This window comes from Salinispora pacifica CNR114 (genome assembly GCF_000514775.1).
GTDB classification, from domain to species: Bacteria; Actinomycetota; Actinomycetes; order Mycobacteriales; family Micromonosporaceae; genus Micromonospora; species Micromonospora pacifica.
Window position 1 is genome coordinate 308,227 of sequence record NZ_KI911467.1, and the last position, 93,566, is coordinate 401,792.

93 protein-coding genes, 4 pseudogenes and 1 riboswitch are annotated in these 93,566 nt (G+C 69.8%); of the genes and pseudogenes, 37 read left to right on the plus strand and 60 right to left on the minus strand.

All coding sequences use genetic code 11. The features are described from left to right. The 6 genes and pseudogenes from B118_RS31420 to B118_RS0126435 form a co-directional block, all read right to left on the minus strand. Positions 1–292 (minus strand): annotated as a pseudogene (locus B118_RS31420) (RCC1 domain-containing protein); the annotation flags it as partial. A 785-nt stretch (positions 293–1,077) separates the two neighbouring features. After that, positions 1,078–1,248: a hypothetical protein gene (locus B118_RS32615; RefSeq protein WP_196235213.1), complete on the minus strand. Its 171-nt coding sequence runs from the start codon at positions 1,246–1,248 to the stop codon at positions 1,078–1,080. Next, positions 1,245–1,802, minus strand: a complete 558-nt coding sequence (locus B118_RS0126420) for a hypothetical protein (protein WP_028193743.1) — start codon at positions 1,800–1,802, stop codon at positions 1,245–1,247. Before B118_RS0126420 ends, B118_RS32615 begins: the two co-directional genes overlap by 4 nt. Positions 1,803–1,948: 146 nt before the next feature. Further along, entirely contained in the window at positions 1,949–3,640 is a 1,692-nt protein-coding gene (locus tag B118_RS0126425; RefSeq protein ID WP_028193744.1) for a DUF885 domain-containing protein, read from the minus strand. After that, positions 3,637–4,038, minus strand: a complete 402-nt coding sequence (locus tag B118_RS29430) for a DUF7010 family protein (protein ID WP_238324174.1) — start codon at positions 4,036–4,038, stop codon at positions 3,637–3,639. Before B118_RS29430 ends, B118_RS0126425 begins: the two co-directional genes overlap by 4 nt. Positions 4,039–4,066: 28 nt before the next feature. Then, the gene (locus B118_RS0126435; RefSeq protein WP_028193745.1) at positions 4,067–4,258 is read right to left on the minus strand and encodes a hypothetical protein; all 192 of its coding nucleotides are present in this window, start codon (positions 4,256–4,258) and stop codon (positions 4,067–4,069) included. Positions 4,259–4,411: 153 nt separating this feature from the next. On the opposite strand from B118_RS0126435, the gene B118_RS0126440 reads away from it, so the two are divergent. Further along, positions 4,412–6,319, plus strand: a complete 1,908-nt coding sequence (locus tag B118_RS0126440) for a S9 family peptidase (protein ID WP_028193746.1) — start codon at positions 4,412–4,414, stop codon at positions 6,317–6,319. A gap of 76 nt (positions 6,320–6,395) precedes the next feature. Here B118_RS0126440 and B118_RS0126445 read toward each other — a convergent pair whose 3' ends face one another. After that, on the minus strand, positions 6,396–6,749 hold the full coding sequence (locus B118_RS0126445; protein WP_028193747.1) for a DoxX family protein: 354 nt from the start codon (positions 6,747–6,749) through the stop codon (positions 6,396–6,398). 463 nt (positions 6,750–7,212) lie between these two features. Next, positions 7,213–7,848, minus strand: coding sequence for a TetR/AcrR family transcriptional regulator (locus B118_RS0126450; protein WP_018811101.1), 636 nt, complete (start codon positions 7,846–7,848; stop codon positions 7,213–7,215). Between the two features lie 123 nt (positions 7,849–7,971). On the opposite strand from B118_RS0126450, the gene B118_RS0126455 reads away from it, so the two are divergent. Then, on the plus strand, positions 7,972–8,832 hold the full coding sequence (locus tag B118_RS0126455; RefSeq protein WP_027647008.1) for an SDR family NAD(P)-dependent oxidoreductase: 861 nt from the start codon (positions 7,972–7,974) through the stop codon (positions 8,830–8,832). Between the two features lie 26 nt (positions 8,833–8,858). Here the strand turns inward: B118_RS0126455 and B118_RS0126460 are convergent, their stop codons facing one another. The 3 genes from B118_RS0126460 to B118_RS0126470 all read right to left on the minus strand — a co-directional run bounded on the left by B118_RS0126460 (position 8,859) and on the right by B118_RS0126470 (position 11,440). Then, positions 8,859–9,578 carry a PP2C family protein-serine/threonine phosphatase gene (locus tag B118_RS0126460; RefSeq protein WP_028193748.1) on the minus strand — a complete coding sequence of 240 codons (720 nt, stop codon included), beginning with the start codon at positions 9,576–9,578 and terminating at the stop codon, positions 8,859–8,861. After that, positions 9,575–10,147 carry a UTRA domain-containing protein gene (locus tag B118_RS0126465; protein ID WP_018811099.1) on the minus strand — a complete coding sequence of 191 codons (573 nt, stop codon included), beginning with the start codon at positions 10,145–10,147 and terminating at the stop codon, positions 9,575–9,577. Before B118_RS0126465 ends, B118_RS0126460 begins: the two co-directional genes overlap by 4 nt. A gap of 132 nt (positions 10,148–10,279) precedes the next feature. Continuing rightward, a complete protein-coding gene (locus B118_RS0126470) occupies positions 10,280–11,440 on the minus strand; it encodes a pyridoxal phosphate-dependent aminotransferase (protein ID WP_028193749.1) in 1,161 nt (386 codons plus the stop codon). Between the two features lie 67 nt (positions 11,441–11,507). Between B118_RS0126470 and B118_RS0126475 the strand changes: the two genes are divergently transcribed. Together B118_RS0126475 and B118_RS0126480 are read left to right on the plus strand one after the other, a co-directional pair. Next, entirely contained in the window at positions 11,508–12,053 is a 546-nt protein-coding gene (locus tag B118_RS0126475) for an XRE family transcriptional regulator (protein ID WP_033668508.1), read from the plus strand. 147 nt (positions 12,054–12,200) lie between these two features. Beyond that, the gene (locus B118_RS0126480) at positions 12,201–12,839 is read left to right on the plus strand and encodes an MIP/aquaporin family protein (protein WP_018219704.1); all 639 of its coding nucleotides are present in this window, start codon (positions 12,201–12,203) and stop codon (positions 12,837–12,839) included. A 43-nt stretch (positions 12,840–12,882) separates the two neighbouring features. On the opposite strand, the gene B118_RS0126485 is transcribed toward B118_RS0126480, so the two are convergent. The 4 genes from B118_RS0126485 to B118_RS0126505 form a co-directional block, all read right to left on the minus strand. Beyond that, positions 12,883–13,875, minus strand: a complete 993-nt coding sequence (locus tag B118_RS0126485) for a tyrosine-type recombinase/integrase (RefSeq protein WP_026270646.1) — start codon at positions 13,873–13,875, stop codon at positions 12,883–12,885. A 655-nt stretch (positions 13,876–14,530) separates the two neighbouring features. Then, the gene (locus B118_RS0126490) at positions 14,531–15,025 is read right to left on the minus strand and encodes a DinB family protein (protein WP_027647010.1); all 495 of its coding nucleotides are present in this window, start codon (positions 15,023–15,025) and stop codon (positions 14,531–14,533) included. A gap of 245 nt (positions 15,026–15,270) precedes the next feature. Continuing rightward, positions 15,271–17,664 carry an ATP-binding cassette domain-containing protein gene (locus tag B118_RS0126500; RefSeq protein WP_028193750.1) on the minus strand — a complete coding sequence of 798 codons (2,394 nt, stop codon included), beginning with the start codon at positions 17,662–17,664 and terminating at the stop codon, positions 15,271–15,273. Between the two features lie 77 nt (positions 17,665–17,741). Further along, complete coding sequence (locus B118_RS0126505; protein ID WP_018219700.1) at positions 17,742–18,470, minus strand: SDR family oxidoreductase; 729 nt, start codon at positions 18,468–18,470, stop codon at positions 17,742–17,744. Positions 18,471–18,602: 132 nt separating this feature from the next. On the opposite strand from B118_RS0126505, the gene B118_RS0126510 reads away from it, so the two are divergent. Next, a complete protein-coding gene (locus tag B118_RS0126510; RefSeq protein WP_028193751.1) occupies positions 18,603–19,310 on the plus strand; it encodes a hypothetical protein in 708 nt (235 codons plus the stop codon). A 76-nt stretch (positions 19,311–19,386) separates the two neighbouring features. Here B118_RS0126510 and cydB read toward each other — a convergent pair whose 3' ends face one another. Further along, on the minus strand, positions 19,387–20,385 hold the full coding sequence (gene cydB, locus B118_RS0126515; RefSeq protein WP_018219698.1) for a cytochrome d ubiquinol oxidase subunit II: 999 nt from the start codon (positions 20,383–20,385) through the stop codon (positions 19,387–19,389). A 16-nt stretch (positions 20,386–20,401) separates the two neighbouring features. Next, positions 20,402–21,814, minus strand: coding sequence for a cytochrome ubiquinol oxidase subunit I (locus B118_RS0126520; RefSeq protein WP_028193752.1), 1,413 nt, complete (start codon positions 21,812–21,814; stop codon positions 20,402–20,404). A 164-nt stretch (positions 21,815–21,978) separates the two neighbouring features. Between B118_RS0126520 and B118_RS0126525 the strand changes: the two genes are divergently transcribed. From B118_RS0126525 to B118_RS0126540, 4 genes are all read left to right on the plus strand, one after another. Further along, positions 21,979–22,746, plus strand: coding sequence for a lysophospholipid acyltransferase family protein (locus B118_RS0126525; protein WP_018219696.1), 768 nt, complete (start codon positions 21,979–21,981; stop codon positions 22,744–22,746). A 64-nt stretch (positions 22,747–22,810) separates the two neighbouring features. Continuing rightward, on the plus strand, positions 22,811–23,581 hold the full coding sequence (locus tag B118_RS0126530) for a glycerophosphodiester phosphodiesterase family protein (protein ID WP_018219695.1): 771 nt from the start codon (positions 22,811–22,813) through the stop codon (positions 23,579–23,581). 20 nt (positions 23,582–23,601) lie between these two features. Further along, positions 23,602–24,990, plus strand: a complete 1,389-nt coding sequence (locus B118_RS0126535; RefSeq protein WP_018219694.1) for an MFS transporter — start codon at positions 23,602–23,604, stop codon at positions 24,988–24,990. A gap of 54 nt (positions 24,991–25,044) precedes the next feature. Next, positions 25,045–25,752, plus strand: a complete 708-nt coding sequence (locus B118_RS0126540; RefSeq protein WP_080645015.1) for a thymidine kinase — start codon at positions 25,045–25,047, stop codon at positions 25,750–25,752. A gap of 43 nt (positions 25,753–25,795) precedes the next feature. On the opposite strand, the gene B118_RS0126545 is transcribed toward B118_RS0126540, so the two are convergent. Further along, complete coding sequence (locus B118_RS0126545; RefSeq protein ID WP_018219692.1) at positions 25,796–26,254, minus strand: Rv0361 family membrane protein; 459 nt, start codon at positions 26,252–26,254, stop codon at positions 25,796–25,798. Between the two features lie 82 nt (positions 26,255–26,336). Here B118_RS0126545 and B118_RS0126550 point away from each other — a divergent pair, with 82 nt between their 5' ends. The 4 genes from B118_RS0126550 (at position 26,337) to B118_RS0126565 (ending at position 30,449) form a co-directional block, all read left to right on the plus strand. After that, the gene (locus B118_RS0126550) at positions 26,337–27,338 is read left to right on the plus strand and encodes a Gfo/Idh/MocA family oxidoreductase (protein WP_026185166.1); all 1,002 of its coding nucleotides are present in this window, start codon (positions 26,337–26,339) and stop codon (positions 27,336–27,338) included. A 91-nt stretch (positions 27,339–27,429) separates the two neighbouring features. Further along, positions 27,430–28,596 (plus strand): 3-dehydroquinate synthase family protein, encoded by a 1,167-nt coding sequence (locus B118_RS0126555; protein ID WP_026270644.1) that lies wholly within the window; start codon positions 27,430–27,432, stop codon positions 28,594–28,596. Next, complete coding sequence (locus tag B118_RS0126560) at positions 28,593–29,504, plus strand: sugar phosphate isomerase/epimerase family protein (protein WP_018219689.1); 912 nt, start codon at positions 28,593–28,595, stop codon at positions 29,502–29,504. Before B118_RS0126555 ends, B118_RS0126560 begins: the two co-directional genes overlap by 4 nt. 12 nt (positions 29,505–29,516) lie before the next feature. Further along, on the plus strand, positions 29,517–30,449 hold the full coding sequence (locus tag B118_RS0126565; RefSeq protein ID WP_026185165.1) for an LLM class F420-dependent oxidoreductase: 933 nt from the start codon (positions 29,517–29,519) through the stop codon (positions 30,447–30,449). 23 nt (positions 30,450–30,472) lie between these two features. On the opposite strand, the gene B118_RS0126570 is transcribed toward B118_RS0126565, so the two are convergent. From B118_RS0126570 to B118_RS0126590, 5 genes are all read right to left on the minus strand, one after another. After that, positions 30,473–31,471 (minus strand): tyrosine-type recombinase/integrase, encoded by a 999-nt coding sequence (locus B118_RS0126570; RefSeq protein ID WP_027647016.1) that lies wholly within the window; start codon positions 31,469–31,471, stop codon positions 30,473–30,475. Positions 31,472–31,484: 13 nt separating this feature from the next. Beyond that, on the minus strand, positions 31,485–32,456 hold the full coding sequence (locus B118_RS0126575) for a hypothetical protein (RefSeq protein ID WP_028193753.1): 972 nt from the start codon (positions 32,454–32,456) through the stop codon (positions 31,485–31,487). 162 nt (positions 32,457–32,618) lie between these two features. Beyond that, complete coding sequence (locus B118_RS0126580) at positions 32,619–34,262, minus strand: RCC1 domain-containing protein (protein WP_028193754.1); 1,644 nt, start codon at positions 34,260–34,262, stop codon at positions 32,619–32,621. A 130-nt stretch (positions 34,263–34,392) separates the two neighbouring features. Beyond that, positions 34,393–35,565: an MFS transporter gene (locus tag B118_RS0126585; protein ID WP_155256610.1), complete on the minus strand. Its 1,173-nt coding sequence runs from the start codon at positions 35,563–35,565 to the stop codon at positions 34,393–34,395. 152 nt (positions 35,566–35,717) lie between these two features. Further along, on the minus strand, positions 35,718–36,221 hold the full coding sequence (locus B118_RS0126590) for a MarR family winged helix-turn-helix transcriptional regulator (protein WP_018219684.1): 504 nt from the start codon (positions 36,219–36,221) through the stop codon (positions 35,718–35,720). A gap of 64 nt (positions 36,222–36,285) precedes the next feature. Here B118_RS0126590 and B118_RS0126595 point away from each other — a divergent pair, with 64 nt between their 5' ends. Next, positions 36,286–37,338 (plus strand): bifunctional NAD(P)H-dependent oxidoreductase/GNAT family N-acetyltransferase, encoded by a 1,053-nt coding sequence (locus tag B118_RS0126595; protein WP_026270640.1) that lies wholly within the window; start codon positions 36,286–36,288, stop codon positions 37,336–37,338. A 90-nt stretch (positions 37,339–37,428) separates the two neighbouring features. Here the strand turns inward: B118_RS0126595 and B118_RS0126600 are convergent, their stop codons facing one another. Next, positions 37,429–37,752 carry a GYD domain-containing protein gene (locus B118_RS0126600; RefSeq protein WP_018219682.1) on the minus strand — a complete coding sequence of 108 codons (324 nt, stop codon included), beginning with the start codon at positions 37,750–37,752 and terminating at the stop codon, positions 37,429–37,431. 176 nt (positions 37,753–37,928) lie between these two features. Here B118_RS0126600 and B118_RS0126605 point away from each other — a divergent pair, with 176 nt between their 5' ends. Beyond that, positions 37,929–38,528 (plus strand): TetR/AcrR family transcriptional regulator, encoded by a 600-nt coding sequence (locus B118_RS0126605; protein ID WP_033669734.1) that lies wholly within the window; start codon positions 37,929–37,931, stop codon positions 38,526–38,528. A gap of 24 nt (positions 38,529–38,552) precedes the next feature. Here B118_RS0126605 and B118_RS0126610 read toward each other — a convergent pair whose 3' ends face one another. The 4 genes from B118_RS0126610 to B118_RS0126625 are packed head-to-tail and all read right to left on the minus strand — an operon-like array spanning position 38,553 to position 42,179. Further along, a complete protein-coding gene (locus B118_RS0126610; RefSeq protein WP_028193756.1) occupies positions 38,553–39,791 on the minus strand; it encodes a glycosyltransferase 87 family protein in 1,239 nt (412 codons plus the stop codon). After that, positions 39,788–40,459 carry a class I SAM-dependent methyltransferase gene (locus tag B118_RS0126615; RefSeq protein WP_018811079.1) on the minus strand — a complete coding sequence of 224 codons (672 nt, stop codon included), beginning with the start codon at positions 40,457–40,459 and terminating at the stop codon, positions 39,788–39,790. The genes B118_RS0126610 and B118_RS0126615 overlap by 4 nt, the downstream gene beginning before the upstream one ends. Further along, a complete protein-coding gene (locus B118_RS0126620) occupies positions 40,459–41,169 on the minus strand; it encodes a polysaccharide deacetylase family protein (protein ID WP_018219678.1) in 711 nt (236 codons plus the stop codon). The genes B118_RS0126615 and B118_RS0126620 overlap by 1 nt, the downstream gene beginning before the upstream one ends. After that, complete coding sequence (locus B118_RS0126625; RefSeq protein WP_028193757.1) at positions 41,166–42,179, minus strand: glycosyltransferase; 1,014 nt, start codon at positions 42,177–42,179, stop codon at positions 41,166–41,168. Before B118_RS0126625 ends, B118_RS0126620 begins: the two co-directional genes overlap by 4 nt. Before the next feature lie 342 nt (positions 42,180–42,521). On the opposite strand from B118_RS0126625, the gene B118_RS0126630 reads away from it, so the two are divergent. The 7 genes from B118_RS0126630 to B118_RS0126660 are packed head-to-tail and all read left to right on the plus strand — an operon-like array spanning position 42,522 to position 51,233. After that, positions 42,522–43,838: an aspartate aminotransferase family protein gene (locus B118_RS0126630; protein ID WP_080635108.1), complete on the plus strand. Its 1,317-nt coding sequence runs from the start codon at positions 42,522–42,524 to the stop codon at positions 43,836–43,838. After that, the gene (locus B118_RS0126635; RefSeq protein ID WP_018219675.1) at positions 43,832–44,875 is read left to right on the plus strand and encodes an NAD-dependent epimerase/dehydratase family protein; all 1,044 of its coding nucleotides are present in this window, start codon (positions 43,832–43,834) and stop codon (positions 44,873–44,875) included. The genes B118_RS0126630 and B118_RS0126635 overlap by 7 nt, the downstream gene beginning before the upstream one ends. Before the next feature lie 15 nt (positions 44,876–44,890). Continuing rightward, positions 44,891–45,889: a UbiA prenyltransferase family protein gene (locus B118_RS0126640; RefSeq protein WP_028193758.1), complete on the plus strand. Its 999-nt coding sequence runs from the start codon at positions 44,891–44,893 to the stop codon at positions 45,887–45,889. Positions 45,890–45,903: 14 nt separating this feature from the next. Next, the gene (locus B118_RS0126645; protein ID WP_028188541.1) at positions 45,904–46,914 is read left to right on the plus strand and encodes a glycosyltransferase family 2 protein; all 1,011 of its coding nucleotides are present in this window, start codon (positions 45,904–45,906) and stop codon (positions 46,912–46,914) included. Further along, positions 46,911–47,933, plus strand: a complete 1,023-nt coding sequence (locus B118_RS0126650; RefSeq protein ID WP_028193759.1) for a glycosyltransferase family A protein — start codon at positions 46,911–46,913, stop codon at positions 47,931–47,933. The genes B118_RS0126645 and B118_RS0126650 overlap by 4 nt, the downstream gene beginning before the upstream one ends. Continuing rightward, entirely contained in the window at positions 47,930–49,117 is a 1,188-nt protein-coding gene (locus B118_RS0126655; protein WP_028193760.1) for an endonuclease/exonuclease/phosphatase family protein, read from the plus strand. Before B118_RS0126650 ends, B118_RS0126655 begins: the two co-directional genes overlap by 4 nt. 16 nt (positions 49,118–49,133) lie before the next feature. Beyond that, complete coding sequence (locus B118_RS0126660; RefSeq protein WP_028193761.1) at positions 49,134–51,233, plus strand: glycosyltransferase; 2,100 nt, start codon at positions 49,134–49,136, stop codon at positions 51,231–51,233. A gap of 237 nt (positions 51,234–51,470) precedes the next feature. Here B118_RS0126660 and B118_RS0126665 read toward each other — a convergent pair whose 3' ends face one another. Then, entirely contained in the window at positions 51,471–53,369 is a 1,899-nt protein-coding gene (locus tag B118_RS0126665) for an AfsR/SARP family transcriptional regulator (RefSeq protein WP_027647079.1), read from the minus strand. A gap of 854 nt (positions 53,370–54,223) precedes the next feature. On the opposite strand from B118_RS0126665, the gene B118_RS0126670 reads away from it, so the two are divergent. After that, a complete protein-coding gene (locus tag B118_RS0126670) occupies positions 54,224–54,790 on the plus strand; it encodes a hypothetical protein (RefSeq protein ID WP_026185159.1) in 567 nt (188 codons plus the stop codon). Positions 54,791–54,816: 26 nt separating this feature from the next. Here the strand turns inward: B118_RS0126670 and B118_RS0126675 are convergent, their stop codons facing one another. From B118_RS0126675 to B118_RS0126690, 3 genes are all read right to left on the minus strand, one after another. Further along, positions 54,817–55,596 carry an endonuclease/exonuclease/phosphatase family protein gene (locus B118_RS0126675; protein WP_028193762.1) on the minus strand — a complete coding sequence of 260 codons (780 nt, stop codon included), beginning with the start codon at positions 55,594–55,596 and terminating at the stop codon, positions 54,817–54,819. Positions 55,597–55,759: 163 nt separating this feature from the next. Continuing rightward, positions 55,760–56,263, minus strand: a complete 504-nt coding sequence (gene def, locus B118_RS0126685; protein WP_018811069.1) for a peptide deformylase — start codon at positions 56,261–56,263, stop codon at positions 55,760–55,762. A gap of 97 nt (positions 56,264–56,360) precedes the next feature. After that, positions 56,361–57,785: a hypothetical protein gene (locus B118_RS0126690; RefSeq protein WP_028188546.1), complete on the minus strand. Its 1,425-nt coding sequence runs from the start codon at positions 57,783–57,785 to the stop codon at positions 56,361–56,363. 260 nt (positions 57,786–58,045) lie between these two features. Between B118_RS0126690 and B118_RS0126695 the strand changes: the two genes are divergently transcribed. From B118_RS0126695 to B118_RS0126705, 3 genes are all read left to right on the plus strand, one after another. Further along, positions 58,046–58,633, plus strand: coding sequence for a DinB family protein (locus tag B118_RS0126695; RefSeq protein WP_028193763.1), 588 nt, complete (start codon positions 58,046–58,048; stop codon positions 58,631–58,633). A gap of 213 nt (positions 58,634–58,846) precedes the next feature. After that, positions 58,847–59,161 carry a hypothetical protein gene (locus B118_RS0126700; protein WP_018219663.1) on the plus strand — a complete coding sequence of 105 codons (315 nt, stop codon included), beginning with the start codon at positions 58,847–58,849 and terminating at the stop codon, positions 59,159–59,161. Then, a complete protein-coding gene (locus B118_RS0126705; RefSeq protein WP_018219662.1) occupies positions 59,158–59,559 on the plus strand; it encodes a hypothetical protein in 402 nt (133 codons plus the stop codon). The genes B118_RS0126700 and B118_RS0126705 overlap by 4 nt, the downstream gene beginning before the upstream one ends. A 64-nt stretch (positions 59,560–59,623) precedes the next feature. Here the strand turns inward: B118_RS0126705 and B118_RS0126710 are convergent, their stop codons facing one another. The 5 genes and pseudogenes from B118_RS0126710 to B118_RS0126725 form a co-directional block, all read right to left on the minus strand. Then, positions 59,624–59,794, minus strand: coding sequence for a hypothetical protein (locus tag B118_RS0126710; RefSeq protein ID WP_238324176.1), 171 nt, complete (start codon positions 59,792–59,794; stop codon positions 59,624–59,626). Between the two features lie 232 nt (positions 59,795–60,026). After that, positions 60,027–60,470: a hypothetical protein gene (locus B118_RS29435; RefSeq protein WP_018219660.1), complete on the minus strand. Its 444-nt coding sequence runs from the start codon at positions 60,468–60,470 to the stop codon at positions 60,027–60,029. 39 nt (positions 60,471–60,509) lie between these two features. Beyond that, positions 60,510–61,775: a S1 family peptidase gene (locus B118_RS0126720; RefSeq protein ID WP_238324177.1), complete on the minus strand. Its 1,266-nt coding sequence runs from the start codon at positions 61,773–61,775 to the stop codon at positions 60,510–60,512. Between the two features lie 297 nt (positions 61,776–62,072). Next, positions 62,073–62,270, minus strand: a pseudogene (locus tag B118_RS34040) (S9 family peptidase); the annotation flags it as partial. A 233-nt stretch (positions 62,271–62,503) separates the two neighbouring features. Further along, the gene (locus B118_RS0126725; protein ID WP_080678185.1) at positions 62,504–63,760 is read right to left on the minus strand and encodes a chorismate-binding protein; all 1,257 of its coding nucleotides are present in this window, start codon (positions 63,758–63,760) and stop codon (positions 62,504–62,506) included. A gap of 96 nt (positions 63,761–63,856) precedes the next feature. Here B118_RS0126725 and B118_RS0126730 point away from each other — a divergent pair, with 96 nt between their 5' ends. Further along, positions 63,857–64,057: a DUF5999 family protein gene (locus tag B118_RS0126730; protein ID WP_018219654.1), complete on the plus strand. Its 201-nt coding sequence runs from the start codon at positions 63,857–63,859 to the stop codon at positions 64,055–64,057. 123 nt (positions 64,058–64,180) lie between these two features. Here B118_RS0126730 and gcvP read toward each other — a convergent pair whose 3' ends face one another. The 11 genes from gcvP to clsA form a co-directional block, all read right to left on the minus strand. After that, on the minus strand, positions 64,181–66,997 hold the full coding sequence (gcvP, locus tag B118_RS0126735; RefSeq protein ID WP_028193767.1) for an aminomethyl-transferring glycine dehydrogenase: 2,817 nt from the start codon (positions 66,995–66,997) through the stop codon (positions 64,181–64,183). Positions 66,998–67,068: 71 nt separating this feature from the next. Beyond that, positions 67,069–67,168: riboswitch (glycine riboswitch) on the minus strand. Positions 67,169–67,254: 86 nt separating this feature from the next. Then, complete coding sequence (locus B118_RS0126740; protein ID WP_028193768.1) at positions 67,255–68,187, minus strand: NAD-dependent protein deacetylase; 933 nt, start codon at positions 68,185–68,187, stop codon at positions 67,255–67,257. A gap of 37 nt (positions 68,188–68,224) precedes the next feature. Further along, entirely contained in the window at positions 68,225–68,791 is a 567-nt protein-coding gene (locus B118_RS0126745) for a MerR family transcriptional regulator (RefSeq protein WP_026270636.1), read from the minus strand. A gap of 200 nt (positions 68,792–68,991) precedes the next feature. Continuing rightward, positions 68,992–69,456, minus strand: coding sequence for a bifunctional nuclease family protein (locus tag B118_RS0126750; RefSeq protein WP_018724884.1), 465 nt, complete (start codon positions 69,454–69,456; stop codon positions 68,992–68,994). Between the two features lie 160 nt (positions 69,457–69,616). Continuing rightward, positions 69,617–70,312: a transcriptional regulator FtsR gene (gene ftsR, locus B118_RS0126755; RefSeq protein ID WP_196231405.1), complete on the minus strand. Its 696-nt coding sequence runs from the start codon at positions 70,310–70,312 to the stop codon at positions 69,617–69,619. 50 nt (positions 70,313–70,362) lie between these two features. Beyond that, entirely contained in the window at positions 70,363–70,815 is a 453-nt protein-coding gene (gene odhI / locus B118_RS0126760; RefSeq protein WP_018215541.1) for an oxoglutarate dehydrogenase inhibitor Odhl, read from the minus strand. A 217-nt stretch (positions 70,816–71,032) separates the two neighbouring features. After that, the gene (gene gcvH / locus B118_RS0126765) at positions 71,033–71,413 is read right to left on the minus strand and encodes a glycine cleavage system protein GcvH (protein ID WP_018215542.1); all 381 of its coding nucleotides are present in this window, start codon (positions 71,411–71,413) and stop codon (positions 71,033–71,035) included. 62 nt (positions 71,414–71,475) lie between these two features. Then, positions 71,476–72,429 carry a DUF881 domain-containing protein gene (locus B118_RS0126770; protein WP_028193769.1) on the minus strand — a complete coding sequence of 318 codons (954 nt, stop codon included), beginning with the start codon at positions 72,427–72,429 and terminating at the stop codon, positions 71,476–71,478. Between the two features lie 10 nt (positions 72,430–72,439). Beyond that, complete coding sequence (locus B118_RS0126775) at positions 72,440–72,772, minus strand: small basic family protein (RefSeq protein WP_018219647.1); 333 nt, start codon at positions 72,770–72,772, stop codon at positions 72,440–72,442. Then, positions 72,769–73,692 (minus strand): DUF881 domain-containing protein, encoded by a 924-nt coding sequence (locus B118_RS0126780; protein ID WP_028193770.1) that lies wholly within the window; start codon positions 73,690–73,692, stop codon positions 72,769–72,771. The genes B118_RS0126775 and B118_RS0126780 overlap by 4 nt, the downstream gene beginning before the upstream one ends. After that, entirely contained in the window at positions 73,689–74,285 is a 597-nt protein-coding gene (clsA, locus tag B118_RS0126785; protein WP_028193771.1) for a cardiolipin synthase ClsA, read from the minus strand. Before clsA ends, B118_RS0126780 begins: the two co-directional genes overlap by 4 nt. Before the next feature lie 375 nt (positions 74,286–74,660). Between clsA and B118_RS0126790 the strand changes: the two genes are divergently transcribed. Further along, a complete protein-coding gene (locus B118_RS0126790; protein ID WP_028188553.1) occupies positions 74,661–75,542 on the plus strand; it encodes a universal stress protein in 882 nt (293 codons plus the stop codon). Positions 75,543–75,711: 169 nt separating this feature from the next. Further along, complete coding sequence (locus B118_RS0126795; RefSeq protein ID WP_028188554.1) at positions 75,712–76,179, plus strand: hypothetical protein; 468 nt, start codon at positions 75,712–75,714, stop codon at positions 76,177–76,179. Positions 76,180–76,228: 49 nt separating this feature from the next. Here B118_RS0126795 and B118_RS31435 read toward each other — a convergent pair whose 3' ends face one another. Continuing rightward, entirely contained in the window at positions 76,229–76,423 is a 195-nt protein-coding gene (locus B118_RS31435; protein ID WP_080635106.1) for a hypothetical protein, read from the minus strand. Positions 76,424–76,542: 119 nt separating this feature from the next. On the opposite strand from B118_RS31435, the gene B118_RS0126800 reads away from it, so the two are divergent. Then, positions 76,543–77,193, plus strand: coding sequence for a hypothetical protein (locus tag B118_RS0126800; protein ID WP_026270634.1), 651 nt, complete (start codon positions 76,543–76,545; stop codon positions 77,191–77,193). Positions 77,194–77,197: 4 nt separating this feature from the next. On the opposite strand, the gene B118_RS0126805 is transcribed toward B118_RS0126800, so the two are convergent. Both B118_RS0126805 and B118_RS0126810 read right to left on the minus strand, forming a co-directional pair. Then, a complete protein-coding gene (locus B118_RS0126805; RefSeq protein WP_018219641.1) occupies positions 77,198–77,356 on the minus strand; it encodes a hypothetical protein in 159 nt (52 codons plus the stop codon). A 92-nt stretch (positions 77,357–77,448) separates the two neighbouring features. Further along, complete coding sequence (locus B118_RS0126810; RefSeq protein ID WP_018219640.1) at positions 77,449–77,646, minus strand: hypothetical protein; 198 nt, start codon at positions 77,644–77,646, stop codon at positions 77,449–77,451. Between the two features lie 596 nt (positions 77,647–78,242). Here B118_RS0126810 and B118_RS0126815 point away from each other — a divergent pair. Together B118_RS0126815 and B118_RS0126820 are read left to right on the plus strand one after the other, a co-directional pair. Beyond that, positions 78,243–78,506 carry a hypothetical protein gene (locus B118_RS0126815; protein WP_018811053.1) on the plus strand — a complete coding sequence of 88 codons (264 nt, stop codon included), beginning with the start codon at positions 78,243–78,245 and terminating at the stop codon, positions 78,504–78,506. A gap of 498 nt (positions 78,507–79,004) precedes the next feature. After that, a pseudogene (locus B118_RS0126820) lies at positions 79,005–79,583 on the plus strand (Ig-like domain-containing protein); the annotation flags it as partial. 235 nt (positions 79,584–79,818) lie between these two features. Here B118_RS0126820 and B118_RS0126825 read toward each other — a convergent pair. Beyond that, on the minus strand, positions 79,819–80,967 hold the full coding sequence (locus tag B118_RS0126825) for a geranylgeranyl reductase family protein (RefSeq protein WP_028189200.1): 1,149 nt from the start codon (positions 80,965–80,967) through the stop codon (positions 79,819–79,821). A gap of 214 nt (positions 80,968–81,181) precedes the next feature. Here B118_RS0126825 and B118_RS0126830 point away from each other — a divergent pair, with 214 nt between their 5' ends. The 3 genes from B118_RS0126830 to B118_RS0126840 all read left to right on the plus strand — a co-directional run bounded on the left by B118_RS0126830 (position 81,182) and on the right by B118_RS0126840 (position 84,617). Then, positions 81,182–81,418: a hypothetical protein gene (locus B118_RS0126830; protein ID WP_018219636.1), complete on the plus strand. Its 237-nt coding sequence runs from the start codon at positions 81,182–81,184 to the stop codon at positions 81,416–81,418. A gap of 36 nt (positions 81,419–81,454) precedes the next feature. After that, positions 81,455–82,927, plus strand: coding sequence for an MFS transporter (locus tag B118_RS0126835; protein WP_018811050.1), 1,473 nt, complete (start codon positions 81,455–81,457; stop codon positions 82,925–82,927). Between the two features lie 67 nt (positions 82,928–82,994). Next, the gene (locus B118_RS0126840; RefSeq protein ID WP_028193773.1) at positions 82,995–84,617 is read left to right on the plus strand and encodes an alkaline phosphatase D family protein; all 1,623 of its coding nucleotides are present in this window, start codon (positions 82,995–82,997) and stop codon (positions 84,615–84,617) included. Positions 84,618–84,665: 48 nt separating this feature from the next. Here B118_RS0126840 and B118_RS0126845 read toward each other — a convergent pair whose 3' ends face one another. From B118_RS0126845 to B118_RS0126865, 4 genes are all read right to left on the minus strand, one after another. Continuing rightward, a complete protein-coding gene (locus B118_RS0126845; RefSeq protein WP_018811049.1) occupies positions 84,666–85,469 on the minus strand; it encodes a hypothetical protein in 804 nt (267 codons plus the stop codon). Positions 85,470–85,638: 169 nt separating this feature from the next. After that, positions 85,639–86,019: a hypothetical protein gene (locus B118_RS0126850; protein WP_033669724.1), complete on the minus strand. Its 381-nt coding sequence runs from the start codon at positions 86,017–86,019 to the stop codon at positions 85,639–85,641. Positions 86,020–86,104: 85 nt separating this feature from the next. Continuing rightward, the gene (locus B118_RS0126860) at positions 86,105–87,034 is read right to left on the minus strand and encodes an SDR family NAD(P)-dependent oxidoreductase (RefSeq protein ID WP_018811047.1); all 930 of its coding nucleotides are present in this window, start codon (positions 87,032–87,034) and stop codon (positions 86,105–86,107) included. Continuing rightward, complete coding sequence (locus B118_RS0126865; protein ID WP_028193774.1) at positions 87,027–88,511, minus strand: flavin-containing monooxygenase; 1,485 nt, start codon at positions 88,509–88,511, stop codon at positions 87,027–87,029. Before B118_RS0126865 ends, B118_RS0126860 begins: the two co-directional genes overlap by 8 nt. A 115-nt stretch (positions 88,512–88,626) precedes the next feature. On the opposite strand from B118_RS0126865, the gene B118_RS0126870 reads away from it, so the two are divergent. After that, positions 88,627–89,067, plus strand: a complete 441-nt coding sequence (locus tag B118_RS0126870) for an archease (protein ID WP_018219629.1) — start codon at positions 88,627–88,629, stop codon at positions 89,065–89,067. 39 nt (positions 89,068–89,106) lie between these two features. On the opposite strand, the gene B118_RS0126875 is transcribed toward B118_RS0126870, so the two are convergent. The 3 genes from B118_RS0126875 to B118_RS32100 all read right to left on the minus strand — a co-directional run bounded on the left by B118_RS0126875 (position 89,107) and on the right by B118_RS32100 (position 91,886). After that, positions 89,107–90,525, minus strand: a complete 1,419-nt coding sequence (locus B118_RS0126875; RefSeq protein WP_028193775.1) for an RtcB family protein — start codon at positions 90,523–90,525, stop codon at positions 89,107–89,109. Between the two features lie 28 nt (positions 90,526–90,553). Further along, entirely contained in the window at positions 90,554–91,156 is a 603-nt protein-coding gene (locus B118_RS0126880; protein WP_027647062.1) for a GNAT family N-acetyltransferase, read from the minus strand. Between the two features lie 289 nt (positions 91,157–91,445). Continuing rightward, entirely contained in the window at positions 91,446–91,886 is a 441-nt protein-coding gene (locus B118_RS32100; RefSeq protein WP_155256609.1) for a hypothetical protein, read from the minus strand. Positions 91,887–92,123: 237 nt separating this feature from the next. Between B118_RS32100 and B118_RS33800 the strand changes: the two are divergent. Then, positions 92,124–92,600, plus strand: a pseudogene (locus tag B118_RS33800) (XRE family transcriptional regulator); the annotation flags it as partial. A 6-nt stretch (positions 92,601–92,606) separates the two neighbouring features. Here B118_RS33800 and B118_RS0126895 read toward each other — a convergent pair. Then, complete coding sequence (locus B118_RS0126895; protein WP_028193776.1) at positions 92,607–93,287, minus strand: YdcF family protein; 681 nt, start codon at positions 93,285–93,287, stop codon at positions 92,607–92,609. Positions 93,288–93,566: the final 279 nt, after the last annotated feature.

Below are 93,566 nucleotides of genomic sequence, written 5' to 3' on the forward strand. Positions count from 1 at the left end.
TGCCGGCGGCGATGGCGGTGACCGTGGTGTCCGCGGGCAGGTCGACGGCTACGGGCGTGCTGCTGTCCGTAGTGGTCCCGTCGCCTAGCTCGCCGTCTTTGTTGTCACCCCAGGCGAGGACGGTGTCCGACGCATCAGAGGCTACTGCTGCCTCGTTCTGCGCTACCGCGGGCGACACACCGGCCGATTGTGAGAGCGTCACAGCTAGGGCGAGGCAGAACCACCCGGCAACGGCCCGACCCGCCCGGTGTGCTCGAACGCTACGACTTGCCCGCTGACAGATTCCCTGCATTGTCCCTAACCTCCGATCGGTGCGCGCCTATATTCCGAGGAAATTACGCCTCGGCCTATGTCCATCCAGGCACGAGCACCGAACCGCTCGCAGGATGCCGCAGCCACCGTTGCAGCGTCTTCCAACGCCGTCGGGAAAATCCCGCCCAGCTGTGTAGTAGTAGTAGTAGCAGAACGCGCCGTGAAAGCCCGGGACTCCCGAAGCTACGGCGAGCCGCAAAGCAGCGGATCGTGGGGTCGACCAGTGGTGCGTCGCCGCGATTGCTCGTGGTCCGTTTCCGCTGGCCGCCCTCCCGAACGGCGCGAGGACCGGAAAGCGGCACGGCAGCACTACACCGCCAAGGCGTCCCTCGGGGTTCTAAACCGGTGGGGTGTCAGGTTGTCCCTGACCCCTAGATCACGTGCCGATCGACAGCAGAGGCTGGCCGGTCGGCCCCGGACAGTACCGCCGAGGTTGGCACGTCTTGTGGGTTGGCGCGTTCGCCGCTCGCGTGCGCGTTTTTTGCGGTGCGACCGGTCGCACGGGCCGTCCCGGGCGGCCAGGGCTGAAGCAGCCTGTGCGCTCGCCGCGGGTGCGGCATTGCCGCGGCTTGTTTCAGGGGGGCCGTGCCCGGGGGTGTCTCCCCGGTTGGCCCGTGAAAATCAACTATTTGGCCCTTGGTGTCGTCGTTCTTACCAACACCCCCGTGTACGAGCATGACGCTGCGGCCCTGGACCGACGGTGGACGAAGCGGTCTGGGCAGCCGTTGAGCGAGTTGTGCTGGGGTTGAACGCTGCCGATGAGAGTCAGGCGCCATCGAGACCGGGGAGCGGGAAGAGCTTGCCGAGTACATCGACGCTGTTCTGACGAACGCCGGCGTGGATGTCGCTGCCCTTACCGCCCGGCGCGGCCTCAGCCGGGCAGAGCTGACTGACTCCTGGCGAGACTGGTGATCGTCCGCTGCGCTGGCGACTCATGCGGTGTCGCCGAGCAGCCGACGGGCCGCCTCCAAAGCGTCAGCGTGACCGGTGTCCGGCACATCGGTGTCCGACAGGAAGGCCTCGATCGTGTCGAGGTGTTCAGGCTGCAAACCACGGTTGGCTAGAGGCGCGATCAGCAGAGCGCGGCCGGTCGCGACGAGTTCGTCGTGTACCGGTCCGTTGGTAGGCACGGCGTCGTCGTCGGTCCAGATCAGCCGGTGTCCCTGGTCTAGGACGGCGTGCGCGGCGGCGAGTTTGGCTGCGGGTGCCGCGCTGTGACTGATCGGGCCGGTCCAGGAGCGTTCCAGCGGCGGCAGGGCGAAGAGGCGCTCGACCTGGTCGGCGTCGGCGCACCAGGTCGAGCACCAGCGCAGGGTGACGCTTCCAGCCTGGTGCAGGGCCCGGATGCGGGTGATCAGGGCCGGCGCCCAGCGCAGCCGGTACGGATGGCCGCCGCCGTAGGCGGTGCCGTTGCGGGGTGCGGCGCTCCAGCCGGGCCGGGTGGCGTTGAGTACGCCGTCGACGTCGAGCAGCCAGACCGGCCGGTTCACTGAGCTCCGCCTTTCGCGGTGACGGCTGCGGGCGCCGTGGTGCGTCCGGTGGCGGGGTCGGTGCGGATGACGTACCAGGGCATGCATACCCTCCGTCAGGTGGCTGGTCCGCCGCCCGCAACCACGCGGTATCCGGAGGGCTGCGGTCAACTCCGGGGTGTGGTGCGGCTTGCGGGCCCGGTCTCGGGGCTTGCCGATGATGGCCGGCCCGGTGGCGTGTGGTCAACCTGCCGGAGGGCGGCGGTCAACTGGTCCAGGCCCAGCGAACCCAGCTCCAGCGCCCGCCGGTGGAACGCGCGCCGGTCACCGGGGAAGGACGAGCGGCCGGTCAGCCACGCCCGCTCGCCCGCCTTGTAGGCCAGTGCCTGTCCGGGCCGGCCCAGGTATCGCCCGAGCTCGGCCAGGGCGTACGGCCCCTGGTGACAGCGGTCGCGCAGCAGGGCCAGCGCGGCATCCGGCGTCCACACTGATCGATCACCGAACGGCGCCGGCAGCCGCAGGTGCAGGCCGATGTCGAGCACCACCCGGGCCGCTCGCAGGAGCTGCATGAACAGATGTCCCAGCCGCGCACCCGGTTGTTCGTAGAGCCCGAGTTCGTCCATGAACCGCTCCGCGTAGAGGGCCCAACCCTCCTGACCGGCGGAGAGGCCCCCGAGCAGGTTCAGCCGCTGCCCGAGACCTCCCCGTAACACCTCGGAGCCGAGGTGAAGATGATGGCCGGGGACACCCTCGTGATAGGCGGTGCTGTAGGCGATCCAGGTCGGGAAAGTCGTGGCGTCTTCCGGTAGGGACCACCAGACCCGGCCAGGCCGCGCCAGGTCCCGCGACGGCCCGATGTAGGCGACGCCGGACGACGTGGTCAACCGCGACTCGATCCGACGCAGCGGGGCCGGAATGTCGAAGTGCACGCCGTCCAGCCGCTCCATGGCCGCCTCCAACAGCTCCTGCAGCCACGCGCCGAACGCCTCCCTGCTGTGCAGTGTGCCGGGCGCGTCGGGGCCGGCGAACTCGGCAAGCACCTCGGGCATGCTCCCGCCCAGGGCCTTCGCTTCCGCGATCAGCTCTGCCTCTACCGTTCGGAACTCGTCCCAGCCCCAGTCGTACAGCTCGCGCAGATCGGGCTGGGCCGCGAGGAAGGTGCGCACCCAGAGCGCGTACCGCTGCTGACCGAACGCCTCCTCCGCGACGGCGCGCGGTGCCAGGTCCGCGGTCAGTAACTCGGCCAGCTTCTGGTACGCCGTCCGCGCGGCCGTCGCTGCGGCCTGCAACGACGTCCGCTGAGGCCCTGCGCCGTAGCGGTCAACCAGGGCAATATCGTGGTCGATCCAGCTGCGGCAGCGTTGGATGACGAGCTCCACCTGACGCCGTGCCGGCAGGTTGCCGCGCTCCGCGGCGAGTAAGAGGCTGCGGGCGTACCCGTCCAGGGCGGCGGGGATCGCGGCCAGGCGCGCGCTGACCCGAGCCCAACCCTCCTCGAAGGCCGCCCTCTCGGCGCCGTGGCCGGGAACCGCGGCCTCGACGGCCTGGCGGATGAGCTGGAGTGGACCGGTGGCCGCCGCGTGCAGTTCGCGCAGGTCCTCCCCGGCGTCGTGCAGGGCGACCCGCGTTTGCAGCCGTTCGACGAGGTGGGCGTGCAGCGGGGTCGCGATGGGCAGGGCGGCACCCAAGGTCTTGAGCTCGCGCAGGGCGTGGGCTGCGAGGTCGGCGCGGGTCTGGTGCCCCTCCGGGCCGTAGTCGGTGAGCCCGTCGACATCCTGCTCACCCGCCTCGACGACCGCCGCGCAGGGATCAAGGTCAGCCATCTCAGAAAGGAGCCGAGCCGCGAAGTCCTCGATCACGGCGGCAATGCTAACTCGTAGCAGCTGGACAACGGATCCGGCGCGAAGTGCACGACCAGCAGGATGACCAGGCCCAGCGGCACCAAGGTGTACTGCCTACTCAGGACCAGAAGGATGACGACCGGAAGGCCAAGCAGCTGACCGGTGGCCATCGTCACCGACAGCGAGTCGAGGGCGGCATGGTGGGGCGGGGGCGGCCCGGGGGTCAGGAGCGTCATCGCCAGGGCCACCGGCAGCGCGACCATGCCCTGGAAGAGCGTGACGATGGCGGCGGTCCGCGGACTTGCCTTCGCCCACGCCATGGCGGCGACAAGCCAGGTGATGCCGTACGCGGCCAGGAACGCCCACCCGTGTCGGTTCGCCGCGGCGAGTGCTCGCGTGTACTCCTCGACATCCATGGATCAAGGCCTCCGAGCCCATCGGTCGTCAGAGTGAGGTTGTGCTGCCTTGCGGCAGGGACGGTACGACCGCTTCCAGGAACCTGGCCGGCTGGTCTCGGTGCACATAATGACCCGCGGTGATCGTGACCAGCCTGGCGTTCGGCATCCGTGCCGCCGCGGCCGCCAGCAACGCCTGCCGGTCGTCGCTGACCTGACCCACAGCGATCGAATCGGTCATCCGGCCACTGTAGCCACGGGGACGCCGATCGTCGGGGTGGTCATGAGGAGCCGACATCCCGATCGATAGGCAGCACTGTCCTGGTCGGTCAGGCCGCCCAGACGCCGTACGCCGCGTGCTGGCCCGCTACGACCCAGGCGGCAAGATGCTCACATGACAGCTCTGACCGCCGAACTCGTGGTGGATGGTCGCGCTCCCCAGAGCCCGGTTCTCGCCCCGGACGGCCGCACGGTGTGTTATGTGCTGGTTCCCACCAGCCGAGTCGGCTACCACCTCGACACTGAGTTGTGGCTGGTCGACGTTGACGGTAGCGGTGCGGCACGCCGGGTGACCGCGGATATCGCGACGGAGTCCCTGCCGCGCTGGTCCACGGACTCGGGCACGCTGTTCTTCCTGTCCGACCGTGTCGAGCGCGGTGTCCCGCAGTTGTACCGGCTCACCCTCGCTGACGGCATCGTGACCGGGTTGACCGGCTGGCGGGCCGGTATCACCGATCATCTGCCCCTCGCCGACCGCAACCAGGTCGCTCTGCTCGCGCAGGATGAACCCACCGAGGAGGACGAGCGCCGCGCCCGGGACCGCGACGACGCTGTCGTCGTCGGGGCGCGGGAGCCGCAGACCAGGTTGCGACTGCTCAACCTCGGAACAGGTCGGGTCACCACGCCGAACGTGTTCGGCGATCGGCACGTCGTCGAACTGCGCCAACGACCGGACGGCGGCCCGCTCGCCGTGCTCACCCAAGCCAGCGCCGACAACGACTACGGTCCCCGTACCGCCCGACTGCATCTGTTCGACTACCGCTCCGGAACCGCGGAGGACCTTGGGCCGGTCGCCGCCGACGCGCGCTCACTGGCGTGGTGGCCGGCGGAGGACGGCTGGCACCTCGGCTACCTCGCCCTCACCCCACCGGGCCTACAGGCCGGTAGCGCCGTGTTCGACCTTGCCCTGGACGATCGTGTCCTGCGGAACCGCACCGCCGGGCTGTCGATGTGCCCCACCGAACTGTGCCAAACCGACGCCGCCGCGCTGGTGGTGTTCGCCGACGGACTGAACACCACCCTGGCCCGGCTCGACCCCCACAAACTCACACCCCTGTCGCAGCATCGGGGACGTCTCGATGGCCTCACCGCCACCCGTACCGGCGCGGAGGTCGCCGCGCTGACCGGCAGCCGGTATCAACTCACCAACGTTCACTTCGGGTCGGTGGCCGGGCCGCTGCGAAGAATCACCGACACCCGTCCGGAACTGGCCGGGGTCCCGCTCGGCGCGCAGCAACCACTGACCTACCACGCCGCCGATGGTCTCGCCCTGGACGGTCTGCTCGTACTCCCGGTGGGAAAGACCGCAGCTGAGGGGCCGTTCCCGCTGGTCACGATCGTGCACGGGGGACCGTACGACCGGCACGCCGACCGCTGCCAGTTGTTCTGGTTCCCCAGCGGCCAATGGTTGGCCACCGCCGGCTATGCGGTGTTTCTGCCCAACCCGCGTGGTGGTCAGGGCCACGGTCACCAGTTCGCCGCCCGCGTGGCGGGCCGGGTGGGCCAGGAGGAGTGGACCGACATTCTGACCGGCATCGACCTGCTCGTCGCCCGGGGCGTCGCCGACCCCGATCGGCTGGGCATCGCCGGGTCGAGCCACGGCGGCTTCATGTCCGCCTGGGCTGTCGGCCAGACCGACCGGTTCCGCGCCGCACTGGTCGGCGCCGGCGTCACCGACTGGGGCATGCTCGCCGCGACCGGGGAGAACGGCCAGTTCGAAGCCGCACTCGGCGGCAGCACCGGCTGGTCCGGTATCGGACCGCACCCACATGACGCGGTCAGCCCGATCTCCTTCGCCAGCCGCATCCGCACTCCGGTGCTGATAATGCACGGCGCCGAGGACACCAACGTCCCGCTCGGCCAGGCGGTGTATCTCCATCGGGCGCTACGCCACTTCGGCGTTGAGCACGAGTTCGTGATCTATCCGAGGGAGGGGCACGCTATCCGCGAGCGCGCCCACCAACTCGACGTCCTACAGCGCACGCGCGTCTGGTTCGACCGCTGGCTCTGCCCGGAACGGTGACGTCCGCCGCGAGTGCCGCCCGGGTCGGGGCAGGGTGAGCTGTTCGACCCGGGCGGCACCGGCCGTGTTTCGGAGATCAGGCGTTCAGGACGTGCAGGACGGCCAGCACGGCGGCGGCGACCGCGAACACCACGGGAACCAGGACCGCCGGGATCGGGTCCTTCGCGCGGGCATGGTAGCTCGCTGCCCCGATCAGCAGCAGGGTCAAACCGACCGCGGCAGCGACCGCGATCGGCCACCAGAGCAGGCCCAGCAGCAGGCCCGCCACCGCGAGGAGCTCGAGGCCGCCGATCATCTGGGTGCGGGCGGGGGAGACCCCCAGGTGGGCCATCCGCTCCCGCATCTGGGCCTGGCCGACGACCTTCGGGACAGCCGCGGCCAAGATCACCGCGGCGAGAAGCAGGGTTAGAACGACGACGAGGATACCCACAACCTGTCCTTCGGGTAGTGGCGGACGATTTGCCGACCGTAACAGGGCCGGCCCCAGGGCTAAGGTGCGGCGCCGAGGGGTGCGACGACAAGCATCCACATCGGCATCACCTGGTTCGATGTCGCCGACTTCTGCCGCGCGTACGGGCCACAGGCCGGCGCCGAGGTCATCGACGTCGTTCCGGACCGGCTGCAGGCGCTCATCGAGTTCATACGCGACCAGGCCAGCCGGGGCAACGAGGCGTTCCAGCAGCACGTCGCGGACGGGCACACCGACCTCTACGAGGCGGACATCAGCTACGTACGCGTCCACCGTGACACCCTGCGTGCCGCGTTCGACGTGGACTGAGGCGGGTGTCGGCACCCGTTGGTGGTGGCGAGCCGGGCACCGTAGCGGTTACCGGAAGAGCCCAGACCGCCACCCATTGCAGTTGATGCCCAGGATGTAACGGACTGGTGCAGCCCTAGATTGCCCCACCGTCGGCTGTCCGCCCGACCCGGCTATTTCGAGGGCGGGGGTGAAGGCCGTTGAGGGCGGCGGCGACGACGCTGTCGGCGTACTCGCTGGTGAGGGGGCCGCTTCGTTGTAGCCAGCGGTTGAGCACCGGCCCCCAGATGATGTCCACCGCCACGTCGAGATCGAGGTCCGCGGCGAGTTGGCCGGCCCGTTGGGCGCTGCGCAGCCGATGTCGTTTGGCGTGCCGCATCGGCTTGTCCAGGCGTTCGGCATAGGCGGCGGCCAGTTCGGGGTCGTGCGTGATCTCGGTGGCCAGCGCGCGCATTGGCTGGTCGTAGCGCGGGTCGGTGAGCTCCACGACAGTGGCGCGCAGGACCGCGGTCAGGTCTGCGTGCAGGTCGCCGGTGTCCGGAAGGAGTACCGGCTCACCCGCACCGTCCTCATTGAGCATGAGGAACGCGTCGAGAATGACGACGCCCTTGGAGGGCCACCAGCGATAGATGGTCTGCTTTCCTACTCCGGCGCGCGCGGCGATGCCCTCGATGGTGAGTTTGGCGTAGCCGACCTCCTGCAGTAGGTCGAACGCGGCCGTGAGAATGGCCCGCCGGGAGCTCTCCCGCCGACGGCTGGGGTTGGGTGCCATCCCAACATCATAGCTAGCGAGACGAATCGCATCGTCTTGTAAGAGGGGGTCAGCAGGAGTAACATCGCTATCGAGACGTTACGTCTCGTCTTGTAGGTCACCCTGTTGAAGACTGGAGAACCCATGCGCGACCCATCCGACACCGCCGCCCGCACCTGGTTCATCACCGGAGCCAGCCGCGGCCTGGGCCGTGCCTTCACCACGGCCGCGCTCGAACGAGGGGACCGGGTGGTCGCCGCCGCCCGGACCATCGCCGCCGAAGACTTCGATGAGCGCCACAGCGAACGGCTGCTTGCGCTGCCGCTTGACCTGACCGACCGTACGGCGGTCTTCGCCGCCGTAGCCACCGCGATCGAACACTTTGGGCGCCTCGACATCGTCGTCAACAACGCCGGCACCCTGTCCCTGGGTATGATCGAGGAATTCACCGAGGAACAGGCGCGGACCCAGTTCGACGTGAACCTCTTCGCCGCGCTCTGGGTCTCCCAGGCCGTCCTGCCGCAGCTACGCACCCAACGGGCCGGCCACATCGTGCAGATCTCCAGCATCGCCGCCCTCGGCGGCTTCCCCAGCACCGGTCTGTACAGCGCGAGCAAATTCGCGCTCGAAGGCATGAGTGAAGCCCTTGCGCTGGAGGCGGCCGCCTTCAATGTCAAAGTCAGCATCGTGCAGCCCGGTGGCTACTGGACCAACCTCTACCAGGACATGACCACCACCACGGAGGTGGATGCCTACGATCCGCTCCGTGCCCAGGTGCAGGCGCAGTGGGCGCACGGGTCGGTCGACAGCGACCCCCGCCTCGCCGCCGAAGCCCTGCTCACCCTCGTCGACAGCGACGAACCACCGCTGCGGCTACTGCTCGGCGGCACGGTTTACGATCTGGCCTTTGACCTCTCCCGCCGCCGGATGGACACCTGGGCCAGTTGGGAACAGGTCAGCCGGGCCGCCGAGCACCCCGTCCCAGCACCCGAAGGCCTTCGATAGCGACCTCCCACACCTGCCCTGGGAGGCTAGCTCTCGTCCCGGACGTGCAGGACGATCGCCGACACGTCGGGGCCACCCTGCATGAGCGCGGAAGCGACCAACCGGTCCACCGCCTGCTGCGGAGTTGCGGCGGCCGCCAGGGTCGTGTGCAGGTGCTCAGGTGACACGTAGGAGCTGAGCCCATCTGAACAGAGCAGGATCCGATCGCCGGAGGCCAAGGCCAACACGGTGATGTCGGATGAGCGGCCATCGGGATCGCCATCCAGAAAGCGCGTCAGCTTGTCGGAGAGATGGGGCACCCCGGCGGCGCCGGCGACCAGGTTCCGGTACAGGTGATCCTCGGTGATCTGAATGGTGCGATCCCGCTGCGGGCCCGTCGCCGGCAGGAGATAGGCCCGAGAGTCACCGACATTGGCCAGGGCGGCCGCCGTACCGGCACTGAGCAGTGCGACCAGGGTGGTCCCCATGCCCGCAAGGCTCGGTGCGGCGGCAACCCGGTGCCGCACCGCACTGTTCGCGGCCTGCACCGCCTCTCCCAGCACCACCGGCAGCGCCGCGGGGTCCACTGCCCGGTCGTAGCGCCGCACTGCCTCGATCACGGTGGTACTGGCGACATCGCCGGCACCATGGTTACCGAGACCATCGGCGACCGCGAACAGACACCGCCCCACGTGAATGGCGTCCTCGTTGCGTCGTCGACCGAGCCCCACGTGACAGCTCCCCGCAACGTCGATGCGCAAACTCACCGTTGCGGGTCATCCTCCGGGCGCGCGTTGATCATTTCAGGCCACGGTTCCCGCGCCGACCTACCACGATGCAGGAGGTGGATGGTCTCGACCCGGTCACTGGCGACCACGCACTCGGTCACCTCGACCGGCTCCCCGTCATCGCCAGAAACACCCACCCGAATGATCTCCAGCACCGGAAGGCCCACCGAGATCTCCAACAGGGCGGCCTCCCGCGTACTGGGCATCCGCGCGCGGTGGATCTCCATCCAGGTGATCGGCCAGTGGCCTCCAACCTCCAGCCGGTGTTGCCAACCGTCCGGCCCGGCGGGCGGGGAGTGCGACCCAGACCCGTTCGCTGCCCGCGGATGGATCCAGGAGGTACTGACCTGGAAGGGCGGCTCCGCCTCGGGGCCGGTGACCCCGAACCGGCGCATCACCGGGGTACCAGGCTCAACCTTGAGCAGCTCGGCGATGCGCCGATCGTTGAGGGGGCCAACAGCCGCCACCGGCGCGATGTGCTCCCGCCACACCTCCGGACGGGTAGCCGGCGGGAAGCAGTAGCCGCTGACAGCGACGTTCCGCTGCACCAGATCCCCCCGGGGCCGACGTGGACGGGCCGCTCCGTACCGCACGATGACCCCCGCTCCGCAAACCCCCAAACCCAGCCGTCCCCTACTTCTTCTACACCCAGCAGCCGGCCGAGGGTGACCGAACGCGGACTATCCGATGGCCCGACGGAACCGGTCAGCCAGGCTGGTAAGCCGGCTGACCGGTTCGTTGGCGAACACGATCCGCAGGTAGTGCGCCCCGCTGGGGCCCCAGCCATCCATCGCCGTGGCCGCCACCTTCGCCCGGTCGAACAAGAGCCCCGCCAGCTCGGCTGGCGTCAACCCCAGGGGTCGGGTGTCCACGAGCAGCGACCAGCCACCATGTGGCCGAACAACCGGATAGTCCGAAAGCTGCTGCAGGACCGCGTCGCAGCGCCGCTGCCACTGTTGGGTGGCGGCGGTGACATCAGCCTCGGCGTCGGGTGCGTCGAGCGCGGCCGCCACCGCCCCCTGCGCCAGCCCAACCTGGCAGACCACATTGGCCATGCCGACGAGCTTGATGTCGGCGAGAATCGCGGCCGGGGCCACGACCCACCCGACCCGCCAGCCGATCAGCCGCAGTTCCTTCGATGCCGAACCGACGGTGATGGTGCGCCCGGCGAGGCCATCATGAGCGGCTGGATGGCTGGGGCGAAGACCGTCGAAACGGATCCGTTCCATCGCCGCGTCGTAGATCAGCCAGGCATCGTGTCGCGCACAGGCAGCAGACAACGCGGCCCAGTGCTCCGCGCCCAGGACCAGCCCGGAGGGCATGGCCGGGCCCATCATCAGCACCGCGGCGGTGTTGGGTCCCACCGCGCCGGCGAGGTGTTCCGGATCCACCACCCAGCCGGCCGGCGTGGGCGTGGCGGGCACGAAGCGCGGCACCCCACCAGCAAGCCGGACCCGGTTGACCAGACCGGCGTAGATGGGGTCAACCAGCACCACCTCCTGACCCGGCTCCACGGTCGCCAGCAGCGTGTTCAGGATGCCGTTCAGTCCACCAGCGACGCTGACACACTCGGTGTCAGGGTCGTACCGCCGGCCCGCGATGCGCGACACATGAGCTGCGGCGGCCGCGCGAAGGGAACGCTGTCCCTGGAAGGGTAGGTAGCTGTTGGCCGCGTCGTCGTCGATCGCGGCCCGGGTCGCGGCGACCGCCACGGCCGGTGGTCTCAGATCGGTGTCCAGATTCTCCAGGCGAAGAAAGTCCGGGTCGGCTACCGCGTCCGCGGCGTCGCCGACCAGATCAACGCCGATGCCCGGAATGTCGCGTAGGCGGCTGACGGTCATGTGACCCTCCTCAAACGTCCCGCTCCGTTCGCTTCCCTGGAACGAACGTAACACTAAACTGGTATACATGGATTTGGCACGCACGGTCGGCTCGAATGTGCACCGACTGCGACACACTGCAGGCATGTCCCTCGCCGACCTGGCCGCAGCCGGCGACCTCAGCAAGACCACCCTGCACAGCATCGAGCAGGGGCACGGCAACCCAACCCTCAGCACCCTGTGGGCCCTGGCCGCGGCGCTGAGGGTGTCGCTCGGTGAACTACTCGAGACGCCCACCCCCAACACCGACGTCGTACGCGCCGACGACCCCCAACCCCGCGTCAGTGGGGACGCGGTCAGCGCCCGCCTACTCCACCGCATCCAACTGCGCGGCACCGTGGAGGTCTACGACATCGACGTGGCCCAGACCATCCAGCACTCGCCCGCCCACCTGCCCGGCGTGCAGGAGTGCCTCATCCTCACCCACGGAAGCATCACCACCGGCCCCACCGACGCCCCCGCCACCCTGGCCGAGCACGACTCCATCCGGTTCGACGCCAACCACCCGCACCAGTACCAGGGCCACGACCGGCACAACCGGGCAGTCCTGCTGATGTTGCACCCCGAAACCTGAGCCCGCCGGGTCGCGCGACCCGGCGCCAGCGCTTCGTCCACAACACGCCGACATCCAACGATATCTCTCAATCATGTCACTGCTTCGTAAGATTTGCATTAATCAATACGAGTAGTGTCGGCGAGGAGATCGACAAGGGAGGCGGCAATGCGTCGGTACGCGACCGAACTCATCGGAACATACTTCCTGCTCCTGACGATCGGCCTGGTAGTCACCACGATGAACGCCCTGGCACCCGTGGCAATAGGCGGAATTCTCATGGTCATGATCTACGCCGGAGGACACATATCCGGGGCGCACTTCAACCCCGCCGTAACACTGGCCGTTCTCATCCGGGGCCGCATCAGGGGAGCCGACGCCGGAGGGTACATCCTGGCCCAACTCCTCGGCGGTCTCGCCGGCGCGGTGACCAGCCAACTCATCCTCGACAACGCAAAGCCGACAGCGCTGTCACCGGCAGGGCGCGAGATCTGGATGGCACTGGCGGTGGAAGCCCTCTTCACCTTCGCCCTCGCCTACGTGGTGCTCAACGTCGCCACCAGCCGCAGCCACCCGGATAACTCCTTCTACGGCCTGGCAATCGGGGGAACCGTCCTGGTGGGGGTGGTTACGGTCGGTGGAATATCCGGCGCGGCCTTCAATCCGGCAGTCGCCTTCGGCGGCGCCGCCATCGGACTTTTCGCCTGGTCGTCAATCTGGATCCACCTACTCGCCCAAGCCATCGGAGCGACGCTCGCGGCGATGGCTTTCCTCGCCCTCAGCGAGCAGGACCGCGAACCCGCCTGACCCCGGCGGCTGGCCCCGGCAGCGCCCGGGACCAGCCGCCGTATCACGTCGACAACAAATCCGCCAGCACCCGATGGGTGCGATTCGAGCGCACCGCGGCCCGCTGTTGACCCGCCGTCACCTCGATGTATGCCTGCGATGACGCCAGCGACACATGCCCCAGCAGCCGCATGATCTCCGCCGCGCTCGCACCATCCTCCGCCAGCCGCGTCGCGAACGTGTGCCGCAACGCGTGCAGCCGCGCCCCCTGCGGCACCCGGTCACCAATCCCGGCCCGCCGAAAGCAGGAGTCCACCAGATACTGCAGTCCGCCCCGGCGCAGCGGCCCACCCCGTCGATCCATCAGCAACGGCGCGTCGGGGCGTACACTGCGGGCACCAAATCGATGGCGACAACTGCTCAGGTAGTCCGCCAACACCTGGTCCACCTCCGGCTCCACCGGCACCACCCGTGGCCGCCCACCCTTACCGGCCACATCAAGCCGCCGCTCGCCAACCCGCCCGGCCAGGGACGCCACCCGAAGCGCCAACATCTCGGCCAGCCGTAGCCCGCCGCACAGCGCCAGCGCCAACACCGCCACGTCCCGCTGCGGCCAGGGGTCTCGCTGCCGGCCGTCAACCCGGGCCACGGCGGTCAACAGCTGCTCTGGGGTGTCCGCTCCACGCAGTGGCTTGGGCCGGGGTAGGGGCGCCTTCGGACGCCCGACCGCTGCCATCGGATTGCCGGCAACGATCCCGTCCGCCACCAGGAAAACGAAGAAGCTGTTCCAGGTGGACCAGGCGCGATGCACCGACGCGGCGGAGCGGGTAGCGGCAAAGTGGGCGAACGCTGACCGCAGCGTGCGGGAGTGGAGCGCCGCCAACGGCAGGTTATCCAGGGGGAGGGGAGGGGCGAGCGCCTCGGCGGCGATGCTCGCCACGGTACGCAGGTCCCGCCGGTACGCCGCCACGGTGTGGGGGGAAGGTTTGCGGGTGGCGCGATCGGTCAGGAACTCCTCGATCAGCCGTACCACCGCTTCACCCGACCTATCCTGCATAAGGAACATTATGCATGAAACTTCGCGTTTTGGGCAGGGGTGCTGTCGACAATCCCTGACGGAGGGCTGGGGGCGCGATAGACCCGCCTGGGCTCATCCACCGGCAAGGCAGGGGCTGAACGGGCGACGGAAGGGTGACCGGGCCGTACCGACTGCGGCGGTGGTGCGCGGGGGTAGGCCACTCGGTGACTGCCCGGATGATGGCGCCGCCGTCCGCGCCAAGGTCGCGATGCTGCCCCTGCGGGGTGAAACACCAAGGAGTCGAGCAACTGCACGTGGCCCGTCGCCCGGGTTTGGGGCGTAGCCGGAGAGGGGGCCCTCGCTCGTCGGAGGGAGCCGTCAAACCACCTTACTTGACATAATGTACCTTATCGAATCTTGGCGGATGGGTCGAAGTAGCCGAGAAGCCTCATCACGAGCCCACGAACGATCAGCCGTGCATACTGCGGTGTCAGCACGATGGCCCGGCCGTCAGCGGCAGATCCGGACGGTAGGACATTCCGGCCGTGGGACCAAGGCGTTCCACTGATGGTCGGCCGCAGCCATCATCAGTCCCGGCTCCGAGGCCTTCGCGATCTTGCCGAAGGCGGGCTGCGCCTCGGGGCTAGCTGTTCCGGCTGACCAGTGGTTGTGGCAGCTGGTAGCCGTCACACGATCAACGGCCGGTGACGCCGTCGATGAGTTCGCGAAGGATGTCGGCGTGTCCGGCGTGCCGGGTGGTTTCGCTGGTCATGTGAGCCAGTACCCAGCGAAGCGTACGGGGCTCCTCGTTCACGGACTGGGCCGTACGGACGTCAAGGTCACCAGCCGCGCGGATGTGCACGTCGCTGTCGGTCATCGCGGCGCGGTAGTCGGCAATGACCTGTTCGGCAGGCTGATCCTCAGCGACCACCATGTCCATGTTGGCATCGGCGTACTGGGGGTCACCAGCCACTGTGTATCCAAACCAGTACCGCTCGGCGCCGGTCAGGTGCTGGACCAGCCCGAGCATTGTCGTATCGGACGCCACCAGGCGGCGTCGCAACTTCTCCTCGTCCAGCCCTTCCAGCTTTTTCAGGACGCAGGACCGGCTGAAGGACAGAAACGCCAGTGCCGTATCCGTCTCGTTGTCGTCGTTGAACGGCACGGGTTCGCGCTGTGACTCGAGCATGGGCACGACCCTACGGTCACCTGCCCCCGGCAAGCACTCCCACACCAGCCGCTGAGCGTCTCCCCGAACACTGAGGCCCTCCCCCTCCAGGTTGACAACGTACTTACTCACCGCGCCATGATCGCCTACTCCCCCAAAATGACCAACTCGAATTCCTCGTGCCGCCACACGACGGCTACCAGTTGGCCGGTGCGGTGCCCCCCATCAGCCATCTGACGAACTGACGCCCGAGCGCCGACGGGTGCTCAGGGGCGGACGTAGGCGGCGAGATGCTCGCCGGTGCGGGTGCTCCGGCTGGTGACCAGGTCGGCCGGCGTACCGTTGAAGACGATCTGGCCGCCGTCGTGGCCGGCTCCGGGTCCGAGGTCGATGATCCAGTCGGCGTGGGCCATCACCGCCTGGTGGTGCTCGATGACGATGACCGACCGGCCGGCGTCAACCAGCCGGTCGAGTAGGCCGAGGAGTTGTTCGACGTCGGCGAGGTGCAGACCGGAGGTCGGCTCGTCCAGGATGTAGATCTCGCCCTTGTCGCCCATCTGGGTGGCGAGTTTCAGCCGCTGTCGTTCGCCGCCGGAGAGGGTGGTGAGCGGTTGGCCGACGCTGAGATAGCCGAGCCCGACATCGGCGAGTCGCTCAAGTATCCGGTGGGCGGCCGGGGTGCGGGCCTCGCCCGCGCCGAAGAACTCTCGGGCCTCGGCGACCGGCATCGCGAGCACTTCGGCGATGTTCCGGCCGCCGAGTGAGTATGCGAGTACCGAGGCCTGGAAGCGTTTGCCCTGGCACTCCTCGCAGGTGGACTCGACGGAGGCCATGACGCCCAGTTCGGTGTAGATGCTGCCGGCACCGTTGCAGGTGGGGCAGGCGCCCTCGGAGTTGGCGCTGAACAGGGCCGGTTTGACGCCGTTGGCCTTGGCGAACGCCTTCCGGATCGGGTCGAGTAGGCCGGTGTAGGTGGCTGGGTTGCTGCGTCGGGAGCCGCGGATGGCGCTCTGGTCGATCATGATCACGCCGTCGCGGCCGGCGACGGATCCGTGGATCAGGGAGCTCTTGCCGGAGCCGGCGACGCCGGTGAGGACACAGAGCACGCCGAGTGGGACGTCAACGTCAACGTCGCGGAGGTTGTGCGTTGTCGCGCCCCGGATTGGCAGGGTGCCGGTGGGTGTGCGTACGGAGGGCTTCAGGGCGGCGCGGTCGTCCAGGTGTCGGCCGGTGATGGTGGCGCTGTGGCGTAGGCCGTCCAGGGTGCCTTCGAAGCAGACGGTGCCGCCGGTGGCGCCGGCACCGGGGCCGAGGTCGACGATGTGGTCGGCGATGGCGATGGTTTCTGGTTTGTGTTCGACGACGAGGACGGTGTTGCCCTTGTCTCGTAGGCGTAGCAGCAGGTCGTTCATGCGGCGGATGTCGTGCGGGTGTAGGCCGATGGTGGGCTCGTCGAAGACGTAGGTGACGTCGGTGAGTGCGGAGCCGAGGTGGCGGATCATTTTGGTGCGTTGGGCCTCTCCCCCGGACAGGGTTCCGGTGGGCCGGTCGAGGGAGAGGTAGCCGAGGCCGATCTCGGTGAAGGAGTCCAGGAGGTGGCGTATTCCGGTCAGGAGTGGGGCCACGGTCGGTTCGTCGAGGTCGCGTAGCCAGCTGGCCAGGTCGCTGATCTGCATGCGGCACAGGTCGGCGATGCTCCTGCCGTTGATCTTTGAGGAGCGGGCTTCGATGCCCAGTCGGGTGCCGTCGCACTCGGGGCAGGTGGTGAAGGTGACGGCGCGTTGTACGAAGGCGCGCAGGTGTGGTTGGAGTGAGTCGACGTCCTTGGCGAGCATGGACTTCTGGATGCCCGGGATCAGGCCGGTGTAGGTCAGGTTGATGCCGTCGATCTTGACTTTGGTGGGTTCCCGGTGGAGTAGGTCGTGTAGCTCCTGCTGGGTGTACTTGCCGATGGGCTTGTCGGGGTCGAAGAAGCCGCAGCCGCGCAGGATGCGGCCGTACCAGCCCTCCATGCTGTAGCCGGGGATGGTCAGCGCGCCTTCGTTGAGGGTGCGGGTGTCGTCGTAGAGGGCGGCCAGGTTGAAGTCGGTGACCGCGCCCATGCCCTCGCAGCGGGGGCACATGCCGCCGATTCGGGTGAAGGTGACCTTTTCGGTTTTCGTGCGGGCCGCGCCGCGCTCGAGGGTGACCGCGCCGCTGGCGGTCACCGAGGGCACGTTGAAGGAGTACGCGTTGGGTGAGCCGAGGTGTGGGTGGCCGAGCCGGCTGAACAGGATGCGCAGCATGGCGTTGGCGTCGGTGGCGGTGCCGACGGTGGAGCGTGGGTTGGCGCCCATTCGTTCTTGGTCGACGATGATGGCGGTGGTCAGGCCTTCGAGGAGGTCGACCTCGGGTCGGGACAGGGAGGGCATGAACCCCTGCACGAACGCGCTGTAGGTTTCGTTGATCATCCGCTGGGACTCGGCGGCGATGGTGGCGAAGACCAGGGAGCTCTTGCCGGAGCCGGAGACGCCGGTGAAGACCGTGAGTCGGCGTTTGGGTATGTCGACGCTGATGTCTTTGAGGTTGTTCTCGCGGGCGCCGTGTACGCGGATCAGGTCGTGGCTGTCGGCGACGTGCGGCCCGGCTGGCTGGTGTGCCGGGCTGGTGGCCGTGCTCATCGGGTCTCCTGGGTCGGGTGTGTGCTGGCTGGGTCTGGGTGCTGGCTCCGGTTGCTGACGGTCGGGTTGGTGGCGGGTCAGAGGCCGCCGGCGACGCGGAGGATGGTGCCGGTGGTGTAGCTGGCGTCGGGTCCGAGGAGCCAGGCGATGGCGGCGGCGACCTCGTCGGGTTCGCCGGCGCGTCCGAGTGGGACGCGGGTGGCGGCGTGGTCGGCTCGGTCGGGCTGGCCGGATTGGATGTGGATGTCGGTGCGGATGATGCCGGGGGCGACGGCGTTGACGCGGATGCCGCGGGGGGCGAGTTCTTTGGCCAGGCCGAGGGTGAGGGTGTCGGTGCCGGCTTTGACGGCGGCGTAGTGGACGTATTCGCCGGGTGAGCCGAGGGTGGCGGCGGCGGAGGAGATGTTGACGATGGCGCCACCGGCGGGCATCCGGCGGGCGGCCTGTTGGGCGGCGAGGATGTAGCCGATGAGGTTGACGTCGACGACGTGGCGTAGGTCGGTGGGGTCGAGGTCGACGAAGGGGCCGATGGGGCTGGTGACGCCGGCGTTGTTGACCAGGCCGGTGAGGTCGCCGAGGTCGGCGGCGGCGGTGAACAGGGTGGCGAGTTGGTCGGGGTCGCGGGTGTCGGCGGGGATGGCGATGGCGGTGGTTCCGGTGGCGCGTAGCTCGGCGAGGACGGTGTTGGCGGCGGTGTGGTCGCGTTGGTAGGAGAAGGCGATGTGGTGGCCGGCGCGGGCGAGGCGGCGGGCGGTGGCGGCGCCGATTCCGCGGCTACCACCGGTGATGACGGTGACTGGACTCAACGGTGCTTCTCCCCTGGTCTGGCGGGTGTGTGGCGAGGCTACCCCGGGGGTGTGATGGGGTGGCGCACCTTGGGTGGGCGGCGGCTGGTATCAAGTACTGCTGTCGGACAGGTGTACGGAGGAGGGGGTGTGATGTCGGGGCAGGGTTTGTCCACCGAGGAGGTGGCGGGTATCCGGGAGGCGGTTGCCGCGGGCCGGAAACCGAAGGTGGTGTTCACCGCGTCGGCGGGGCAGATCGCGGGGCAGGTCGGTCAGGTCGTGGCGTTGACCGATCCGGCGGTCTCCGACGAGTTCGTGGTGGTGCGGTTCGGGCGGGACGAGTTGCCCTTCTCCCCCGTTGATGTGGCGGTGGCGCCACGGGGGGCGGGGCGGAGGGTGCCGTCGGCGGAGCGGCCGGCTGGGGAGCCGGTGGTGGCGGAGCCGGTGGTGGCGCCGGAGCCGGAGTTCGTGTTGGACACGCCGCCGGTGGCGGCGCGGGCGGTCGGGGAGGATGCCTCGGCGCGGCCGGCGGAGTCGGCGAAGCCGGCGCGGCGGGCGGTAAAGCCAGTGAAGGCGGCGAAGGCGAAGGGGCCGGTGGGGCTGACGGTGACGTTGGCGTACGGCGAGGGCGAGTGGACGGTGGCGGCGCAGCAGGGGGCGAAGGTGCTCGCCAAGCCGTATGTGGTGAAGCCGGCGGAGGCGCTGCGGATGGTCGGTCTGGTGGATGTGTCGGGGGTGCAGGAGGCGGTGGAGCAGATCCTCGCCGCGGAGCGGGCCGAGGCGGAGCAGCAGGCGGAGAAGCTGCGTTCGGAGTTGGCGGAGGTGGAGGCGCGGCTGGCGGAGCTGCGGGAGGCGGGCTGAGGGCATTGTGCCGACGGTCGCCCGCCTCCCGGGTTTCGGGGGCGGGCGACCGTCGTTTTGGTGGGGCGTGGTGGGGTCAGTGTCGCGGGATGTGGGCCACGCCGATGCGCTTGCGGAAGACCCAGTAGGTCCAGCCCTGGTAGGCCAGCACGATCGGGGTGAAGATCACCGCCACCCAGGTCATGATTTTCAGGGTGTAGGGGGTGGAGGCGGCGTTGGTGGCGGTGAGGGTGCCGGCGGCGTCCAGGGTGGATGGCAGCACGTTCGGGAACAGAGCGGTGAACAGGGTCGCCACGGCCAGGCCGATCGCGGCGGCGGTGCCGATGAAGGCCCAGCCCTCCCGGCGGGCGTAGGCGGCGGCGAGGCCGCCGAGCAGGGCCACGGCGGCGGCGACGGCGAGGATGATGGCGGCCGTGTTGGCGCGGATGGTCAGGCTCCAGGTGAGGAACGCGACGGCGAGTACGGCGGTGGCGATGCCGACGCGGATGGCGAGGGCGGCGGCCCGGTCCCGGATGTCACCGACGGTTTTGAGGGCGATGAACACGGCGCCGTGGGTGAGGAACAGGGCGGCGGTGGTGAGGCCGCCGAGGAGCGCGTAGGGGTTGAGGAGGTTGAAGAACCCGCCGGCGTATTCGTGGTCGGCGGTGAGGGGTACGCCGCGCAGGATGTTGGCGAATGCGACTCCCCAGAGGACGGCGGGGAGCAGGGATCCGAAGAAGATGGCGTGGTCCCAGCGGCGTTTCCAGGATGCTTCGGGGCGCTTGTGGCGGTATTCGAAGGCGACGCCGCGGGCGATCAGGGCGAGCAGGATGAGTAGTAGTGGTAGGTAGAAGCCGGAGAAGAGGGTGGCGTACCACTCGGGGAAGGCGGCGAACATGGCGCCGCCGGCGGTGATCAGCCAGACCTCGTTGCCGTCCCAGACCGGGCCGATGGTGTTGATCAGGACGCGGCGTTCGCGGTCGTCGCGGCCGAGGACCGGTAGGAGCATGCCGACGCCGAAGTCGAAGCCCTCGAGGATGAAGTAGCCGGTGAACAGCACGGCGACGAGGAGGAACCAGATGGTGGTGAGTTCCATGTGGGGGCTCCGCAGATCAGTAGGCGAAGGCGAGCGGGCGCTCGGCGTCGTCGGTGTCGTCGGGTTCGGGGGCGGGGGTCAGGTCGGGTACGCCGGCCTTGGCGTAGCGGATGAGGAGTTTGCATTCGATGACGGCGAGGGCGGCGTAGATGAGGGTGAAGGCGGTGAACGAGGTGAGGACTTCGGCCAACGACACGCTGCGGGAGACGCCGTCGCGGGTGAGCATTTCGCCGAAGACGATCCAGGGCTGGCGGCCCATCTCGGTGAAGATCCAGCCGAAGGAGTTCGCGGCGAGGGGTAGGAGGGGCATGACCAGGCCGGCGCGGAGTAGCCAGCGGCTGGTGGGGGTGCGGCCCCGGCGTTGGCCCCAGAGCACCAGGAGGGCGATCGCGGCGGCGGCCAGCCCGAAGCCGATCATGAGGCGGAAGCTCCAGTAGGTGATCGGGATGATCGGGGTGTAGCTGCCGGCGCCGTACTGGGCGGTGTATTGGGCTTGGAGGTCGTTGATGCCGCTCACGGTGCCGTTGGGGTCGCCGGTGCCCAGGTAGGACAGCAGGTAGGGGATCTTCAGGGCGAAGAGTTCGCGGTTGCCGTCGAGGCTGCCGATGGTGAGTACGGAGAAGGAGGCGGGGCTCTCGGTGTCGTAGAGGCCTTCGGCGGCGGCCATCTTCATGGGCTGGACCTGGGTCATGATCTTGCCTTGGATGTCGCCGGTGATCATGACGGCGGTGGCGGAGATCAGGGTGACCCAGGATCCGAACTTGGCGGCGAATCGGTAGGCCGGGGTGTCCGTGGAGTCCGGTCTGCGGATCAGGTGCCACAGGGCGACGGCGACGAGGAGGGAGCCGGCGACGAGGAAGGCTCCGGCGATGGTGTGCGGGAAGGTGATCAGGGCGACCTTGTTGGTCAGGACGGCGACGAAGTCGGTCAGTTCGGCGCGGCCGGTGTCGGGGTTGATCCGGTAGCCGACGGGGTTTTGCATGAATGAGTTCGCGGCGAGGATGAAGTAGGCCGACAGGTTGGTGCCGATGGCGGCGGCCCAGATGGTGGCCAGGTGTAGGCGTTTGGGTAGCCGGTCCCAGCCGAAGATCCAGAGGCCGATGAAGGTGGATTCGAGGAAGAAGGCGACCAGGGCTTCGATGGCCAGGGGGGCGCCGAAGATGTCGCCGACGAAGCGGGAGTAGTCGCTCCAGTTCATGCCGAACTGGAATTCCTGCACGATGCCGGTGACCACGCCCATCGCGAAGTTGATCAGGAAGAGTTTGCCGTAGAACTTGGTGAGTTTGAGGTACTTCTCGTCGCCGGTGCGGTGCCACAGCGTTTGCAGGATGGCGACCAGGATGGACAGGCCGATGGTTAGTGGCACGAACAGGAAGTGGTAGACGGTGGTGACACCGAACTGCCAACGGGCGACGTCTAACGCGTCCACCTGTGACCCCCAGATCTACGGACTTACTACGAAGCGTAGTAGATACTACAGTCGGTCGTAGAAGAATTCTCAGGGGCGGGGGGCCCGAGGCCCCGGGACCAACGGCCTCGATCATCGGGGTCAACGGTCCGCTGGGTGCGCGCTCATGCGATCATGAAGCGCTGATGGAGACTGGGCACCCCGAATGGCGAGCGCCGCTGCTGTGGCGTACCGCCCAACCGCTCGCCCGCGTCGTGGTCGGCGCCCTGGCCCGGCTGGAGGTGGCCGACGAGATTCCGCGGCGCCTGCGCCCCGGCCCCCTGCTGCTGGCCGCCAACCACATCAGCCCGTTCGACCCGATCGTGCTCGCCGCCGCCTGCCACTCGGTGGGGATCGCGCCGCGGATCATGGCCACCGGCGGGCTGTTCCGCGCCCCGCTGGTCGGTGCCGCCATGCGGCACGCCGGGCACATCCGGGTCGACCGGGGTGCCAGCACCGTGGCCGAGGCGATGACGGTGGCCGCCGACGCCCTGGCCGGCGGCGCGGTCATCCTGGTCTATCCGGAAGGCCGTATCGGCCTGGATCCGGGGCTCTGGCCCGAGCGGGGCAAAACCGGCGTCGCCCGGCTCGCCCTACGCTGCGGTGTGCCCGTGATCCCGGTCGCGCAGTGGGGCGCCCACGAGGTGCTCCCCTATCGGACCCCGAAGGGGCTGGCCCCCGCGCTCGCCCGCACCGTCACCCACCGGCGGGTGGTCCGGGTACGCTTCGGTGCCCCGGTCGACCTCACCGACCTGGCGCCCGAAGCACCCGGTGCGGCCCGCCGCGCCACCGACCGGATCATCGACGCGATCACCGAGACGCTGGCCCCGCTTCGGCCCGACGAACCCGACCGGCCCCGCCACGTCGATCCCGGGCGGCCGGTCGACACCAGCCGCTCCCACCGTCGGAGCTGACACCCACCACTTTCGGGCTGTCGCCCACTACCTGACGACTGGGTTGGCCGGCATACTTCTCGGCGTGCTGACCGGCCCTTGCCCCTACCTCGACACACCAGCGCCGCTGGCATTCGCCCACCGTGGTGGCGCCGCCGAGGGCGACGAGAACACGGCCGCGGCATTTGCCCGCGCCATCGACCTGGGCTACCGGTACGTCGAGACCGATGTGCATGCCACCGCCGACGGTGTCGCGGTGGTCTGCCACGACCCCACGCTGCACCGGGTGACCGGCTCCCCCGGGCGAATCGCCGAGCTGCGGTGGGCCGACCTGGCGACGGTGCGCGTCGGCGGGGCCTCCGTCGTGCCCCGCCTGGACGAGGTGCTGCACGCCTGGCCGCAGGTTCGGTTCAACGTCGACGTCAAGGCCGGCTCCGGCGTCGAACCGGCGGTGGCCGCCGTCGAGCGCGCCGGCGCCGGCGATCGGGTGCTGTTGGCCTCCTTCAACGACGCGCGGCTGGCCCGGATGCGGACGTTGACCGAGGGCCGGATCGCCACCAGCCTCGGCGTACGAGGGGTGGCGCGACTGCGGATGGCGTCGTTGACCGGCCGGCGGGTGCGGCTGCCGGAGTCGGTGGTCGCCGCGCAGGTGCCGGTACGGTACGGGCGGCTGCGAATCACCGACCGTCGGTTTCTGGCCTACTGCCACCGCCTCGGCCTGCAGGTGCATGTCTGGACCATTGACGAACCCGCCGAGATGCACGAGCTACTGGACCTCGGGGTGGATGGCATCATGACCGATCACGTGGGCGTGCTGCGCGACGTCTACCGCAGCCGCGGCCACTGGGCCGTCTGATTCAAGGATAGCTCCCGGACATGTCCGCCACCCCCATCGTTGACGACACTCCCCTCACCCCGCGCAGCAGCCGTCGGGAACGCACCGGTTGGTACTTCTACGACTGGGCGAACTCTGCGTTCCAGACCACCGTCATCACCGTGTTCCTCGGGCCGTTCCTCACCACCGTGGCGGAGCAGGCTGCCGGCTGTGAGCTCGGTGCGGACAGCTGCATCGGGTACGTGTACCCGCTGGGGATCAAGGTCGCGGTCGGGTCGTACTACCCGTATCTGATCTCACTGTCGGTGCTGCTCACCGTCTTCGTGTTGCCGGTTGTCGGCGCGGTCGCCGACCGGACGCGGCACAAGAAGCGGCTACTCGCCGCCGCGGCCTACGTCGGTGCCGGTGCGACCGTCGCGATGGCCTTCGTCACCGGGGAGCGGTACCTGCTCGGCGGGGCGCTGTTCCTGGTCGCCAACATCGCCTTCGGCGCCGCGATCGTGGTCTACAACTCCTTCCTGCCGCAGCTGGGTGGGCCGGACGACCGGGACGGCATCTCGAGCCGGGGGTGGGCGCTGGGGTACCTCGGCGGGGGTCTGTTGCTGGCGCTCAACCTGGCCGTGGTCACCGCGTTCACCGAGGAGGGCAACCCGCAGCGCACCCTGGACCTGGCCCGCTGGTCGATCGTTTCGGCCGGGGTGTGGTGGGCCGCGTTCACTCTGGTGCCACTGCGCTGGCTCCGCGAGCATCCCACCGCCGCGGCGCTGACCGGCGGCGGCAACGTGCTCACGGATGGTTTCCGGCAGCTCGGGCGTACCCTGCGGCAGCTGCGGGCGTATCCGTTGACGCTGTTTTTCCTGCTGGCGTTCCTGGTCTACAACGACGGCATCGCTACGGTCATCACCCTGTCCTCCCAGTACGGCACCGAAGAGCTACGGCTGACGCAGAGCACCCTGATCATCACCATTCTGTTGGTGCAGTTCCTAGCCTTCGGTGGCGCGCTGCTGCTCGGCGCGCTCGCCCGGCGGATCGGTGCGTGGAAGACCGTCCTGTTGAGCCTGGTGCTGTGGATCGCGGTGGTGATCGCCGCGTTCCGGCTGCCCGCCGAGGCGCCGTTGCCGTTCATGGCGCTCGGCGCGGCCATCGGGCTGGTGCTCGGTGGTAGCCAGGCGTTGAGCCGGTCGTTGTTCAGCCAGCTCATCCCCGCCGGTAAGGAGGGTGAGTACTACGGCTTCTACGAGATCAGCGACCGGGGTACCAGCTGGCTTGGTCCGCTCGCCTTCGGACTGGTGTTCCAGCTGACCAACTCATACCGGGTGGGCCTGGTCTCGCTGCTGATCTTCTTCGTGGTCGGGTTTGTGCTGCTGCTGGCGGTACCGATGCGGCGGGCGATCGTGGCCGCGGGGAACCGACCACCGCGGGTGCTGTGAGCCGGTCGATTGCTGCCGTCGCCGCGGCGGGTTGATGGGCTAGGCTGCCGGACCGTGACCGACCACACCCCCGCCGATTCAACTCCCCTCTCCCCCGTGTCCGGATCGTCCGTGCGCGCCGGCGCGCACGGACGTCCGTTGCACGCCGCGGCGCTGCGGTTCTACTGGGGTCCGATGGACTGCGGCAAGTCCACCATGGCGTTGCAGATGAACTACAACCATGCCCGGCAGGGTCGGCGAGGCCTGGTCACCACCCGCATCGACCGGTCGTTGGGCCCGCGGGTGACCACCCGGGTCGGGTTGGCGCACGAGGCGGTTGAGGTCACCGCCGAGCTGGATCTGCGCGCGCTGGTCCGCAGCCGGCGGGCCGAGGGCGTCGGAATCGACTACCTGATCTGTGACGAGGCCAGTTTCTACCAGGTCGAGCAGGTGGAGCAGCTGGCCGAGTTGGTTGACGCCGACGATGTTGACGTTTACGCGTTCGGCCTGGCGACCGACTTCCGGTCCCGGATGTTCCCGGCCGCGCGGCGGCTGTTCGAGTTGGCGGACTCGGTGGCCCGGATCCAGGTGGAGGTGCTCTGCTGGTGCGGGCGGGAGGGGCTACTCAACGCCCGCGTGGTCAACGGGCGGGTGGTGCGGGAGGGCGCGCAGGTGGTTGTCGGCGACACGGCCGAAACCGCCCAGGTGCGTTACCAGGTGCTCTGCCGACGCCACCACCGTGCCGGCGAGTTGGGGCCGGCCACATCCGGCTGTTCCGGCTGACCGGATCAGTCCCGGTGCGGTAGATCATCCCTGGTTCGGTGGATCAGTACGGGTCGCCGCAGACCCGCCAGCCGCCGTCCTCGGTGATGATGGAGAGGTCCCGCTGTTCGGTGGTGCCGCTGTCGCGGGTCAACCGTACGGTGACGGTGCCCTGTGGTCGGCCGCGGCGGCTGGTTACCGCGACGTCGATGATCTCGTAGTTCTGCACGGTCGGCGGGGTTCGTACCCAGCTACTGAAGCCGATCTTGCTCCACCGGCTGCGGGAGTCGGCACAGAGCTGTTCGTAGGCGGCGGCGGTGTCCCCGGTGGTGAGCTGTCGCAGGAAGCCGTCAGCGGTGCGCCGTACCGGCTCGGCGGCGCGGGTCACCGCCTGTAGGTTCCACGCGGCCAGCCCGGCGACGCCCACACAGCAGAGCAGGACCATGGCGCCCGCGACGACCAGGCCGGTCCGGAGCGGCCGTCGCGGCTGCGACGGCCGAATCCACGGCGGCTCGGCGTTCACACCCTTCGACGGTAGAGACCTGCCTCCGGGCAATGGTGCGGAATACCGCGACGCCCGGCGGAAGTATTTCCATAATTACGGTATGCGTATTGCCGTTGTCGGGGTGGGCCGGATGGGCGCCATCCACGCCGCCAATCTTCGCCGCCACGCGGATGTCACCTCGTTGGTGGTCGCCGACTCGGACCGGCAGCGCGCCCAGGAGGTGGCGCACCGCCTCGATGCCAGCGCGGCCACGGTTGACGAGGTGTTCACCTCCTCGACGGAGGCGGTTGTCATCGCCGCCAACACCGCCGCACACGCCGAGTTGATCCGGCGGGCGGCACGGGCGGGTCTGCCCGTGTTCTGCGAGAAGCCCGTCGCGGCGGACCTGGCCGAGTCGATACAGACCGTGCAGGAGGTGCAGGCCGAGGGCGGGACTTTGCAGATCGGCCTCATGCGTCGGTTCGACGCGGGCTTTCAGGCCGGCCGGGCGCTGGTGCGGTCCGGACGGCTCGGTCGGTTACACACTGTTCGTTCTGTTGGCGCGGAGCCCGACCCCCCACCGGCCACCTACCTGTCGGCCTCGGGTGGGATCTTCTGGGACGCGCTGATCCACGACTTCGACCTGTTGCGGTGGATCACCGGCCGGGAGGTCGCCGAGGTGTACGCGTGTGGCTCGGACGCCGGGCCGCAGATCTTCGCCGAGCTGGGGGAACTCGACACCGCGATGGCGCTGCTGACGATGGACGACGGGACGCTCGCCGCCACCACCGCGGCCCGGTGCAACGGGGCCGGCTACGACGTGCGGATGGAGGTGTGCGGGGATGCGGACACCATCGCCATCGGGCTCGACCGGCACACCCCGCTGACCTCTGTTGAGCCGGAGACAACGTTCCCGTCGGCGGATCCCGTACAAAGTTTCCTGGAGCGTTTCGCGCCGGCTTTCGAGGCGGAGATCGACACCTTTCTTCAGGTTGCCCGTGGGGATCTGGAGAACCCGTGTGACGGGCGGGAGGCGGTGGAGGCGCTTCGGGTGGCGGAGGCGTGCTGGCGCTCGCAGCGGGAGCGGCGACCGGTTCGGCTGACGGAGATCGTCAGTTTCTGAGGCGGTCACGGTCTGCGGGACCGGCCGGCCCGGTATGCCGAGCTCCGGGCGGGGCGTGGCATGGTTTCGGGCCCGGCGGGAACCAGGGTTCATGCCCCGATCCTGGAAATGGGAGGCGCAGGTTTCCCGGCCCGTCGAGTGGCGGACCGCACTGTACGACGGGTTGATGGAGCTCACGCCCCGCAGCGAACCGGCGCTCTTCGGTGATCTGAGCCACTCCCGGCGACGCTTCGTAGCGGTCGACGAGAGCGCGTGGGGGTTGTACCAGAAGGAGATCACCTCGCTGCTGGACCGCTACCGACTCGAGTGGAACAACCCGCCCAGCCTGCTGCCGGGGGGCGAGGACGCCAAAACCCGCGACAGCGCGAACCGGATCTCCGATGAGATGAACGCCTTCGGCGTTGCCCGATTCGGCGAACCGCCGATCGCTATCGGCGGCGGCGTGCTGCACGACGTGTTCGGTCTGGTGGCGGGCGAATACCGGCGGGGCGTGTCGTGGGACTTCATCGGCACGACGCTCGTGTCCGCCATCGACTCGATGTTCGCCCTGAAGTGCGGCGTGAGCGCGGGATGGAAGAACCGGGCCGGTCTGTACCATCCCGCGCGGGCGTCGATGACCGATGCTCGTTTCTTCCAGACGTTGCCGCCGCACCAGATCAGGGACGGCTTCGCGGAGATCATCAAGATCGCTGTCGCCGGAGACCACGCCCTGTTCCGGCTCCTCGAGGAGGATGGACCGCGGGTCGCCGAGGAGCGTTTCCGCAGCTGCGACGGCCCTTCTGAGGAGATCCTCCGCCGGTCGATCTCGTGGATGCTGCGGGAGCTGAAGCGCAACCCGTTCGAGCGCGATACGGCCCGGGCCAGCTACCTCGGGCACAACATCTCGCCAGGGCTTGAGCCCACCGTGACGCACGGCCACGCGGTGGCGTTGGACATCGCCTGGACCAGCATGATCGCCTGGCGGCGGGGGCTGATCGGGCGTTTCGTCCGGGATCGGATCCTGCGCCTGATCCGCTCGTTCGGCCTGGACGTGTGGCATCCCGCGATGGCCGACACGGAACGGCTGGTGGCCGCCCTCTCCGACACCGCCCGACACCGCGGTGGTCAGCAACTCATCCCGACACCGACTCGGGTGGGTCGGGTGACCTACCTGGGGGATGTCACGGCCGACGAGCTGCGGCGCGCCGTCGAGGACCAGCACCAGTGGGACTCAGGCGAGCTGCGGTCGGATGCCGCGAAGGAGGGTGGTCGGCGATGAGTCCGTCGGACGGTCTGGATCACCGGATCCAGGTTGGTTCGTCCCCGGATTCCTGGGGGGTGTGGTACGCGAACGATCCACGGCAGGTTCCTTGGCCACGTTTCCTGGACGAGGTGGCCCGGGCCGGATTCGAGTGGATCGAACTCGGCCCGTACGGGTATCTGCCGACCGACCCGGCCCGGCTCGCCGGCGAAACCGCCCTCCGTGGCCTGCGGGTCGCCGCGGCGACGCTTTCGACGTCCCTGCACCGGGGCCAGAGCGGCTGGCAGGAGAGCTGGCCCCGGGTGGCGATGACCGCGGCGCTCGTGCGGGCGGTGGGCGGTTCCTGCATCGTGATCATGCCGGGCTACTGGCGCGACCCGTGGACCGGCGCGTTCACCGAGGAACCGCACCTCACGGCGGCGCAGTGGCGGGACCTCACCGTGTTGACCAATCGGCTCGCCCGACAGGTCCGCGACTCTTTCGGGTTACGCGTCATGCTCCACCCACACGCCTACACCCACATCAACAACGAGCCGACGGTCACCCGCTTCCTCGACGCGACGGACCCGGAACTGGTCTCCCTCTGCCTGGACGTCGGTCACTACGCCTACTGCGGCGGAGACAGCGTGAAACTGCTCGACACCTGTGGTGAGCGCGTCGGCCACCTGCACCTCAAGCAGGTCGACCCCGCGGTGCTGGCCGACGTTGTCGCCGAGGACGAGCCGTTCGGCACCGCGGTGGCCCGGGGGGTGTGGTGCGAGCCGCCGCACGGGCGTCCCGCGCTGGAACCGGTGCTGGCCGCCGCGCGACGACTCGACACCGACATGTTCGCCATCGTCGAGCAGGACCTCTACCCCTGCCCCGCCGACAAGCCCTTCCCGATCGCGGAACGGACCCGCCGACTCCTGCACTCCTACGGATTGTGATGTTATCGACACATGCAGTGCCATGTGTTCACCAATCCGCAGCAGGGGGCGAGCTACGACGAGGTCGCCGCCACCGCCAGGGCCGTGGAGCAGCTCGGGCTGGACGGCTTCTTCCGCTCGGATCACTTCCTGGCGATGGAAGGTGCCGCGGGACTGCCCGGTCCCACGGACACCTGGGTGACCTTGGGCGCGCTGGCCCGGGAGACCCGACGCATCCGACTCGGGTCGTTGATGACCTCGGCGACGTTCCGGCAGCCGGGACTGTTGGCGGTCACGGTCGCCCAGGTTGACCAGATGAGCGACGGGCGGGTCGACTTCGGGTTCGGCACCGGATGGCACGAGCCGGAACACCGCGCCTATGGTGTCCCCTACCCCGCCCTCGGCGAACGGTTCGACCGCTTCGAGGAACAACTGGACATCGTCACCGGCCTGTGGGGCACCCCGCCGGGCGAGCTGTTCACCCATCCCGGGCGGTACTACCGGTTGACCGACGCACCGGGGCTACCGAAACCTGTCCAGCGGCGTCCTCCGATCATCATCGGCGGCACCGGACCGACGAGGACACCGCGCCTGGCGGCCCGCTACGCCGACGAGTTCAACTTTGCCTTCCCGACCCTGACGGAGATCGCGGAGCAGGGCGCGCGGGTGGACGCGGCCTGCGAGAAGGCCGGTCGGGTGCCGTCGAGTCTTCGCCGCTCGGCTGTTGTCCTGCTCGTCTGTGGTCGGGACTCCGGCGAGGTGGCCCGGCGCGCGGAACCGGTCGGTGGGCTGTTCACCGCGCAGATGATGGAGCACGGGCTGGTCGGTTCCCCGACGCAGGTGGTCGACCGGATCGGGGAGTTGGCCGAGGCGGGCATCAGCCGGCTCTATCTGCAGACGCCACACCAGTTCGACGTTGATCATCTGGCGTACTTCAGCCACCATATCCTGCCGCAGCTGGACTGACCGGTGCTGCCGGTGGGCCGGGGTCAGCCGCGGCGGCGGGACCGGGCCGCCCAGATCGCGTACGCCGGGTCCCGGTCGAGATTGTGTCGGTCGCGGTCGTAGCGGCGGGTGGTGCGCGGGTCGGCGTGCCCCATCGCGTCCTGCACGTCCTCCAACGGTACGCCCTCGGCGCGGGCCGTCGTGGCGAAGGCGTGCCGCAGTGAGTGCGGTGACAGCCGCGCCCACCCCGGGATGCCGGCTTCCCGGGCCAGCCGGCGGACCAGCCGGAACACGGAGTGCCGGTCCAGGCGGGCTCCGGTCGAGGTCACCAGCAGCGCACCGGTCAACCGGTGCACCGGCACCGCCGCGGCGCTGGCGCGCGACGCCAGGTAGTCGTGCACCGCTGCCGAGGCGCTCGGGGTGAGGGCCCGCCGCCGGGCCCGGCCACCCTTACCGGTGAAGCGGACACTGTGGTGGCCGCGTTCGGTGCCCAGGTCGCCGACGTCCAACGACACCAGTTCACCGACCCGCAGCCCGAGGTCGACCAGCAGCGCCACGGCGGCCCGGTTGCGGGCCGCGGTCGGGCCGGTGGCACTGTCGGCGACGGTGAGTAGCGCGTTGACCTCCTCCGGCGTGAGCCCGATGGTCCCCGAGTGGTCGCGGTCCACATGGGGGCGATCCGCTCCGGGCACCGGATTGGTCTCGACGGCCCGCAGCTTGACCAGAAAGTCGTACCAGCTGGACAGGGCGGAGAGTTTACGGGCGACCGTGGCGGGCGTCAGTGGCTTGCCGCTGCGGGTGTTCGGCGTCGATTCCAGCCACCGGGCGTACGCGTTGACGTGCAGGAAGGTTGCCCGCAGCGGGTCGGTGTCGGCGTCGGCGCACCAGCCGAGCCAGCCGGCGACATCCCGCCGGTAGGCGGCTCGGGTGTGTTCGCTGAGCCGGCGGTTGGCCAGCCACGCCTCGGTGAAGTCAGCCGCGCCGGCCGGCAGCGCCGGCGTTGGGGTCCAGCGGCGCCGCACCGGCACCTCAGAGGAGAGCATGTGCGAAAGGTACTCAGGATGGGAGGGGTAACGGTCGGAGGCGCGCCCGCCGGAGCGCTGCGGTCACCGCCGCGAGGGTGAGCGCGGCGACCGCGGCGAACGCGGTCAGGCTCGCCAGGTCGGGGTGCAGGACTGACTGGCCCCGGCTGGCCTGCCAGCTGAGCACCGCGAACACCCCGGTACCGCCGATGGCGGCGGCGCCGACGAGGTCGGCGCGGGTCCGCTCGTCGCGCAACCAGGGCCGGCGGGCCGCGGCGGCACCCAGGGCCACGGTGAGCAGCAGCAGCCCCTGGATGGCGTGCATGCCCACGAAGTGCGGAACTCGCAGGTCCCCACCGGTCGTGCTCCACCGGGTGACCGGCATTCCGTTGCCGTCGGGGTCGCCGATGCCGTGCGCGCCGATCAGGGACACCTGCTGGCCGTTGGCGTCGGCCACCACCCGCGGCGTCTGCCCCGAGCTACTCAGCCACAGGGCCACGACCATGCTGGCGACCGCCAGGCCGAGCCCGGCGCGCAGCGCCCGGGTCAGCGCGCGGTCACCGACGCGCTGGACCAGCAGCAGGATCGCCACGAAGAAGGTGGTCAGCAGCAGCGGCATGATGCCGACGGAGAACAACGCCTGGACGGTGCGGGCCACCGGGTCGGTGTTGTCGTTGAAGTGGCTGAAGGTGCCGTTGGCGGCGGCGTAGGCGACGGCACCGACATCCAGCACCCCGGCGAAGGCGAAGATCGTACCGAGCCACCAGCCGATGCGTCGGCCCCGGTGGAGCTTGCCGAGCAGCCACGCCAACACGAGGGCGTGCACGCCCATGGCAAACCCGAACTTCAACGGTTTCAGCCAGACCGGCTCGCCGACGAGCTGCCGATTGTCAAGCAGCAGGCCCCCGATGGACACCAGGGCAACGGTGAACATGAAGACCGCGTTCGTGAGCAGCGGCCGGTGCCACTCGGTCTGCCCGCGGTGAGGTGCGGTGGTGATACTCATGCGTCGCTCCGTCCGCCGGCGCGCACCCGGCCCGATGCCGGATGCGCCTCTGAGCGTCCTCGAACGCGCGGCGCGGCACCATCCTGCAGGCCACCGGCCGAGCCGGGGGTTAACCCTCCTTTCGCGGGCCCGGTTGCGGCGCGGTCATCGCGGCTGGGGTGATCAGGGTCGGTGGGTGCGGTGCAGGAGGGCGGCGCCGGCGAGGATGAGCAGGGCGGCGGCGCCGAGTAGGCGGGGCAGGCTGGCCCCGGTGATGGGTAGGTCGGGATCGGTGGGGTCGGCGACGGTGATGGTGGTGGCCGCGGACTGACTGTGGGGGCAGGTGGTGGTGCTGGTGTAGTTGGCGGTGATGGTGTGGGCGCCGGCGGGGAGCCGGGTGGTGTGGGTGGCGGTGTTGGTGGCGTCCAGGGGCACGGTGGCGAGGTCGGTGTTGTTGGTGCGGAAGGTGATGCTGCCGGTGGGCGCAGCGATGTCGCAGGTGACGGTGGCGGTGAGGGTGACGTCCTGATCGGTGGTCGGGTCCGCCGGCGAGATGCGCAGCGTTGTGGTGGAGCTCGCCGGCGCGGCAACCAGGGCCAGGCTGTGGTCGTCGCCGGCGGCGACGGCGGTGATCGGGGTGCCGGCGGGCAGGCTGACCGCGACCGGCTCGCTGCTGTCGGTGATGGTCCCGTTGCCCAGCTGGCCTTCGTTGTTTCTGCTCCAGGCGAGGGCGGTGGCGGTGGCGGTCAGCGCCACGGCGTGGTCGCGGTGGATGGCGACAGCGGTGAGCGTGGCGCCGGCGGGCACTCGGACGGCGACCGGGGTGCTGCTGCCGGTGGTGGTCCCGTCGCCGAGCTGGCCCTGCCCATTGTCACCCCAGGAGAGGGCGCCGCCAGCAGCGGTTAACGCCAGGCTGTGGTCGGCGCCGGAGACAACGGTGGTGGCGGTGACGCCGGCGGGCAGCCTGACGGCGACCGGGGTGCTGCTGTCGCTGGTGCTCCCATCGCCGAGCTGACCGAAGGAGTTCGCACCCCAGGCATGGACGGTGTCGGTGGCGGTCAGGGCCAGACTGTGGAAGTCTCCGGCGGCGACAGCGGTGGCCGGGGGCAGCTTCACGGTGATCGGGGTGCTGCTGCCGGTGGTGGTCCCGTCCCCCAGCTGGCCGCGGGCGTTGCCGCCCCAGGCGAGGGTGGTGCCGGTGGAGGTGACGGCCAGGCTGTGGCCGAGGCCGCCGGCGATGGCGGTGACGGTGGTGCCGGCGGGTAGCCGCACCGCGACCGGGGTACTGCTGCTGGTGGTGGTCCCGTCTCCCAGCTGGCCGGCGCGGTTTTCGCCCCAGGCGAACACCGCGCCGGTGGAGGTGATCGCCAGGCTGTGGTTGGCACCGGCGGCGATGGCGGTGACGGTGGTGCTGGCGGGTAGCCGCACCGCGACCGGGGTACTGCTGCTGGTGGTCGTGCCGTCCCCCAACTGGCCGAAGGTGTTACCGCCCCAGGCGAGCACGGTGCCGGCGGAGGTCAGGGCCAGGCTGTGGGTGTCACTGCCGGCGATGGCGGTGACGGTGGTGCCGGCGGGTAGCCGCACCGCGACCGGGGTGCGGCTGCTGGTGGTGGTCCCGTTGCCGAACTGGCCGAAGGAGTTGTCACCCCAGGCCAGGATGGTGTCCGCCGCGACGGCCGCGGTTGGTGTGCGCTGGGCACCCGCCGGCAGCACCCCGGCTGCCTGGGTGACCGTCACCGCCAGCGCGAGGCAGAATCCCCCGGCCAGCGCACGGGCCGCCCCACGCGCGCCAGCCCCTTGAAGATCCCGCGGACGAATTCCCGGCATTGTGCACACCTCCGAGCAGACAAGTGCCCGTCAATAGGACAGGGGCCATTATTGACCACTTATCACTCGGAAAGCGGTAGGAACATGCGCCAACCGGATCCTCGCCTGGTAGCCGGGTCGGGCCGCAGCCTCAGCGACGGCGGGTACGGGTCAACACGCGGACCAGGATGAGTATCGCGGTGGCCTGCGCGGCGGCGACCGCGGCGAGAAGCCCGCCCCGAGAAGAGTCGTACAGGGCGCCGGCGGCGACACCGCCGACGAGCGCACCGGCGGCCTGGACGGCGGCGAAGACGCCATACGCGGTGGCCCGGCGCGCCCGGGGCACAAGGTCGGCCACGAAGGCCTTCACGGTGGAATCCTGCACCCCCAGCGCGACGCCCCACACCAGGACCCCGCCGGCGGCCACCGCCAGGCCGGAGGTGAACGCCAACGGGGGCACCACGGCTACCAGAACGGGCAGGACCAGCAGAACCCGGGCGCCGATGCGGTCGTAGGCCGCACCGGTGGCGAGCGCGGCCACCGCCGCCGACGCCATCGCCGCCGCGTACAGCAGCGGCACCCCCGCCGCCGGCACCAGACCGGTCTGTGCCAGGTGGAAACCGATCAACCCGAAGGTCACCAGCCCCGCGGTGCACAGGGCGCAGGCCACCGCGAACCATCCGAAGGACGCCGGCAGCGAGGCCCGCCCGGCCGGGTCATCGCGCTCGTCCCGGTCGCCGACGGCACCGTCACGCGGGTGCGCGATGCCGGCGCGGCGGCGCAGGAGTACGAGCAGGACCATCGCCAGCGCCCCCGGCACCGCCAGCCCGGCCAGCCCCGGCCACAGGAGTCCACCGGCGGCGGTGGTGAGTGCTGCCAGCAGCAGCGGGCCGGCGAACGCCCCGACCTGGTCCAGGGCCTTGTGGACGCCCATTCCACGGCCCATCCCCACCGCGCCGGCGGCGTCCGCCAGCAGCACCGACTTCGCCGGTGACCGCACGGCCTTACCCAGGCGTTCAACCACGATCAACACCGCGGCCGCCACCAACCCCGCGGCACCCAACCGCGGGGTCACCGCCAGCAGCGGCACGCACACCGCCGTCAGCGCATACCCAACGGTCGTCAACGTCCAGTAGCGGCGGGTCCGGTCGGCCAGCGGCCCCGACACCAGCCGCAGCGCCAGCGCGGCCGCCTCACCAGCACCAGTGATCAAGCCGACGATCAGCGCGGAGGCGCCCAACGATGCCAGTAGCGGCCCGTACACCGACCGGGCGCCCTCGTACACCATGTCGGCGGCCAGGCTCACCACCCCGAAGCCGACCACCGTCCGCCACGGCGACCATCCCAACGCCCGCCGATCGTCGGGGTCTGCCGGAGCGCGCGGCGTCGGCCCGGAGTCCGTGGTTAGCACAGCCTCACCTAATCGGAGTTCGGGCTATGCGGTCAAACCGAGATCGCATGGACGCCTGGGTGGGGTCACCGACCGATTGTCACGTCGCCGGGCCGATCTTCGCTGGCTTGGGGCTCTTCCAACCTGCGAGCGATCTGTTCGATGGCGATGAGGTCTGCGGGGGTAAGTCGGTCGATGAAGTGACGTCGTACCGACTCGACGTGGGCCGGTGCGGCGTCTTCAAGCGCCGTCAGGCCCTGTGCGGTGAGCACCAGGAAGCAGCCCCGGCCGTCGTTCGGGTCGGGTGTGCGTTTCAGCAGACCACGCGCCGCCATCCGGGTGGCGTGCCGGGATAGCCGGCTGCGTGACCAGCCCATCTTGTCGGCCTGCTCCCCCAGGGTGCTGGTGTGGCCGGGTCGTTCCGACAGGGTGCTCAGTACTTCGTAGTCAGGTTCGGAGAGCCCGATCGCGGCCAGGTCGCGCGCCGTGCCGGCCTGGACGGCGACCGTGATGCGCAGGAACGCCCGCCAGGCGCGTTCCTGGTCCGGGTTCAACCAGCGTACGGTTCCGGTCGACGGTTTAGTTGACATGTAATCAAGCTAGCATCTACACTTCGTTTCCATGTCAACTAGACCGGTTCGCGTTCTTCTGCTGATCTGCAGCACCCGCCCCGGCGCTCTCGGTCCCCAGGTGGGCCGGTGGCTGGCCGAAGCGATCTCCCCACGCGCCGCGGAGCTCGGTGTCGAGCTGATGCCGGTGGCCCTCGGCGATGTGAACCTGCCGTTTCTTGACGAGGAGGAACACCCGTCGTCGGGCAGCTACCAGCATGAGCACACACGGCGCTGGAGCTCGATCGTTGACCCGGCGGATGGGTTCATCGCGATCACCCCGGAGTACAACCACGGGATGCCGGCGACCCTGAAAAACGCGCTGGACTATCTCCGTCGCGAATGGGCGTGGAAGCCGATCGGTTTTGTCAGCTACGGCAACACGTCGGCGGGCACCCGATCGGTTCAGCACGCCAAGCAGGTGGTGACCACGCTGCGTCTGGTTCCGTTGGGTGCCACGGTCGCGATCCGTCTCACTGACGCCACGACGGATGGACAACTACCACCCGATGCGGCTCGCGACCGGGCCGGCCTCGACCTACTGGACGAACTGGTCCGGGTCGCGAACGCCCTGCGGCCACTGCGTGAACACGCGCGGGTCGACAGCCGACCCGGACCGCTGCCAGGGTCCTACGTCAGACGGCTAAGCGGCGACGACGAACCTGAGGTGACGGTGTTGCAGCGGTGCTGCTGGATGGAGGAGGCCCTCGCCAATGAGACCACGGACATACCCGCCTTACACGAGTCGCCGGCACAGGTACGCGAATGGCTCGCGGCGTGGCACACCACGGGTCTGTGGCGTGACGGCCGCCTCCTGGGGATGGTGCGCGCCCGCCGCCTCGATACCGACTGGCACGTAGGTCGGCTCGCCGTCGTGCCCGACCTACGCGGCCAGGGGCTGGGCCGGTGGCTGCTGCGCACCGCCGAGGCCGGCGCCGCCCCCGACTGCGATCGCATCCTCCTGGCGACCGGAGCCAAGAGCCTGCGGAACCTCGACCTTTATCACAGCGAGGGGTACCACTCGGAATCGCTCACCAGCTCAGACGGAACCACCTGTCTCAGCAAGGACGTGACCCACCCGCGCGCACGCCGTACCTGAGGTCAGGGCGGTCCCGCGCTGGTCAATCAGGCAGCTGCCACCACCACCTTCGCCAGCGAAGCCGGGTGAGGCAGGGTGTGCTGCCGGGCCTCACTCCGGTCGGCCGGGCGCCTGGTAGGTGACCGGGAGCTTCACTGCCTCGTCCAGCTCTTCCGGAGTCAACAGTGGCACCATGATTGTCTCCCCACCGCCGGCCGCGCGGACGGCGATGCTGAGCGCGGCCGCGACCACGTTATCCCGCAGATCACACAAGACGTACACGTCGTGCTCACCGAACGAGAAGTACAGCGACTCCACCTGTCCGCCGGAGTTCTCGATGAGTGCCCGGACCACCTCGGCCCGTCGCGTCCCGCCCTCCTTGCCCAGTCCGCTGACACCCTGGGTGGTGTAGGTCGCTATCGCCAGGAACTTCACTACGCTGGCACCACCTTTCACCGTCGCTGGTGCTCCCGCTGCCTCCGCCCTGTACCCACAATCCGTCCCGCCACGCCTCGCCGCCTCGCGCCGGTACCGAGCCGGGGGCCGGGCGGCACCGGGGCGTCGGGAGGTCAACCGGTGTGCACAGCATCCGGGTTGTTACCGTGGTGAACATGTATGTACCCGAGGATCGCACCGCGAAGGCGATCATTCGGGACGCCGCCCTGGAACTGTTCGGCGAGCAGTGGCCGGCGGCGGCCTCACTCAAGCAGGTGGCGGAGCTGGCGCAGGTCTCCCAGTCGCTGATCATCAAACACTACGGGTCCCGTGACGGCCTGATCGCCGCGGTGGACACCCACGTGCTGGGCCTGTTGGGCAACGCGTTGGAGGCGCTCGCCGACACCGACGGAGCCAGTCGACCCAACCGCTTCCTCGCCTCGGCCGACGCGCTGCGGGCACCGGCCACCACCCGCTACCTCGCACACCTGCTCATCGGTGACACCGCACGCTCGGTTGAGGCGTACCGCCGGGTGCAGGAGTTCACCGACTCGCTGGTGCGCCGGATGACCGAGGCGGGTGCGGTCGCCGAGGACACAGACCGCGCGCAGCTCTCGGTCGTACTCCTGGCCCACGAGCTGTCGATCATCTTGTTGCGGGATCGCATCGCTGACGTGCTCGGCGCGGACCCGGTGGGCCGCGACGGCCTCCGCCGCTGGTGGGACACGATCGACCAGCTCTACTCGGGTACGGCGATCCGCAAGCCCTCCGGCTGAACCAGGGTGTGACGCCGCCCGCGTTCAGCGGCGTGCGGCGCTTCGCCGCAGTAGCCAACCAGCGAGCAGGACCAGCCCCGCGAGCGCGATCAACACGTACAGGTTGCTGTACACCAGGCCGAGGCCGGTGAAGTGCAGGTCCCAGCCACCCGGCGCGGCCAGCACCCAGCTGGTGCTGGCCACCAGCGCGAGCCAGACCGCGCCGAGCGCGGCAGCCCCGAGGCGGTGACCGTGCTGGCGGCAGCGGACGGCGAGCAGCACCATCGCCGGCACCCACCAGACCCAATGGTGGTGCCAGGAGACCGGGGAGACCAGCAGCCCGGTGCCAGCGCACGCCAGCACCGCGACCAGCTGGTCTGCGGCGCGCGCGCACCAGACGGCGAGGGCCGTACCGGCCGCGGCGACCACCGCCGCGGTCACCGCCCACAGCCAGGCCAGGTCGGGGGTGTCGGCGATGCGGGCGAGAGCGCCGGCCAACGACTGGTTCAGGATCGTGCGGGGGTCACCGGTGACCCGGGCTGTGTCGAGCAGGCCGCCCCCGAAGAACCAGGCCGAGTCCGTGGGTCGCCAGGTGAACCCGAGGCCGATGGTTGCCACGAACACGGCCGTGGCCGTGGCTGCCGCCCGGATCCGCCCGGTGAACAGCAGGAAACCCACGAAGATCAGCGGGGTGAGTTTGAGCCCGGCTGCCACCCCGATGCCGATCCCGCACCACCGGCTGGTGCGGCCGGGTATCAGGTCGTGGAGCACCAGCCACATGAGCAAGAGGCCGACCTGCCCTGCCTGCAGATGACCGGTGACGGGTAAGAGTGGCAGCACGGCGAGCACCGCCAGCAGCGTCGCAGGTGGCCGGCGACCGGGTGCGACGCCGGCGGCGTCGAGGGCCAGCCGGACGACCGCCACCAGCGCGGCCGCCGACACGGCCGTCCAGAGCCCCACGGCCACATCGGCGGGGACGGCGGCCAGTGGTCGCAGCAGCAGGGCGGCGAACGGCGGATAGGTGAACCCCAGCTCGATGCCGTCCCCGCCCCGGTAGGAGACCTGGTACAGGTTGCCGTCCCCGCTGGCCGCGGCGGCGGCGCCGGTGCGGTAGGCGGCCAGGTCACCCCAGAAACGCCCGGTGCCGCGGTGCACCAGCGCCGCCGCCACGGCCAGCAGGGCGACGATCCCCACCAGCGTCGCCCGCGACGCCACCGCTGCCACCGGCGGGCTGGCCGGCGGCGTCCGGGCGAGCTCGGAACCGGCGGTCGGCGCGTCGGTCACCGCCGCTCCCCCGCCGTACGTGACCCGGTGGCCTCCCGCGGCTGCTGGCCCGCCGGTGCTGGGCCGAGCACGAACGTGCCCCCGGCCGGCGCACCGTCGTGGAGCTGGGTTTTCTCCTCGTGCACGGTCAGCCCGCAGCCCCGGATCCGGTCGGCCAGGGCGGCGTGCGCGCCGCCGCTGTCGTACAGCCAGACGATGAGGACACCACCGGGGGCGAGCACGCGGGCCATCCGGTGGAGCAGCGCGACGGCCCGGTCGGCCGGAAAGTAGTAGAGCACCTCCCGCAGCAGGATCACGTCGTACGCCTCGGTGGCCCGGTAGGTGAGCACGTCGGCGACCTCGAACGAGCTGTGCGGTCGGCGCAGCGACCGGGCGCGACGCAGGGCGGTCCGGCTGATGTCAACGCCGTGGTAGTGCCGGTAGCCGGCGGGCGGCAGCACCAGATTCACTGTGGAGCCGCAGCCGAGGTCGAGGATCCGGGGTCGCGACACCCACCGATGGATGAGCTGCACGGTGGTGTGGTCGCCGGCCCGGTCCAGGTAGTTCCATCGGCCCAGGGCGTACTGCGTCTCCCAGAGCAGCGCGTTGAGCCGAGGGTACGGGCGGATCAGTACCGCCAACGGCCGGTGCAGTACGCGGGCGACGGCCCGCACCACGGCGCTGCCCATCAGCTTCGCCCCGGGCGCCCCGGACCCGGTGCGGGCGGCACCGGAACGAAGCGTAACCCGCGTCGCTGTAGCCGGGGGATCACCGCCGCCAGCGCGACCACGGTCTGCCAGCGGTCGCCGCCGCCGTCGTGGCACAGCAGGACATGGCCGGAGCGGCTACGCGTCAACGTACGGGTGATGTGCGCCACGCCCGGCTGTTTCCAGTCGCTGGAGTTGACGGTCCAGTCCATGGGGGTGAGCCCGGTCTGCGCCACCGTGTCGAGGACCCGGGGCGACCACCCGCCGCTGGGTGCCCGGAACAGGCGCGGCGCCTGGCCGACGGCGTCGGTGATCTGCTGCTGCGCCTGTTGCACCTCATCGCGCAGCAGCGCGGTGGGGAGCGCGGCGAAGGGCATCGGGTGACGCATCGAGTGATTGCCGATCTCGTGTCCGGCCTCGGCGATCCGCCGGGCCAGCCGGGGGTGCTGGGCCACCCGTGCGCCGATGAGGAAGAAGGTCGCTGGCACGGCATACGCGTCCAGCAGGTCCAGCAGGGCCGGGGTCCAGCGGGGGTCGGGCCCGTCGTCCACCGTCAGGGCCACCCCACCGGGCTGGACCCGGAACATCGGCCACCGCCGGCGGGCCTTCGCGCTGGTCGTCCAGAGCCGGTGGTAGGTCCGCACGCCGAGGAAGGCCGCTTCCCAGGCCCGGCCCGGCAGCGCCGAGGTCACGAGTCGGCCCGCGCCGCAGCGGGACGGGACGGGCCGAAGTCCCGATCGGTCAGGAACCGCACCCCACCCACCGTCGCCCCGGCGATGATCGCCAACTGCACCAGCAGGTGCGTGGCGAGGAAGAAGGCGAGAAACGCCGGACCGCGTCGGCGAAGCACGAACCGCGCCAGCCCCGGGTCGGCCACGACGAAGCCGAGCAGCGCGGCAGCGGGCAGGGCGAACAGGGCGGGCGCGAAGAGGCCCGCCGGGAGGGTACCGACGGCAAGCGCCGTCGCCAGCACGCCAAAGCTCCGGTTGGCCCGCAGCCCCGCCGGGCCGCGTTCCCGGACGGCCACCGGCACGAGCAGCTGGGAGCGGCCGAACTGTTTGCGGAGCATCGGCCACAACCGACTGTCGTCGTCGTGCCGACACGTCACCTCGGCGCTGAGCCAGATGCCGTGCCGGTCGGCCATCCGGTCGCTGAGTTCGACGTCCTCGGAGGCGCGCAGGTTCTCGTCGAAGCCGCCGACGTTGTCGAAGACCGTCCGGCGTACGGCGCAGAGCGCGAAGATGGCGGTACGGACCCGACCGGTGTTGCGGATCCGCCAGTAGTGGGCGTGCAGCAGCCGGTACGCCTCCACCGGCCCGTCGTCGAACAGCGGCTCGGTCAGGTAGATGCCGTGTACGCAGTCCACGTCGGGAGTCTCGGTGAGCACCCGCAGCGCGTTGGCGAGTGCGTCGGGCGCCGGCGCGCAGTCGGCGTCCACGAAGAACACCACCTCGCCCCGACTGGCCCGGATGCCCCGGTTGCGGGCCGCCGCCGGGCCCCGGTTGACCGGGTTGGGCAGCAGCGCAACGGCCGGGAACTCCCGGGCGATCCGCGGTGTCGAATCGGTGCTGGCGTCGTCGACGACGATCACCTCGTGCGCCGGGTGGGACTGGGCGAGGACCGCGGACAGGCAGGCGCGCAGGGTCCGCTCGCTGTTGTAGGCGGGAATGACGACCGAGACGTTCGCAGGCACGAACACCACCTATGTCAAATGGCCAGGCGCCCGCCGGGACTCGTACGCGAACGCGGTGACGGTTTCGTGCACGGTAACGACGGGGCGCGCTTCGTACAAGTGCCCCAACGGGGTGTGCAGCCGGCCTTTGGTGCGGTTCCAGTCGTCGTTCAGTCGCAGTTCAGTGCCGCTCGAAATAATGTCCGGGGTCGCCGGGAGTGGTCGTTGTTGACGTGCACCCAGGCCCGCGCCAGAACTGAAGAAGGGGGGCGCATGACGAGACTACTCAGCGTCGAGGAATGTGAGCGTCTTTCGGTGAAGGACGTACACGGTCTGTATCGACGTTTTGTCAACCGAAGTCAGGTCGGCCTGATGACGTCGTTCGGCTTTGGCCGGGAGCTGGTGGACCACGCCGAGGGGGCGTACCTGCATCTGCGTGATGGTCGCCGGGTGCTCGACCTCACCGGCGGGGTGGGTGTGCTCAACCACGGCCACAATCACCCGCGCCTGCTGGCGGCCCGTCGCCAGTTCGCGCAGCGGCGCCGGATGGAGGTGCACAAGACCTACTTCTCCCCGTACGTGGCGGGGTTGGCGCACAACCTGGCCCAGGTGCTGCCGGGTGACCTGAACATGTCCTTCCTGCCGAACTCCGGGGCGGAGGCCGTCGAGGGCGCGGTGAAGTTGGCCTACAAGTACCACGGCGGCCGGCGCAACACGATCCTGCACGCCGATATCAGCTTCCACGGCAAACTTCTCGGCTCCGGCAGTCTGACCGGCGCCGCGCAGAATCATTTCGCGTTTCCGGGGATTCCCGGCGTGGTCTCGTACACCTATGACGACCTGGAGTCGGTGCGCGCCGCCGTCGCGGCGCACCCCGATGACGTGTACGCCATTCTCGTCGAGCCGTTCAGTGCCTCCACCATGCGTTCGTGTTCCGCGGACTTCCTGCACGGGCTACGCACCTTGTGCACCGAGCAGGACATCGTGCTGGTCTTCGACGAGATCTACACCGGCTGGGGCAAGACCGGCAGCATGTTCTACTTCATGCGCCATGCGGATCTGTTACCGGATGTGGTGACCACGTCAAAGTCCTTCGGTGGCGGCAAGTCGTCGATATCCGCGTATGTGGCCCGGGAGCCGGTGTTCCGGCAGGCCTACGACAACCCGGTCGACGCGCTCATGCACTCGACGTCAACCACCTACTACGGCTTCGGCGAGGAGTGCGCCACCGCCATCGAGGCGATCGCCATCGCCGTCGAGGACGACTACCCGGCCCGGGCGCGAGGCATCGAGCAACTCCTCGGACCAGGCCTGCGGCGGATCGCCAAGCAGCACCCCGAGGCGGTGGCCGAGGTCACCGGTGCGGGGGCGCTGTGGGGGGTCTTCCTCGAAGGCGGACCGAAGGTGCTGGACCTGGCCGCGAAGATCGCGCCAGCCGGCCTGGCCCGAGATCCGCGACTACGTACCAAGTTGATCACCGCATCGGTGATCAACGCACTTTACCGGGAGCACGACATCTACACGTACTACACCCTCAACGGCGCCAGCCCGCTGGTGGTCGGACCGCCGCTGGTCGCCACCGACGACGACATCGAACACTTCCTGCACGCCCTCGACGCGGTCCTTGGCCAGGGACTCAACCGCCTCCTGCGCCGGTTCGTCGCCCAGAAGCTCGGCTCGCTGTGGTGATCGCGGTGACCGGCGCCGCCGGGATGCTCGGCTCGACCGTGGTGCAGCGGCTGACCGGCGCCGGATCCACGGTGACCGGCGTGGACCTACGGGCGGCCCCCGACGGCCCCGACACGCCGGGCTACCGGCACCTGGTCGGGGACATCCGCGACGCGGCGGTGCTGCGGGCCGCCTTCGACGACGCCGACGCGATCGTGCACTGTGCCGCCGCGCTGCCCAGCTACCCGCCGGAGCAGATCCGGGCCATCGTCGTGGACGGCAGCCGGGCCGTGCTGGACGCCGCCCGGGCCGCCCGGGTGCCCCGGTTGGTCTACATCTCCTCCACCGCCGTGTACGGGCTGCCCACCCAGGTGCCGACACCGGAGCAGCACCCGTACGCCCCGGTCGACGCGTACAGCACCGCCAAGGCCGACGCGGAGCGACTCGCGGTGGGCTACCGCGAGCACGGCCTGATCCTGCCGGTGCTGCGACCGAAGACCTTCCTGGGCCCCGGCCGGATGGGACTGTTCGCGATGCTGTTCCAGTGGGCGCACGAGGGGCGTAACTTCCCGGTGCTCGGCGACGGCTCGGTGCGCATCCAGATGCTGCACGTCGCGGACCTGGTGGACGCCGTCGAAACGGTGCTGCGGGTGCCCGCCGAGGCCGCCAACGACACGTACAACATCGCGGCGGCGACGTTCGGCACGCTCCGCGAGGACTTCCAGGCGGTCCTCGACGCCGCCGGACATGGCAAACGGGTGATCGGTCTGCCGGCCCGGCCGGCCCGGGTCGCGCTCGGGCTACTCGAACGCAGCGGCCTCTCGCCGGTGTACGGGCGGTTGCTGCACAAACTCATGGCCGACTCCTACGTCGACATCGACCGGGCCCGGCAGCGCCTCGGCTTCCACCCGCGACACAGCAACCGGGACGCGGTGCTGGAGACCTTCCGGTGGTGGCGCGGCCAGCAAGCCACCACCGCCGCCTCGACGGCCAGCGGACCGACCAGCCGTGATCCGTGGCGGCAGGGCGTACTCGCCGCCGCCCGGGTCTTCTTCTAACGCAGGAGGTCAGCCATGACCGCGGTCGAGGTGACGGCAGAGTCGGTTCCGGCCGAGGCCCGCGACGCTGCCGGCAGGCGCAACCCGGCGCGGCCGGCGACCGCGACCGAACGGCTCGACCTGCGCCTGGTCCGCCACGCCGGCGACCTGGTCCTGCTGGCCCGGCCCCGTCAATGGGCCAAGACGGTGCTGGCCGTGCCGCTGGCCCTGCTCGACACTCCGGCCTGGACCGTCGGCGGGCTCGCCCGCACCGCCTGGGCGGTGCTGCTGTTCACCCTCGCCTCGTCGTTGGTGTACGTCGTCAACGACATCGCCGACCGTGACCTGGACCGGAGGCACCCGGCGAAACGGGCCCGGCCGGTGGCCAGCGGCCGGACCTCGGTGGCCACCGCCGTCGGGTTCGCCGGCGTCCTCGCCGGACTGCTGGGCCTGGCGTTCGCCGTCGGCCCCGCGCTGCCCGGGTGGCCGCTCGCCGCCTACCTGGTGCTGAACGTGGCCTACAGCCGCTGGCTCAAACACATCCCGCTGGTGGACATCAGCGTGGTGGCCACCGGGTTCGGGCTGCGGGTGGTGCTGGGCTACGCCGCGACCGGCGCGACCGTGTCGGTCTGGCTGCTGACCGCCGTCTTCACCGCCTGCCTGGTGCTGATCCTCGGCAAGCGACGCGGGGAACTCGCCACCCAGGGCACCGGGTACCGGCCCGCGCTGCGCGGCTACACCCTGAACCTGGCCGATCACCTGATCAGCGTCAACGCCACCCTCACCGTCGCGGCGTTCCTGATGTACCTGCACACCGACGCCCCGATCGGCGTGCACCGCGAGGCCATCGTGCTCGCCGCCGTGCCCCTGACCCTCCTGGCCATCTCCCGCTACCTGCAGGCCGTCCTGGTACACCACGGCGGCGCGGATCCGGTCCGCACCCTGCTGCGGGACCGGCTGATCGTCGGCTCCGCCGCCCTGCTGGCGGCGGCCGTCGGCGCCGGGCTGCTCGCCGCCTCCCTGCCAACCTCCTGAAAGCGGTCTGCCTCATGCCCGAACCCCTGGTCTCGGTCGTCGTACCGAACTACAACTACGCCCGCGCGATCGGGCTGTGCCTGGCCGCGCTACAGGCCCAGACCTATCCGAACCTGGAGATCATCGTTGTGGACGACTGCAGCACCGACGACTCGGTCGCCGTGGCCCGCTCGTACGGCGTGCGGGTCGTGCGCACACCGGTCAACGGCGGCCCGTCGGTGGCCCGCAACCTGGGCGCGTCACACGCCCGAGGGGAGATCCTCTTCTTCGTCGACTCCGATGTCGCGGCCAGACCCGATGCGGTGGCGAACGCGGTGGCGCTGCTGACCGAACGACCGCAGATCGGTGCGGTCTGCGGCAACTACGACCCGCAACCGTTGATCCGCGACAGTCTGCTGGAGGAGTACCGCTGCCTGCAGCAGTCCTACTGGCTGATCGCCGACGAGGGACGCATCTACACCCTGTACACCGCGCTGCTGGCCCTGCGCGCCGACGTGTTCGCCGAGATCGGGCCCTTCGACCCCCGGCTACGCGAGACCGAGAACGCCGACTACGGCCTGCGGCTGGCCCGCGCGTACGAGATCTGGCTGACGCCCACCGTCCGCGGCGTCCACGACCACGACCACGAACTGCGCGTCCTGGTCCGCAAGGTCTTCACCCGCACCATGCTGCACATCCCGATGTTCGCGCGGGCACCCCGCTTCCCCGGTGGGCTACGCAGCGGCCCGCGCGCCTGGAGCAGCGTGGCCGCCCCGGTCGTGCTCCTGACCGCGGTGGTGCCGGTGCTGCTCGGCGCGGTCTGGGCGGTGCTTCCCGCGGTCGGGTTCGCCGGCTACCTGCGCCTCGACTGGCCGATGTACCGGTTCGTCGCCGCCCGCCGCGGCCCGGTGTTCGTCGCCTACTTCGTCGCCATGCACTTCCTGCTCAACCTGGTGATCGCCGTCGCAGCCGCCGTCGGTGTGTTCGGCCTGCTGACCTCGAGGACGTTCCGGCGGCTGTACGACAAGCCCGCGGAGGCGCTGTGAACCCCACCCCGCTGGTCTCGGTCATCGTGCCGAGCTACAACTACGCCGCCTCGCTCGAGGTCTGCCTGCGCGCCGTGCTCGACCAGACGTACCCGGCCATCGAGGTGCTCGTCGTGGACGACCACAGCACCGACGACTCGGCCGGCGTGGCCCGTTCCCTCGGCGTACGCGTGATCGCACTGCCGGACAACGGTGGCTGCGGTCGGGCCCGCAACGTCGGGGTCGCCAACAGCGCCGGTGAGATCCTGTTCTTCGTTGACGCGGACGTGGCGATGGCCCCCGACGCGGTCGCCGAGGCCGTCGCCGTGCTCACCGCCGAGCCGCAGGTCGGCGCGGTGTGCGGGATCGAGGACCCGGAGCCGCTGCTGCACGACACGGCGATCGCGCGCTACCGGGGGTTGCAGTATCACCACTGGTCGGCCAGCGGGGAGGGGGAGGTCACCTTCCTCTTCCCGGCCATGTGCGCGATCCGACGGTCCGTCTACGACCAGGTCGGCCCCTTCAACCCGGCGCTGAAACAGACCGAGGAGGTGGACTACGGCTACCGGCTGTCCCGCCGGCACCGCCTGCTGCTCACCTCCCGGGTACGCGGCCGGCACGACCACGACCACGAGCTGCTGCCGCTGCTGCGCAAACTGTTCCACCGGGCCCGGCTGCGGATTCCGCTGTACGCCCGGGCCCGGCGGTTCGCCACCGGGTTCGAGACGGCCGCAAGGGCATGGGGGTCGCTGCTGGCGGCGGCCACCCTGCCCGCACTGCTGCTCGCCGCGCTGGCCGGGCCGGTGTGGCTGCTCGCCCCCGCCGCCCTGTTCGGCGCCTCAATCACCGTCGACCGTGCGATGTACGCGCTGGTGCTGCGGCGGCGGGGGGTACGTTTCCTGCTGTTCTTCGTGGCCGTGCACTTCATGGTCAACGTCACCATCACCACCGGAGTGGGCGTCGGGGTCCTGCAGTGGCTGACCTCCCGCCCGTTTCGCCGGTTGTACGACAGCACCTTCCCGGTCGAGGCTCCGGCGTGACGGCACCGCCCCACGCGGCCGCCGCGACGTTTCCCGCCGTGTCGGTCGCGGCGGACGCCGCGACGGTGGCCGACGATGAGCCGGTGCGGGTGGGGCAGGTCGGGCCGACGATCGCCGGTGGGCCCACCGATCGGTGGTGGCGGCGCTGGCCGCGCCGGGCCCTACTCGCGGCTGCGGCGCTGTGGCTGGGCTTCACCACCGCGCACCTGCTGCTCAGCGGCCGACTCTGGTGGTGGCGGTTGGCCGACCTGCTACCGCCGATCGCCTTCCTCGCGACCCCGGTGCTGCTCGCGGTGGTCGCGGCCGGGAGCCGGCGGGCCCGCCGACCGGTGACGTTGCTGTCGCTCGCGGCCCTGCTGCTCGGCGCCGGTCTGACCGGGGTGAACCTGCCGGGACCGCTGCGGCCGGCGCCGCCGGTGCCGGCGGACGCGCTGCGGGTGGTGTCCTGGAACACCGAGTACTGGCATTCGGCGGGCCGGACCACCGAGTTCTACGACCTGCTGCGCGCCCAACGCGCGGACGTGTACCTGTTGCAGGAGTACCTCGACGAGGTGGACGGGGAGGTGGTCCGCGCCGACGAACTCGACCAGGTTCGCCGGCAGCTGCCTGGCTACCACCTCGCGGTGGTGGGTGAACTGCTCACCCTCTCCCGGTACCCGATCGTGGCCGCCACGCCGCTGTCCGCCTCCGGCCTGCCGCCCGCGCCGACCGACTTCACCGACTTCTGGAACCACCAGGTGCTGCGCACCGACCTGCTGGTCGACGGTCGGGTGGTGTCCGCCTACAACGCGCACCTGCCGGTTCCGCTCTGGGCCGGCGGTCCGAGCCTGTTCAGCGGCGCCTTCCACGAGGCGATCCGCACCCAACACGAACGCCGGGTGCCACAGTTTCGGGCGTTGGCCGCCGACGTGGCGGACAACCCCCACCCGATCCTGGTCGCCGGAGACCTGAACACCTCACCGGCGATGGGCGACGCCCACCGGTTCCCCCCGCGGCTGCGCGACGCCGGCCACGCCAGCCGCTCCGCGTACCCCGTCTCCTGGTCAGCCGGAGGCCCGAGCCTGCTGCTGTGGCGGCTGGACTGGGCGCTGGTCTCCGACGACGTCGAGGTGCATCGCTACGAGTTCCGGGACCCCGCCGGTCACTCCGACCATCGGCTCCAGTTCCTGTCGATCTCGGTCTGAACCGGGGAGGAGTGCCATGACCTCGACGACCGGTGTGGCCCAGACGGTGGCGCTCGGAGCCGGCAGCATCCCCGGCGGGTCCGAGCCGCCCGCGCCGACGGTGTCGGTGATCGTGCCCAACTACAACAAGGCCGCCAGTCTCGCCGACTGCCTGCGGTCAATCCAGGAGCAGACCCGCCGGCCCGTCGAGATCATCGTGGTGGACGACGCGAGCACCGACCGGTCCCGGGAGATCGCGGCCGGATTCGGCTGCCAGCTGATCGCGCTGCCCACCAACCGGGGCGTCTCGGCCGCCCGCAACATCGGTGCCGCCGCGGCCAGCGGCGATGTGCTGTTCTTTCTCGACTCCGACATCGCCCTCGCGCCGGAGGCGATCGCCACCGCGGTGCGAACCCTGCGCGCGCATCCCGACTGTGCCGTCGTCCAGGGCATCTACGATGCCCAGCCGCTGCACGACGGCGGCCCGGTGGAGGTCTACAAGACCCTGTTCGAGCACTACTGGCGCCGACGGGGCGCCGGGGTGACCGATGCCACGCTGTTCGCGTTGACGGCCATTCCCCGACCGGTGTTCGAGGAGGTTGGCGGCTTCGATGAGACGCTGCGTGACGCCGAGGACATCGAGTTCGGCACCCGACTGCCGGCCCGCTACGAGATTCGGATGAGCGCGGACGTACTGGGCCGACACGACGACGTGGACCGGTTCTGGCCGTACCTGTCCGAGCACGTCAGCCGCGCCGTGGGCTACGGTCGGCTGCTCGCCAACATGCTGGCCGGGCACCGTCGTACGGCGACCGACACCACCGGCACCCGACCGGACGGGGGTCGGACCGGCAAGACGGTGGACAGGGCTGCCGTCGCCGCCATGCTCTGTTGCGCCGGGGTGCCGCTGACCCTGCCGCTCGCGGCGGTCGCCGTCCAACTGATCGTCGTCCCCCTGCTGCTGGCGGCCGGTTTCGCCGTGGTCGACCGAGGCCTGCTCGGCTTCGTCCGGCGCCGCCGGGGGCACCTGTTCCTGGCGTACTTCGTCGGTATGCACATGCTCATGCACGCCACCCAACTCGTCGGGATGGCCGCCGGCGCTGCTGTCGCCACCGTGGACCTCCGCCGCCGCCGACGCGGTGGCATGGCAGGCCGGCGGCGGCTACTGCACCGGGCCGTCACCGTGCTGTTCGTGGCACTGTTGGCCGTTGGTCTGGTCACCGTGCTGCGCGGGCAGGACTGGCGCCCCGTCCGGGAACTGGCGGCGAGCCTGGACCTGAGCACCGTCTATCTCGCGCTCGGCGCGGCCTTCACCATCAACTGCGTCGGTCTGGTGTTCGGGGTGCTCTCCTGGCGGGCGCTCTTTGCTGACCTCGGGGCCCGAGTGGACCCGTGGACCGCCTCCCGGATCTTCTTCGTCGGGTTCCTGGTGAAGTTCGTACCCGGCCGGTTCGTCGCCCTGCCGGTACTCCTTCGCCTGGGCAAGGCCGTCGACGTGGGGCCGGTCCGGCTCGCCTCGGTGTTCATGGTGAGCTGGGGCATCGTGGCGTTGACCGGGGTGACCGTCGGACTCGGCGCCGGGCCGGCGGTCGCCGGCACGCAGACGTGGTGGCTGCTCGGGCTGGCGGCGTTGCCGGTGCTCGCGCTGTTGATCCGGCCGGACCTGCTCAACCTGGGCATCCGTACCGCCGCGCGGGTGCTCCGCCGGCCCGCCCCGACGTTCGCCGCGTCCCGGTCGGGACTGCGGCGGGCCATCGTCACCCAGTCCCTGTCCTGGATCATCTCCGGACACCACCTCTGGCTGCTCGCCGTGGTCGCGGGTGCGCCACCAGGGCGCGCCTACCTGCTCTGCGTGGCCGGGTTCGCCCTGGCCACCGTGGCCGGGCTGGTGGTGCTGGTGGCCCCGGACGGGATCGGGGTCCGGGAGGGGGTGCTCGCCCTGGCGCTGGCGACCGTCCTGCCACTGCCCCTGGCCGGCACGGTGGTGTTGGCCAGCCGAATCGTCTCGATGCTCAGCGATGTCGTCGTCGGAGCAGGTGGGCTGCTGCTCGCCGAATACCTACACCGACGTCGACGCCGAGCACCGCCGGCGACACCGGCCGTGGGGAGAGCCGAGGGCCGGACTGGTGCCCGCTGACCTGGTTGCGGCGCGTGCCGTCATACCTCGCGCTCGGCAGTACCGCTGCGGTGGTCGGCGCGGTCACCGGCGCGGTCACCGGTGCGGTTGGGCTGTCGGTGATGTCCGCTCCGAGAATCGGGTGCCGTCCGGCGGGCGGGGATGTGCTGCTCGGATTGCCCGGCATGCCCAGTGGCTGGACACCGGTGTGGTGGCGCTGCTCGCCTTGTGGCTGTGGCGAACCGGCTGGGCCGGCGGTCAGCCGGGCAGACCGACCGTGGCCGGCTGCTCGGTGTACGGATGCTCGGTCTCCACCAGGTGGACGGCGTACGCCCGCAGTAGCGCATGCATACCGTAGCGGCAACCCGGGCCGCGCTGGATGAGGTGGGCGCGGGCCAGCAGGTCCAGCAGCCGCCACGCCTCCGCGACGGTGGTGCCGAGGATTCCGGCCGCGGCCTGCGGCTCCACCTCCGGGTCGCAGTGGCGGCCGAGCAGCCGGAACGCGCGGGCGGCATCTGCCGGCAGCCGCCGGTAGGACCAGGAGAGCACCGCACGTACGCCGGTGCGCCGGTCGCCACCGGCGTCGAGCAGGTCCAGTCGATGGCGTTGGTCAGCCAGTTCCTGGACCAGGTGGGCCAGCGGTGTGCCCGGCCGGCTGTCGGTCACCTCGGCCGCCAGTCGCAGCGCCAACGGTAGCCGGGCGCACTGCGTGGCCAGCGCCGCCGTCGCGCCCGGCTCAGTGGTGAGCCGTGGGTCGGTCAACCGACGGATCAGTACCACGGCGTCGTCCTGGGGCAGCAGGTCCAACTCGATGCGCCGGGCACCATGCCGCGCCACCAGGGCGGCGAGTGAGTCTCGGCTGGTCACCACGACGAAGCAGGACGGCGAGCCCGGTAGCAGCGGACGGATCTGCTCGGCGGAGACGGCGTTGTCGAGCAGCACGAGCATCTGTCGGCCATCCATGCGGCTGCGGTACGCCGCGGCCCGCTCCTCCGTGCTCGGTGGAAGGTCGGTACCGGTGACACCGAGCCCGCGTAGGAACCCGGCGAGGGCCTGCCGAGCCGCCACCGGCGGATCCGCGTCGTGCCCCCGCAGATCCACATGGAGCTGGCCGTCGGGGAACCAGCCGCGTACCCGGTGGGCCCAGCGTACGGCCAGGGCGGTCTTGCCCACCCCGGCCGTACCGGACACGGCGACGAGGGCGGTTGGAGCCGCACCGGCGGAGGTCGGCCCCGGCCGTGCGGGCCGTTCGGCGAGGAGCCGGTCCAGGTGGTGTAGTTCGGCGCCGCGCCCGGTGAAGTCGGGAATGTCGGCGGGTAACTGGGCTGGCACCACGAAGACCTCACCGGTGGCTGCGGTGCGTGTTGCCGGGACGGTTCCCGGCTCGGCTGGTGTCGCCGGCGGCGCCTCGTCGTGCAGCAGCGCGGTGTGCGCGGTGGCCAGTTGCGGTCCTGGCCCCACCCCGAGTTCTTCGGTCAACAACCGCCGCACCTGGTGATACCGGCTGAAGGCGCGGGAACGGCGTCCAGCGGCGTGGTAGGCACGGATCAGGCGGGCCTGGGCCGACTCGTCCAGTGGCTGGGCCGCGGCGGCCTCCTCCAACACGGGCAGTGCCTCCTCCGCCCGGCCCGCGGCGATCATCATGTCGCCGTAGCGGTCGAGCGCGGCCTGCCGCTCGGCGGCCAGGGCGACCACCTTGGGATGGGCGGTCAGCGTGGGGATGTCGGCCAGCGGCGAACCGTTCCACAGCGCGAGCGATTGCCCGAGCAGGTCGGCCGCGCCGTTGATCTCGCCCCGGTGGGCGAGGCCGGTCGCCGCGGTGACCTGGTGTCGAAACCGCACCGCGTCGACCGCGCTGGCTGGCACGTGTAGGGCATAGCCGTCACCGACCTGGCGCAGGATCTGGCTCGGTGCCCGTCGTCGCCGGTCCGGCTCGAGGATAGAGCGCAGGTGTTTGACGTGTGTCTGGATCACATTTCGGGCGGTGGGCGGCGGTAGTCGGTCGGGCCACACCGCCGCCATGATCTGGGCGTGTGACAACGGCTGTCCGCAGACGATCGTCAGCAGTCCCAACATGGCTCGTTGGGCTGCGGGGCCGAGATTCAGGGGTTCGTGGTCGCGCCAGGCAGAAACCGGGCCGAGGATCTGAATTCGCACAGTCGCCACCGTCTCCAGTTGTGCCGACGTCGCCGCCCGCAACGGTTAACTGTATTTAGCGTTCGCCTACTTCAAGCTAATCAATGCTGGCGGACACTGCAACGGGCGGGAACGTTGCACCAGTAAATGGCATGGCATCCATTGGTACATCTTTTTTGCAGCCCTTCCGGGCGACTAGTGACGTTTTTCCGATACGACCCATGGGCGCGCTAGCCCCGATCTGCCGTACCACTTAACCTCGACGAAACATTGGATCGAAAAGGTACGTCCATCGCTCAACGAATAGGAAAACGGCCCCTTACTGTCCGGGTGAAGACTTTCCCCGCCTCGGATGGGAGCGCTACACCTCGAACCACGTCGACCTACGAGCCGCGAGGAAACGACGGCCAGTTCGGCGGGATGAGTGAGCCCAATCGGCCGACAAAGGACGTCGAATGGTTGACCCACCCGACCTCACCTGGCGTTCGTCCCCGTCGATTCGGGGACCCGGACCCATCGATCGCCATAGAGGCATCGAGTCAGTTTGGCGATCGGATTGCCGGTCACCGGCGCCTCACGCCGAAATTCGCACGGCGAATTCGGCCCCTCGGATGCGAGCTGGATCGACGGAGCCGGAAGCCGCTCGGAACATGATGGTCGGTGGGAAACGGCCCAGCGGTCCACGCCCACAGCCATCAGGGTCGCGGGCCACGGATCGCGTTCCCGCACCGTTATCGGGGCGCGGGCGCCGCTGCGAAACCTCGATCAATCGACAGTGCCGGGCCTGTGCGGGTCGGGGGCACGCTCGACAGGTGTCTAGGTGTTCACTAAGGTGAACGAACCTGCACCGGTTGGAGTGAAGGATGGAGATACCCATGACAGCTCCCATGCCCCTGCCACGCCGCGCCACCTCGCGGCTCAACGACCTGCTCATCGCCCCCGGCGCCACCCGAATGGAGCGGTGGCTCAGCTACCTCACCGCGGTCGTCGGTGCCGGCGTCGCCGCAGCCATCGGCGTCGCAGCGGGCTACCCGTCCCCGGTCGTGGTGGTACTGGCAGTCCTCGGTTTCGACATCTTCGGCGGGGCCGTGGTCAACGCGACCGCGTCGGTGTCGCGTCGGTTCCACACGGGCGTGACCGCCGCCCGCCGGCAGGTGTTCTTCGTGGCGGCCCACGTCCACCTGCCGGTCCTGGCACTGATCCTGCCCGCGTACCCGTGGTCGACCGCGATCACGCTCTACGCCGGCACCCTCGCCGCCGCCGTGTTGGTCGCCACCGCCGCTCCGATGTCCAAACGTCCGTTGGCGTTCGCCGCCGCGTCCGGGCTACTGGTCGCGGCGGTCACGCTCCTGCCCGCCCCACCAGCACTCGCCTGGCTGGCGCCGCTGCTGATCCTCAAACTCCTCCTCGGGCACCTGCTGCCCGGCCCGCGGGCGACGTGAGCCCGACACCACGCCAGCGCCGCCGGTCAGCCGAGGTCAACCACGAGGGGCCGGTGGTCGGAGATCACCGACAGTGGGGTTCGCACGGCCGTCACCGGTGGGAGCCGATGGCGGTCCTGCGGGTCGGCCAGGACGTGGTCGAGTTGGATGCGGGGCCGTCCAGCCGGAAACGTGGGTCGGCGGCCGAGGGGACGCCACCCAGTCAGGAGTCGCGCCGCCCCGGCGGGCAGGTTGAGGTCGCCGAGCAGGATCCGTGGTGCGGGCAGGGCCCGCAGCGCGCGGACGGTCTGGCGTAGCTGGCGGGCGTTCCAACCGGGGACGAACGACAGGTGGGTGGTGGCCACCGTCAAAGGACCGCGCGGGGTGCGCAAGACCGCCGCGAGCACGACGCGAGGTTCGTCCCGGAGCAGCACGAGGCCACCACGGGCTCCGGGTACGTAGCTCGGTGCACGGACCGGGGCCGGCTTCAGCCGGATGACCCGCCAGGAGATAACCGGATGGCGGCTGACCAGGCCGATGCCGAAACGGGGTTCGTCCTGGCCGTCGTCGTCGTGGGTCAGCGGGCGGACCGCTCCGCCGGGTTCCCCGACGACGGCGGCGGCGAAGCGGTGTTCGCCGGCGGCAAGGGCGTCGGCGGCGAGAGCGGTCTGGTCCAGGTAGCCGCTGCGGCCCTGACCCAGGTCGACCTCTTGGAGGGCGAGAACATCGGCAGCAAGAGCAGCGACGGCAGCCGTAAGCCGGGGCGGCTCGACCAGCCCGTCGGTGAGCGACCGCCCGTGCAGCAGGTTGAAGGTGGCCAGGCGCACCGATTCAGCCTAGAGCCGTGGCATGGTGGGCCGGTGGTGAAAGTGTTCGTCTGCTCAGTGCTGGTGTTCGTGGCGGTCGGGTCACTCGGCCTGTGGCTGCGGCAGCGGCGGGGACGATAAGGTGAGCGCGGCCAACCGGTACCCGCCTCGGTGGGGGCGGCGGTCACCGACCACGCGGCGCGTAGCGGCCGGCGCGGATCTCCCGCAGGGCGCGCCGGCGGGTCTCCCCGCGCAGCGTGTCCACGTAGAGTCGACCGGCGAGGTGGTCGGTCTCGTGTTGCAGAGCGCGGGCGAGGAAGCCGGTGCCGGTGATGGTCAACGGTTTCCCGTACTGGTCCACACCGTGTGCGGTGGCGCGCATGGCGCGCGGGGTCGGGAAGTACAGGCCAGGAATCGACAGGCAGCCCTCATCGTCGTCCTGGCGATCCTCGCCAAGTTCCAGCGTGGGGTTGATCAGGTGGCCGCGGTGGCCGTCGGCGTCGTAGACGAACACCTGGGCGGAGACGCCGATCTGCGGGGCGGCCACCCCGGCGCGGCCAGGAGCACCGAGCAGCGTGTCCATCAGGTCGGCGACCAGCGCGCGCAACTCGGCGTCGAAGCTGGTGACCGGTGCGGCGGGAGTGCGAAGCACCGGGTCGCCGATGATCCGGATCGGGCGCATCGTCATGGCCCAGAGACTATCGCCCGGCGGGACGGCGGGCCGGTGCCGGCCCGGGCAGCGAGATGCCCCGGCGATGACCGCCGGGGCATCTCGAGCAGGTCGGTCAGCCGAAGCAGGTGGGTACGGGGTTGGGGCTGCCGGTGCAGTTGGTGGGTCGGTTGTTGATGATGATGACCTTGCCGAAGACGTTGATCACGCCGTTGTTGTAGACGCCGCCGGGTTCGTTCTGGGCGAGGTTGTCGGTGACGCGGACGTCGGTGAGGGTGAGGACGGTGGTCGGGTCGGACGGGTCGAAGAAGATCCCGCCGGCGACCTCCCCGGCCTGGTTGCCGGAGACGGTGGTACGGCGCAGGGCCACCACGGCATCGCCGACGATGGCGATGCCGCCGCCGTCGCCGGTGGTGGCGGTGTTGTAAACGATCTTGCTGTCCTCAATGGTGGCGCCGATGTCCTCAACGAGGTAGAGCCCTCCGCCGGAGGTGGCGGTGTTCTCGGCGACCTTGACGTGCTGGAGCAGGAGGGCTTCGTTGCCGTTGTCGTAGATGCCGCCGCCGAGGCCGCTGGCGGTGTTGCGGACGATGGTGCTGTGGACGATCTCGGAGAGGTTGCCGTCGTTGTCCACACCCCCACCGTCGGTGGCGGTGTTGTCGCTGATCAGCGTGTGGCTGATGGTGGCGGAGCCCTCGTCGTTGGAGAACCCGCCGCCGGTGGTGCCGGAGGTGTTGTGGGTCAGCTTCGACTTGCTGATCGTAAAGGTGCCGTTGTCGCTGGAGACACCGCCGCCCTCATCGGTGGCGGTGTTGCGGGTGATGGTGCTCTTGGTGATCGTGACCTTGCTCCGGTCACCGGAGATGCCGCCGCCGTCGCCGTTGTTGCCGAGGGTCATGTTGTCCCGGACGGTCACGCGTTCGAGGGTCAGGCGGGTGCCTTCGCCGGCGAAGATGCCGCCGCCGTCGTCGTTGCCGCCCTCGAGTCGTCCGCCGGCGACGGTGAGGTCTTTGAGGGTGAGGTCGCCGCCGGTGACGACTTCGAAGATGCGGAAGTTGTCGGCGGCGGCGGCCCGGATGATGGTGGCGCCCTGGCCGTGGATCGTGATGGGCTGGAAGACCTGGGGTAGTCCGTTGTCGTCCTGGTTGACGGTGAGGGTGTAGGTGCACTTCTCGGCCAGGCGTAGCGTGCCGCCGCCGGCCTGGTTCGCCGCGGTGATCGCGGCGATCAGCGCGTTGGGGTCGCAGGGCACCGGGGTGCCCTTGCCCTTCCCGTCACCATGGCCCTCACCCTTCCAGCCCGAGTGGCCGGCCTTCCCCCAGTCACCACCCCACTCACCGTCAACCTTCGACCATTCCCGGTGTGGTTGGCCGTCAGTGACGGCGCGGTCGGGCGAGGGCTGGTACGCGGTGGCCGGCCCGGCGCCGGCCAGGCCAGCGACTCCGGTGAGGGCCACGGCGCTGACCGCCGCGACGGTCCGGGGGGCGCGGTGCCGGCCGCGCTCCCCGGACGGGCGGGGGAGTCTCCTGCTCTGCAACATCGTTCATCGCTTTCTGTGCGGTCGGTCCGGTGCGGTGGCAGCAAGCTGACGCCACAGCAGGAGTCAAGTACACAAAAGTCCTCCGATCGGCCAGTAGCCCCAAAAGCGAACCTAAAGCATGAAACCGGCACATATTGGCTGATTCTGGTCGCTCGTTGGCTGATGTCCGTCGGGCGATCTCGCTACCGCCGGCGCAGGGCCTCGGTGTAGGCCGGCTGCGGTGCCGCTGCTCTTGCTGCCGCATGACAGGCTCGTGCACCATGATCGATGATTCGGTGAAGGACTGCCTTCATGGCCAGCTCAAGCGGACCCGCGCGGCCCTGGTGTGGAAGCTCGAAGGCCTGTCCGAGTACGACATCCGGCGTCCCTTGACAGCGACCGGGACCAACCTTCTTGGTTTGGTCAAGCACTTGGCGACCTGCGAGGCCTGGTACTTCGGTGAGGTCTTTGGCCGTCCGTTTCCGGAGCCGTTGCCGCACTGGCGCGATGCCGACGGCAGCGACCTGTGGGTTGCCCAGGACGAGACCCGAGAGCAGGTCATCGGTTTCTACCAGCGCGCCTGGGAGCATGCGGAGGCCACGATCACGGAGCTACCCATCGACGCTGCCGGCTACGTGCCGTGGTGGCCGCGCCCCGAGGTGAAGCTGCTCAACGTCGTGGTCCATGTCCTCATGGACACCGCCCGGCACGCCGGGCACGCCGACATCCTGCGCGAACAGCTCGACGGCCGGACCGGGCTCAGAGCCGAACACGAGGAGCAGATCGACACGGGAGCCCGTGAGACCTACCGCGCGAAGATCGAGCGAGCTGCCCGGACAGCGGCCGGCGGCACGGTTCAGTTGGGCTGACCTGTTGCCCACCACCAGGACGGAGGTCACGGATCGCGGGTGCCTGTATCCGCAGCCGCCCGATCAGCGGACGTCGCGACGCCGGACGTCGGCGTAGGGGTCTGCTGCACCGATGGGTGACAGTTCCAGTTACGCGGCCTGCCTGGCCGGTCGGGTCGTGACCCGTTGGGGCGCTTGCCGGCATCGCGGGTGCTACCGAAGTAAGGTTTCGGTATGACTGAGTTCCGCAAGCTGTCGATCAGCGTGCCTCCGGATGTGGCCGAGACCCTGGAGAGCCAGGGCAAGGGGAAGGCGAGCGCCTATGTGACCGGGGCAGTGCGTGCGCAGCGGGCGTGGGAGCAGTTCCGTGACGAGCAGGCTCGTCGGGGCATCGCCATCACGGAGGAGGGGGTGGCTGCCGCTCGTGCGCGCCGGTACACGGTGCAGGCCGAGTGGACGCCCGAGCGGTACGCCGCGCTACAGCAGCAGGTGCGTGAGCACATGGAGCGCGGGTTGTTCGACGGCGACCAGCAGGCGCCGGCCGCGTGAGCGCCGAGGACCAGGAGGCTCCGATCACCCTGGTGTTGGACCGGTCGGCGGTGCTGGCGTACGTGGCCGGGTCGATCCACGCTGTCGAGCCGGTAGCGGAGGTGGTCACCGACCGGCAGCGGGTAGGCATCACCAGTGTCACCGTCGCCGAGGCCCTGGCGCTGCTGGCCGATCCGAAAGGCCGGGAGGACCTGCACGCGCTGCTGGTTATGGATGTCTGCGTGGTGCTGCCGACCTGGGGTGAGGACTGGCTGGAGCTGGCCTACTGGCGCCAGGTCACCAGCCGCGCCGACCTGGCCACGACGGTACGGGCAGCGCTGGAACATCGGGCGTCGATCCTGACTGGCGAGGGTCACCGCTACGGCGATGGCCTACCCGTGATCCACATGCCTGAATAGGCCCTGCGGATGAGCAGGGATTGGCGGGCCGCGCGGGAGCTGTGAGAGGCGTGGATACAGCGCATCACCCATCCTGCCGCGTGAGGGCAGCGTTGATCAGTTGGATGGGTCGGGGCTGGGTGCGCTGGCAGGTGCGGCGGGTGATGGGGTCGGTGGCGGCTTCGCCGGCGCGGATGGTGTCGCCGCTGCCGCTGGTGCGGACGGGGGCGAGTTGGGCGGGGCGGCTGGTGGTCATGGTGGTCTCCTTCTGCGCGTCCACCGGTGACCTTGCGGCGCGGGGTGGGGCGGCGCGGCCGATTGGCGTGGTGGCGGCCCGTCCGCACCAGCGACGTCCGTACCTACACTGATCCGACCCGGACGAACAGCACCGAAGCGCACCCGTCCCCAGGCGGGGCGGGTGCGCTTCGGTGCTGTGGACTCACCTCGGTGCGCGAGGAAGATCCGGCGTCACACCGGGGCCGAAAGTGCTACTGACCGTGAAGTTTGTCGATGACTGCGACCTGCTCCGCGCCGCTGGCGCAGGTCTCGGGGATGGTGGGCATGTCGTCACCGAGCGGTGGGGTGGCGTAGCCGCCAGATGCAGTGAAAGTGGAGCCGACCTGGACGGTGCCCGCGCCGGGTACCTCGACCCCGGTGGTGCCGCCGCCGGTCTTCAGGTCGCTTCCGGCCGGCCACACGACGACCAGTCTCCGATTCTCCGCGGTCTGCACGGCCAGGCACTGGCCCTTGCCCACCACAAGTTCACCGACGATCTCGGCGTCTCGGCCTCCATCAGCCTCCGGTGCCACGAACGTGATGACCCCGTTCGCTTCCACGGTCCGCCCTGGGCTGTCCTCCCCACAGCCGGACAGGAAGGCCATCGGCAGGACGAGCGCGTAGGCGGAGACTCGGGAACGGAGATAGCTCGGCATGTGCGTCCCTCCTGGTCCGTGAGTGTTTGATGCCCCTGGTCAGGACGTCTTGAGTAGCAGGCCCAGGGTGATGTGGACCTGCTGAATCGGTGTGAACATGTCGCGTTGCAGCAGATTGTAGGTTTTGTACCCAGAGTGCACACCGTAGCCGGTGGTGCCCCAGTACCAGGGGCCGCCACTGTCGCCGTTGGCCGCCTTGCGGCGGTGGGTCATCGCCTGGCCGCAGTAGACGCCCCGGCACTGGTTGAGCTTGTACACCTCGTCGCAGGTGGCCCCGGAGGTCTGGCCGAACTTGCAGACCGGCAGGCCGGGCGTGGGGCTGCCGACGTACTGGGCGTTACGCCGCACGCCTGTGTTGTAGTAGAACTGGTTGCCCACCGCCTCGGTTGACCGGTGCCACTGCATGTCACCCTGTGAGCCCTCATGCGCGGCCATGTACGTGAGTACGCTCCGACCCGCGTACGTCTGATAGTTGTCGCAGTGCCCGGCGGTGCTCAGGCCGTGCTGTGATGTGTTGGTCGACCGGCGGACGGGGAAGCCAGCGGTACAGCTGGAGAGGGATCCACCACCATAGACGGCATCATTGCCGCTGGTCAGCTGCGGGTCCACCTCGATCGTCACGGCAAGGCTGGCCGGAACGGCACGTAGGAGCGAGGCGGCCGGTCCGCCGTCGGCGGCGGCGGCCACCCGGGCACGCATCTCGGTCACAGGGGCGCCATTCTCGGTGCCTACCGACACCCGGATGGCGCCGGTGGTGGTGTCCGGGTCGGTCGCCACCTGATCGGCCGCTACAGAGGAGTCATTGAGCAATGCGTAGTGAATTCCCTGCGCGGCCGTTACCAACTCGGACTCGCTCCAGCCCAGGTGCTCGTGGACCTGGACGGCAACGGGAATGGCGGCGAGTGTCGCCTGTACATTACGGGGAGCTGCTTCCTTGAATGACACCCAGGCGCGCTGTCCTGGGCCGGTGCCAGCGTCAGCAAAGGCGCTCGGATGGGCGGTGCGGAGTTGGTCGACAGCGCGGGCGAAGGTGTGCCGCCAGCCGTACTCGGTGAGGGCCTTGTCCAGCGGCATCCCCCGTTCGCCGGCGAATCGCTGCAAGTCTTCGAGCTCTTCTGGGCTAGGCGAGGACACCTCACCCCGCGCCGTGGTCGTGGTGGTCCTGACACGACTTTTTGTCAACGCCGGGCGCTGGTATGCCAGCGCGGCTTCGGCGACGTCGGCCGGCGGATGCGCTCCGGCCGTCTCCCGAGCGGCTGACGATGTCGGTGGCGCAAGGACGACCGCCGTCAAGACCGAGGTCATGGCGGCAGCGATGACCCTACGACGAATCACAGCAGCTCCCCTCATGGTGTTACCTCCCCGTAGCGAAGGAAAGCAGGAAATCGATGTGATGCTATGCCCTTCAAGGAGCTCACGCGACCCCGTTCAATGGGTACGTCGGGTTAACGGGCTACGGGCGACACTCGCGCATTGACACCGGATCAGTGCATCGGTGCCTGGGCATCGCTGAGATGAGGTCCCAGGCGTTCCAGACCTCGCTGGTTGACCCGATTGGGTAGCGGTGTAGCGACCACTGCGGCCTGGTCGTCGATGCGGACGACCTGTATCCCTGGATATACCGTGATCGAACAGGTTCAGCTGGCCGGTGCGCGGGCCGTAGTCATTGTCAGCACTGACCTGGGCGAGCACGGCGAGCGGGCCGCCGACAGGTCGTTGCCGCAGTTCCACGACGTGCCCTCGCCGAACACATCCGGCGTGGTGACCCCGACCCGTGTCGAGGTCGAGCAGCCGCGACCTGGCCTAACTGGAGTAGTCGGCCGAAGACCAACGGCAACGCTGGTCAGAGCCGGTGCGGCAGGCGATGGCGAAACAGTTCACGCCTCCCGGCACACCGGATCGCCGCGCTTCTCAATGATCCTCAACTGGCCGAGGCCGCCGCAGCCAACCCGGCCCTGACGGTCGCTCAAATGCAGCAGATCCTGAGTGGGGGCGACCTCGAGATAGGCGAGACATACGCCCGTCGAGGACGGTCACGCGGTACCACCGATGCCCCGCCGCAGCCCCTCGGTGGCCAACGCGGCGCGGACCGGGGCCGACTTCGCCGCCGCCTCCGCGACCTCGGCCTCCGGGTCGCTGCCCCAGGTGATGCCACCGCCGGCCCACACGTGCAGGTGATCGGCGTCAGCCGCGGCGGTGCGAATAGTCAAACCAAGGTCGACCCGGCCGGACGTGACCCAACCCAGCGCGCCCATGCTGGCCCCCCGACCCACCGGCTCCAAGGCGGCGATGTGCGCCAGGGCGGCGAGCTTCGGGGCCCCGGTGACCGACCCGCCGGGGCAGACGGCGCGCAGCAACTCCGCCAGACCGACCCCCTCGGCGACCGCCGCGGAGACGGTCGACTCCGCCTGCCACAGGTCGCACCACCGTCGTACGGCGAACAGCTCGTCCACCGCGACGGTGCCGGTACGGGCAAGCCGAGCCAGATCATTGCGCTGCAAGTCGACGATCATGACATGTTCTGCGCGCTCCTTCGCGCTGGACAACAGCGCGGCCCGGCCGGCGACGGTGGCCGGGCGGGTGCCCTTGATCGGCCGGGTGATCATCCGCCCGGCCGTGACCTCCACGAGGGTCTCCGGGGAGGCGCAGCCAATCGCCCACCCGGCGCCGGTGAGTACACCCCCGTACCGGGCGCCGGGCAGCGCACCGAGGCGGGCCAGGGCGGGCAGCGGATCGCCGGCGTAGCGGGCGGCGGCGTGTCCGACCAGGTTGGCCTGGTAAACATCCCCGCGGCCGATTGCCGCGCGGACGGCACGCACCGCGTCGGCGTGCTGCTGTGGGGTCCAACTCTCCGCCCAGGCGCCGAGCCGCCAGCCCGACGGCCGGCGGCGGGCCGGGCGGCTACGGGACGTGGCGGCGTGGCCGTAGACGACGACAGCCACGTCGGGTAGGGCGGGGGCCGGGGTGGCCGGGCCAGGGCCGCGGCCGACCCCCAGTGCGCCGGCCGCGGCCGAGACGTAGAGGGCAGCCCCGCAGGCCCGCTCTGGGGTTCGTCCCACCGGCCGAGCGAGGTCGTCCAGGGCGAGACCGTGGGCGGCGAGGAACTCCTGGACGAGCGCCGCCGGGTCACCGCCGTCGCCGATGCGCCACTCCCAGCGGGCGCGTTCGACGTGGGCGCTCCGGCAGCCCGGCGGCGCCGCTGGCGGAGCCGCCGTCACCCTCGCTGGAAGCGTTTCCACGCTATCCGGTCCATTCCGCCTCAACCGTTCAGTGGATTTTCCACGCGGCACGCGCACACCCGCTCGATGCTCGTCACTTGAACTTGGTACTGTGCGTCACTGGCCATGTGAACCATCACACAGTTCCCCCACCCTCCGGAGAACCCGATGTGCCAGCACCAACCCACCTGCCCCTCCGCCGACGCCACCGACCGGGACGCCGCCAAAGTCATCGCTTGCTTCCCTGAACAGGGCTGGAGCTTGCTCTGCAACGGGGTCATCAGGTTCGAGGACACCGGCGAGATACTCCCCGACGGAAGCAGTATCGCCCCGCACCGCGGCCCAGCTCGGCACGCCCTCGTCGCCTGATGGCAACTCACAGTAGTCATCTGGTTCCGTCGCCCCCAGGCTAGCCGCCCGAACAGGTCACCGGCCTGGGAGTCGACACCAACCGGCCGGGCGGACAACCCCGCCCGGCCCGCCGGCCGCGTGTCACTCCTCAAACGCCTGCGGCGCGGGACAGGAACACACCAGGTTCCGGTCCCCGTACGCGCCGTCGATCCGCCGCACCGGCGGCCAGTACTTCCCCAGCCGATTCCCCGCCGGGTAGGCCCCAACCGACCGCGGATACGGGTGCGACCACTGGTCAGCCGAGACCATCGCCGCCGTGTGTGGGGCGTTCACCAACGGGTTGTCCTCCGCCGGCCACTCCCCCGACCCCACCTTGTCGATCTCGGCTCGGATCGCGATCAGCGCGTCACAGAATCGATCCAACTCGGTGAGATCCTCGCTCTCCGTCGGCTCCACCATCAACGTCCCGGCCACCGGGAACGACATCGTCGGCGCGTGGAAGCCGTAGTCGATCAGACGCTTGGCCACATCATCGACGCTGATCCCCGTCGCCTTCGTCAACGGCCGCAGATCCAGAATGCACTCGTGCGCCACCAAACCCTTGTTACCCGCGTACAACACCGGGAAAGCGCCCCGTAGCCGCACCGCCACATAGTTGGCCGCCAGCACCGCCACCCCGGTGGCCCGGGTCAACCCAGCCGCACCCATCATCCGCAGGTACATCCACGGAATCGGCAGGATCCCCGCCGACCCGTACCGGGCCGCCGACACCGCCGGCCGAGGCGAATCCACCGCGAGCGGGTCACCGGGCAGAAACGGCGTCAGATGCGAGCGCACTGCCACCGGCCCCACCCCCGGCCCGCCACCACCATGCGGGATACAGAACGTCTTGTGCAGATTCAGGTGCGACACGTCCGCACCGAACCGTCCCGGCTTGGCGAACCCGACCAGGGCGTTGAGGTTCGCCCCATCGACATACACCTGCCCGCCCGCGTCGTGCACCTTCGCACACACCTGAGCGATGCCCGTCTCATACACGCCATGCGTTGACGGATACGTCACCATGATCGCGGCGAGCGTCTCCCGATGCGCATCGATCTTGGTGTCAAGGTCAATCAGGTCGATGTTGCCGTCGACGTCGCAGCCGACCACCACCACCCGCATCCCCGCCATCACCGCCGACGCGGCATTCGTACCGTGCGCCGACGACGGAATCAGACACACATTCCGGTGCTCCGCACCCCGCGACCGGTGATACGCACGAATCGCCAACAGCCCCGCCAACTCCCCCTGCGAACCAGCGTTGGGCTGCACACTGACCGCGTCGTATCCGGTCACCTCCGCCAGCCAGCCCTCCAACTGAGCGATCAGCTCCCGGTAGCCCGCGGTCTGCGACTCGGGCGCCAACGGATGCACCTGCGCGAACTCCGCCCAGCTCACCGGCTCCATCTCAGTGGTCGCGTTCAGCTTCATCGTGCACGACCCCAACGGGATCATGCCCCGGTCCAAGGCATAGTCCAGGTCCGCCAGCCGACGCAGGTACCGCAGCATCGCCGTCTCCGACCGGTGGGCGCCAAACACCGGGTGGGTGAGGAAATCCGACGTACGGGCCAACGCCGGCGGCAACGCCGTATCCACCGCACCGGTGAAGACCGGCACCCCGAACGCCGCCCACACCGCCGCGAGATGCGCCTCCGTCGTGGTCTCGTCGCAGGAAACACCCACCCGGTCGGCGTCCACCAGCCGCAGATTCACCCCCCGCTGCGCGGCAGCCGCCACCACCGCCGCCGCCCGGCCCGGCACCACCGCCGAAACCGTGTCAAAGAACAGAACATCCGCAACATCCACCCCACCCGCGCGCAACCCAGCCGCCAGTCGCGCCGCCATCGCATGGGTTCGCGCCCCGATCGCACGCAACCCGTCCGGGCCGTGGTACACCGCGTACATCCCGGCCATCACCGCAAGCAGAACCTGCGCGGTGCAGATGTTGCTCGTCGCCTTCTCCCGACGGATGTGCTGCTCCCGGGTCTGCAACGCCAACCGGTACGCCGACTCCCCATCCGCGTCCCGCGACACCCCGACCAACCGTCCGGGCAGCATCCGCTGCAAGCCCGCGCGGACCGCCAGATAGCCGGCGTGCGGGCCACCGAATCCCATCGGTACCCCGAACCGTTGGGTGGTTCCCACCGCGATGTCAACACCGATCTCCCCCGGCGGACGCAGCAGCGTCAACGCCAACAGGTCGGCGGCCACGGTCACCAACGCGCCCGCGGCATGCGCGGCACCCACCACCGAAGCATGGTCCCGCACCGCCCCGGACGCCCCCGGATACTGCAGGTGCAGGCCGAAGAACTCCGCCGGCAGCTCCACACGATCAAGGTCAACCACCTGCACGTCGATGCCGAGCGGCTCGGCCCGACCCGCGATCACCGCCACCGTCTGCGGCAACGTGTCCGCATCCACCACATACACCTGGCTCCGGCTGCGGCTCGCTCGCCGCGCCAACGTCATCGCCTCGGCCGCCGCGGTGCCCTCATCGAGCATCGAAGCGTTCGCGGTCGCCAACCCGGTCAGATCCGTGACCATGGTCTGGAAGTTCAGCAACGCCTCCAGCCGACCCTGGCTGATCTCCGGCTGGTACGGCGTGTACGCGGTGTACCAGCCCGGACTCTCCAACACGTTGCGCCGGATCACCGCCGGCGTATGCGTGCCGTAATAGCCCAGACCGATCATCGACACCGCGGCAGTGTTGCGCTCAGCCAGCGCCCGCAGCTGCGCCAACGCCTCCGACTCACTGGCCGGCGCCGGCAGGTCCAGGGTGCCCGACCAACGGATCGCCTCCGGAATCGCCGCATCCATCAGCTCGTCGACAGACTCGTAGCCGACGACCTCCAGCATCCGGCGTTCGTCCTGCGGATCCGGACCGATATGACGGGCGGCGAACTGCTCAAGGGACATGGGGCGCTCCCCGGGGATGAGGTCGACAGGTCGGCCTCCCCCTCTGTCGCGCCCACAGACGCTCCACAGTGCCTACCCGTGAGGTCCTTTTGCCTGAGAGGTTCCGGGGAGGATTTGCCCCTTCGGCGCCGCACCGGGTGGTTTCCGGGCGGTCTCTCCCACACGGGTGCGACCGGCACGACCAACGCTACCAGCGACCATCCCCACCCGGGCGTCCCCACCCGGGCCACTACCGACCGCACAACAACCCGCCACGGTCAGCCCACCGCGACCGGTCCCCCCGCGCCGTCCGAGACGGCACCCAACTGACCCGCGCCGTCCGGGACGGCACCCAACTGACCCGCGCCGTCCGGGACGGCACCCAACTGATCGGCCAGCGTCGGCAACACCCGGCCCAGCGGGGCATCCACCGTCACCGCCGCATACGCATCGCCGCGGGTCGCGCCCTGGTTAACAATCGCCACCGGAATCCCCAAAGCTGCCGCCCGCACCACAAACCGCCGCCCGGACATAACCGTCAGCGATGACCCAAGCACCAGCAGCAGCCGCGCGGACTCCACCATGGTGAAACACCGGGCCACCCGCTCCGCCGGCACCGACTCCCCGAAAAACACCACATCCGGTTTCAAAACTCCCGTGCCACACTGGGCGCAATCGACCATACGAAACCCCGCCACCGCCGACTCGGCGAGATCTACATCACCATCCGGGTTGACCGTCGACCCCCACGCCGCAAACCCCGGGTTCACCTCCGCCAACCGCTGATGCAGCTCCCACCGCGACACCCCAGCCCCACACTCCAGGCACACCACCTCGGCCAGGCGCCCATGTAACTCCACCACCCCGCTGCTACCCGCCGCCGTGTGCAACCCGTCCACGTTCTGCGTGACAACCCCGTCCACCAAGCCGGCCCGCTGTAGGCGAACCACCGCCCGATGCCCGTCGTTGGGGACCGCCCCGGCAATCGTGCGCCACCCCAGATGACTCCGCGCCCAATACCGCCGTCGCGCCAACGGGTCCCGCGTGAACACCTGATACGTCATCGGAGAATGCCGCCGGGCCGCCCCACTGGCCCCCCGGTAATCGGGGATACCCGATTCGGTGGACAGGCCAGCACCGCTGAGCACCACCACTCCGCCACCCGAGACCAACCCTGCCAGCACGTCAACCTGTTCGCTCACCAGAACCATGCTGCCGCGTCCGCGACCAACCGCCCACCACCGCCGCTCAACTCACCCGCCGCCGCGCCCGCCGCGCCGCCAACTCATCCCCCACCACCTCCACCGCAGCCGGCGCCGCCGACTGCGGTGCCACCGACTCCGCCGGCAGATGCGACAACGACCCCTGGACCTCCTTGAAGGCCCCACCGATCGCGATCCCAAACACCCCCTGGCCACCCTGCAACAGGTCAACCACCTCCTCCGGCGACCGACACTCGTACACCGTCGTCCCATCGGAAATCAACGTGATACCCGCCAGGTCCGCCACCCCCCGCGACCGCAACGCCTCAATCGCCTTCCGGATGTTCTGCAACGACACCCCAGCATCCAGCAGCCGCTTGACCACCTTCAACACCACCAGGTCCCGGAACGAGTACAACCGCTGCGTACCCGAACCCGACGCGTCCCGCACCCCCGGTACGACCAGATCCGTCCGCGCCCAGTAGTCCAACTGCCGGTAACTGATACCCACCGCGTGGCAGGCCGTCACACCCCGGTAGCCGACCTCGCTGTCACCGTCAATCGCCGCCGCACCTGGCCCCGAACCCAAATCGGAATCCCACGGCTCCTGCATCCGGACAACCTCCCCGCCGTGCGGTGCCACGCCCACGCCGAAACGAGCACCCCTCGATACGGTCACCCTAACGCCGCAGCCGACGGTTACCAGGCAACAACAACACGACACGCCGCGCCCGCAACACGCCCACAGAGGCCGTAACCAAACGTGACGGCAGCGCAACAGCCCATGACCACCGGATCAACCGGTCAGCCGAATCAGCCGGCAAAATCTTCCGGACTCACCTGGTCCAAGAACTCCCGGAACTTCTCCACCTCGTCCTCCTGCTCATCCGGAATCACGATCCCGGCCTCACTGAGAACCTCGTCGGCGCACCGAATGGGCGCCCCCACCCGCAACGCCAACGCGATGGAATCACTCGGCCGCGCCGACACCCGCACCCCGTCACCGAGCAACAGATCAGCGAAGAAGACATTCTCCTTCAACTCGGTGATCTCCACCGCCTGCAACGGCGCTTCCAACGCCGCCAACACATCGCGCAGAAGATCGTGCGTCAACGGCCGCGTCGGCTTGACCCCCTGCTGCTCGTAGGCGATCGCCGTCGCCTCGACCGCGCCGATCCAAATCGGCAGATAACGGTCCCCCTCGACCTCCCGGAGTAAGACGATCGGCTGGTTGCCCGGCAGCTCCACCCGAACTCCGACCACACTCAGCTCGCGCACCGCCGCCTCCGTGTCGTTGTCACCTACGCCGCACCGCACCCCTTCTGCACGGTACACGGACCGCGACCCGGCCGTCCCACGCGCGGCACGCGCCGCAGAAGGGGTTACCCCGGCAAGCCTACGGCACGCGCAACCGAGCAGATCTTTCCGCACACCCGCCTCACCGCCCCAACGTCGAACGCAACCCCACCCGCACCAACGCCGCGTGCAACCGCTGCGACAACGCCACCAACTCCCGCGCCGTCTCCGCCGCCCGCGCCCGTGCCGCCGGATCACTCTGCCGCGCCAACGGCGTCACCAACTGCGCAAACAACCCCACCTCACGGTCCGCCGCCAACCGATACCCCCGCAGATGCCGCGGCTCCAACCCGTACGCCGCCAGACCCGCCACCGCCTGAGCGATGATCAACGCATCTCCGTCATACCAGCCCGGCGGATCCGTCACCACCACACCAAGCCGCTCCAGCTCCACCAGCGTCGCCTTGTCAACACCGCTGCGGGCAATCAACTCGGCCCGATCCAACCGCATCCGCGCCGACTCGGCCTCCGCCGGCTGCCCCGGCACCTCCCCACCCGGGCCCACCGCCACCAACGCAGGCCGAGAACGACCCGGCTGCTCACCCGTGGCGTCCCAATCCGCCAACTGCTCACGAATCACCCGCAGCGGCAGATACTGATCCCGCTGCGCGGTCAGCACAAACCGCAGCCGCGCCACATCATCCCAGCTGTACTTCCGGTACCCCGCCGCCGTCCGCTGCGGTTCCACCAGGCCTTCAGCCTCGAGGAACCGCAACTTCGACAACGTGGCATCCGGAAAATCCACCCGCAACTGGGCCAGCACCTCACCGATGCTCATCAACGGCTGCGGACGGGAAGACCCCGCCGCAGCGGACGCCGCCGGCTCACTCACCCCCGGCCGGCCCCCTCCTCGGGCCGCGGACCAGCAAGGAACACCAACCGGAACTTACCGATCTGCACCTCGTCGCCATTGCTCAACGTAGCCGCCTCGACCCGCTCCCGGTTCACATACGTCCCGTTCAGGCTCCCCACATCCCGCACCGTGAACGTCCCACCATCCCGGTGGAACTCCGCATGCCGCCGCGACACCGTCACGTCATCCAGGAAAATGTCACTGTCCGGATGCCGCCCACTGGTCGTCACATCGTGGTCCAGCAAGAACCGGGCGCCCGCGTTCGGCCCCCGCCGCACCACCAGCAGAGCCATCCCTGGCGGCAACGAGCCGGACATCCGGTTCGGCATCACATCGGTAACCGGCCCCTCCAGGGCCTCTTCGAGCGAGCCGAGATTGAGCGTCGAAGTGACGTCGAGTGGGGGGAACTCGTCGTCTGGGCGCGTCATCGGGACCACCTCACGGATCTATTCGGTCAGCGTCGAGTAAGAGCGGGTTTGGCCGCCGGGCATTCTCGCACCCGGCGGCTGGCTCCCCGTGCCAGGAAGGCAACTACACAACGCTCAACTATCGGATTCTCGGTCGACTGGGCGAGCCTAGCCAGCGCCGAAAAGCAGGGCAACCGGACGCGCGGAACCAACCCCCGCGCCGGCAGAAGGGCACCACTCAGCCCTCGGTGAGCTCGCGATACGCACCCGCCGACAGCAGGCCGTCCAGCCCGCCCTGGTCAGCCACGGTGACCTCGAACAGCCAACCCGCAGCATACGGATCACTATTGATCAGCTCGGGAGTATCGCCCAGCGCCTCATTGCACGCCGACACCGTCCCGCCGACCGGGGCGTAGATCTCCGACACGCTCTTCGTCGACTCGATCTCACCTACCGAATCGCCAGCGGACACCGCCGACCCCACCTCGGGAAGTTGGACGAAGACGATGTCACCCAGCGCGTCCTGCGCGAAGTGCGTGATACCAACCCGCAGCACACCGTCGCCACCACCTGCAACCCACTCGTGCTCGGCGGTATACCGTAGATCCTCAGGAATCACCAGATGCGTCCTTCATCCCATCGTGCGCCAGTCCCCACGTGACGGCGCAGCCGCGCCGCCAGTCACGTAATCGGACGGGCGTGTTCCAGCTCGATCGGGGCGTGCAGCGCCGAAACCTCGGCCACCTCACGATCCTCGACGATCACCGTACCGCCGTCACCGTCGACCGTCGCCACCACCCCGCCCGGAATGTTCAACGCCGTACGCATCGTCGCCGGATCTCCGATCACCGTCATCGTGTACGGCCCCGTCAACAACCGCCCATCCACGAACAGGGAACCATTCTCCCCATCCAGGAAATAGGTCGAGGCAACGATCCGTACCGTCACGCGGTCGCCGCCGGAAATCTGCATCGCCTCGGCGCCCGCGCCCCGCAACTCCTGCACCGCGTCCAACACCCGCATCGCCGAAATCGCCGCCGCACCACCGGGCTCGAACCGCACCACCAACCCCGGCCCCTGCGCCGGCAGCGTCCCGGCCAGAATCCCCAACTCATCCGCCCGCCGCGCCGCCTCCTCCAACGCGGCCTGCCGGCCCTGCTCCCCCGACGCCAGCTGACGCTGGCTGTCCTCCAAAGCCGCGATGTCCTGCCGCAGTCGGTCCTCCCGAGCGTTCAGGTCGTAGAGAATCCGCACCAGATCCTCCTGTCGCGCCGCCGAGATGGTCGGATCCGTTGATGTCGTCCGCAACTGCTCCACCAGCGTGAATCCCAGCAACGCCAGCAAGACAAAGATCATCACGGTAGCCGGACTCGTCCGCCGCCAGCCGCCGATCAGGGCAAGGGCGGACGTGAACGGACGCTCCGCCGAGCGATCCAGCGTCGCCTCGCCCGGCTCGGCTGGCTGGGCTGGCTCACCCGCCTCGGCTGGCTCGGCCTCCGGTGCCAGCGGACTCAACTCGTCCGGATCCGGCGCGTCCGGACGAGGATCCGGCTCCCTCGCCGGACCCGCCGGAGGCAGCGGACCCGGCTGGCCCGGCCAACCCGTACCCGTCTCGTTGTGCTCGTCACCACTCATCACGACCAACCTACGCCCGGAACAGATGCCGGCGGATCGCCGCCACATTCCCGAAGATTCGAACCCCCAGCACCACCACCACACCGGTCGAGAGCTGGCTACCCACCCCCAACTGATCCCCCACATACACGATCAGGCCAGCCACCAACACGTTGGAGATGAACGACACCACGAACTGCTTGTCGTCGAAGATCCGGTCCAGCTTCGCCCGCACCCCACCGAACACCGCGTCCAACGCCGCCACCACGGCGATCGGTAGATACGGCTGCAACGCCCCCGGCACCGTCGGATCGAGCCACAACCCAAGCAGCACGCCCGCGAGCAACGCCAACGCCGCAATCATCGACCACCTCCGAAATCGGGAGCCGTCGGCGAACCAGACGCCCCGGGACTGACCGGCCGACCCGACGGCGTCGGACTGGCCGGTGGCTGCGCGTACTGTAGCCGCGGATCCGGCGCGGCAGGCAGGGTCAGGTCATCGGCGTCCCGCATCTCGAACGCCACCCCGGTATCCGCCGCGACCTGCCGCATCATCGCCGCGATCCGGGTCTGCGCGAACCGCTCCCGCAACTCGTCCGGGCCGATCGCCGACACCTCGTACGGTCCGGTCACCGGCCGGAAATCGACCAAGATCGCCTGCCCGGCCGACCGAATCGTAGACGTTGCCGTCAACCGCTGCCCGTTGATCGAGATCGCCTCCGCCCCCGACGCCCACAGCCCGTTCGCGACCCCCTGGAGATCGATGTAGATCACCCGCGGTGGCCCGGAGACCGGATCCGGAACCATCTGCTGATCTGGCGGAGCATCGGCCAACCGCACCACCACACCGTCCCCACTCACCCGGCCCAAACCGGTGCCGGCCTCCAGCTCGTGTAGCTGCGCAGCGTCCGTCCCCAGCGCGGCGGCCCGCTGCCGGGCCACCTCCGCCCGCAACTCGTCGGCCCGCTCTGACAGTTGGTCGGTCTCGTCCTCCCGCTGCTCGATCTGTGCCACCAGTCCCTCCCGAGCCTGCTGGCGCCCCGGCGCAGCCGTCACCGTCTGCCGGTACGCCACCGCGAACAGAACACCGAGCACCACGACGACGACGAGGCTCACGGCCCGGACCGACCGGGGCCACCTCACCATGGCCCCCTGCCGCCGCCGGGCCGCCGCGTCGGCGTACCCCGGATCGAGCGGATTGCGGAACAGCTCGGTGAGGAAATCCGGCGCGTACGTCCGCCCGGTCGGCTCCCGGCTCTCCGGTCGAAGCTGCGAGTCGGTCATCGTGCCCTCGCTGCCCGCACCAGCCGCCTGGCCTGCACCACATACATCGCGCCAGCGACCCAGTACAGGGTCAGCCCCCACCAGGCCAGGCTCCAACCAGCCGCGCTGAAGACTGTTGCTGGCACCGCCTGCGCCAGCAACAGGACCGGGAACGCGGTCAACAACAGAAACGTCGCCGTCTTGCCCACATAGTGCACCGGCGGTGGCCCGTATCCGTAGCGACGTAGCGTGCCGAGGGAACCCAACAGCAGCACCTCACGGGCGAGCAACGCCACCGTGAACTGCCACGGCACCACCTCACGGACAGTGAATGCGACCAGCGTGGCCAGGATGTAGAGGCGGTCCACGAACGGATCGAGGAGCTCGCCCAGTCGACTCACCTGCCGGAGCCGCCGGGCGACCCAGCCGTCCACCCAGTCGGTGGTGCCACCGACCGCCAGCACCACTATCGCGGCCACATCGGCCTGGGCCACCAGGAGTAGGTAGAGGAAGACCGGAACACCGAGGAGTCGGACGAAGCTGATCAGGTTCGGCAGCGTGAAGACCTGGCCGGAGGCCTGCGGAGTGCCAACTCGAGCCGGCCGCTGCGACACCGAACCTCCTCCACTGTGCGCCTCGGCGCCCGACCCACGTCTGCCAGCCGTACTGCCGGGTCGGTAGGCCGGCGCCCCTGGCACGGTGACTCCAGCGCGGGCCGACCCGTTGGACCCGCCCTGAGATCCGAGATGATCGTGGGCCGGGTCAGTTGCGCTGCCACTATATCCGCCCGGTGACGGCATTGATGTGCTGAGTCAGCACGGATACGTGTGGTGTTCGAGTGTGTGGTGACACACGTTTTTTAGAGCAGCCTAGGATACTAGGGTTTGTGTGGGCGCCGCTTCCCAGGCGGCAGCTCCAACTGGGGCGAACCCGCCAGTTGCGCCTCCTGGCCACCCCCATGGCCGCGATACTGGCCGTGGGGGTGAGGGGTGAACTCGTCGGACGGCGCCGCGGTGGTAGTCGGCGTGGACGGGTCCGAGCAGGCGCGACGGGCGGTACGCCTCGCGGCCGGCGAGGCCGCCCGCCGCAACCGAATGCTGCGGATCGTCCACGGCTTCATCTGGCCACTCCTCCACGTGCCGGTGGGAGCACCGCCCGGCGGACCGCCCGGATCGGGCCTCCGCAACCAGGCGGAGCAGTTCGTCACCGACGCGATCACCGAAGCCGAAGCGACCGCGCCCGGCCTCCGCGTCTCCGGCGAGATCATCGACGGCGAGGCCGCCGCCGTGCTGGTCGGCGAAGCACCAAACGCCATGCTGATCGTGTTGGGTGACCGGGGCATGGGCGGTTTCGCGGCCCTGGTCGTCGGCTCGGTCGCGGTACAGGTCGCCACCCACGCCGACTGCCCGGTCCTGGTCGCCCGCGGCACGGACCGCACCGAGGGGCCGGTGATCGTCGGGGTGGACGGATCCGCAGTGTCCCCTCCCGCCGTCGAATTCGCCGCCGAACAGGCGTCGCTGCGCGGCAGCGACCTCGTCGCGGTACACACCTACCTACACCCGGTCGCCAGGGAACCCGGCGACATGCAGCCTCTCGTCTACGACGAGGAGAAGCTACGCCACGAGGAACGCCAGCTACTCGCCGAATCCGTCGCCGGGCTGGCCGAGCGGTGGCCGGATCTCACCGTCCACCAACAGACCATCCGCGGCCGCCCCGCGCCGATCCTCACCGAGGCATCCCAGCAGGCCCAACTACTGGTGGTCGGCGGGCACGGACGCGGTGCGCTCAGCGGCCTGCTGTTGGGCTCGGTCAGCCAGTCCGCACTGCATCACGCTGACTGCCCGGTCGCGGTTGTCCGCGCGCCCGGCTGACCCGCTCCGCCGCCGGCTCGGTCACTGAGCGTCCCGACGCGGTTGGTCACCACCCGGACGGGGTAGACGCCCGGGCAGACACCACCGATGAGCGCGACCGAGGAGGCACCCGGATGCCAGCACCACAACCAGGGAACGACGCGTACGGCCAGCACGGCGGCGACCCGCTATGAGAGCCGGAATCCTGGCCGACGGAGCGATCGCCGGCGCGGCCGGCACCACCGCCCTCAACGTCGTCACCTATCTGGACATGACACTACGAGCCCGGCCGGCGAGTAACACCCCAGAGCGCAGCGCCGGCCGGGTCGCCGAGGTGGCCCACCTGAACCTCGGCCCCGAACCCCAGGCAACCAACCGCCGCTCGGGGCTCGGCCCGCTACTCGGATACGGCATCGGGATCGCGGCCGGAGTCGGCTTCGCCCTGCTGACCCGGGGCCGACCAATGCCGCTGGCCCTGGCCGCTGGGCTGCTCGGCGGCGGTGTGATGACCGCCTCCGGCGGCTCGTACGCCGTCTTCGGAGTCAGCGACCCACGAACCTGGAGCCGTGGAGACTGGCTGTCCGACCTCATCCCGCACCTGGCGTACGGCCTGGTCGCCGCGACGACCTGGAACCGACTCCGGATGCCACCCGCCTGAGGCTAGCCACCACACCGCCCGCCCCTGAACGCTGGGCGGGCGGTGTGGATCAGCTGTCGTCCTCAGCAACCGGCTCGCCTGGGGGTCCATAGCCGGAGACCTGGCCCCGGGGCACCGGACGCCCCCGGTCGCCCTGGGACGATCCCCGGTTACGTGGATGACCCGTCGGACCGGGCCCCTTGGCGTCCTGCACGTTCGATCCCCGGGCGCTACGCCGGGCCTCCTGCTGCTGCGGGTTCGTCACCGCTGTCTCCTTCCCGCTGGACGGCGGCGCACGCGGCAGCCGCCTCCACCTCCGAATACCCACCGATGTCACCGGACATGCCGCGGGCTAACCCGGCCTACGCCGGGTACCCCCCGCCGATGGGAGACAGTCACGAGACAGCGCGGGTGCTGCTGGAACGACGCGGACAGACCTACACCGAGGAGGCCGGGATCCGGCTGGCCGACCGGCCCGGCCCGCTCTATCAGCTGTTGGTGCTCGCCACCCTGCTGAGCGCGCGGATCCGAGCCGGTGTCGCGGTGGCCGCCGCCCGGGAGCTCTTCGCTGCGGGCTACCGCACCCCGTCGGCGATGGAGGCGGCGACCTGGCAGGACCGGGTTGATGCGCTCGGTCGTGGGCACTACCGGCGCTACGACGAGCGGACCGCCACGCTGCTCGGCACGGGGGCGCGACTCTGCCTGGACCGCTGGCAGGGTGACCTACGCCGGCTACACCACACCGCGCCGGGCCAGCCGGCGCAGCTACGCCGCCTACTCACCGCCTTTCCGGGCATCGGGCCCGCCGGCGCGGACATCTTCCTTCGCGAGGCCCAGGCGGTCTGGCCGGACCTGCGTCCCTTCGCCGACCGACGCGCACTCAGCGGCGCGGAGAGGTTGGGTCTGCCGCAAACCCCGCGGCGGCTCGCCGGCCTGGTGTCGGAGGCGGAGTTCGGCCGCTTCGCCTCCGCCCTGGTACGGGTCGCGCTCGGCGAAGAGTCCGCTGGCGCGGTGACACGGGCGGCGAGCCGGTGACACGTCACTTCGTTGCGTCGCCGCGAGGCCGGGTGAGATACCACACCAGCAGCGCCGCGAGCACGGCCAGTGCGATCAGACCGCTGGTGACGCCCTCACCGTCCGGTTGATCCCGGCCAGTCGTTCCAAAATAGATCACTGCCAATCCGGTCAGCACCGCCACGGCGGTACGTACTCCTCGGTCCCTCACACTCCGTGACCCTAGCCAGCGCCAGCCGCGAAGGGCGGCAAACTACTTTTTTCCCCTAAACAGGGTCAGTCGACCTCCAGGTCGTCGAGTGAAATCTTGTGGCTCATCAGCCAGCGCGCCAACGAGGACATTCCGAACAGCCACAGCGGGGCCGACTCAGTCGTCCCGCTGGTGGCAAAGATCGCGAACCGGAGGTCGGGCGCGCGGTAGGCCTCGATCCGCCACCGGTGTTGCCGGTCCCGCCAGATCGCTGAAGGGTCCATGCCCAGACGCTACCGAGTTGGCCCCGCATGGGGGGTCAGCTCGGGGACCCGGAGCCGGCGGCCAGCACGGCTTCGGGTTTGGCTTTGGCTTTGGCTTTGGCGAGAAGAGCACCGCCCTCCGAGGCCTAAGCCTCGGAGGGCGGTGGGTGGCCGGTGTGCAGGTCGCCTCTCGGCGCGTGGCGCGTGGCGGCTCCAGCCGAACGGTATTCCGCGACGGCTTATTGGTGAGGCCCGGGGACACTGGACACACCGACACCCGTCCCAACAGCGTACCCGCCCTGACCCTTCCCACCGGCCAGGTGACCGTTGTCACCAGACTGCCGGGTCGGTCAGTGCGCACGCCTACGCCGAGGGCTACGAACTGCTGGTTGCTACCGGTAGCGGACAACAGGGTGAACCGCTCCCCCACTGACTTCGGTGGGGGCCAACACCACCGCTAAAGCATCCTAGGATCCTGGATGGTTTGCTGGCCCGTCCGACTGGTGAGAGCGCCTATTCAACTGTCACGAATAGGCCCGTCAGTCGCACTTTGTCCATCACTTTGCGTAGCGCTTGGGGCACCAAGGGCGTCGGGGTGAATGTGGCTGTGACCGCCCATGATGTTGCTGGAAGCCCTGCCGGGTATCGCGACTCTGCGGGAGCGCTGTCACACGTTGGCGGTGCTGGAGGCGATCCTGAACCGGGAGGAGGAGTCCCGGCACTACTCGTTCACGTCGTCCTGGTCGGACGGCGAGGAGATGGCGTCGATGGACAACGGCTCCGGAGCCACCTGGTCGGTCGTATTCTCGCCAGCGGGAACCTTTCTGCGGAAGTTCGATCATGAGTCTTCGATGAGCCTGGCTGTTCTCCGCGCTGCCTGACCCGACAGGCCTGGCGTACCACCGCTTCGCGGAGGACTATTACGGCAAGGCCATAGATTTGACGCTGTCCGCCAGTCTTTCGCGCTGTCCCCGCTGACCACGAGCTTGGTGCGACGCCTGACCGCCGACCGATCGGCAGCGGCTCTCCTAGCCGACTTGTCCCAGATCGGCTATCCCGCGCAACTCATACCCCAACCGCGCCCGTGCCGACCTGCACAGCGCCAATCTCAGCGACGCGTCGAGGCCTGCGGCCGTCCGGAGTCGTTGTACAGGCCGTGGTCGGATACGGGCCGGTGGCGGGGAGACGACAGAGGGGTGGGGGTAGTGGAGAGCTGGACCGGCGAGGCTGCGGACGTGAGAAGAAGCTGGGTACGGCCCGCGAGTCTGCGGGGGCTGTTCGCGGTGCCGCTGATGGTGGCGCTCGTGTTGGGCATAACCTCGGTCGGTGCGGCGCGCGTGCTCGCGCAGAGCGTGCCGTCGGCGGCAGCGGGCCCTCCTGGTACCGGCCTGGCCTGGGGCTTCAACCTCTGGGGCCAGGTGGGCGACGGGACCACCACCAACAAAAGCACCCCCATTGCGGTGGACCTGCCAACCGGCAGCACGATCACCGCCGCCGCCGGCACCCGCCACAGTCTGGCTGTCGTCTCGTCGACATCAACCACGACCCTGCAGGTGACCCCACCGAACCCGGAACCGGATCAACCCGTCACACTCACTGCCACCGTGACCTGCACCGGCAGCACCCCCACCGGAACCGTGACCTTCCACGACGACACGACAACCCTGGACACGACACCCCTGACCGGAAACCCCACCACCACCGCAACCCTCACGGTCACGCACCTGGCACCCGGCACACACCACATCCAGGCGCGCTACAACGGCGACAACAACTGCCCAGCCTCCACCTCCAACCCCACCACAGTCACCATCCCCAACCCCGCCAGCCCAAAGCCCACCATCCCCGTCACCGGCACCAACCTACCCACCATCCTCACCACCGGACTCCTCCTCACCCTCACCGGCACAGCCCTGACCCTCGCCACCCACCGACGCCGACCAACACACAGGACCTGAGACGACGTCTGCGGGTCTACCACATCAACGGCTGATCTTGGCAACTAACGCGGGCCAATACCCCAGGCCACCAGCCGGACATGCCCAGCCACACTGCTCATCCGCGCCGCTTTTCACTCCAGCGGTCACGTGGCACTCACCTGGGAGCTCCAACCCTGGACAGGTGCTCTGCCGGTCGGGTGGGCCTTGCTGGAGCCGCGGAGCTGGTGCTCGCAAGCCGCGGAGACCAACAGTGTCAACGCTGGCGGGTGTCTCCCCGCCGGGGCAGCCCCGCCAGCACTCCCAACGCCATCCGCACCGGCACCCGGGAGAGCAGCTCATCGAAGCCAGCCCGCCCCTGGCAGAAGGCGACAAAGGTCCGCCAGCCCGGCGGTGTCGCCAACAGCCCGTGGAACAGCCCCGGCCGGTGCGAGAAGGTTTCCAGCAACTGCTGGCCCGCCCGCATCTCTGGAGCCAACTCCCCCGCGACTGCCGACTCGTACTGGCCAAGATCGTCAGCGGCGACCGCCGCTCCCGCCAGCGCGCCGGAACGCAGGGCGTAGCTGATCCCCTCCCGGCTCCACGGCTCCAGCAGCCCCGCCGCGTCCCCCACCACCAGCACCCGCCCCCGGCGCAGCGGCGAGCCCTCCTGCCGGCATCGGGTCAGGTGCCCGGAATCGTGCGCCGGCTCGACTCCCGCCAGACCCAGCCGGTCCACGAACGACCGCAGGTACGCCCGGGTCTGCTCCCCTGTCCCCCGCGCCGCGATCACCCCCACCGTCAGCAGGTCGTCCTTCGGAAACACCCAGGCGTACGAGCCGGGTAGCGGGCCCCAGTCCAGCAGCACCCGACCCCGCCAGCGGGCCCGTTGGGCCGGTGCCACCGGCAGCTCCAACTCCAACCCCAGGTCGACCTGCCGGTGTCGTACCCCCACGTGCCGCGCGGTCACCCCCGACGACCCGTCGGCGCCAACCACCGCCCGCGCGGTCACCGTCGCCCCGTCGGCCAGCCGCAGGCGGACCCGGTCGGGCTCCGACTCCACCGCCCGGACCGCGACTCGCTGACGCAGCTTGGCCCCGGCGGTGACCGCGGCGGCCCGTAGCCGGTCATCAAACTCGTCCCGGCGCACCATCGTCACCAGCGGACCGGCCGCGCTCCGCCGGGTGAACGCCCGCCGCCCATCCAGGGTGAAGGTCACTCGCTCCGCCCGATCCTGCGCGGGCACCTCGATCCGGTCCGCCAGTGCGGCCAGCGAGGTGCCGATCAGGCCACCACCACAGGTCTTGTAACGCGGATGTACAGCCCGCTCCAGCACGAGGGTCGCCAGACCCGCCCGTGCCGCGACGTGGGCGGCGGACAGGCCTGCCGGGCCCGCACCCACCACCGCAAGATCCCAGATCGTCACCGTTGCCAGCCTAGGGCCCACGTCAACGTTCCTGGTCGAGGCGGGCGGGTTCCCGGCAACCGTCGCGACCCGGCGCACGTTCGGCACCGAGCTCTGCCCCAGCCGACGGCCGGGGCAGGGCGACATACCCGATCGGGGGAGCATCTTCGGTGGCCAGCCGGGTAACCACCGCCCAGGCCGACCGCCCGCCCGGCGGTTTCCGAAGGAGGACGACATGCGGCAGGTGCAACTGTCGGAGCTCGAGGAACAGGTGTACGACGCGGTCGCGGTCCTGGAGGCCCGCGGCCAGGTACCGTACCCAGACCTGATCGCCGAGGAGACCGGGTTGACCGAGGAACAGCTGATCGCTCCGCTACACCAACTCACCGAGAAGAACCTGCTGCACCGCGAGGACTCACCGATGGCCGGCCTGGACTTCGGCCCGCGGTTCTGCGCCCAACAGCTGACGTGAGGCCGCGACACCCCGAAGTGGGTGGGTAGCCGCCGGATGGGTGACCGCCCCTCCCCGGGCCAGGGGACCGCACCACCCGGTGGTGACCCGGCCGAGCGACGACGCCGAGGGGCGGCGCTCGGCGTTGGTCTGGTCGCCGTCTTCATGACGGTGCTCGACGTGAGCATCGTCAACGTCGCCATCCCGTCGATGGACCGGGCACTCGATGTTGCCCCGAGCGAGGTGCAGTGGGTCCTCGCCGGCTACACGTTGACGTTCGGGTTGATGCTGGTGCCCGGCGGCCGGTTCGGCGACCGGCATGGGCGGCGGACCGTCTTCGTCGTCGGCGTCGCGCTGTTCACCATCACCAGCGTGACGGCCGGGCTGGCTCCTACCGTCTCCTGGCTCATCGCTTCCCGCCTGCTCCAGGGTGCCGCCGCCGGACTGATCAACCCACAGGTCACCGGATTGATCCAGGAACTCTTTCCGAGCTCCCAGCGGGGCCGCCCGTTCGGGCTGCTCGGGGCGGCGGTCAGCATCTCCACCGCGGCCGGGCCGCTGCTCGGCGGCCTCCTCATCCACGTCGGCGGCGCCGAGCACGGGTGGCGGTGGGTCTTTTTCATCAACGTGCCCCTCGGTGTGTCCGCCGCCATCCTCGGCTGGCGTCTTCTCCCGCAACGCGCCCAGAAGATCCCCGACCATCACCGGTTCGATCCGGTCGGGCTGCTACTGCTCGGCGCGGGTGTCCTGCTTGTCCTACTGCCCCTGGTCCAACAGCACTGGCAGGGTCCGGCACGGTGGCTGACGCTCCCAGCCGGTCTGCTGACGCTGGCCGCCTTCGTCGGCTGGGAGCGGTGGTACGCCCGCCGGCGCGAGCCCCTGTTCGACCCGCGCCTACTCGGCATTCGCTCGTACCGCTTCGGTGTCCTGATCGGCCTGCTGTACTTCGGCGGGTTCACCTCGATCTTCTTCGTCCTCACGGTGTACCTGCAGAACGGCCTCGGGCACAGCGCACTCGCCGCCGGGCTGGCCAGCACCCCGTTCACGGTTGGCTTCGCCATCACCTCCGTGGTGGGCGGCCGGTTCGTCAGACGATTCGGTCGACCGCTGGTCGCCCTCGGTCTGGCGACCGTCGCCGTCAGCCTCGTCGTCGTGGTCCTCGTCGTCAACCGGGTCCCCCCGGGCGCCACCGTGTCCTGGTGGACCGCCACTCCGTTGCTGGTGGCGGGACTCGGCAGCGGCCTGGTGGTCACCCCGAACCAGGCTCTCACCCTCGCCCAGGTGCCGGTGTCGCGCGCCGGCAGCGGCGCGGGCATGCTGCAGACCGGCCAGCGCATCGGCTCTGCGGCCGGTATCGCCACGGTCGGCAGTGTCATCTTCGCGGCACAGGGGGCCACCGGGGACTGGTCGGTCGCCTTCCACCACGCGATGCTCCTGATCAGCGGAATCAGCATGCTCGCGCTCTGCCTGGCGCTGACGGACATCGTCCGCGACCGCCGCCGAGCGGAAGCCTCGACGACGCCCGACTAATAAAGACGGCGAACACGCCGATACGGGGGCAGCGGCCGGACCCTGCCTGCCGGTAGAAACAGTGCCCATGACGAACTCCCTCGACCGTCGGACCCTCCTGCGTATCGCCGGCGCCTCGGCCGGCACCGCGGTTCTCGCCAGCACCGCCCTCGCCGGCCCGGCCAGGGCCACCGGTAGCGCCTTCCAACACGGCGTCGCCTCCGGTGACCCGTTGCCCGACGGAATCCTGCTCTGGACCCGCCTCACCCCCACCGAGGACTCTCAGCCGGGCTCGGGCGTGGGCCCGGAGGTGACAGTGACCTGGCAGGTGGCCGCCGACCCGGATTTCGCCACCCTGGCGGCGCAGGGCACCGTCGCTACCGGCCCGGCTCGGGACCACACCGTCAAGATTCCCGTCAGCGGGCTCGCGCCGGCCACCACGTACTGGTTCCGCTTCGGTCACGCCGGCACCTGGTCGCCCACCGGTCGGACGATGACCGCGCCGGAGGCGGACGCCGACATCGATCGGATCCGGCTCGGCGTGGTGTCGTGTGCGAACTGGGAGGCGGGCTACTTCGCCGCCTACCGGCACCTCGCCGAGCGGGGTGACCTGAACCTGGTGGTGCACCTCGGCGACTACCTGTACGAGTACGGCACCGGGGAGTTCGCCGCCGGGGGAACCGTGGTGCGGGAGGTCCAACCGACGCACGAAACGCTGACGCTGCAGGACTACCGCGTCCGACACGCCCTGTACAAGACCGACCCTGACCTCCAGGCCCTGCACGCGTCGGTGCCGTGGGCGATCACCTGGGACGACCACGAGGTCGCCAACGACCAGTGGTCGGGCGGCGCGGAGAACCACACCCCCGGCACCGAGGGTAGCTTCGCCGATCGGGTGGCGGCCGCGCGCCGGGCGTACGCGGAGTGGATGCCGGTGCGCACCGGGGCGGACGGCGCGATCTATCGGCGGCTACGTTTCGGCCGACTCGCCGATCTGTCCATGCTGGACCTGCGGACGTACCGGTCCGAGCCGGCATCGGGTCTGGACATTGACGACCCGGAGCGAACGATCACCGGCGCGGCGCAGATGGCCTGGCTGAAGGCGGGTTTGGCCACCTCGGACGCCCAGTGGAAGCTGGTCGGCAACCCAATCATGATCTCCCGGCTGGACGTCGGCGCCCTCCCCGCCTGGCTACTCGGGCCGCTGGGCACGTTGCTGGGAATACCGGAGAACGGCGCGGTACTCAACACCGACCAGTGGGACGGCTACAACGCCGACCGCAACGAGCTGATTGACCACCTGCTGGCGAACGACACCCGGGATGTGGTCTTCCTGACCGGTGACATCCACACCTCGTGGGCGAACGAGCTGACCACGAAGTCGACCGGGCGGGACAACCCGGCCGCTGCGGAGTTCGTGGTGCCGTCGATGACCAGCGACAACATCAACGACTTCCTGGGAATGCGGGAAGGCAACACGCTCAGTGATCTGGCGTCGGGCGTGATCCGCTCGACCAACCCGCACGTGCGCTGGACCGAGCTGGACGGACACGGCTACGGGGTGTTGGAGGTGACGCCGCAGCAGTGCCGGATGGACTGGTTCCACCTGGTCGACCGGACCCAGCGCAGCACCGGTAGCCGCTTTGTGGCGGGCTGGTCGGTGTCCGCCGGCTCGTCCCGGCTGCGTTCGGAGAGTTCGCCGCTGAGCTGACCCGCCGAGCCGGCCGTTGCCCGCGTGGGCAACGGCCGGCTCGTGGTGTCACCAGAGCTCGGCGACGAGCTCCGCTGCCTGCTCCTCCCACTGGGCGTAGTGGAACGGGTACGCCGACACCTGCACCGTCTGGGCCGCGACGGTCAGCGGCAGCTCCTGCCAGCCGTTGACGTTCTTGAGTGCCTCGAAGAACGCCGTCGCGGCGTACTGCGGGTCGGTGATCTGCTCGGGCGTGCCCCATCCGGTTGACGGGCGCTGCTGGAACAGGCCCTGCGAGTCGTGGTCGTTGTAGTAGCCCAGATGGCCGAGGTTGTACAGCTTCGACTCCTGCAGCGCGGTCGCCACGCCGATGACCGCACCCCGCTCGCCGACCCCGGTCGCCTTGGCGACCTCGATGATCTCCTTGGCGTTCGCGCGCTGGGCGTTGTCAACCTGGATGTAGGACTGGGCGCCCTGCACACCGTGGGGGATCAGTTGTTCCCGGGTGGGCGAATCGGTGCTGTCGGCGTCGCTCGCTGCCGTCTCGGGGCTCCGGTCCGGGTCCGGGGTCGACTCGGTCGGGCCCGACTCGACGTCCGGGTCGGTGGTCGACTCGGTCGGGTCCGGCTGGAGGTCCGGGTCCGACTCACCGTCTGCGGCCTGCTGGCCGGTGGCCAGCTCGATGGCGGCTACGGCGCCGGGATGCGGGCCGCTGGTCACCGATGCCGCGGCGGTGGTCGGCGCGAGCGCGAGACCTCCGATCGCTGCGACGCCGGCCACGCTCAGGACGAGCCTGCGGTTCGGCTCGGTCGAGAGCCATTGGTACGGGGTCTTCGCGATGGCCGGGAGCCATCGGGTGAAGTCATCCTTCACGATGTGCCCTTTCGGTCAGGCGAAGCGCTCCGGGTGAGCACTCCTCGGGGAACCGCCACACGGGGTTTGGGTTCCGGCGGTACCGGGGACACAACCTGGTCGCCATGTCCACCATTCCGGGATCGCCCTGAATGAGAGCAGCTGCGGCCCAGGTCACAGGCGATCGGCGCTATCCCAGCAGCAAACCGGGCAAGGGACGCAACGACACCTTGTGGGCCACGGAACCGTCGCACCGGACGTTTTGCCACGGAAGGCCGGGCCAGACCGCCCGGCGGCCGTCGCGGCAGCTTCGGTTGATCGCGGTCAGCTCTCCGCCAACGCCCCCGCCTTCGACTGCGGTGGGAGCGGCGCGGCTGCCCGGGCACCACCAGGCCACGACCCGGCCAGAACTTCCCACTCCGTAGGCGGTCGCGGCGAAACCGACGTGGATCGCGGAGCGGGGTCCCGACAGGTACGGGGAGGCGGCCAGGCTGACCACATGGGCGACGTCCCCGAACTCGGCGACTCCCATGCCCAGCGAGGTAATCGCCAGCCGGTGGTGCCTCCTCATCGCCGCACCAGCGCCCGGAGGAGCCCGTTGCTCTTCCCGATCCGGTCCATCAGGGGGAGCGACTGCCGACGCCAGACGTCGGCGGTCACCCCCGGTCGTCCGCCGGGGGTGACGGCGACGCCGGCGGCTGGTCGGCCGGCTGCGGTGTCGGCGCGGCCCCGGTGGTCACTCGACGAGTCGGCGTACCGGCATTCTGGTTGGGCCCGACCCGCAGCAGCCGCCCGTACGAGCCTGGCGCGATCCGGGCGACCAGGTCGGGCAGCTTCGCCGACCAGCCGATGAGCACCCGGGGCCGGCGGCGTGCCACGCCGCGCAGGATCACCTCGGCGGCCCGGGCGGGTGGGATGCGGAGCAGGCGATGGAACTGGCGCCGGCCCACCTCGTAGTCGTCCCGGTTGACCTCACTGCCGACCCGCGCGTTCTCGATGATCCGGGTGGCTATTCCCCCGGGGTGCACGGAGGTGACACCGACGCCGTCGGTGGCCAGTTCGTGCCGCAGCGCCTCGGTGAAGCCACGGACGGCGAACTTGGTCGCCGAGTAGGCGGCCTGCCCGGACGGGGCGATCAGCCCGAACAGGCTGGAGACGTTTACCAGGTGCGAGCCGGGCTCCGCCTTGAGGGCGGGCAGCAACGCGTGCGTGAGCTGCACGACCGCACGGAAGTTGATGTCGACCACCCACTGAAACTCGTCCAGGGTTACCTGGTCGAACCGACCGCCCAGTGCCACGCCGGCGTTGTTGACCAGGAGCCGGATTCGGGGATGGCGGACGAGGATCTGCTCGGCTGCCCCCGCCGTGGCCGTCGCGTCGGCGAGGTCCACGACGACCGGTTCCACCCGCCGGTCGGGGTACGCGGCGCCGATCGCGCTCACGACGGTGGCCAGGCGCTCCGCGTCGCGATCGAGCAGGACCAGGTCACTGCCGCGCGCCGCCAGGCCATGGGCGAGGGCGGCGCCGATCCCGCTGGCGGCACCGGTGACCACGGCGGTCGCGCGGTGGTAGTCAAACCTACGCACGCGCGGGACTCCGCTCCGGCTTGCCCGCCTGAGAGAACCGGACCCCCGCGTCGGTGAGCCGGCCGTACCGCATCAGCAACAGGTCCCGCGGGTAGTTCTGGGGCAGCCGCCAGGGCACGCGGGCCCCCTGCTGAGGCAGGACGGCGAGGTCACGCAGCACGTAGCCGGCGGTCAGGTCAAGAAGAGGGCGCCGCTCGTCGTCGGGCGGCGACAACGGGGTGACGACCTGCTGTCCGGTGCGGTCGAGGTGGGTGAGGAGCCGACACACGTACCGAGCGATCAGGTCGGCCCGGAGGGTCCAGGAGGCGTTGACGTAGCCGATGGTCATCGCGAAGTTCGGCACGCCCGAGAGCATCATCCCCTTGTAGGCGACCGTGTTGGCCAGATCGACCGGCGCACCGTCCACGGTGAGCTGGGCATCGCCCAGCGCAAGCAGCTCCAGGCCGGTGGCGGTGACGACCACATCGGCGGCCAGTTCCTCGCCGGAGGCCAGCCGGATCCCGGTCTCGGTGAGGGAGTCGATGGTGTCGGTGACAACCGAGGCCCGGCCCGCCGTGATCGCGTGGAACAGGTCGCCGTCGGGAACCACGCAGAGGCGCTGGTCCCACGGGTTGTAGCGGGGCGAGAAGTGTCGGTCGAGGTCGTACCCGGCCGGGAGTCGGCCTCGCGCGGCCCGCCGCAGCAGACGCCGGACCAGGTTGGGGGCCCGCCGGCTGAGCTGGTAATTCGCCGTGAGCAGCAGGATGTTCTTCCAGCGGACCACCGGGTAGACCACTCGCTCCGGCAGCACCCGGCGCAGCGCGGCGGCGGCTGCGTCCCGCGCCGGCAGCGCCAGGATGTAGGTGGGTGAGCGTTGCAGCATCGTCACGTGGGCGGCTCGCTCGGCCAGCGCGGGCACCAGGGTCACCGCGGTCGCGCCGCTGCCGATCACCACCACCCGCTGGCCGGTGTGGTCGAGGTCGGGGGGCCAGTGCTGCGGGTGCGCGATCCGGCCGGCGAACCGTTCCGCCCCGGGCAGTTGGGGGGTGTAGCCCCGGTCGTAGCGGTAGTAGCCGGCGCAGGTGTGCAGGAACGAGCAGGTGACGACGACCTCCTCGCCACCCTCCCGGCGGGCGTACACCGTCCACCGGGCGGTACGGCTGTCCCAGTCGGCGCGGACGACCCGGTGCTGGAAGCGGATGTGCTCGGTGACGCCGTACTCGCTGGCGGTGTCCCGGACGTAGTCTCGAATGGACGGGCCGTCAGCGAGGGCCGTGGGGTCGCTCCAGGGCCGGAACGAGTAGCCGAGAGTGAACATATCCGAGTCCGATCGGATGCCCGGATAGCGAAACAGATCCCAGGTGCCACCGATCGCTCCCCGCGCCTCAAACACGGCGTACGTCTTCTCCGGACACTGCCGGACGAGGTGGCAGGCCGCGCCGATGCCGGAGAGACCAGCACCAACAATGAGCACGTCAACATGGTCGGTCGTCGCCATGGTGTCTCCCGTAAACGAGCCTGTGCACTAGACACTATCGAGGACCGTCAACGCGTTCAACAGGGCCCGGCAGCCCACCGTGGCGAACCGGGTCCGGAGCAGGCGATCGTAGCGGATGATCGGGGGCGTGGAACCACGACCCGAACGCGGCCACCACTGCCTGCCGCACACCGCTGACGTGCGCATCGAGGCGTGGGCGCCGACGCGGGCAGAGTGCGTGGCCGAGGCGGTCACCGCCCTGGTCGACACCTTCGTCGACCCAGGCCCGGCGCAACCCACCGCCGAACGGGCGTACCACGCCCCCGCCGACGAGGACGCAGACCTGCTGGTGAACATCCTCGAGGAGGTGATCTTCCGGATGGAGACCAGGGGTGAGCTGCCGCTGCGTACCGAGGTTCGCGACGACGGCGCGGACGGGCTACACGTCCGCTGGCAGACCACCGACGCCGACACGGTGGAACTGACCGGCGCCGTACCGAAGGCCATCTCCCTGCACGAGCTGCGCTTCGGCCCCGATGGTCCCCGCTGGTCCTGCACGCTCACCGTGGACGTGTGAGCGGGCAGCACCGTCAGACCCGCGCGGCCGCCCGGGGCATCAGCCCTTGACGACGCCGATCGGCGTCAACCGGGCGACCTTCCGGCACAGCCCGGCGCCCTCGGTCGCCTCCACCACGGCATCGACGTCCTTGTACGCCGCCGGCATCTCCTCGGCCAGCCCACGCCGGGAAGCACCGCGTACGGCGATGTCCTGCGCGACGAGTTGCTCGCGCGGATCCTGGCCACGCTCGGCCCGCACCGCCTGCCTCCGGCTGCGCACCCGCCCGGCACCGTGACAGCTAGAGGCGAAGGCCGGGGCACCGGAGACCCCGGTCAGCACGTAGGACGCGGTGCCCATCGACCCGGGGATGAGTACCGGCTGCCCGACCTGAGTCAGCTCCGCCGGCAGGTCCGGGTGTCCCGGAGGCAGTGCTCGGGTGGCACCCTTGCGGTGCACGCAGAGTGAACGCCGCTCGCCGTTCACCCCGTGGGTCTCGATCTTCGCCTGGTTGTGTGACACGTCGTAGACCAGGTCGAGGCTCGCCCCGGTGACCCGACGAAAGACCAGCCGGCTCACGTGGGTGAGTAGCTGACGATTCGCCCGGGCGTAGTTGGCGGCGGCGGCCATCGCACCAAGGTAGGCCTGCCCCTCCGGAGACGAGACCGGGGCGCAGGCGAGCTGCCGGTCCGGCACCTGGATGCCGTAGCGACGCATCGCCTTCTCCATCCGGCGCACGTAGTCGGCGCAGATCTGGTGCCCCAGCCCGCGAGAGCCACAATGGATCATTACGCAGACCTGGCCGGGCCGTAGCCCGAACACCTCCGCGACGCGCTGGTCGTACACCTCCGTGACGGCCTGCACCTCAAGGAAGTGGTTGCCCGAACCGAGACTGCCCACCTGCTTCGCGCCGCGCTCGATCGCCCGTTCACCGACCGCCTCCGGGTCGGCGTCGCCCAGCGCACCGTGGTCCTCGCAGCGTTCCAGGTCCCGCTCGACGCCGAAGCCGCGCTGCACCGCGTACCGCGACCCGTCGCGCAGCACCCCGTCCACATCCGAGCGGCCCGCCAGGTGCCACGCCGCGCCGCGGCCCGCCCCGCGCGGGGTCGTCTCAGCCAGCCCATCCATGACCGCGTCGAGCCGGGGACGAAGCCCCGCCAGATCGAGGTCGGCCGTGAGCAACCGCACCCCGCAGGAGATGTCGAAGCCCACCCCGCCCGGGGACACCACCCCGCCCGCCACCACATCCGTGGCGGCCACCCCGCCGATCGGAAAGCCGTAGCCCAGGTGCACGTCCGGCATGGCGAACGAGGCATCGACGATGCCGGGCAGGGTAGCAACGGCCGCGACCTGCTCCAACGACCCGTCCGCCCCGATCTCCGGCAACAGCGCCTCAGCCGCGAAGACCACTCCGGGAACCCGCATCGGGTCCCGCCGATCGATCCGGAAACGGTACGGCGACTCCTCGACCAGGTCCACCCGCGCGACCTACCCGGTCCGGTGTGACCTACACGCTGGCCGGAGGACGACGCATCGCCCACACCCGCGGCCCCCCGCCCGGCACGGTCACCTCCCCGGTCACCTCGAACCCGCACCGTCGGTAGAACCGCAGATTCGCCGAGGCGGACGTCTCCAGCGTCGCCGGCAGGGCGGCCCGGTCCGCCTCGACCAGGCCGGGACGCAGCAGCCGCGAGCCGACTCCCCCACCCTGGCCCGCGGGGCGCACCCCCACCGTGGCCAGCAGGAACGCCGGCTCCGCGGCCCGCAACGGGGCACAGGCCGCCTCCGCGGCGAGCATCGCCGGATGGCGGTCCCCGGCATACTTCGCGTTCCCGGCAGCCACCTCGGCCCAGACCTCATCGGGCACCGGCCGGTCCGACCGCAGCCACACCGCCACCGCCTGCGGGCGGCCGTGCGGGTCCAGCGCCGCCCAGACATCCCCGTACGGCAGACCAACCGTGGTGAGAGTCACCGCGAAGAGGTTTGCCAGCCGTTCCCGATGCCGATCAGCGCCGACCGTCCACGCGGTCCAGGAATAGCCGTCAAACGCCTCGGCCAGCACCCCGGCTGCCGCCTCGACCAACTCCGGCCCAATCCGCCGTACCTCCACGAACGTCCTCCCCATCCGTCCCGATCCGAACGGCGATCCTCGCATCACCGCAGCATCCGCCGCCGGGAATATTTGCGTCCCCCGGGAGCTGGCCAGCGGGCAAGTCCAGCGGTGCCGTGATGGCGAGGTTCTGGTCGACTGCCTTCACCAGGGCCATCCCTCGCTGACCGAATTCGTTCCGCGCGGAAAAGCGAAAAGATTGCCGGTCGCGACCCTCCGCCTAGGGTTCTCGGTAGTCCGGCCCCACCGGGGTTTTAAACGAACGCATGCAGCTAGCAGGAATTCGGTATCAACTAACACAATCCGCAATGCGAATGAAATTCTCGCGCTCTCCAGTGTCGGGATCATCGATGAAACGCCACAAATGAATCCCCCCTAGCCAGCCTCGCTCAACACTCAAGCTAAAAGCGAATCGGTCAACACCGAGGGCGACTTCCGCAGGCCCCAAAATACCCCGCTCAAACCGCCAGTCACCGAGCCCGGAAACCTCGCGATCACCCTCCCCCATGAAATCCTCGAAGATAACGTTGAAAACTGCAGCAACCCCGCCGTCTTTCAGGTGGACGATACCACCTGACGACGACTCATACTTCCCACAAACAGAGCTTTTCCCGACCGGAGGCCAGGCCCCCGACTTCACCACACCGTCACAGCAACAGAGCAGGAGGGGCAGGGCAGCTAAAAGCCACAGCATCCGCCGCACGCTCACCTTGCCGACCCGCGAGTTCATTAACATACACCATTTCCGGAAATCACATTCCTACCAATCGGGCCGGGTAACGCTGGGCGACATTCACGCAAATCGGACATCGGCCCTGGCCCGACGTGGCGGGAACTTCCCGCACTCGACCACAACGAAGCGAACAAGGCTCTAGGAAGCTCCACTCACCGACGCAAAAGAAACTGAGGTGATCTCCGCGACTTTCCGGTAGGAATTGTACCCGAAGTGGGTCAGGTGTAGTGCGGCGGCGGGCTGCACCTCGTCTGCGCGCTGGCCGCCGCCCGAAACGACGACCGCGCATCCGCCGACACCCACATCGCCGAGGCCGACGCAGCCGCGCAGCGGCTCGGCGCCGATGGCAACCACCGGTGGACCGCGTTCGGGCCGACCAACGTGTCGATCCACAAGACAACCATTGCGATAGAACTCGGTGACGCACAACGCGCCATCGCCATCGGCGCCCCACTCGACACCAGCACCGTGCCCGTCGAGCGGCAGGTTCGCCACGCCATCGAAACCGCCCGAGCCCTCGCCCGGTGGAACCGCATCGACGACGCGCTCGCCACGCTGCTGGACGCCGAGGTCATCGGCCCCGACCAGGTGCGCTACCACCGGCTCTCCCGCGACCTGGTCCGGGACATCCTCACCCGCCCCCGGCCACCTCGACTCGCCGTCGAACTCAGCGACCGGATGGGCGTCCGGCCGGAAGGGCCGCGCTGGTAGCCCGGCTCAAATCAGCCGGCTCGTGTAACCGGCCGCCACCAGGCGCTCGAACGCCGCCCGTACCTCGGCCGGCATCTCCTGCCGGATCGCGAACCCGCGCTGCGCGTACACCTCGATCCGCTGTGTGTCGCCGACCAGCATGTCCACCACCCGACGCGCGTCGCCGATACTGCGCACGTAGTCATCCAGTTCGAGTGGGTTCGACGCGCACACCACCTCGACCTCCGGCCACACCAGCCGGCACGTCGCATAAGCCCGACGCTGCTGGTAGGGCCGCGACATGATCAGCACCGACTCCACCGGGATCCGGCGTTCGGCCAGCAGCGCACGGGAGAACTCCAGATTCTCGGCGGTGTTCATGGCACGCGGCTCCACCAAAACCGCTCCCGCCGGTACGCCCCGCTCAACGGCGTACTCGCGGTAGTGCACCGCCTCCCCGCGCGGGAACCGCCCAACCGTCGTCGGAGCATTCGCGCCGGTAAACACGATCGTTGGGAACAAGCCCTCGTGGAACAGACGCGTCGCGACGACCGCCACCCCAAGATCATGACTACCCAGCCCGATCCCCACATCACACGAACGCAACCCGTGACGCAGATCGTGGTAGCGCCACAGCGTCACCACATCCGCCCGAACAGCGTCGGGAATCACCTCGGCAGCAGCTGCCGCACGCCGGTCCATCAGCACCTACCAGTCCGGTCCGCGCTGGGTTCCCTCATGCCGCCAGCGTAGGGGCAGCAGCGCAGCACAACACCGCTGACGCCAGCGCCACGCCGCCGGCCACCTCAGAACCAGGAGGTTGGCAACGGCCAGGATGATCGTGACGTCCAACGGCTCCCGAGCACCCGTCGAACGACCAGCCACCACCGCCGTACGCGAAGAAGGCCCCGACCGGCACAGAAGTACCAGGTCAGGGCCTTGCTCGTTGGTGCGCCGCCAGGGACTCGAACCCCGAACCCGCGGATT

Bases quoted from the DNA above. Each gene is read 5' to 3' on its own strand.
- B118_RS32615 (WP_196235213.1), bottom strand. From the start codon at position 1,248: ATGAGTCGCCAGCGCAGCGGACGATCACCAGTCTCGCCAGGAGTCAGT.
- B118_RS29430 (WP_238324174.1), bottom strand. From the start codon at position 4,038: ATGGATGTCGAGGAGTACACGCGAGCACTCGCCGCGGCGAACCGACAC.
- B118_RS0126435 (WP_028193745.1), bottom strand. From the start codon at position 4,258: ATGACCGATTCGATCGCTGTGGGTCAGGTCAGCGACGACCGGCAGGCG.
- B118_RS0126440 (WP_028193746.1), top strand. From the start codon at position 4,412: ATGACAGCTCTGACCGCCGAACTCGTGGTGGATGGTCGCGCTCCCCAG.
- B118_RS0126450 (WP_018811101.1), bottom strand. From the start codon at position 7,848: ATGGCACCCAACCCCAGCCGTCGGCGGGAGAGCTCCCGGCGGGCCATT.
- B118_RS0126455 (WP_027647008.1), top strand. From the start codon at position 7,972: ATGCGCGACCCATCCGACACCGCCGCCCGCACCTGGTTCATCACCGGA.
- B118_RS0126470 (WP_028193749.1), bottom strand. From the start codon at position 11,440: ATGACCGTCAGCCGCCTACGCGACATTCCGGGCATCGGCGTTGATCTG.
- B118_RS0126475 (WP_033668508.1), top strand. From the start codon at position 11,508: ATGGATTTGGCACGCACGGTCGGCTCGAATGTGCACCGACTGCGACAC.
- B118_RS0126480 (WP_018219704.1), top strand. From the start codon at position 12,201: ATGCGTCGGTACGCGACCGAACTCATCGGAACATACTTCCTGCTCCTG.
- B118_RS0126485 (WP_026270646.1), bottom strand. From the start codon at position 13,875: ATGCAGGATAGGTCGGGTGAAGCGGTGGTACGGCTGATCGAGGAGTTC.
- B118_RS0126490 (WP_027647010.1), bottom strand. From the start codon at position 15,025: ATGCTCGAGTCACAGCGCGAACCCGTGCCGTTCAACGACGACAACGAG.
- B118_RS0126500 (WP_028193750.1), bottom strand. From the start codon at position 17,664: ATGAGCACGGCCACCAGCCCGGCACACCAGCCAGCCGGGCCGCACGTC.
- B118_RS0126510 (WP_028193751.1), top strand. From the start codon at position 18,603: ATGTCGGGGCAGGGTTTGTCCACCGAGGAGGTGGCGGGTATCCGGGAG.
- cydB (WP_018219698.1), bottom strand. From the start codon at position 20,385: ATGGAACTCACCACCATCTGGTTCCTCCTCGTCGCCGTGCTGTTCACC.
- B118_RS0126525 (WP_018219696.1), top strand. From the start codon at position 21,979: ATGGAGACTGGGCACCCCGAATGGCGAGCGCCGCTGCTGTGGCGTACC.
- B118_RS0126535 (WP_018219694.1), top strand. From the start codon at position 23,602: ATGTCCGCCACCCCCATCGTTGACGACACTCCCCTCACCCCGCGCAGC.
- B118_RS0126550 (WP_026185166.1), top strand. From the start codon at position 26,337: ATGCGTATTGCCGTTGTCGGGGTGGGCCGGATGGGCGCCATCCACGCC.
- B118_RS0126555 (WP_026270644.1), top strand. From the start codon at position 27,430: ATGCCCCGATCCTGGAAATGGGAGGCGCAGGTTTCCCGGCCCGTCGAG.
- B118_RS0126560 (WP_018219689.1), top strand. From the start codon at position 28,593: ATGAGTCCGTCGGACGGTCTGGATCACCGGATCCAGGTTGGTTCGTCC.
- B118_RS0126565 (WP_026185165.1), top strand. From the start codon at position 29,517: ATGCAGTGCCATGTGTTCACCAATCCGCAGCAGGGGGCGAGCTACGAC.
- B118_RS0126570 (WP_027647016.1), bottom strand. From the start codon at position 31,471: ATGCTCTCCTCTGAGGTGCCGGTGCGGCGCCGCTGGACCCCAACGCCG.
- B118_RS0126575 (WP_028193753.1), bottom strand. From the start codon at position 32,456: ATGAGTATCACCACCGCACCTCACCGCGGGCAGACCGAGTGGCACCGG.
- B118_RS0126580 (WP_028193754.1), bottom strand. From the start codon at position 34,262: ATGCCGGGAATTCGTCCGCGGGATCTTCAAGGGGCTGGCGCGCGTGGG.
- B118_RS0126590 (WP_018219684.1), bottom strand. From the start codon at position 36,221: ATGTCAACTAAACCGTCGACCGGAACCGTACGCTGGTTGAACCCGGAC.
- B118_RS0126605 (WP_033669734.1), top strand. From the start codon at position 37,929: ATGTATGTACCCGAGGATCGCACCGCGAAGGCGATCATTCGGGACGCC.
- B118_RS0126615 (WP_018811079.1), bottom strand. From the start codon at position 40,459: ATGGGCAGCGCCGTGGTGCGGGCCGTCGCCCGCGTACTGCACCGGCCG.
- B118_RS0126630 (WP_080635108.1), top strand. From the start codon at position 42,522: ATGACGTCGTTCGGCTTTGGCCGGGAGCTGGTGGACCACGCCGAGGGG.
- B118_RS0126640 (WP_028193758.1), top strand. From the start codon at position 44,891: ATGACCGCGGTCGAGGTGACGGCAGAGTCGGTTCCGGCCGAGGCCCGC.
- B118_RS0126645 (WP_028188541.1), top strand. From the start codon at position 45,904: ATGCCCGAACCCCTGGTCTCGGTCGTCGTACCGAACTACAACTACGCC.
- B118_RS0126660 (WP_028193761.1), top strand. From the start codon at position 49,134: ATGACCTCGACGACCGGTGTGGCCCAGACGGTGGCGCTCGGAGCCGGC.
- B118_RS0126670 (WP_026185159.1), top strand. From the start codon at position 54,224: ATGACAGCTCCCATGCCCCTGCCACGCCGCGCCACCTCGCGGCTCAAC.
- def (WP_018811069.1), bottom strand. From the start codon at position 56,263: ATGACGATGCGCCCGATCCGGATCATCGGCGACCCGGTGCTTCGCACT.
- B118_RS0126690 (WP_028188546.1), bottom strand. From the start codon at position 57,785: ATGTTGCAGAGCAGGAGACTCCCCCGCCCGTCCGGGGAGCGCGGCCGG.
- B118_RS0126695 (WP_028193763.1), top strand. From the start codon at position 58,046: ATGATCGATGATTCGGTGAAGGACTGCCTTCATGGCCAGCTCAAGCGG.
- B118_RS0126700 (WP_018219663.1), top strand. From the start codon at position 58,847: ATGACTGAGTTCCGCAAGCTGTCGATCAGCGTGCCTCCGGATGTGGCC.
- B118_RS0126710 (WP_238324176.1), bottom strand. From the start codon at position 59,794: ATGACCACCAGCCGCCCCGCCCAACTCGCCCCCGTCCGCACCAGCGGC.
- B118_RS29435 (WP_018219660.1), bottom strand. From the start codon at position 60,470: ATGCCGAGCTATCTCCGTTCCCGAGTCTCCGCCTACGCGCTCGTCCTG.
- B118_RS0126720 (WP_238324177.1), bottom strand. From the start codon at position 61,775: ATGACCTCGGTCTTGACGGCGGTCGTCCTTGCGCCACCGACATCGTCA.
- B118_RS0126730 (WP_018219654.1), top strand. From the start codon at position 63,857: ATGTGCCAGCACCAACCCACCTGCCCCTCCGCCGACGCCACCGACCGG.
- gcvP (WP_028193767.1), bottom strand. From the start codon at position 66,997: ATGTCCCTTGAGCAGTTCGCCGCCCGTCATATCGGTCCGGATCCGCAG.
- B118_RS0126740 (WP_028193768.1), bottom strand. From the start codon at position 68,187: ATGGTTCTGGTGAGCGAACAGGTTGACGTGCTGGCAGGGTTGGTCTCG.
- B118_RS0126745 (WP_026270636.1), bottom strand. From the start codon at position 68,791: ATGCAGGAGCCGTGGGATTCCGATTTGGGTTCGGGGCCAGGTGCGGCG.
- ftsR (WP_196231405.1), bottom strand. From the start codon at position 70,312: ATGAGCATCGGTGAGGTGCTGGCCCAGTTGCGGGTGGATTTTCCGGAT.
- odhI (WP_018215541.1), bottom strand. From the start codon at position 70,815: ATGACGCGCCCAGACGACGAGTTCCCCCCACTCGACGTCACTTCGACG.
- B118_RS0126770 (WP_028193769.1), bottom strand. From the start codon at position 72,429: ATGAGTGGTGACGAGCACAACGAGACGGGTACGGGTTGGCCGGGCCAG.
- B118_RS0126775 (WP_018219647.1), bottom strand. From the start codon at position 72,772: ATGATTGCGGCGTTGGCGTTGCTCGCGGGCGTGCTGCTTGGGTTGTGG.
- B118_RS0126780 (WP_028193770.1), bottom strand. From the start codon at position 73,692: ATGACCGACTCGCAGCTTCGACCGGAGAGCCGGGAGCCGACCGGGCGG.
- B118_RS0126795 (WP_028188554.1), top strand. From the start codon at position 75,712: ATGAGAGCCGGAATCCTGGCCGACGGAGCGATCGCCGGCGCGGCCGGC.
- B118_RS0126800 (WP_026270634.1), top strand. From the start codon at position 76,543: ATGGGAGACAGTCACGAGACAGCGCGGGTGCTGCTGGAACGACGCGGA.
- B118_RS0126810 (WP_018219640.1), bottom strand. From the start codon at position 77,646: ATGGACCCTTCAGCGATCTGGCGGGACCGGCAACACCGGTGGCGGATC.
- B118_RS0126815 (WP_018811053.1), top strand. From the start codon at position 78,243: ATGATGTTGCTGGAAGCCCTGCCGGGTATCGCGACTCTGCGGGAGCGC.
- B118_RS0126830 (WP_018219636.1), top strand. From the start codon at position 81,182: ATGCGGCAGGTGCAACTGTCGGAGCTCGAGGAACAGGTGTACGACGCG.
- B118_RS0126835 (WP_018811050.1), top strand. From the start codon at position 81,455: ATGGGTGACCGCCCCTCCCCGGGCCAGGGGACCGCACCACCCGGTGGT.
- B118_RS0126840 (WP_028193773.1), top strand. From the start codon at position 82,995: ATGACGAACTCCCTCGACCGTCGGACCCTCCTGCGTATCGCCGGCGCC.
- B118_RS0126850 (WP_033669724.1), bottom strand. From the start codon at position 86,019: ATGAGGAGGCACCACCGGCTGGCGATTACCTCGCTGGGCATGGGAGTC.
- B118_RS0126865 (WP_028193774.1), bottom strand. From the start codon at position 88,511: ATGGCGACGACCGACCATGTTGACGTGCTCATTGTTGGTGCTGGTCTC.
- B118_RS0126870 (WP_018219629.1), top strand. From the start codon at position 88,627: ATGATCGGGGGCGTGGAACCACGACCCGAACGCGGCCACCACTGCCTG.
- B118_RS32100 (WP_155256609.1), bottom strand. From the start codon at position 91,886: ATGAACTCGCGGGTCGGCAAGGTGAGCGTGCGGCGGATGCTGTGGCTT.